The organism is Massilia norwichensis (assembly GCF_024753245.1).
GTDB lineage: Bacteria > Pseudomonadota > Gammaproteobacteria > Burkholderiales > Burkholderiaceae_D > Telluria > Telluria norwichensis.
Genome location: NZ_JANUGX010000003.1, coordinates 115,343 through 229,159, shown reverse-complemented (window position 1 = coordinate 229,159; position 113,817 = coordinate 115,343). Strand labels below are relative to the sequence as shown.

The following is a 113,817-nucleotide window of genomic DNA, read 5'->3' as shown; positions in this document are numbered from 1 at the left end:
GGCAACGGATTTATGACTGGGAATCACAAATGACCAAGAAGACCCTCCAGACCACCCTGATCCACTCCGATTACGTCGCCCCCGAAGGCTTCGCCGCCTTCCCCAGTGCCATCCACCACGCCTCGACGGTCCTGTTCAAGGACGTCGCCAGCATGCGCAGCGGCGACTGGAAGAACAAGAACGCCTATACCTACGGCCTGCACGGCACCCCGACCACCTTCACGCTGGAAGCGCGCCTGGCAGAGATCGAGGGCGGCAAGCACTGCCTGCTGGCGCCGTCCGGCCTGGCCGCGATCTCGATGGTCGACCTCGCGCTGCTGAAAAGCGGCGACGACGTCCTGCTGCCCGATAACGTCTACAACCCGAACCGCGAGCTGGGACGCTGGCTGAGCGCCGATTTCGGCATCACCGCGCGCTACTACGATCCGCTGATCGGCGCCGGCATTGCCGAGCTGATCCAGCCGAACACGAAGCTGATCTGGACCGAGGCGCCGGGCTCGGTGTCGATGGAAGTGCCGGACCTGCGCGCGATCTGCGCCGCGGCGAAGGAGCGGGGCGTGCTGGTCGCGCTCGACAACACCTGGTCCGCAGGCCTGGCGCTGCGCGCCTTCGACCTGGGCGTCGACATCGTCATGCAGGCCCTGACCAAGTACCAGTCCGGCGGTTCGGACGTGCTGATGGGCGCGGTGATCACGCGCGACGAGGCGCTGATCGAGCGCATCGCCCTGGCCCACATGCGGCTCGGCATGGGCGTCAGCGCCGACGATGCCTATCTGGTGATGCGCGGCCTGCCGACCATGAAGCTGCGCTTCGAAGCGCACGACGCGGCGGCGCGCAAGGTCGCGGCCTGGCTAAAGCAGCGACCGGAAATCACGAAAGTGCTGCACCCGGCCTTCGAGGACTGCCCAGGCCACGAATTCTTCAAACGCGACTTCAGCGGCGCCGGCGGCCTGTTCTCGGTGCTGTTCGACCCACGCTACACGGAAGCCCAGACCGACCGCTTCGTCGATGCCTTGAAGCTGTTCGGCATCGGCTACAGCTGGGGCGGCGCGAACAGCCTGGTCATGCCTTACCGGATCCAGGCCATGCGCCGCAACTGGCCGGATGCCGGGATCCTGGTGCGCTTCAATATCGGCCTGGAAGACACGGACGACCTGATCGCCGATCTCGCGCAGGCCTTCGCGAAGCTCTGAGCCGGCCTTACACCGGCATCGGGCGGTTGTTGTTCAGGTCCAGGAATCCGCGGATGATGCGGTAGGCCATCCATACCCAGGCCACCACGCCTACCAGCCAGGCCAGCGGAATGCCGATGATGGTAATGGCCAGGAAGATCGCCACCGCCATCCACACCACGTACCACCAGAACGAGCGGATCATCCAGGTATGGTGGGAATACACCATGGTCCCGGCCGTTTCCGGACGGCGGATGTAGTTGACGATCAGGACCAGGACCGACAGCATCCCGAGCGAAAAGAAGAAGGTCGCCGCGTGGGCGATGTACATGATGCGGGCAAACTGTTTTGCATCTTCCAGACCGCGTTCGTAGACGAGTTCCTGGGACATGGCTTGCTCCTTGCTGGGTAAGTGGATGGCGTCGCTTCGACGATAGCGGATCGCGCGCTCAGGCGGCGCGCATGCGGGATTGTACCCAAGAAATAATGCTGCCGGCATCCATCGCCCCGGCCTGGCGCGCCACCTCCTGGCCGCCCTGGAACAGCGCAATCGTCGGGATGCTGCGGATGCCGAACAGGCCGGCGATGTCCTGCGATGCCTCGGTGTCGAGTTTCAGCAGGCGCACCCGCGGTTCGAGGCGACCGGCGGCCTGGGCGTAGGCCGGCGCCATCATGCGGCAGGGACCGCACCAGGCGGCCCAGAAATCGACCAGCACCGGAATGTCGTTGCGGCTGATGTGGCGCGTGAAGCGCGCACTGTTCACGTCCAGGGGCTTGCCTTCGAACAGCGCCCTGGTGCACTTGCCGCAGACCGGTTGGTCGGCGAGGCGTTCGTTGGCGACGCGGTTGACGGCGTCGCAATGGGGACAGACGATGTGCAGCGGATCGGCCATGGAGTGCTCCTGCGAATATTGATTGTTCATATTGTAAGGCCGTCGCGCGCCGGGTGCCGCCACGGCCGTGCGACGTGTCCGGCCGCTCCCGGCATAGAATCTGCCCATGAGCGACAGTACAAGCAAGCAAGCCGGCACGCATTCGGGCACCCGCGGCGCGCGCCTGATCGGTTGCGCCGGCTGGAGCCTCCACAAGGACGTGGCGGCCGAGTTCCCGGAGGAGGGCAGCCACCTGGAGCGTTATGCGGCCGTATTCCCGGCCGTCGAGATCAATTCTTCCTTCTACCGCCCGCACCAGCCCTCGACCTATGCGCGCTGGGCCGCCAGCGTGCCGCCGGACTTCCGCTTTTCCGTCAAGCTGCCCAAGGCGATCAGCCACGAGGCGCGCCTGCGCGATGCCGACGCCTTGCTGGACCGCTTCGCCGGCGAGGTGAATCACCTGGGCCCCAAGCTCGGCTGCGTGCTGGTCCAGCTGCCGCCCAAGGGCGTGTTCGACGAAGAGGCGGCGCGCGATTTCCTGCCGCGACTGCGGCAACGGGTCGGCTGCATGCTGGCGCTGGAGGCGCGCCACCCGACCTGGTTTTCCGAGGCTGCCAGCGCCGTCCTGCGCGAGCACGGCGTCACCCGCGTGATGGCCGATCCGCCCGCCGGCCAGCCCGGGCCCCACGTGCCGGTGACCGCCGCCAGCTATATCCGCCTGCACGGCACCCCCAAGGTGTATTACTCGAGCTATCCGCCCGAATTCCTGGCCGAGGTCGAGCAGCGCATCGCCGCCTTGACGGCAGGCGGCGCCGATTGCTGGTGCATCTTCGATAACACGGCCGCCTTCGCCGCGGTGCCGAACGCGCTCGAGGTCCTCAAGGCGCTGGATGGATCATGGTCTGCGCTACCTTCCGCTTCTACGGCGAGTTGAACGACTTCCTGCCGCGCGAGCGGCGCGGCCGCGACATCGACACCCCGTGCGCGCGCATGGCCACGACCAAGCACATGATCGAGGCGCTCGGCGTGCCGCATACCGAGGTCGAGCTGGTGCTGGTGAACGGGCAGGCCGCCGGCCTCGACCTGCTGCTGGAGGAAGGCGACCGCGTCGCGGTCTACCCGCGCTTTACCCGCTTCGACGTCACCGACCTGGCGCCTCTGCCCGCGCTGCCGCCGGGACGCCTGCGCTTCGTCGCCGATGCCCACCTGGGCGGCCTCGCGCGCCTCTTGCGAATGGCCGGGTTCGACACCATCTACGACAACGGCCTGCGCGACGACCAGATCGAGGTGCTGGCGGTCGAAGAAGAGCGGGTAGTCCTGACCCGCGACCGCGAACTGCTGAAGCGCCGGACCATCGAATACGGCTGCTATGTGCGCGCCCTGAAAGCCCAGGACCAGCTGCGCGAAGTCTTCGAGCGCCTGGGGCTGGCCGAGCGGGCGCGCCCGTTCACGCGCTGCCTGCATGACAACGCGGCGCTGCGCAGCGTGAGCAAGGCCGAAGTGCTGGCGCGGCTGCCCCCGCAGGTCGCGGCCACCCAGGAGGCATTCAACACCTGCGACGTCTGCGGGCGCGTCTACTGGCAGGGCTCGCACTGGGAACGCATGCGCGGCATGCTGGCGCGCGCTTCGCACAATGCCTGAACAAAACGGTGATGTACACTATGACGATCCTTTGCCCGACAGCGTGAGAGCATGTTGCAACAGGTAAGCTTCCCCCTCCGTACCGAATGCCCGCCAGGCGCCTGCGTCTGCGAGCGCGATCGCCTGCTCGCCGAGCCCGATGCCGACCTGCGCCCGCTGCGCCTGACGCGCATGGAAGAGCAGAAGCTGATCGACCGCATCGAAGGCATCGCCAGCTATGAAGAGCTCAAGCGCCTGCAGGAGCGCATCCGCAGCAACCTCGGCGTCGAACTGAAGATCGCGCCGGGGCCGAACGAGGTGCGCACCCTGCGCGGCATCGTCATCCTGCTCGAAGACCGGCCCGGCCTGTGCAAGAAGGTCCGGCAATCGATCCCGGCGGCGGTGCGTAAGGCGCTCGAACGCCATCCCGAGATTACTTACGCGATCCTCGACGCCAACGATTTGTTCGGCATGTAGCCGCGGCCCGCGCGGCGCATGCCAAGCACCCGCTGGCCCTTTTCCAGATACGACGTGAGCCGTGCGTGCAGGAAGGGCGGCAGCATCTCTGCCGGCACCGGTTCGAAGCCCGCCGCGCTGTAGAAGCCGACCAGATGATCGTAAGGCAGGCAGAAGCTCTCGCCACGATCCAGCCAGGGCAGGCAGGCGGCCAGCAGCGCACGGCCGATGCCCTGGCGCTGCGCGTCCGCTGCGACGAACATGCCGCGCAGGACAATCACGCCATGTTCCTCGCACAAGCGCACCGCGCCGAGCACGCGATCGCCGGCCGATGCGGCCAGCACGGTATCGAGCGCCGACACGCCGCCGCCATAGCCGACCTGTTCGTAGAAGGCCCGCACTTGCGCCAGCCCGCTCTCAGGTACGACGTCGATGCCAAACATGGTTTTCTCCCGATGCTGACGATTGGAGGGCGTGGGCCGCCCAGGCACCCAGCACCGCACCCAGGAGGTGCGCCTGCCACGCGACCGCCACCCCGGCAGGCAGCTCGGTGAAGGCGGCGGTATGGGCGCAGGCTTCCCACAAGGTCTTGCTTGCCAACGCCAGGCCGGCGCAGGCCAGTATCGCGCGGCTGGCGGGATGACGGCGCCAGGCCAGCACGCCGCCCAGCACGGCGGCCAGCATCGCCAGGCCGGAAGCGCCGCGGTACTCGAACAGGCCGGGCGCCAGCGCCAGCAGTCCGAGCGAGACCAGAAGCGCGCCGCCGCCCAGTATCAGCGCGAAGCGGCGCGAGCCGATCAAGGGTTCCGCCACCAGCCCCGCCGCGATCAGGCCCAGCGCATCGGCGCCAGCATGCGACAGCGAGAAGTGCACGACATGGCCGCTGAGCAGGCGCCAGACCTCGCCGTGCAGGATCGCCATTCGCTCCCATTCGAGTCCGGCGGTGACAGGCTCGCCGGCGCAGGCCAGCAGCAGGCAGATCGCGCCGATGGTGAAGCTGACCGGAGCGCGCCTAAGCATGGCGCCGTCCGATGGCCCAGGCCACAACCATCAGCAGCAGCGCCGCCGCCCAGCCGATGCCGCCCGCACCCTGCCTGCCATCGCGCCGCTCGACCTGGATGCCCGGATCGGACCTGGCGCGCTCCTTGAAGCCGGCGAGCCGGGTCTGTAATTGCGGGATCATCTGCTCGACCGCCTGCGCGTAGCCATCCGCTTGCGCGCCGCGCACTTCCTTGCCGTAGCCCGCCAAGGTGGCCGAGCCCTTGACCTGGCTGGTGCCCGGCGCCCGGAACAGCAGCTTGCGGCTGCGCACATCGAACACGGCGGCATCGACCATGGTCTGCACGTCGTACTGGTCGCCCTTGATCAGGTAGGCGCCGACCACCGTCCAGTACAGCACTGCGAGGCGGTTGGTGTCGTTGAAACGGACCTGGTCGTAGGAGACCAGCGCGATCACGTCGAGGTTGAACATGCGTGCGACCTGGTCGAGGTTGGCGAAGCCGCCGCGCGGACGCAGGTAGGCGCTGGGGATGACTTCGATGCTGCCGATATAGTCATATTGCGTGAAGGCGCCCTTGACCCGTTCCAGCAGCTGCGTCTTCGCCGCTTCCTCCGGTCCGGCGCCATGGCCAGCGCCCGGCACGAAGGCGATGCCGACCCGCACCGGCAGGCGTAGATGGGTGACGGTCGGCTCCATTTTCGGTGCTTCCTTGGCGTCGGGGTAGAGATAGTCGACGATGCTGCCGGCCTGGCGCTTGCCGCCATGCTCGAAGGTCGAGGCGCAGCCCGCCAGCGTGAGCAGGGCGAGTACGCAGAAGAGGGTGAGGAAGCGCGTCATGCATGCCTTTCGAGAGAGGCCGGGATGGCCGACTTGGGCATGATGACATTGCTGCATGGCGGATTACACAGAAGAACGCGGCAGCCCGTGGCTTGCGACCGCCGGTATCGTGCTGCGCTACCCGGCTGCGAGTTCGCGGATCGCCGCGACCAGCGCATCGAGCTCCGCGGTCGTGGTGTACAGATGCGGCGTGACCCGCACGCAATCGCTGGCCCCTGCCGACTCGCTCAGTTTGCGCACGACGGTGAAGATCCGGTGCCGCGCCATCAAGCGCTGCGCCACGGCCTCGGCGGGCATGCCGTCGATGGCGAAGGCGCCGAGCGCGCAATAGCGCTGCGGGTCGCGCGGGCTCAGGACCCGCACCCCGGGCAGATCGCGTACCTGCTCCATCCAGTAGTGGCTCAGGTAGCGCAGGCGCGCCTCCTTGTTGGGCACGCCGACGCGCCGGCAGAACGCCAGCGCATCCTCGACGGCGAGAATCGGCGCAGGCGGCACCACGCCGAAGTGCGCCAGCTTGGCGATGTCGCCTGGCGCATGCGACACGTCGCCGTACAGCGGGGCGATCCCGGCGATGCGCTCGCGCGCGATGTAGAGCATGCCGAGGCCGAGCGGGGCGCCCACCCATTTGTGCAGGTTGAACACGCCGAAGGGCGCGCCCAGTTCCGGCACCTTGTAGTCCAGCAGCGCCAGCGAGTGGGCGGCGTCGACGATGGCATCGACGCCATGGCGGCGCACCATCGCGGCGATGCGTGCCACTGGCATGATCTGTCCGGTACGGTGCACGACGTGGGTCAGCACCACGGCGCGCGTGCGCGGGCCGATTGCGCGTTCGTACAAGGATACGATCTCGTCGTCGCTGGCTGGGTCGAGCGGCGCCTGGACGATGCGCAGGCGGATGCCCTTGCGCGCCTCCAGCATGCCAAGGGTGGCGATCACGCTGTCGTAATCGTGGCCGGCGAGCAGGACCTCGTCGCCGGCTTCGAACGGGTAGCCCTGGATCAGGATGTTGAAAGACTCGACCGCGCTGCGGGTCAGCACAATCTCGTCCGCGGACACGCCGCAGAAATCGGCCAGTGCCTGCAGCACCCGGCGGTGGCGCTCGGGATAGCGCACGCGCAGGAACCAGGCACCTTCGCGGTCGACCTCGTCCTGGTAGCGGCGCAGCGCGGCGCGCACCGGTTCTGCCGGCATGCCGAAGTAGCCGTTTTCCAGGTTGATGAAGTCCGGCGAGGGCGCATACTGGGCGCCTACGGTGCGCCAGAATTCTTCGTCGTCGCAGGCCGCGGCTACAGGCAGATGCATCATGGCGGGCTCCCACGGGTTGTTCGGAAACCAATATCATAACCGCCCATGGACACCATCGCTCTCATACCGCCAGCCCATGCTGACCTCGACGCGCTGCTCGCCTTCGAACTGGCGAACCGCGCCTTCTTCGAAGCCACGATCAATGCCCGTCCGCCAGCCTACTATTCGCGCGAAGGCGTGGCCCGCGCAATCGGCGCCGCCATCGAAGACGCGGCAAACGACCGCGGCTACCAGTTCCTGGTGAAGTCAGCACAAGGGGAACTACTCGGACGCGTCAATCTCAGCGGCATCAAACGCGCCCACTTCCATTCCGGTGTGCTGGGCTACCGCATCGGCCAGTCCGCCGGCGGTCGCGGCGTCGCCAGCGCAGCGGTGCGGCAGGTACTGGCAATCGCTTTCGGCCGGCTCGGCCTGAAACGCATCGAGGCCGACGCCAGCATCGAAAACGCCGGCTCGATCCGCGTCCTGGAGCGCAACGGCTTCGTGCAGTACGGGCGCTCGCGGCGCAGCTTCGAATTGCAGGGGCGGTGGTATGACCGCCTGCATTTCGAGCGCCACGCGCCCGCCTGAATCAATGGGCGTGGCCGCCGCCCAGATAAGCCGCCACCACCTTCGGATCGGTCTTGAGACTCGCCGCCGGCCCATGCACGGCAATGCTGCCGTTCTCCAGCACATAACCATAATCGGCCACGTTCAGCGCCGCCTGCGCGAACTGCTCGACCAGCAGCATGGTCACGCCTTCGGATTTCAAGCGCGCGATGATGCGGAAGACTTCGTCCACTAAGATGGGCGCCAGGCCCATCGACGGTTCGTCGAGCAGGATCACCTCGGGATTGAGCATGACGGCGCGCGCCATCGCCAGCATCTGCTGCTCGCCGCCGGACAGCGTCCCGGCCAGCTGGGTGCGGCGTTCCTTCAGGCGCGGGAACAGTTCCAGCGCGCGTTCGAGGTCGTGCTGGACGTCGCCTTTTGGCCGCGCGCGCGTGAAGCGCGGGAAGGCGCCGAGCAGCAGGTTGTCGGTCACGCTCATGGTCGCGAACACGCGCCGGCCTTCCGGCGAATGGGCCAGGCCGGCGCGCGCGATGCGGTGCGAATCGAGACCGGTGATGTCGCGGCCGTCGAGTTGCACGCTGCCGCTCTTCGGCTTGATCATGCCCGAGATGGCGCGCATGGTGGTGGTCTTGCCGGCGCCGTTGCTGCCGATGAGGGTGACCAGTTTGCCCTTCGGGACTTCGAGCGAGATCCCGTGCAGGACTTCGACCTTGCCGTAGGCGGCGTGCAGGTTCTGGATCGCTAACATGCCGGGTTCTCCTTTACAGTGCCGCCGGTTGCGGCGGCGTGGTCTCGGCGGCGCCGCCAAGGTAGGCGTCGATGACCCGCGGATCGGACTGCACCTTGCCCGGTGTGCCTTCGGCGATCTTCTGGCCGAAGTCGAGTACGGTGACGGTGTCCGAGATCGACATCACGACGTCCATGTGGTGCTCGATCAGCACGATAGTGATGCCGTGGTCGCGGATCTTGCGGATGATCGCCATCAGCTCGCGGATGTCGGGCGCGGTCAGGCCGGCGGCCGGTTCGTCCAGCAGCAGCAGGCGCGGGTCGAGCGCCAGCGCGCGGCCGATCTCGAGCAGGCGCTGCTTGCCGTAGGGGAGGTTGCGCGCTTCCTCGTTGGCCAGTTCCGCCAGGCCGATGAAGTCCAGGATCGCGGCCGCGCGCGCACGCGCCGCCAGCTCCTCGCGGCGGTAGCGCGGGGTCGACAGCATTACGTCCAGCCAGGTCGCGCGGAAGCTGTGGTGCAGGCCGACCAGCACGTTTTCCAGCGCCGTCATCTCGCCGAACAGCTGCACGTTCTGGAAGGTGCGCGCGATGCCGCCCAGCGCGATCTGCGAGGGCGTGCGGCCGGCGATGGGCTGGCCGGCATACACGACGGCGCCGGCGGTCGGTTTGTAGATGCCGGTCAGGACGTTCATCATCGTGCTCTTGCCCGAGCCGTTCGGGCCGATCAGGCCGTGCACGGTGCCGCGCGCGATATTCAGGTCGACCATGTTCAGCGCCTTCAGGCCGCCGAACTGCATCAGCACCTGTTCCACGCGCAGCAGTTCGCCCTTGGCGTCGCCCGCGTCGGCGCGGATGCCGGCAAACGGGTCGGCCGCGCCGGCGCCTTCGCTCGCCACCACGTGCGAGCGCCCACGTCCCATCAGGCTCTTGAAGAAGCCGACGATACCGTCCTGCAGGTAGTAGACCACGAACAGGGTCATCAGGCCGAAGATGGTCAGGCGCCAGTCGACCATGCTCTCGAGTTTGTAGGCGACCACGGCCAGCGCCAGCGTCGCCAGCACCGGCACCGCCGCGCGGCCGACGGTGGTGCGGCGCTTCGCGATCATCAGTGCGGCGACGATCACGGCAACGACCGCCGCCGTCACCGCGATCTTGCGGAACACCTCGATGTCGGACAGCAGGCTGGGAAGCATGACGACGATGGTGGCGCCGATCAGGGAACCCAGGCGGCTCTTGCGTCCACCCATGATCACGGCCAGCAGGAACAGGATGGTCAGCTCGAAGTTGTAGCTGTTCGGCGAGATGTACTGTTCCGAATAGGCGTACAAACTGCCGGCCAGGCCTGCGAAGCCGGCGCTGATCACGAAGGCGTACACCTTGTAGCGGTAGACCGAGACGCCCATGCAATCCGAGGCGATCGGGCTGTCGCGCAAGGCCTCGAAGGCGCGCCCGACGTGCGAGCGCAGCAGGCGGTGTACCAGCAGCAGCGAGAGCAGCATGAAGCCGGCCACCGCGTAGTAGTACTCGACCTCGGTCAGCTCGCGTCCGAACACGCTGGGCTTTTGCAGCTGGATGCCGAGCGGGCCTTCGGTCAGGAAGGTCATCTCGTTGATCAGGATCTGCACGATGGTGCCGAAGGCCAGCGTCACCATCGCCAGATAGGGCCCGGTCACGCGCAGGGCCGGCAGCGCCAGGATGGCGCCGAACAGCGCGGCGAAGGCGATGCTGGCCGGGACCGCGACGAACCAGGGCGCGCCGAGTTTCAACACCAGGATGCCGGTGGCGTAGGAGCCGATGCCGAACAGGCCGGCGTGGCCCAGCGAGACCTGGCCGGTGTAGCCGACCACGATGTCGAGACCATATAACAGGATCGCGTAGATCAGGATGGTCTCGGCCAGGTGCACATAGTAGGGATTGGTGAACAGCAGCGGGTAGGCCAGGACCAGGACGATCCCCGCGACGATGGCGGCCAGCAGAGTGGGATTCTTCTTCATCGTCAGACTTTCTTGATCGCGGCCTTGCCGAACAGGCCGGAAGGTTTCACCGCCAGCACCAGCAGCAGCAACACCAGTCCCGGCACTTCCTTGTAGCCGGTGGACAGGTAGAAGCCGGTGGCGGTTTCGGCGATGCCGAGGATGATGCCGCCGACGATCGCGCCCACGCCCGAGGTCAGGCCGCCGATGATCGCCACCGCGAAGGCCTTCAGGCCCAGCGAGGCGCCCATGTTGGCCGAGGTGAGGGTGAGCGGCGCGATCAGGGCGCCCGCGAAGGCCGCCGTCGCCGAGGACAGCGCATACGAGAAGGTGATCACCATGCGTGTGTTGATGCCCATGAGGCCGGCCGCGTCGCGGTCGTTCGAGGTGGCGACCACCGCCTTGCCGTAGATCGACTTGCGGTTGAAGATCTCGACCGCCAGCATGATGGCGACGGCGCCGATGATCACCGCCACCTGCATCGGCTGCACGTTCGCGCCCATCACCGTGAACGGTTCGGACGAGATCGGGGAGGGGAAGGGCAGAACGTCCTTGCCCCAGATGTTCTCGGCCACGTTCTTGAAGATGATGGCCAGCGCGATGGTGGACATGATCCAGCCGAATTCGGACTTGATGCGGATCGCCGGGCGCACGCCGATCCACTCGACGAACATGCCCTGGATGGCGCCGAACACCATCACCAGCGGGATCATCAGCCAGTAGCTGATGTAGGGGCCGCCGTGGATGGTGCCGACCAAGGACAGCCCGACCAGCGCGCCCAGCATCAGGGCCTCGCCCTGGCCGAAGTTCAGGGTGCCGGAGGTGGCGAAAGTGAGTTGATAGCCGAACGCGATGACGGCATAGATCATGCCGAGCGCGATCCCGGAGACGACCAGCTGAAGGAGGATGTCCATAATTAACCCGTACGGCGCAAGTAATGTGAACCGTCGTTCCCGCGAAAGCGGGAACCCATGCTGAGTGACTTCGATCGGCTCGGCATGGATTCCCGCTTCCGCGGGAATGACGGGGTGATACGCGAGCGTTTGCTCTACGCGGGCTTACTTCACCGGCACCACGCGCCCATTCTGCACTTCGCCGAACTTGGTGTTCTCGAAGTTGATGGCCTCGTGGTCGGTCTTGCTGTAGGGCTTGTTGTAGGTGGTGACCACGCCTTCGATCGGGGTCTTCAGGTTTTCCAGCGCGGCGGCGATCTTCGGTCCTTCCGTGCTGCCGGCCTGCTGGATCGCTGCGGCCAGCAGGTAGATCGAGTCGTAGCCCTGGGCGGCCGACACCGCCGACGGCATGCGGCCGTTCGGCGGGTTGTAGGCCTTGACGTAGGCGTCGATGAAGGCCTTGCGCTTGGGCGTGTCCGGGTTCTGGATGAAGGTCTGCGGCATGCGGGTGCCGTTGCCGTTGGCGCCGGCGTTGTCGATGAAGTTGGCCATCGCCAGGGTCCAGCTGCCGACGATCGGCACCTTCCAGCCCAGCTTCTGCATGCCGTTGGCGATCTGCGCCAGTTCCGGGCCGATGCCGTAGGTGAGCACGACGTCGGCGCCAGCCTGCTTGGCGCGCAGCAGCTGGGCGGTCATGTCGACGTCGCCGATGTTGTACTTCTCGATCGAGACCGGCTTCACGTTTTTCGTTGCCAGCACCTTCTCGAGGTCTTCGCGGCCCAGCTGGCCGTAGTTGGTCGAATCGGCCAGGATCGCGGGCTTCTTGAAGCCGCGGCGGATCGCTTCCTCGGCGATCATGGTCGACTGGATGGTGTCGTTGGCGGAGTTGCGGAAGACGTAGTTTTCCGGCTGGTTGGCGAACTGCTTGGTGATGATCGAGCCGGTGGCGACGTTGTTCATCACCGGGATCTTGGCCTGCTGGTAGAAGCGCTGCGAGGCCAGCGCCACGCCGGTGTTGATGTAGCCGACGGTGGCCACGACCTTTTCCTTGTTGATCAGCTCCTGGGCGATCTGCACGCCGCGTTCCGGCTTGGCTTCATCGTCGCGCTCGACCAATTGCAGCTGGCGTCCCAGCACGCCGCCCTTGGCATTGATTTCCGCCGCCGCGAGGCGCACGCCGTCGCGCATCGACACGCCCATCGGCGCCGAGCCCGCGGTGAAGGGACCGGACACGCCGATCTTGATCGGCTCGGCGGCCATGGCGGACATCGACAAACCCAGTGCAACCCCTGCAACCAATGCTTTCAATTTGAAATCCATTGCTGTCTCCGTTATTGACTTCGTTTTTGCCGTGCGCCGGTGGGCGCCGGTACCGGGGCGGATCGGCTGGCGCAGACCCATCGTCGGGCCATTGTAGGATGGCAATTGAGCAACAGCAAACGATTCATGTGACGCGATGCACCATGCGTCATTCATGCAAATACGTAAGAAAAACGTAAGGAAGGGGGTGTATGGACGGGCGAAAAAAAAGGAGGCCGCACAGCGTGCGACCTCCCCATTTTAGTGCAACTATCTGATTTTAGCGATGACCGCGCCAGCGTCCGCCGCCGTGGTAGCCACGGTGGCCGTGACCCCAATTGCTCCAGCTGAAGCCGAGGCCGATCGAGATCGGCGGGGTCCAGAACGGATCGTAGACCGGGGCCGGCGCGTAGATCGGGGCCGGCGCATACACCGGCGCCGGCACGTAGACCGGCTGGGTCACGTAGGTGGTGCTGGACGGTGCAGGGCTGTAGGTGACGACGTCCGAAGTCGTGACGCGGCCGGCGTCGCCCGATGCGGCGGCTTGGGCGGCGGTACCGTTCGGGACCGGGGTCACCGAGACCACTTGCCAGCCGTTGGCGTCAGGCGCCTGCGCATAGGCGCGGGTGCCGTAGTTGGCGGGACCCGGATACTGGGTCGCGCAGCCGCTCAGGGCGGCAACTGCAAGAATGATGGCGAGTTTTTTCATGGCGGTTCTCCTCACCTGTCTACTATAGCGATTTCGCAGACGAACGCTTCCGGATTTACAGGCTGTTACAGGTGCGCACTTAACGGAAACGTCGATGCATACGGCGCCGAAAAGCTCAGGCGCGCCGGCGCCGGCTGGACAGCGCCACCGCCACCAGGATCATGCCGAAACCGGTCGCGTGGTACAGGTGCGGCGCCTCGCCCAGCAGCGGCCAGGCTGCCAGCGTCGCGAACAGCGGAATCAGGTAGACCGACATGCTGGCGCGCGCCGGACCGGCCACCGTCACCAGGCGGTCGAAGCAGAAGTAGGCGCCCAGGCTGGGGACGATGGCCAGGAAGGCCAGCGCCACGTACAGGCGGCTGTCGCCGAACGAAGGGACATCGCCCTGGATCGCTTCGAAGGCCGCGAACGGTGCCAGCACCAGTGCGCCGCCGCCGATCAGGGCCGCCAGCTTGACCGTGCCGGGCAGCGGCGGCAGCGCGAGGCGCTTGTTGAACACCGTGTACAGCGACCAGCCGATGGCGGCCAGCACCACCCACAGGTCGCCGCTGCCGAATTCCAGCTGACCAAGCGCGGCCAGGTCGCCCTTCGACAGCACCACCAGCACGCCGGCGATCGCAACCAGCAGGCCCCAGCCCTGGCGGCGGCCCAGCGGCGCCTTCCAGACCAGGCGTTCGATCAGGGTCACCAGTGCCGGGCTGGCGGCAAGGATGATGGCGACGTTGGCGGCGCCGGTATGGCGCGCGCCGATGTATTGCGGTGCAACAGCCAGCGCCATGCCCAGCGTCGACAGCAGCAGCAGGCGCGGCCAGTTGGCGCGCAGGGTACCGCGCAGCGCCCACATGCGCGGGCTGACGGACGGCAGCAGGATCAGGAAGGCCAGGGCCCAGCGGCCGAAGGCCAGGAACACGGGAGGAATCTCGGCGCCTTGCGCCCAGCGCGCCACCACCAGGTTCGCAGCGAACAGGGCGGGCGTGATCAGCATGAGCGGCAATTCGGCACTGAGGGCGGCGTTCTGGACCCCAAGTCCGCCGCGGGATACTGCTTCCGACACTAAAAAATCTCCTTCTATGAAACGCACGGGAATCATACTGCAGCGCACAAAAAATGTGCTTCTGTTCAGCCCGGCTTATGCATGGTGTATGGAAGATTCTTCCTCGTATCGGCTAAAATGCGAAAGAACTATCTTTCACTTCACCTGTATAGACAAGGAAGCCCTACCATGAAGGACGGCCAGCTCGACGAGATCGACCGCCACATCCTGCGTACCCTCAGCCGCGACGGCCGCATCAGCAACCAGAAACTGGCCGATACCGTGAACCTCTCGCCCACGCCGTGCTGGCACCGCGTCAAGGCGCTCGAAGAAGCCGGCTACATCACCGGCTACGCCGCGGTGTTCGACCAGCGCCGCATGGGCGTGCCGGACACCGTGATCATCGAGGTCACGGTGGACCGCCACGACGACGAGATCTTCAAGGCCTTCTCGGACGCGCTGGCAGGGCTGCCGGAAGTGACCGAAGCCTATCTGCTGTCCGGCGAATACGATTACCTGATCAAGGTGGCGGTGGCCGGCACCGAAGGCTACGAAAACTTCCTGCGCCAGAAGCTGTACAAGCTGCCCGGCGTGCGCCATACCCGCTCGACTTTCGCGTTGCGCTGCCTGAAGCGCTCGCCTTCGGTGAATCCATGAGAGTAGAATGGCCGGATGCCGATCTCCGATGACGTCCACCGGCGCCTCTTCGACGCCTCCCCGAATCCCTGCCTCGTCCTCGACCGTCAGCTGCATATCGTCAGCGCCAACCGGGCCTACCTGGCCGCGACCCGGCGCCGGCTTGACGAGATCGTGGGGCGCCGCTTCCACGACGCCTTCCCCACCGATCCGGAAACCGAACGCCAGTCCTTGGCCTCCATCGAGCGCGTGATCCGTACCGGGCAGCCGGATACGCTGGCACAGCTGCGCTTCGATATCCGGCGTGCCGCGCACGAGGGCGGCGGCGTCGAGACGCGCTACTGGAACGTCAGCCATACCCCGGTGCCGGGCGCGGAAGGCGAGGTCGAGCTGGTGCAGCAGTCCCTGCAGGCCGGCGTCGACCGCCTCACCCCGCTGTTCCAGAAGGCGCCGGGCTTCATGGCCGTGCTGCGCGGGCCGCGGCATGTCTGCGAATTCGCCAACGATGCCCTGCATGCGCTGCTGGGGCGGCGCGACTACGTCGGCAAGCCGTTGCGCGAAGCGCTGCCGGAGCTGGAGGCGCAGGGCGTGTTCGAGCGCCTCGGCCGGGTGTATGCGAGCGGCCAGGAATTCGTCGGCTACGGCCTGCCGGTGCTGCTGCAGCGCGCGGACGGCGGCAGCGCCCAGCACTTCATCAACCTGATCTACCAGCCCATCGTCGAGGATGGCGCGGTGACCGGCATCTTCGTCGAAGGCTCGGACGTCACCGAGCAGCACCTGGCGCGCGCCCTGGTCGAGGAGCAGCTCCAGGAGCTGCAGCGTGCCGAGCGGCGGCTCGGCTTCCAGCTCGAACTGGCCGACCGCCTGCGTCCGCTGGCATCGAGCGAAGCCGTGATCGGCGCCGCCAGCCAGCTGCTGGGCCGCTACCTCGGGCTGGCGCGCGTGGCCTTCGCCGAGATCGCGCCGGACGGGCTGGCGATGACCGTGCGGCGCGACTGGTGCCGCGCGGGCATGGTCAGCGTCGCCGGCATCCAGGGCACGCTCGACGACTTCGGCGCCGGCATGGCGGGCGAGCTGCGGCTCGGACGCAACGTGCTGGTGCAGGACGTGGCGCGCGACGAGCGCACGGCCGAACAGACCGAGGCCTACGCCGCGCTCGGCGTGCGCTCGCACCTGACCATCCCGCTGACCAAGGACGGCCGCGTGCGCGCGGTGCTGAGCCTGCACGACACGGCGCCGCGCAACTGGACGCTGGACGAATTGCGGATGGCCCAGGACATGGCCGAACGGACCTGGGCGGCGGTCGAGACGGCGCGCGCCCAGGCCGAACTGCGCGCCGAGCGCGACCAGTCGCAGTACATCTTCGACACCATGACCGAGGGCTTCGCCGTGGTCGACCGCGACTGGACCATCGTGCGCATGAACGCGACCGGCCTGCAGCTGGTCGGGCGCAGCGCCGAAGAGGTGGTCGGGCACAACCACTGGGAGGTGTTCCCGGAGGTGAGCGGCACCGAGCTCGAAGGGATCGTCCGCGGCATGCGGCACGGCGGGCAGGCCGGCGGCGTCGAATATCCGTACGCGCTGCCGCAGGGCGGCGTGCGCTGGATGGAGGTCAGGGTGTTCCCGGCCATGCACGACGACCTGGCGATCTTCTTCCGCGACATCACGGCGCGCCGCAACGCCGAAGACCAGCTGCGCCTGGAAGCGCACCGCAAGGACGAGTTCCTGGCGATGCTGGCCCACGAGCTGCGCAATCCGCTGGCGCCGATCGGCGCCGCCGCCGACCTGCTGGTGATGGGCGGCCTGGACCCGGCCCGGATGCGACGCACCAGCGCCATCATCACGCGCCAGGTCCGCCACATGACCAGCCTGATCGACGACCTGCTGGACGTCTCGCGCGTCACGCGCGGGCTGGTCACGCTCGAGCGCGAACCGGTGGACGTCAAGGCGACGGTGGCCGATGCCGTCGAACAGGTGCGGCCGCTGATCGAGGCGCGCCGGCACCGCCTGGAAGTGCACCTGGCGCCCGAGCATGCGCTGGTCGAGGGCGACCGCAAGCGCCTGGTCCAGGTGCTGGCCAACCTGCTGGGCAACGCCGCCAAGTACACGCCCGAGGGCGGCCGCATCGTGCTGGAGATGCAGGCCGACGCCGGCGACCCGGCGCTGGTGACCCTGTCCGTGACCGACAGCGGGATCGGCATGACGCTGGCGGTGCGCGATGCCGCCTTCGAGCTGTTCACCCAGGCCGAGCGCACGCCCGACCGTTCGCAGGGCGGGCTGGGGATCGGCCTGGCATTGGTGAAAAGCCTGGTCGAGCTGCACGGCGGCGCCGTGACGGCGTACAGCGACGGACCGGGCACCGGCAGCCGCTTCACGGTCCAGCTGCCGCGCATGCGCGAGCGCCGCGTCCTCGACAAGGGCGATGCCGAGCCGCGCACGCCGCAGGCGCCCCTGCCGGCAGCGCCGTCCAGGCGCCGGGTGCTGGTGGTCGACGACAACGTCGACGCCGCCCAGCTGCTGGCCCTGGTGCTCGAGAATCTGGGCTACGAGGTGCTGGTCGAGCATGATCCGCACAGCGCGCTGGCGGTGGCCGCCGCGTGCGCGCCGGAGGTCTGCATTCTCGACATCGGCTTGCCCGACATGGACGGCAACGAGCTGGCGCGGCGCCTGCGGCGCCAGGCCGGGACCGAGGAGGCGCTGCTGATCGCCGTGACCGGTTACGGCCGCCCGCAGGACCGCGAGCAGGCGCTGGCGGCCGGCTTCGACCATCATCTGGTCAAGCCGGTGGACGTCCACCGGCTGGTCGAACTGCTGGCCGACGTCGCGGCCTAGCCTGCGGCGAACAGGTTCAGCGGCACCGCCTGCGCCATCGCCGCGTAGCCGGCATCGTTCGGATGCAGGTGGTCGCCGCTGTCGTAGGCCGCTCTCAGGCGCGTCGGCCGGGCCGGGTCGCGCAGGGCCAGGTCGAAGTCGACCACCGCGTCATAGGCGCCGCTGCCGCGCATCCATTCATTGAAGCGTTTGCGCACGTTCTCGCGCGCCGCCGTGTAGTACGTGTGGCCTTCGAAAGGCGGAAGGGTCGCGCCGATCGGCCGGATGCCGCGTGCGCGGGCCTTGGCAATCAGCTGCTGGTGGCCGTTCACCAGGCTGTCGACCGGGATCGGGTTCGATCCTGAGCTGTAAACGATGTCGTTAATCCCGATCAGCACCACCATCCAGCGCACCCCGCTCGTGGCAGCCACGTCGCGCTCGAAGCGCAGCAGCGCGCGCTGGCCGGCCAGCATCGCATCCGGGTAGTCCTTCAGCAGCGAGTTGGCGCTGATGCCGCGGTTGGCCACGCCGATGCTGCCGGCCACGCCCAGCTCCAGCTGCAGGCGCCGCGCCAGCATGTCGGGCCAGCGGCGGTTGGCGTTGGCGCTGCTGGCCTGGCCATCGGTGAGCGAGTCGCCCAGCGCGACCACCGCGTTCGTTGCGGACAGGCCGGAATAGGGTCCGCTGACGTCGACCTCGGTGAGGAAGGGCCAGGAAGCGATGCTGCGCTGGATTGGCAGGCTTTGCAGCGCGGTCCGGTCGCCGGCGCTCGACACATAGCTGGTCTGCAGGGCCGCATTGTGCAGGGTGGTGAGACGCACCGTTCCCGGCAGGTAGAGGCTGACGGCGAGGTCGGCAAAGGGCGGGACGTTGAAGTCCGCCCCGTCCGACAGCACGGCGCCCCCGGCCGGAATCGTGACGGCGCTGCGCCCGCCGAACAGCAGCTGGCGGTCGGTGCCGGCCACCGTGACGGCGCCGCTGCTGCGCAGGGCGATGCGCGCGACGCCGATGTTCAGCGGCACGCTGCCCATTTCGTTCGAGATGCGGATGCGCACCCGGCTGCCGGCGACGCTCGCATGCACGATCAGGCGCAGGGTCTGGCCGGACAGGCCCAGCGTCGACGCCGTGGGCGGCGGGCCGGCCGGGGCCGCGCCCCAGGTGGCGGTCCAGCGGTCGGCGGCCTGGGCCGGCAGCGCGGCGGGGAGGGTCAGCGCGGCAGCCAGCAGCGGCCCGGTGCGCAGGAAGCCGCGGCGCGGCTGGGAGGGTGGCGCGTTGTCGTCAGTCGGAATCATGCTCATCTCCTTGTTATGGACGAGCGTTAGACCGTGACGACGCCTTATCGGCTCATTGCCCGACGAATGTCAGCAATGAGCCGCATCAAGCAACTCAGGCGAGGACGGCCAGCAAGCCATCCAGCCCGGTGAAATTCAAGGCGACGTCAGCCTGCGCGCGCACCACCGGCTTGGCGCGGAAAGCCACCGACAGGCCGGCAATGCCCATCATCTTGAGGTCGTTGGCGCCGTCGCCCATCACGATGGCCTGGCGCGAATCGACGCCGAGCCCGGCGCAGACGCGCTGCACGGTGCGCATCTTTTCCTCGGCGTCGACGATGCCGCCGACCACGCGCCCGGTCAGCTTGCCATCCCGCTCTTCCAGCAGGTTGGCGTGCACGTAGTCGAGCCCGAGACGGGCCTGCAGGCGCTCGGTAAAGAAAGTGAAGCCGCCCGACACCAGCAGGGTCTTCAGGCCGGCCGCCTGCACGGCCTGCAGCATGGCTTCGCCGCCCGGCGAGATGCGCAGGCGCTCCTCGTACACGCGTCCCAGCGCTGCCACCGCCAAGCCTTCCAGCAGGGCCACGCGGCGGGTCAGGCTTTCGGCGAAATCGAGCTCGCCGCGCATCGCCGCTTCGGTGATGGCCGCGACCTGCGGCTTCAGGCCCTGCATGTCGGCGATCTCGTCGATGCACTCGATCGTGATCAGGGTCGAGTCCATGTCCATCGCCACCAGCTTGAAGTCGGCGAGGGTGCGTCCGGCATCGATGAAGGTGGCGTCGATGCCGGCGCGTTCGGCCGCCGCCTCGATGTCGGCCTTCAGCGCGGGCGTGAAGTCGAAGCCGTCGCAGCGCAGCGCGTGCTCGTGGATGGCCGTGGCGCTGCGCGGGGAGGCCAGCGCGGCGACCTGCGCGAGCGCTTGCTGGCCGGCCTGCGGACCTTGCAGAATCAGTTTCTTGGACATGTGGGGCTCAGGCTAATAATTGTCGGATGGTTTGCTTGACCTGGTTCACGCGCGCCTGCAGATCCGGCATCGCGGCCGTGATGCGCAGCTTGTCCTGGCCGGCCAGTTTGATCTGGCGGTTCTTCTGGATCAGCGTGATGATCCTGATCGGATCGATCGGCGGCTTTTCCATGAACTGCAGGTTGGCGGCTTCCGCATGGGCGTCGATCTTGACGATGCCGACCTGCTTGGCCGAGATGCGCAGGCGATGGGTTTCGATCAACGCCTTGACCGCGTCCGGCAGTTTGCCGAAGCGGTCGATCAGCTCTTCCTGCATGTCGTCGATGCGGTCCTGGGTCTCGCAATTGGCCAGGCGCTTGTAGATCGACAGGCGCTCGTGGACGTCGCCGCAGAAGTCGGACGGCAGCAGGGCCGGCACGTGCAGGTTGATCTCGGTGGTGGAGGACAGCGGGGCCGCCAGGTCCGGCTCGCGGCCGGCCTTCAGCGCCTTCACGGCCTCGTTCAGCATATCCGAATACAGCTGGAACCCGACCTCCAGCATCTCGCCGGACTGGTTCTCGCCCAGCACCTCGCCGGCGCCGCGGATCTCGAGGTCGTGCATCGCCAGGTAGAAGCCGCTGCCCAGTTCTTCCATCGCCTGGATCGCGTCGAGGCGGCGCTGCGCCTGCTTGGTCATGTTCAGCGCGTCGTTCACCAGCAGGTAGGCATAGGCCTGGTGGTGCGAACGGCCGACGCGGCCGCGCAGCTGGTGTAGCTGGGCCAGGCCGAATTTATCGGCGCGGTGCATGATGATGGTGTTCGCGGTCGGCACGTCGATGCCGGTCTCGATGATGGTCGTGCACAGCAGGATGTTGAAGCGCTGGGCCACGAAGTCGCGCATCACCTTTTCCAGGTCGCGCTCGTGCATCTGGCCGTGCGCCACGCCGATGCGCGCCTCGGGCAGCAGTTCGCGCAGCATCGAATGGCGGTTCTCGATGGTCTCGACCTCGTTGTGCAGGAAGTAGACCTGGCCGCCGCGCTTGAGTTCGCGCAGCACGGCTTCGCGGATGACGGAACCGTCCTCGCTGCGGACAAAAGTCTTGATCGCCAGGCGCTTTTGCGGCGCGGTGGCGATGACCGAAAAGTCGCGCAGGCCTTCCAGCGCCATGCCCAGGGTACGCGGGATCGGCGTCGCGGTGAGCGTGAGCACGTCGACCTCGGCGCGCAGCGCCTTCAGCGCCTCCTTCTGGCGCACGCCGAAGCGGTGCTCCTCGTCGATGATGACGAGTCCTAAGCGCGTGAACTTCACGTCCGGCGACAGCAGTTTATGGGTGCCGATCACGATGTCGACGGTGCCGTCGGCCATGCCCTTGATCGCGTTGTTGATCTCCTTGCCGGTGCGGAAGCGCGACAGCTCGGCGATCTTGACCGGCCAGTCGGCAAAGCGGTTGGCGAAGGTCTGGGCGTGCTGCTCGGCCAGCAGCGTGGTCGGGGCCAGGATCGCCACCTGCTTGCCGCCCATGACGGCGATGAAGGCGGCGCGCAGCGCGACCTCGGTCTTGCCGAAGCCGACGTCGCCGCACACCAGACGGTCCATCGGCCGGCCCGAGGTCATGTCCTTGATCACGTTGGCGATGGCCTCGGCCTGGTCCGGCGTCTCGTCGAAGCCGAAGCTCTGGGCGAAGTTCTCGTAGTCGATGCTCGAATATTCGAAACTGTGGCCCTGGCGCGCGGCGCGGCGCGCATAAAGATTGAGTAATTCAGCGGCGGTATCGCGCACCTGCTCGGCGGCTTTTCTCTTGGCCTTGTCCCACTGGCCGGAGCCGAGGGTGTGCAGCGGCGCGTCTTCCGGCGAGGCGCCGGAGTAGCGCGAGATCACGTGCAGCTGCGACACCGGCACGTAGAGCTTGGTCTCCTTGGCGTATTCCAGGTGCAGGAACTCGGTGTCGCCTTCGCCCAGGTCCATGCTGATCAGGCCCATGTAGCGGCCGATGCCGTGGTTGATGTGCACCACCGGGTCGCCGATCTTCAGCTCCGACAGGTCGCGCACCATCGACTCGACCTGCGAGCTGGCTTCCTGCTTCTTCTTGCCGGCGCGGCGGCCGGTCCCTGCATACAGCTCGGTCTCGGTGATGAACACCAGATGGCCGCACTTGGCGTCCATCAGCTCGAATCCGGCCTGCAGCGGCGCCACCCCCAGCATCGCCTTCGCTTCCGAGGCGCACAGGCCCGCATAGCCCTCGACCGGCGTCAGGTCCAGCTTGTATTCGTTGAAGTACTGCTGCAGGGTCTCGCGGCGGCCGTTCGAATCGGCGCAGATCATCACCTTGGCGTCCGTATGGGCGAGGAAGGCGCGCAGGTTGGTCAGCGGATCGTCGAGGCGGCGGTTGACGGCGATGTCCGGAATCGGCGCCGAGACTTCCGAAGCGCCGGCACCGGCATCGCGTCCGATCGCCCAGCGCCCGTGCGGCTTGGCGCGTACGAAAAAGTCCTCGGCGCCGAGGAAGATTTCCTTCGGTTCCAGGATCGGGCGTTCGCGGTCGGCCTTCAGGAATTTGTAGCGCGATTCGGTGTCGGCCCAGAAGCGCGCGATCGCGGCTTCGATGTCGCCGACCAGGGCCAGCGGCGATTCCTCCGGCAGGTAGTCGAACAGCGTGGCCGTCTCGTCGAAGAACAGCGGCAGGTAGTACTCGATGCCGGCCGAGGCGATGCCGCTGCCGATGTCCTTGTAGACCGGAGAGCGGCTCGGGTCGCCCTCGAAGCGCTCGCGCCAGCGGCCGCGGAAGGCGGTGCGGGCCGCTTCGTCCATCGGGAATTCGCGGCCCGGCAGCAGGCGCACTTCCTTGACCGGGTACAGCGAGCGCTGGGTGTCGGCGTCGAAGGTGCGGATGGTTTCGATCTCGTCGCCGAACAGGTCGAGGCGATAGGGCAGCGCGGAGCCCATCGGGAACAGGTCGATCAGGCCGCCCCGCACCGAGTATTCGCCCGGCGACATCACCTGGGTCACGTGGCTGTAGCCGGCCAGGGTCAGCTGCGCCTTCAGCTTCGCCTCGTCCAGTTTCTCGCCCTGGCGGAAGAAGAAGGTATAGGCGGCCAGGAAGGACGGCGGCGCCAGGCGCACCAGCGCGGTGGTGGCGGGCACCACCAGCACGTCGCACTGGCCGTTGCGGATCTCGTGCAGCGTGGCCAGGCGTTCCGACACCAGGTCCTGGTGCGGCGAGAAGGCGTCGTAAGGCAGGGTTTCCCAGTCCGGCAGCAGGTGGCATGCCAGCTTGTCTTCGGCGAACCAGGGGATTTCGTCCAGCAGGCGCTGGCCGTCGCTGGCATTCGCCACGATCACGGTCAGCATCTGTTTGTTCGCCTTCAGCTCGAGTGCGGCGAGGGCCAGCGCATAGGCGTCGGACGAGCCGTGCAGGTGCGGCAGGGCGAAGCGTTGTCCGGGCTTGGGGAGGTGTTTTTTCAGGTCGAAAGGCATAGGGGAATTATATGTCAAGCGCTGCCCTCAGCCGGGGCGAGGCGTTCGAATACCCGTGCGCAGGCAGGCGCAAGGCCGGTCACGGCCGGATCGTCCTGCGCCAGCGCGCCGCTGTCGACCAGCAGACGCAGCAGGACCAGGCGTTCGGCCTGGCCGAGCGCGGCGGCCAGCGGCTGGACGGCGGACGGCCCGCTGCCGGGCGCACCCAGGATCGCGGCGGGGATCGGCGGCGGCAGCTCCCACTGCATGGCGATATGGGCGGCCAGCGCGCGCGTGCGCCCCAGCAGGGCGGACACGAAAGCGGGATCCTGGGGCAGGGCGTCGGTCTCCAGCATGCCGTCGAACAGGCGCAGGGCCACGATCAGCCCGAGGTCGGCCATCAGGCCGGCGAGGTAGGCTTCAAAGGGATCGGCCCCCATGGCGGGGGCACGCAGGCTGGCCGCCAGCGCGGTTTTTTCGGTATGGCGCCAGATGCGCGGCGCGGCCTGGCGCGTGTGACGGCCGCCCTGGGTGCCGGCCAGCGGCCGGAAGGCGGCGCGCGCCAGCAGCATGCGCAGGCCATTGCGGCCCAGCACCAGCAGGGCGGCGTCGATGGTGCGTACCTGGGCGGCGGCGCGGTAGTAGGGGGTGTTGGCTTCACGGATGAGTTCCGCCACCAGGGCCGGATCGCGCGCCACCTGGCGTGCCAGGTCGGCGCTGGACGCGCCTTCGTCGCGCAGGCTGCGCAGCAGTTGGGGGATGACTTCGGGGACGCGCGGCACCAGGCCGGCGGCATCGAGCGGGGCATCGATCAGCCGGTCCAGCTCGGCCAGTACCAGTTGGGCGTGCGTTGCGGCTTGCGGCGTGGGTGCGGCGGCCGCGGCGCCGGCCGTCAGCCAGTGCCAGAAATCGAGGATGGGATCGGGTTCGCGCGTTGCAGTATTGCCGGGCGCTGGGGTAGGGCCGGACGATGCGGGCGGTGCCGGATCGACAGGCGCGGGCGTCGCCGGCGCACTTGCTTCTCCGCCGCCGAACAGCCGCGCGATCCAGTTTTTCATTGCTCCCGTCCCTCGAATATACGAGGGGCCATTTTACCCGAGGGACGGAAACAAGCCGGGCTGCCGCCATGCGTCGAGCGCGGCGGCAGAGGGGGACTTACTGGCCGTTGGTGCTGCCTGCGCTGCCGGCGCCGGCCTGGCCGCTGGTGCCCGTGCCGCTGCTGCTGCCGCTGGTCGAGCCGCCGCCAGTGCCGGTGCCCGCGCCCACGCCGCCCGATTGGCCGGTGCCGGTCGCGTTCGAGTTGCCGCTGCTAACCGGCATGCCGGTCGCGTCGGTGCCGGTGGAAGAACCGGACGACGAGCCGCTGGACGAGCTGCCGCTGGACATGCTGGAGCCGGAGCTGGTATCGGAATTGGTGCCGGTGGAGCTGCAGGCTGCCAGGCTGAACGCCAGTGCGGCGCCGACGAGTACGGTCTGGATGGTTTTCATGCTGTTCTCCTTATGGTCCTGTTTCGTGTGAAGCAGTGGGGGGATGTTGCTTAGTAGGGCGGGCTGCCCTTGCGGTCGCTCTGACCGCCGCCGCCGCTCGAGCCGCTGGTGCCGGCCGTGCCTTTCGGGGTGGCGGTGCTGCCGGTGCCGGTGGTGCCGCTCGAACCTGCGGCATCGCTCGAGCCGCTGGAACCGCTTGTGCCGCTCGATCCGCTGGCGCCCGCAGCGCCGCTCGAGCCCATGGAGCCGCTGGAGCCGCTCGAACCGGTGGCGCCGCCGGAGCCGCTGGAGCCCGTAGCACCGCTGGAACCGCTGGAACCGCTGCTGCCGGTCGCGGCGGCGCCCGACGAGGCGTTGCCGCCATCGCTGCTGTTGGCGCTGTCGCCGGATTTGCTGCAAGCCGCCAGCGAGACGGCCATCAGCGCGCCGATCAGGAGGCTTTGGATGGGTTTCATGATGCGCTCTTAACGGGTGCCGGTACCCGAGGTGCCGGAAGTGGTGGTGCCCGAGGTGCCCGAGCCGGAGGTGCCGCTACCGGAGGTGCTGGAGCCGGAACTGCCGCTGCCCGAGGTGCCGCTGCCCGAGGTACCCCAGTCGCCGCGTCCCGAGGTGCCGGTGCTGCCCGAGGTGCCCGAGCTGGAAGTGCCCGAAGCGCCGTTGCCGGAGGTGCCCATGGTGCCGGAGTTCGAAGTGCCGGTCGAGCTGCTGCCGCTGGAGCTGCCTTCGCCCGAGCTGCTCGAGGTGGCGCTCGGCGAGGAGCCGCCGGTGTCGCTGGAGGTGCCGGTGGAGCTGCATGCCGCCAGGCTCAGTGCCATCAGACTACCGATGAGAACGCCTTGGTATTTTTTCATGATCTTCTCCGTATGTTGGTGAATGACGCCATGATGGGGTTGGCCATGGGTGTTCAAAATAGGATGTGCCCGGCCATCCTTGTAGGATCAGGCCCACAACCTTGGGTTAATTTCCCCTAAGTGCACTGTATTTGTGGTCAATTGATCGCTAAAAAGAAAAAGCCCCTTGGTAGGGGCTTTTCGGGTGCGGCCGCTGCCGGCGCGTCAGAACAGGCTGTTCTGGAGCTGCTGCTGTTGCGGCTGCGCCTGCTGCTGGACCGGTGCCGCGTTCGGATCGACTGGCGCATTCGGATCGGCTGCCGGCTGCTGGTCGAGGTCGATGCCGCTGAAGACCGGGCTTTCGGCAAACTCGGCATAGACCCAGTCGTCGTTCTCGCGCACGACGCCTTCCGGTTCAGGACGCTCTTCCTGCGGCCGCTTGGCCAGGGCCACGCGCATGTAATCGATCCAGATCGGCAGCGCCAGCGTGGAGCCGAACTCGCGTCCGCCGAGCGACTTCGGATCGTCGTAGCCCATCCAGGCCACCGCCACCACGCCGCCGCCGTAGCCGTTGAACCAGCCATCGACCGCGTCGCTGGTGGTGCCGGTCTTGCCGGCGATGTCGGTGCGGCCCAGTTCCTTGGTGGCGGCGGCGCCGGTGCCGTAGCGGGTCACGTCGCGCAGCATGCTGTCGGTGATGAAGGCGTTGCGCGCATCCAGCACGCGCTGCTCTTCCTGCTTCGCGGCCGGCGGCTTGGCCTCGGCGATGACCTTGCCGTCGGCGTCCTCGACCCGCGCGATCAGGTAGGGCTCGACGCGGTAGCCGCCATTGGCGAACACCGCGTAGGCGCCGGCCATCTGCAGCGGCGTGACGGCGCCGGTGCCGAGGGCCATCGTGTAGTTGGCCGGCTGGCGCGCGGCGTCGAAGCCGAACTTGCCGATGAATTCATGGGCATAGGGCACCGAGATCGCGCGCAGCAGGCGCACCGAGGGCACGTTCTTCGATTCGGCCAGCGCGCGGCGCATGGTGATCGGACCGTCCCATTTGAAGTCGTCGTTCTGCGGCGACCAAGTGGCGCCCGCGTTCTCGCCCGGCATGTCGAGCGGGGCATCGAGGATGCGGGTGGCCGGCGAATAGCCTTTTTCCAGCGCCGCCGAATAAACGAAGGGCTTGAAGCCGGAACCCGGCTGGCGCCAGGCCTGGGTCACGTGGTTGAACTTCTGCAGGTTGTAGTCGAAGCCGCCGACCAGCGCGTGGTAGGCGCCGGTGACGCTGTCGATGGCCACGAAGGCGGCGGCCACCTGCGGCACCTGGGTGATGGCCCAGTTGCCCTTCGCATCCTTGGCCACGCGAATGATAGCGCCCCGGGCGATGCGGCGCTCCGCCTTCGCGTTCGAAGCCAGCGCGCCGGCGGCGAACTTCAGGCCTGCGCCCGTGATTTCGACGTCGTCGCCGTCGATGGTCTCGACCCGCACCGCCTTGCTCGACGCGGCCAGCACCACCGCCGGAATCAGGCCGTCGCTGGTGGGGCGCTTGCCCAGCGCCTCGGAGATCGCGTCTTCGCGCCCGACCGGATCGTCGGGCAGCTCGATGCGGCCCTCGGGGCCGCGGTAGCCGTGGCGCTGGTCGTAGGCCAGCACGTTGCGGCGCACCGAGTTGTAGGCCGCATCCTGCTCGGCCTTCAGGATCGTGGTGTAGACCCGGATGCCCTTGGTATAGGCTTCTTCCTTGAACTGGTTGTAGACGGCCTGGCGCGCGGCTTCCGCCACGTACTCGGCGTGCGTGTCGAATTCCTGGCCGCGGGTGTTCACGCGCAGCGGTTCGACCAGCGCCTTCTGGTACTGGTCTTCGCTGATGTAAGCCAGTTCGCGCATGCGCTTCAGCACCGCGTGCTGGCGCTCGCGTGCGCGCTTCGGATTGGCCACCGGATTGTGGCGCGAAGGGTTCTGCGGCAGGCCGGCCAGCATGGCCATCTCGGCCACGCTGAGCTGCTCGAGGTTCTTGTTGAAGTAGGTCCGTGCAGCGCTCGAGAAGCCGTAGGCACGCTGGCCCAGGTAGATCTGGTTCATGTACAGCTCGAGGATCTCGTCCTTCGACAGCGCCGCCTCGATCTTGTAAGCCAGCGCGATCTCGTTGACCTTGCGGCCAATGTGCTTTTCGCGCGAGAGGAAGAAGTTGCGCGCCACCTGCATCGTGATGGTCGAGCCGCCGCCCGCGCCGAAGCCGTGGCGCAGGTTCGAATAGACCGCGCCGAGGCCGCGCTGGAAGTCGATCGCGCCGTGTTCGTAGAAGCGCGCGTCCTCGATCGCCAGCAGCGACTTCTTCATCAGGTCGGGGATCTTCTGGATCGGGACGAAGTCGCGGTGTTCCTCGCCGAACTCGCCGATCAGGACTTTGTCCGCGGTATAGATGCGCAGCGGGATCTTGGGCCGGTAGTCGGTGACGGCGTCCAGCGCCGGCACATTCGGCAGGACCCGGAACAGCACGTAGCCGGCGACGCCCGCGACGAACAGGATCAGCAGGGCGAGGGCGATCAAGATGAAACCGCGGATGCCGCTGAAGGCACGCGGCGCTTTTTTACTGGTAGTTGCCAAAACGAGAAGCCTCTGATGACGGTCAGATGACCGGCAGATCGCCGTGCCGACAGGGCGTAAACACGGTCTACATCAAAATTATAATCCGCTTTTCTTCCACTACGGCATGTGCCATAGTTCCAGCTTAATTTCCATTTAAGGTGCTGCCAAGTGGTGCCTGCAGTCCAGAAACACGATACCGCGTCCATGACGTAGCAAGGAAACAATGCCGTACGATCCCCACCCGCCCGCGGTCAAGCCGTATATCCCGGCCTCCGCCCAACTGCCCGAGCTGACCCTGCGCGCCCTGATCATGGGCACGGTGCTGGGCATGATCTTCGGCGCGTCCTCGCTCTACCTGGTGCTGAAGGTCGGCCTGACGGTCAGCGCCTCGATTCCGGTGGCGGTGATCGCGATCACCCTGTTCGGCATGGCCAAGAAGGCGGGCGGACGCGAATCGACCATCCTGGAGAACTCGATCACGCAGACGGCCGGTTCGGCCGGCGAATCGCTGGCCTTCGGCCTGGGCGTGACCATGCCGGCGATTATGATCCTCGGCTTCGACCTGGAGATTTCGCGCGTGATGCTGGTGGGCGTGCTGGGTGGCCTGCTCGGCATCCTGATGATGATCCCGATGCGCCGCACGATGATCGTCGATCAGCACCGCGAACTCAAATACCCGGAAGGCACGGCCTGCGCCGAGGTGCTGAAGGCCGCCGCCACGCCCTCGTCGCGCGAAGCCGCCGGCGAAGTGCGCCTGGAAGGATCAAGCGAAGCGAAGGCTGCACGCCAGCGCGCCTTCATCATCTTCGGCGGCTTCGGCATCGGCCTGTTGTATAAAACCCTGAACATCTCCTTCAAGCTGTGGAAGGACACGGTCAACTTCGTGTTCGGCGCGCCGCTGAAGGCCGGTTCGGCCGGCGCCGAGATCTCGCCCGAGCTGCTGGGCGTCGGCTACATCATCGGCCCGCGCATCGCGATGACGATGGCGGCCGGCGGCGTGCTGTCCTATCTGCTCCTGATCCCGATGATCAAATTCTTCGGCGACCTGCTCACGGTGCCGCTGGCGCCCGGCACGATGCTGATCAAGGACATGGGCCCGGACGACATCCGCAGCGCCTATGTGCTCTACATTGGTGCCGGCGCGGTGGCGGCCGGCGGCCTGATCTCGCTGGTGCGTTCGCTGCCGACCATCTGGAACGGGCTGCGCGGCGGCCTGGCCGGCTTCAAGTCGGGTTCGACCGGCGACGCATCGTTGCGCACCGACCAGGACATCCCGCTGAAGTGGGTGGCGATCGGCTGCCTGGGCATCATCGCCGTGATCACCTTCGCCACGCCGCTGCACATGAACCTGCTGGGCGCGCTGCTGATCCTGGTGTTCGGCTTCCTGTTCTCGACCGTGTCCTCGCGCCTGACCGGCGAGGTCGGCTCGTCCTCGAATCCGATCTCCGGCATGGCGGTGGCCACGCTGCTGTTCACCTGCCTGATCTTCCTGGTGATGGGCTGGACCGGCGGGCGCTATTACGTGACCGCGCTGTCGGTCGGCGCCATCGTCTGCATCGCCGCGTCGAATGCCGGCACCACCTCGCAGGATTTGAAGACCGGCTTCCTGGTCGGCGCCACGCCGCGCCTGCAGCAGTACGCGATCCTGGCCGGCGCGCTGGCCTCGGCGCTGGTGCTGGGCCCGATCCTGCTGAAACTGAACGATGCCGGCACCGTCTACGTCCCGGCCGCCCAGGTGGCGCCGCACGTGAGGACCGATGCTTCGAAGCTGACCGAGACCGCGCAGATCCAGGGCCCGCAGGCGGCGTCCGACCGCGCCACCTATAAAGTCTGGCAAAAGCCCGATACCGTCGGCGGCCCGGCCGGCAAATACCTGGTGCGCGAAGACGGTTCGCTGGCCTGGCTGGTCGACCCGGGCATCAACGGCCAGTTCCACACCCGTCCGGACGGCTCCGAGGTCAAGAAATACGATGCGCCCAAGGCCGTGCTGATGTCCTACATCATCAAGGGCATCCTCGACCAGCAGCTGCCGTGGACCCTGGTGGTGTTCGGCGTGATGATCGCGCTGGTGCTGGAGATGGCCGGCGTGAATGCGCTGTCGTTCGCGGTCGGCGTCTACCTGCCGCTGGTGTCGACGCTGCCGATCGCGATCGGCGGCCTGATCCGCTGGATGGTCGACCGCCGCAACAACAAGCTGCCGCAGTACGCCGGCCTGAGCGGCGAAGAACTGCAGGCCGCGGGCGACCGCAGCTCGGGCACGCTGCTGGCGTCCGGCTACATCGCCGGCGGCGCGCTGGCCGGCATCGTCATCGCCATCACGGCCGGTGTGCTGACCGACTTCGACAACGCGATGGGCAAGTGGGCCGAGGCCGCGAACCCGTTCTTCGCCGGGGCCAGCGCGGATCTGCTGTCGATCCTGCCGTATGCTGCGCTGATCCTGCTGCTGTATTGGGTGGCGCGCGAGAAGGCGGACAAGCGCTAAGGCTTGGCCCAGGGAGTAACTGGGCGCTACGCAGCGCCCAGTTGGCCGAGCCACACGGACCGCATGTTATAGCAGTGGAAGGCCTTTACCTTCCCTTGCTCGACGACGAAGACATCGCAGCACGGTACGTCGAAGCGCTTGCCTGTGGCGCGAAGCACGCCGTCCGGGGTCGGGAAATCGCCTGCATGGGTGCCCTGCAATCTGAGCTCGACGACGATGACGCCATCTGCTGCCGAATAGACGTTCAGCAGTTCGCGGTGAAAATCCGGAAAGATGGATCCCAAACCCTCGATCGGCTGACGAACCTCGGCGCCAGTCCATTTTTGTCCCGTCGCCATGTCCAGGAAATAGCCGTCTTCCGCGAAAAGCTCGACGAACCTTTCCGCGTCCAGACTCGCAGATTCTGCGACGGCATAGACTTCCCTGATCACTTCTTCGTTTGTTGGCATGCTGTTTTCCTGTGAGATTGCGACTGTCGCAGTAGATAAAAATCACCCTGAACAATTGTAAGTCGGTACTTTCATATATACTAGTACCTACCAAAAGGTAAGTATGGAGAGGATATGGAGCCGACTTGTGGTCTTGATGTGGCATTGCATTACGTTGGGGGAAAGTGGAAGCCGATTTTGCTATTCCATCTGCAGGGGGCGCCGCGGCGCTTCGGCGAGCTCAAACGTTTGGTGAGCGGTATCAGCGAGAAAGTCCTGATTCAGCAGTTACGCAGCCTGACTGAAGATGGCATCCTCACGCGCCATGACTTCATGGCGGTGCCGCCGAGGGTGGAATACGCGATCACCGATTTTGGACGAACGCTTGCGCTTGCGCTGCAGCCCTTGTGTGAATGGGGCAATCGCCATCGTGCGCACTTCCAGGCGCAGCAAGATGAACACGTCCGCACGGATTTTTGACTTGAGCAGGTGAACGCCACCTTGCCGTCGATCGCCCCGCAGCTCGGCTGGATGCGACTACGAAACGTGAAAATACATCTTGTCCGCAACGACAAATGCGGCACCCCAGGCCATGGCGATGACGATGAAGTCGCATCGACCGCTTTTCCAAAGATGAAGGGAACGCCGTTTCACGATCCAAGGTACGCCCAGGGGATTCGGCCAGTCGGCGAGAAGATGCATGACGCCGCCTGCAGCGAATCCGAAGCCCAGCGGCGCCCAGGCCAGTTGGTCGAGCGACCAGTAAGACCAGGCCAGCAAGGCTATCCATCCCAGGCCCCAGTGGGTCCAGGTCCGGTGGGTGATCCAGAGCGTCCTTTTCCTGGTCCACCACCTCACCTCGAGCCAGTCAGGCGCCGTGCCGCCGAGGGTGCCCATGACCAGGGCGAGAAGGCTCCACATGTGGCAAAAGCCGCCGGCGCCGGCATGTTCGACGACAATGGCAGCGATCGATCCGGCCGCCAGTCCGGTTGAGTGGTGTGCGCTGTGAGAAGCCATGATGGAACCGGACATTGCCGCAGATAAGAACGACTGCGCAATATACTGGTTCCGCTTCAGAAAACAGGCTTTGACACATCCTTTTTCAATTTCATGCTTTCGTGGGCGCTAGACAAAGGCCAGGTCGTGCTGCCGGATCGCGTGATCCAGCCACTCGTCCGTATGCCCGAACGCATAACCCAGCGCCTTTGCGCGTGACGTGTCCAGCACCATCGGCCCCGGCAGGTCGAAAGGCGACAGGCGGCCTGGTTCCACGGGCGACGCCGCGCGCCGCGTCCTGACCGGCGTCTCAAGAACCTCGCCCACACGTGCGTACAACTGCGACGCCGACAGCGCCCCATCGCAGGCCGCATTCACCGGCCCCAGAAAATCCTGCATTCCGGTCCAGAACAGGAAGTCGGCCGCGGCATGCGCGGTCGTGAAGGAGACCGCCGCCTTGTCGTTCGCATACTGCAGGGTGGCGCCGGCGCGCGCCAGTTCGACGTAGTGGGCCAGGCGACCCGTGAAATCTTCCGGCCCGCCCAGCACGTGGCCCAGGCGCGGCGTCACCAGCGGCAGCGAGCCGTCGCGCACCAGGTAGGCTTCGGCCTGCACCTTGCCGCTCACGTAGCACTCGGTGGCGCGGCGCGGGTCGTGCCAGGGGTAGCCGGCGTCGATCGCCTGGGCCTCGATGCCCAGCGCGTCCTCGGCCAGCGGGCCGCGTTTTCCGGCGGCGTCGACACCGAGCACGCGGTAGGCATCGACGGTCGAGGTCATGACATAGCGCCCGACCTGGCCGGCAAAGGTGCGCACGGCAATCGCCGCGTCGAGAGGGCTGTAGCACATCTGGTCGTAGACGATGTCGAACGGACCGGCCTTGGCCACGGCGCGCATGGCGAGTTCGTTGCGGCGGTCGACGCGGATGCGCGCGATGCGCTCGCCGAAGGGATCGGGCACGTAGCCGCGGGTGGCAATGGTGACGCGGTGGCCGGCGCGCAGGAGCCGCTGCACGAGCAGCCTGCCGATGAAACGGGTGCCGCCGATCACCAGGATGTTCTTGGACATGGTCTTCCTTACGCTGAAGGCGCTGAAGAGCTAGCGGGTTCTTGGTGAATCCGCTATATTTTCTATGCAGGGAAGCAATTGTTCAAACAAGAAAATAATAAGGCAATGAATAAGAAAAACTTATGCTTGGTGGGCCGATGAAGCCCTTGCGCAGCCTGTCCGGGCTGATCGACTTCGAATGCGCCGCCCGCTGGGGCAGCTTCAAGCTGGCGGCCCAGGAACTGCACAAGACGCCGGCCGCGGTCAGCCTGCAGGTCAAGCAGCTGGAAGAGGCGCTTGGCTTTCCGCTGTTCGTGCGCCATCCGCGCCACATCGCGCTGACGGCGAAAGGCCAGGAACTGGCGATCGCGGTCGGGCGCTCGCTCGGCGACCTGCGCGCCAAGGTCGCGGCCCTGCAGCGCGGCGACGAGGAAGCCATCCTGCGCATCTCGACCACCCATTCCTTCGCCATCAAGTGGCTGGTGCCGCGCATGCCGCGCTTTACCAAGCTGCATCCGGAACTCGATATCCGCATCGATTCGAACGATGTCCCGGTCGATCTGCTGGACGACAACGTCGACGTTGCGATCCGCTTCGGCCCGGTCAAGGACGGCGACCCGGCGCTGCTGTTCCGCGAACGGCTGGTGCCGGTCTACAGTCCCGAGCTGCTCGACGATCCCGCGCAGGAACTGCAGTTGGCCGACCTGGCCCGCTTTCCGCTGCTGTGCGAGCGCACGCCCGAATCCTGGCTGCAGACGCTGAACGAGAACAAGGCGCTCAAGGGCAAGTTCGAGGGCCGCTACGATTTTTCGCGCACCTATAGCCACTGGGGCGTGCTGGCCCAGGCCGCGGTGGCGGGGCAGGGCATCGCACTGGTGCCTTACGGGATCGCCTGCGAGGACATCGCTGCCGGCAGCCTGCGCGTGCTGCACTGCCGCAGCGCGCCCTACGGCAACGGCTACCGCTTCCTGGTCAATCCGCACAAGGAAGCGATGGCCAAGGTGCAGCAGTTCCGCGCCTGGATCGTGGCGGAGATGGAAGCGATGCGGCGCACGCTGGACGGCGCCGGCTGAAGGCTAGCGCTCGCGCCCGAGCCAGGCGCGCAGCTGCGCATCGGGCAGCGGGCGGCTGAAATAATAGCCCTGGCCCTGCTGGCAGCCGCGTTCGCGCAGGTACTGCAGCGCCGATTCGGTCTCGATGCCTTCGGCCACCAGCTCGAGCCCGAGGCTCTGCCCCAGCGCGATCACGGCATCGATGACGGCCCGGCTTGCATGGTCGCTGTCGATGCGGCGCACGAAGGACTGGTCGAACTTGAGTTTGTCGAGCGGCAGCGAGGACAGCACGCTCAGGCTCGATTACCCGGTGCCGAAATCGTCGAGGGCGATGCGCACGCCGAGCAACTTCACCTCGCGCAGGATCGCCGCCGTCTCGGCCAGGTTTTCCATCAGCGCGGTCTCGGTCAGTTCGATCACCAGGCGGCGCGGATCGATGCCGGTGCGGGCGATGGTCGCGCGCACCCGGTCGGCGAAGGCGGGGCGCCGGAACTGCAGCGCCGACACGTTCACCGATATGTCCAGCGGCTGGCCGCCCGCCTGCCAGGCGGCCTGCTGGCGGCAGGCCGCGGTCGCCACCCAGGCGCCGATCGGCAGGATCAGGCCCGAGCTTTCGGCCACCGGGATGAAGATCCCCGGTCCCGGCGCCGTGCCGTCGGTGTCCACCAGCCGCACCAGCGCCTCGACGCCGTCCACTTCGCCCGTGGCCAAATTGACGATGGGCTGGTAGTGCAGCACCAGGCCGTCGTGATCGAGCGCCTGCTGGAGCTGCTTTTCGACGCTGCGCGTGCGCTGGGCGCGGCTGCCGATTTCGGGCGAATAGACGACCGCGGACGCGCGTCCGGACTGCTTGGCCTCGAGCATGGCCATGTCGGCTGCGTGCAGCAGCGCGGCCGCGCTGTCGCCGTGTTCGGGCATGTGGGCGATGCCGATCGACGCCGACAGCGTCGCCTCGACGTTGCCGACCCGGATCGGTTCCACCAGCGCCCGCAGCAGCGCTCGCGCCACCGCGGCGCCGCGCGCCGCATCGGGCAGGATCGCCAGGAATTCGTCGCCGCCGGCCCGCGCCAGCAGGTCGCCCGGCGCCAGACAGGTCTGCAGGCGGCGCGCGACTTCCTGCAGGACGCGGTCGCCGGTATCGTGGCCGTGGATGTCGTTGACCGGCTTGAAGCGGTCGAGGTCGACGAACAGCACAGCGCCGCCGGTGTGCGCGCCGGCACCCACGCCGTGCAGCCGCTCGTAGAGCAGGGCCAAGGCGCTGGCGCGGTTCGGCAGGCCGGTCAGGGCATCGTGGGTGGCGGCCCAGCGCAACGCCTGCTCGGCCTGGAGGCGCTCGCTGATGTCGCGCGGCGCCACGTACATCAGCCACTCGCCGCGATGTTCGAGCACGGTGACCGTGATCTCGACCGGGAACTCGCTGCCGTCCTTGCAGGTGTAGACGCGCTCGAAGGGCGGCGGCGGAACTTCGCGGCATTGCATGAATACCGTCTCGAAATATTCGCGCCGCACCGGCCGGTCAATGTCGAAGATGGTCATCGACAGCAGTTCCGCATTCGTGTAGCCGAGGCGCATCGAGGCCTGGCGGTTGGCGTAGCGAACCCGGCCCGGCTCGTCGAACAGCAGCAGCATCTCGTTCGCGTTCTCGGAGAAGAACTTGAACTGCTGCAGTTCCTCATGGTGGGTCAGCAGTTCGGCTTCGCGCTCGCGCAGCAGGCCGGCGGCGCGCTCGATGGCGGCGCCGACCTCGGCCACTTCGGCGATGTGGGCAGGCACGGGTCGCGGCGTCTCGCCGCGCCCGAGCGCCATCGCCGGCGGCAGCAGCGACTGGATCGAGCCCGAGATGCGCCGGCTCATGCGCCGCGCCAGCAGCAGACCGGCGGCGAACAGGCCCACGGCGAGCGCCGTCAGCGAGGCCAGCTGGGCGTATAGCGGGCCGACCAGTTGCGCACGCGGCACCCCGACCACGGTCGTGAATCCGGTCAGCGGCGAGCGCGAGAAGGTGGTCTGGCTGACGACGCCGTCGCGCGTGACGGTCTCCAGCGCGCCGCTGCCGCTGCGGGCGATGGCGGCACGCAGCATCCCGTCGGCGCTGTCGCCGACGAAGCGGGCGGCATGGCGGCTGCGCGCGGCGATCTTGCCCTCGCGGTCGAGCACGCTGGCCAGCCAGCCCGGCGGCAGGCGGCGCTGGATCAGCAGGGCGCTCAGCTGCTCGCTGGGGACGGTGCCGGCCGGGGCCCCCCACAGCCGCGCATCGATGGTGTCGCCAATCTCGCGCGCCAGGTGCAGGTTGTCGGCGATCTGGCGCGCCCGTTCTTCGCGGTATTGCGAGACCAGGAAAATGGCGCAGCCGGCCACGCCCGGCAGCAGGCAGGCCAGTACGAGGATGTTCAGGAGGTGGATGACGGGGCGTTGGCGCGGCTGCGCGGTCTGGCCAAGCATGGTATGGCAGGCACTTACTAACGGGCAATTCAATCGAGAGCTGAAATAATAATCGCTTATTGCACACACAAATAACAAGTCCTGGAGAAGTGTGCGTTTGAAGCGACGATTCTCCATCGGCGGCGTTTAACCGAGAACGACGGTACTGGCATGTCATTACAAAAGATGATATTTTCCTGCGGTTAATATTTTTGTTTTTCATCAACTTTCACATACATATGTCCAGCCATTCCGCGTCAGTGCCCCGTTCCGCCAGCAAGACCATCCCCGCCGCCATCGCCCTGCTATGCCTGAGCCTGCATGCCCAGGCGCAGACCCAGGCGGCTGCGGACCAGGCCACCGCCACGCCGGCCGCTGCGAAGCCGCAGCCAGCCGCCAAGGCGGTCGCCGCGCAGGCGGGCACGACGACGGCCGAGGCGCCCCAGCAAGGCCCGATCGCCACCGTGAACGTGGTCAGCGAGCGCTCGAGCAACCGCGTCGACCGCCAGGTCTACGACATCAAGAACGACGCCAGCACGGCTGGGGCGTCGATCGGCGACGTGCTGAACAACGTGCCGTCGGTGAACGTCGATCCGAACGGCACCGTGCGTCTGCGCGGCAGCGAGCGCGTCACGGTGCTGATCGACGGCAAGCCGACCGCCCAGCTGCAGGGCGAGAACCGCGCCGCGGCCATGAATGCGCTGCCGGCCGAGAACTACGAGTCGGTCCAGGTGATCAACAACCCGGGCGCGGAATTCGGCAACGAAGCGGGCGGCGGCCCGATCCTGAACCTGATCTCGCGCCGCTATACCAAGCCGGGCGGCAACGGCACCGTCGCCGGCACGGTGGCGCCGGGCGGACGCGGCACCGCCTTCGCCAACGGCAGCTACAGCGCCGGCTACGCCTCGGTCAACGGCAGCCTGAACCTGCGCCGCGACGGCAACGACACCGACACCGAACAGCTGCGCGAGCGCATCGACCCGGCCACCGGCGCGATCAGCCGCCTGCGCAACGAGGCCCACCGCGAAGGCGTCAACACCTTCGTCCAGGCCGGCCTGGGCGGGCGCTACAACTACAACGAGCGCGATACCGTGACCGGCTCGGTGTCGATCAACAAGCGCGGCAACGACAGCGATGCGAACGAGCATTTCACCGACTTCCGCACCAGCCAGTCGCCGGTGGTCGATTACCTGACCCGCCGCCGTACCGACGGCGACGCCCTGAACCACGAGCTGGTGGCCGGCTTCGAACACCGCTTCGCCGCCGACGGCGAGACCCTGAAGGTCGACCTGCGCCGCTCGTCCAACACCAATACCGCCGACACCAGCACGCTGTACCAGGCGCTGGCGATGCCGGCCGCCGGCGCGCCCAGCCTGCGCGATTACGCCCAGGACGTCGAGACGCGCGTGCGCATCACCGACCTGAGCACCGACTTCACCGGCAAGGCCGGGCCGGGCTACCTGACCGCCGGCGGACGCTGGCAGCGCACCCAGCAGACCGCCGACAACCGCTACGTGTTCCTGAGCGGCGCCGGCGGCCTGGACACCCGGCGCAGCAACCTGTTCGACCTGGACCAGGACGTGGTCGCGGTCTATTCGAGTTACGAAATGCCGATCAATAAAACCTGGTCCTTCAAGAGCGGCCTGCGCGTCGAGCGCACCGACCAGGACCTCGACCAGGTTACCAGCGGCATCCAGGCGAAGAACCAGTACACCAGCTACCTGCCCAGCCTGTTCCTGACCTACAAGCTGGACGCGAATTCGAACCTGCGCCTGTCCTACGCCGACCGCATTTCGCGTCCCGGCTCGGCGGAGCTGAACCCCTTCGTCAACTACGCCAACGACTACTACGTCAGCTCGGGCAATCCGCGCCTGCACGCGGTCAAGCTGCATTCGCTGGAACTGGGCTACGAGACCAAGATCATGGGCCTGGCCCCGGCCAGCGTGCGCGGCTACCTGCGCCGCGAGTCCGATGTGATCACCGAGCGCCGCGTCTTCCTGGATGCCAACACGCTGCTGACCACGCGCGAGAACCTGGGCGACCGCCGCTCGGGCGGCATCGAGTTCTCGCTGATGGGCATGACCTTGCCGAGCATGCGCGTGATGGGCCATGCGCTGCCGAGCATCCGCTTCATGTTCAACGGGAACTGGGGCTTCATCGAGCAGGACCGCGTCGGCGCGCTGGGCCTGACCGGCGACAAGCGTTCCTCGCCATCGCTGCAGCTGCAGGGCGGCGGCCAGTGGATGATCAATCCGGAGAACACGCTGTCGGTGTTCGGCTTCCGCCAGGGCAAGCTGCTGTCCGGAGAGGGCTACCGCGAACCCTTCGGCATGATGACGCTCGCGTATGAGCACAAGTTCGACAAGCGCCTGTCGCTGAGCGTGCGCGCCAACGACCTGCTGAACTCGACCGGCCAGAAGTTCCGCGTCGAGACCGACACCCTGCGCGACCGCACCAACACCGAGGTGCACCAGCGCCGCGTCTACGTCGGCCTGCGCTACACCTTCGGCGGCGTGACCGGCAACGATGCGGTGCGCAATGCGATGCAGGCGGCCGGGGTCGACGTCAACAGCCCGGGCGCGCGCGAAGCCATGCGCCGCGCGCAGGAGATGGAGCGGGCGCAGTCGCAGCCGCAGCCGCAGCCGCGGCCGCAAGCGCCGGCGCAGAAGCAGGAAAAATAAGGGCAGGGCCGGGCGCGTCCATCGCCCGGCCGCGCGGCCGCCGTCTCAGCGGCCGGCTTTGCTGCCGGTTGCGCGGCTGCGGCGGCGCACCGCGATCAGCCCCAGGCCGGCCAGGCCGAACAGCGACAGCGCGCCCGGCTCGGGCAGCACATAAGCCTGGCCCGGATCGTCCAGGCGCGCGCCCAGCACGTCGGTCTTGCCGTTCCATTTAGCGTTGTAGTTATAGCTGTTCTTGAAGCGCAGGTCGCGCATGCCCAGCTTGGTGTGGAAATAGTCCGAGTCCAGCTGCTTGCTCCAGAGGCCCTGCTTGCGCATGTCGACCGACGCATACGAATCGGCCACCCCGGAAAAGCCCTTGCTGCTCGGGACCTTGCTGCCGACGATGGTATTCAGGGCATTGCCGGTGTCCATACCGGTGTCGAACATCAGGCGGGCCAGGAAGGTGCCTTCGGTGTAACCCTTGGCGCAGCTGTAGCCGCAGCGGATGCCGTTGGCGGTGGAGGCCAGCGAGGTCTTGCTCATGACGGACAGGTCGCGCCAGTACAAGTCCATGTAGCCCTTGGTCGCCGGGAAGGGATTGGTGGCGGACGGCGTGCCGCGCTCGATGCCGTAGAACATGCCGGTGATCTGGCTTTTCTGGGCGCCGTTGACGAAGAAGATGTCGCCGTTCGGGTCGATTTCATCGTTCGGGATGTCGACGTCGCCCTTCTCGATCGTGCTCATGATGAACACGCCCCAATTGATTTCCTTGCCGTCGGTCCAGGTGCTCGCCTTGTTGATTGCGATTTGTTCCTGCCCACTGAACTTCAGGTAGAGCGGACCGGTGGGCAGCTTGATCGCGGGGGTAGCGTTGGCCGCCAGGCTGACGGTGGCGGAAATGACGAAAGCGGTAAGAGATTTCATGGTGCCAGGACCCCTGTTAGGAATGATACCTGGAGCAATGCAAGCTCTATGCCACCCGCCTGTGTATTTACGCAAGCCCTTGAATCAGAAGAACATTCGTCAGTTTCGTCATTTTACAAACCGGGCCAGTCTGGCGTCCTGTAAATATTTCCGACAGGTCAGCCGCCGCTGCGTTTCGCATCGTGTCCCTGCTTGATCAAGGCGCCGAGCACCAGGTCGCAGTGGTCGCCCTGGATCTCGATGACGCCATCCTTCACCGTGCCGCCGGAACCGCAGGCGCTGCGCAACTGCTTGCCCAGCGCGGCGAGGGCGGTCGCGTCCAGCGCCAGGCCCTTGACCAGGGTGACGGTCTTGCCGCCGCGGCCCTTGGATTGGCGCGACACGCGCACCACGCCGTCGCCCTTGATGACGGGGGCGGCCTTGCAGGCGCAGCTCGCGACCGGCTGGCGGCAGTCGGGGCAGATGCGGCCGGTCTCGGTGGAATACACGAGGCGGCTGTTCGAATCGTTCTTCATGATCGTTCCAGTGTCAATAAAAATGGCGGCCCGCAGGCCGCCATCTCATCGTAGCCGAAGCAGACGGCGTTTACTTCACGCCGTGCATCAGCTTCTGAATCAGCGGTGCAATCAGGAACAGCACCACGCCCGAGCCGATCAGGGCCCAGAAGCCGAAGGTGTAGCCCGACAGCGCCGAGGCGGTGGTCATGCCCGACTCGCCGGACACGTGGCTGGCGAAGATGCCCGACAGGTTGTTGCCGATACCGGTCGACAGGAACCAGCCGCCCATGCCCAGGCCGACCAGGCGGGTCGGGGCCAGCTTGGTGACCATCGACAGGCCGATCGGCGACAGGCACAGCTCACCGATGGACTGGATCACGTAGACCATGAACAGGGTCCAGAACGGGATCTTGCTGTCGGCGCCGACCAGCTGCTGCAGCGCGAACATCAGCAGCAGGAAGGCCAGGCCGTTGAACAGCAGGCCCAGGCCGAATTTACGCGGGATCGACGGATTCGCGCGGCCCATCTTGACCCACACTGCGGCCACGATCGGCGCGCAGACGATGATCGCGATCGAGTTCACCGACTGGAACCAGCCGGTCGGGAAGATCCAGCCGCCGAAGTCGCGGCGCACGATGTTCTCGGCCAGGAAGGTGAAGGAGCTGCCGGCCTGTTCGAAGAAGCACCAGAACATCACGTTGAAGAAGAAGATGATCAGCATGGCGATGGTCTTGTCGCGCGCGACCTTGCCGTTGCGGATGCCTTCGACCAGCAGCATCAGCGCCAGGCCGATGAACAGCACCGTCAGGATGCCCTGCAGCGTGTTGGCGCCGAGTTTCAGCAGGAAGTACACGCCCGGGATCACGACCATGGCGCCGATCACCACGGCGGCCAGGCGCGCCGGGCTGGCCAGCTCGCCGACCGGTGCGCCGATGCCTTTCAGGCCCTTGCGGCCGATCTGGAACCAGATCAGCGACAGCAGCATGCCGATGCCGGCGGCGAAGAACACGACCTTGTAGGCCGGTACGCCGGTGCTGTCGGCCATCGCGTCGGCCAGCCAGCCGGTCAGGATCGGTGCGAAGAAGGCGCCGGTGTTGATGCCCATGTAGAAGATGGTGAAGCCGGAATCGCGGCGCTGGTCGTTGATGCCGTACAGCTGGCCGACCATGGTCGAGATGTTCGGCTTGAACATGCCGTTGCCGACGATGATCGTGGCCAGGCCCAGTTTGAAGACGTCGGGATTGGGCACGGTAATCGCGAACAGGCCGACCGCCATGAAGACGGCGCCGACCAGGATCGAGCGCTGGTAACCGATCACGCGGTCGGCGATGTAGCCGCCGAACACCGCGCCGGCATACACCAGGGCGAGGTAGGAACCGTAGGTCAGGTTGGCGTCGGCCTGGCCCACGCCGCTGCCGCCGTAGAACTGGGCGACGATGTAGAGCACCAGGGCCCAACGGATGCCGTAGAAGGCGAAGCGTTCCCAGAATTCGGTCATGAACAGCATCCACAGCGGTGCCGGGTGCCCCATGATCTGTTTGAATTCCGGGATCGCTTTCTGTTCGACGGTAGAAGTAGCTGCACCGCTCATGCGGTTCCTCCCCAAATACGTTTTATAAGAATAAGAATGGTTGGATGGAGTGCCCGCATTGCATGAAGGCGCAAATCCAATAGCGTCGCATTTTAGAGGAAATCCTGCTCTTGAAGGCAACTTTTTCCGGCCCCGCCATATGCACATGCAATGCCTGCGCAAGCGTGGGGGCAAACTGCGGTGACTTGTCGTATATTGGCGTGAAAGATACTAAGAAACATCGCAAAGAAAGGGTAGGAACCATGACGCAAGACGTTGTCGATACACTGATTTCGCCGGAAGGCCGGCTCGAGGTGCTGTCCAAGGCGGAGGTGGCGAAACTGCTCGACACCAGCCAGGGCGGCCTGTACCAGCTGTTCCGCAAATGCGCGCTCGCCGTGCTGAACTCCGGCAGCGACATTGACGACGGCAAGGAGCTGCTCGAACGCTACAAGGATTTCGAGATCAAGATCATTCAGCGCGAGCGCGGCATCAAGCTCGATATCCGCAGCGCGCCGGCGCATGCCTTCGTCGACGGCAAGATGATCAAGGGTATCCACGAGCACCTGTTCTCGGTGCTGCGCGATATCGTCTACGTGAACTTCGAGGTCACCGACAATCCGCGCTTCGACCTGGACAAGCCGGAAGGCATCACCGACGCCGTCTTCCATATCCTGCGCAACGCCAACGTGATCCAGCCGCAGCGCAACCCGAACCTGGTGGTGTGCTGGGGCGGCCACTCGATCAACCGCGTCGAGTACAACTACACCAAGCACGTGGGCTACCAGCTCGGCCTGCGCGAACTGGACATCTGCACCGGCTGCGGCCCGGGCGCGATGAAAGGCCCGATGAAGGGCGCGACCATCGGCCACGCCAAGCAGCGCCTGCAGGGCGGCCGCTACCTCGGCATCTCGGAGCCGGGCATCATCGCCGCCGAAAGCCCGAACCCGATCGTCAACGACCTGGTGATCATGCCGGACATCGAGAAGCGCCTGGAAGCCTTCGTACGTACCGGCCATGGCATCATCGTGTTCCCGGGCGGCGCCGGCACCGCCGAAGAGATCCTGTACATCCTCGGCATCCTGCTGCACCCCGAGAACGCCGAAGTGCCGTTCCCGCTGGTGTTCACCGGGCCGGCGGCGGCCAGGGAATACTTCGAGCAGATCGACCAGTTCATCGGCCTGACGCTGGGCGAACGCGCGCAGCAGCGCTACAAGATCATCGTCGACGATCCGGCCGCGGTGGCGCTGGAGATGCAGCAGGGGATCCGCCAGGTGCGCGAATACCGCAAGTCGCGCAGCGACGCCTATTACTTCAACTGGGGTTTGAAGATCGACCCGGAGTTCCAGAAGCCCTTCCGTCCGACCCACGAGAACATGCGCAACCTGTCGCTGCACAAGAACCAGGAAACGCACCTGCTGGCCGCGAACCTGCGCCGCGCCTTCTCGGGCGTGGTGGCCGGTAACGTGAAGGAAGACGGGATCCGCGAGATCGAGAAGTACGGGAAGTTCGAGATCCACGGCGACGACGAGATCATGGCGCCGATGGACAAGCTGCTGCAGTCCTTTGTGGAGCAGAGCCGGATGAAGTTGCCGGGGAAGGAATATATTCCCTGCTACCGCGTGGTCAGATAAACGTCGCTCCCGGCATTGCCGGAAACGACTTCCCGCGCAGGCGGGAACCCAAGTTTACGGGTTGCTGCGAACTTGGGTCCCCGCCTTCGCGGGGACGACGGAAGGACTCAGTCCTCTTTGCGCAGGTGCGGGAACAGCAGCACGTCGCGAATGTTCGGCGAATCGGTCAGGATCATGATCAGGCGGTCGATGCCGATGCCGCAGCCGCCCGCCGGCGGCATGCCGTATTCAAGCGCGCGGATGTAGTCGGCGTCGTAGAACATCGCTTCTTCGTCGCCGGCGTCCTTGGCGGCCACCTGCGCCTGGAAGCGGGCTGCCTGGTCTTCCGGATCGTTCAGCTCCGAGAAGCCGTTGGCGATCTCGCGGCCCACCATGAACAGCTCGAAGCGCTCGGTGATGCCGGCGCGGGTGTCCGACGCGCGTGCCAGCGGCGAGACTTCGACCGGGTAGTCGATGATGAAGGTCGGCTCCCACAGCTGGGCTTCCGCGGTTTCCTCGAACAGCGACAGCTGCAGCGCGCCCAGGCCCGAGATCACGTGCGGCTTGACGCCGAACTTCAGCAGCTCGGCCTTCAGGAACTCGGCGTCGTGCAGCTGTTCGTTGGTGTAGTGCGGCGCGTACTTGTTGATCGCTTCGACAATCGTCAGGCGATGGAAGGGCTTGCCCAGGTCCAGCGGACGGCCGCCGTAGGTGACTTCGGCGGTGCCCTGGGCATCGATCGCGGCCTGGCGGATCACGGCCTCGGTGTAGTCCATCAGCCACTTGTAGTCGGTGTAGGCCGCGTAGAACTCCATCATCGTGAATTCCGGGTTGTGGCGAACCGAGACGCCCTCGTTGCGGAAGTTACGGTTGATCTCGAACACGCGGTCGAAGCCGCCGACCACCAGGCGCTTCAGGTACAGCTCGGGCGCGATACGCAGGTACATCTGCATGTCGAGCGCGTTGTGGTGGGTGATGAAAGGCTTGGCCGCGGCGCCGCCCGGGATCGGGTGCAGCATCGGGGTCTCGACTTCCATGAAGGCGTTGTCCTGCATGAAGCGGCGGATCGACGCGATCGCGGCGGTACGCGCCTTGAAGGTGCGGCGCGTCTCTTCGTTCATGATCAGGTCGACGTAGCGCTGGCGATATTTCGTTTCCTGATCCGCCAGGCCGTGGAACTTGTCCGGCAGCGGGCGCAGCGACTTGGTGATCAGGCGCAGCTTGGTGACCTTGACGGTCAGCTCGTCGACCTTGGTCTTGAACAGCGTGCCTTCCACGCCCAGGATGTCGCCCAGGTCGTAGTGGCGGAAGGCCTCCATCGCTTCCTCGCCGGTGTTGTCCAGGGTCACGTAGATCTGGATGCGGCCGTCGGCGCGCGGGCCGGAGGCGTCCTGCAGGGTCGCGAAGGCCGCCTTCTTGCCGGCTTCGCGCTTGAGCATCATGCGGCCGGCCAGCACCACCTGCTGCGGCTCGGCTTCCAGCTGCTCGCGGGTCCAGCCGCCGTAGGTTTCGGTCAGGTCGGCGGTCTTGTGCTGCGGGACGAAGTCGTTCGGGAAGGCCACGCCTTTTTCGCGCACGGCGTCCAGCTTCTGGCGGCGCTCGGCGATGATCTTGTTATCTTCGGCCTGCAGCGAGGTTGCCTGGACTTCCTGGCCGGTTTGTTCTTGGTTTTCGGTGCTCATATCAGGTGTTTTATCTAGTATTGGTTCAGAGGCGGGCCAGCAGCTCGTCCACGGCGATCTCGTCGTAGTCGCCAACGATCGCGATCACGTTGTCGAATTCCTTGAAGTCCTCGGCGGGCAGGGTGGAGGTGATCACCGCCGCGCGCATGCCGGCGCGGCGCGCCGCTTCCACGCCCATCGGCGCGTCTTCGAAGACGATGCAGTCGGCCGGGTCAATGCCCAGCTGTTCGGCGGCCTTCAGGAACACGTCCGGATGCGGCTTGCCCTGCTTGACGTCGGCGGCGCCGACCACGGTCGCGAAGTGGCGGCGCAGGTCGAGTTCATCGAGCGTGAACACGATGTTCTTCGGCGGCGCCGAGGTGGCCACGGCGAGGGCCACGCCCTGGGCGTCGGCCGCGCTCACGAAGGCTTCGAAGCCCTGGATGGCGGCGCGGTGCGGGCGGTACATCTCGCGGTACAGCGCATCCTTCTCCTGGGCCAGCACGGCGATCTCGTCGTCCGGGATGTCCGGGCCGAGACGCTCGCGCAGGATCTCGCGGCCCTGGGCGCCGGCGGTCTCGCGGAAGAAGGCGTCCGGGTCGTATTCCTTGCCGCGGCGGGCGAAGAATTCGAGCCAGGACCTGGTGTGGAAGGCCATGTTGTCGACGATGGTGCCGTCCATGTCGAAGATGAATGCGCGCTTTGCGTTTGCCATCGTTTAGACGCCTTGTTTCAGGGATGCCGAGATGAAGTCGTCGAGGTCGCCGTCCAGCACGTTCTTGGTGTTGCCAGTCTCGAAGCCGGTGCGCAAGTCCTTGATGCGCGACTGGTCCAGCACGTAGGAACGGATCTGGTGGCCCCAGCCGACGTCGGTCTTGGAGTCTTCCAGCTTCTGCTGCTCGGCCATGCGCTTGCGCATCTCGAGTTCGAACAGTTTTGCGCGCAGCATGTCGAAGGCCTCGGCCTTGTTGCGGTGCTGCGAGCGGTCGTTCTGGCACTGCACCACGATGCCCGAAGGCGCGTGCGTCAGGCGCACCGCGGAGTCGGTCTTGTTGATGTGCTGGCCGCCGGCGCCGGATGCGCGATAGGTATCGATGCGCACGTCGGCCGGGTTGATCTCGATCTCGAAGGACTCGTCGACCTCCGGGTACACGAACAGCGAAGTGAACGAGGTATGGCGGCCGTTGGCCGAGTCGAACGGCGACTTGCGGACCAGGCGGTGCACGCCGGTCTCGGTGCGCAGGTGGCCGTAGGCATATTCGCCCTCGACCTTGATGGTGGCGGTCTTGATGCCCGCGACCTCGCCCTCGGAAATCTCCAGCACCTCGGCCTTGAAGCCCTTGCGTTCGCAATAGCGCAGGTACTGGCGCATCAGCATCGAGGCCCAGTCCTGGGCTTCGGTGCCGCCGGCGCCGGCCTGGATGTCGATGAAGCAGTTCGCATGGTCCATCGGATTGCTGAACATGCGGCGGAATTCCATCTGCTCGATGACTTTCTTGATCTCTTCGGCGTCGGCTTCGACGGATTCGATCGTGTCGTCATCGCCTTCTTCGCGGCCCATGTCGAACAGGTCGCGCGAATCGTCGATGTTGGAACGGGCCTGCTGCAGCGTCAGCACGACGCCTTCCAGGGCCTTCTTTTCCTTGCCCAGTTCGAGGGCGCGCTTCTGGTCGTTCCAGACGGTCGGGTCTTCCAGTTCCTGGTTGACCTGTTCTAGTTTCTCTGACTTCCGATCGAAGTCAAAGATACCTCCGAAGTTCGGCTTCACGGCTGCTCAGGTCATTCAGCAGGGCGGAAAGGGCGTTGATGCGTTCAGCTTCCATGGTCGGTGACGTATTTTTAGAGGGTTGAATCGAACCGGTAATTATACCGCAGCCGGCAGCCGCATCGCGCGCTGAACGCATTTGCCCGCCCCTTCCTTGCCCCGCGGCAGGCGGCTGTCTTATGATGCCGGCATGAGATTCCGTCCACGCCACCCCATCACCCTGTTCCTGTGCGCCGCCTTCGCTGCCAGCCCGGCCCTGGCCGCCAAGCCCAAAGCGGGCGCCAGCGCCGAGCTGGCGATCCTGGAAACCTCCGACCTGCATTCCAGCGTGGTCGGCTACGATTACTTCAAGCTTGCCGCCGACCCGTCGCTGGGCCTGGACCGCACCGCCGCGCTGATCGCGCAGGCGCGGCGCGACTTCCCGAACACGCTCCTGTTCGACAACGGCGACACGATCCAGGGCAATGCGCTGGGCGATTACCAGGCCACCGTCGACCCGCTCAAGTGCGGCCAGCTGCTGGGCATCTACAAGGCGATGCAGAAGATCGGCTACGACGGCATCGGCATCGGCAACCACGACTTCAATTTCGGCCTGGCCTATCTGGGCCAGGTGACCGGTCAACGCCTGCACGTGGAAGGCGTGCCGGCCAGGACCTGTGGCGGGCCGGGTTTCCCGGTGGTGCTGGCCAACGTCTACAGTGCCAAGACCGGCAAGCCGTTGTTCACGCCTTACCGCATCCTCACGCGCCGCATCCAGGCCGTGGACGCGAACGGCAAACCCTTCGCAGCCAGCGTCAAGGTCGGCATCATCGGCTTCACGCCGCCGGCCATCCTGAACTGGGACCGGCGCTGGCTGGAAGGGAAGATCACCACCGCGGGGCTCGTCGAAACCGCCCAGCGTTACCTGCCCGAGATGCGCGCCAAGGGCGCCGAAGTGGTGGTCGTGATCTCGCACGGCGGCCTGGACGCCAGTCCGTATTCGCCGGCGATGGAGAACGGTAACTACCACCTGGCCCGGATGAGCAGTCGGGTCGGCGGTATCGACGCCTTACTGCTCGGCCACTCGCACCAGGCTTTTCCGAACCCGAGCAGCACCGTGGCCCAGTTCAATCTGCCGGACGTCGACAAGGTGAAGGGCAGGGTGTTCGGCGTGCCGACCGTGATGGCCAACCTGTGGGGCAAGAACCTGGGCGTGGTGCGCCTGCAGCTGCGCCACGACGGCAAGCGCTGGCATGCCGAGCAGGACGCGGCCATCGTCGAGAATCGCAGCACCCAGCAGCCGGACAAGAGCTATGTCGCGGCCGACCCTGCCGTGATGGACCTCGTGAAGGACGAGCACGAAGCGACGATCCGCTATGTGAAGACGCCGATCGGCAGCGCCGACTTCCGCATGTCGACGTATTTCGCCGATGTCGGCGACGTCTCGGCGATCCAGATCGTCAACCAGGCCCAGGCCGACTATGCGCGCAAGTACGTGCAGGCGAACCTGCCGCAGTACGCCCAGCTGCCGGTGCTGTCGGTGTCGGCGCCTTTCAAGAGCGGCTCGGCCGGCGTGGCCGACTACACCGACGTCGCTGCCGGCGACCTGGCGCTGAACAATGCCGCCGACCTCTACCTGTATCCGAACGCGCTGGCGCTGGTGAAGGTCGACGCCACGGGCTTGAAAGCCTGGCTGGAGAAGGCGGCGTCGCGCTTCAATACCATCGATCCGGACAAGAGCGCGCCGCAGGAGCTGGTCAACACGGGCTTCGCCGGCTACAACTTCGACACCGTGACCTCGCCCGCGCTGCGCTACGAAATCGACGTGACCCAGGCGCCGGGACAGCGGATCAAGAATCTGCAGTGGGATGGAAAACCGCTCGCGGAAGGGCGGGCCTTCCTGGTGGCGACGAATAACTACCGTGCCAGCGGCGGCGGCAACTTCCCGGGACTGGACGGCAGCCGCACCGTGTTCGCCGCGCCGGACGCCAGCCGCGACGTGCTGATTGCCTACATCAAGGACGCCAGGCGCCTGAGCCGCACGGCGAACGGCCTGGACCGCAGCTGGCGTTTCGCGAAGGTGGCGGTGAAGGGGCCGGTGGTGTTCCATTCGGCGCCGGGCAAGCTGGAGCTGGCGCGCGCGGCTGGGTTGGAGAACGTGACCCAGCTGGCTGCGGATGATGGGCAGGGGAAGGGGTTTGCGTTGTATGCGGTGGATCTGGCGAAGTAGTTTTCGTCAGCGCCGCGGATCGGCCGGTCATCGCCGCGGATCGGCCGGTCATCGACGCGTATTGGCCGTCATTCCCGCGAAGGCGGGAATCCAAGTTCGTTTGTCTCAGTATGGATCCCCGCTTTCGCGGGGATGACGAGGGGGAATCCGCGGGGATGACGAGGGGCGACTCGCGCGATGACGAGGGGCGACTCGCGCGATGACGAGGAGAATTCGCGCGATGATCGGCGAATTCAGAACCGGTTCGGACGGCTGGACTGGATCTCGGCCGCGGCGATGGCCGCCAGGTCGAGCAGGCCCTGGGCTTCGGTGGTGCGCAGGCGGCGCGGTTCGCGGTCGATCACGCACAGGGTGCCCAGCGGATGGCCGGTGCGGTCGCGCAGCGGCACGCCGGCATAGAAGCGGATCTTCGGATCGCCGAGCACCAGAGGATTGTCGCGGAAGCGCTCGTCGCTGACGGCATCTTCGATCACGAACAGCTCCTCCTGCAGCACCGCGTGCGAGCAGAAGGCCCAGTCGCGCGGGGTCTCGCGCGGTTCGAGGCCGACCCGGGCCTTGAACCACTGGCGGGTCGAGGTCAGCAGCGAGATCAGCGCGATCGGCGAGCCGGTCACCATGGTAGCCAGGCGCACGATGCGGTCGAAACGCGCTTCCTCGTCGGTATCGACGAGGCCGCTCGCGCCCACCGCCGCGAGACGTGCGCGCTCATCCGCCGGAACCGGATAGTTCGGTTCGGCGACCGGCAGGAATTCCTTGTCGTTGCTGGCGGCGGGACGCAGCAGGGCGCCGTCGTCCTTCCCGTGCAAGAGTCCCTGGACCAGGCTCAAACGGGTGCGGCGATGGCCGCCCGGTGTTTTCCAGGACTCGATCGCGCCGCTTTCCATCCAGATCTGCACCGTGCTGGTAGCAACGCCCAACAGGCGTGCAACCTCACTCGTGGTCATGACTGGATCGTCGGTTTTGATATTGCTCTGCATAGCTTCCCCTTATCCCATGAGTATAGCGGATAAATTTGCCCACATCTTGTTTTCTTGCGGCATGTCAAGAAAACGCGACTGTGCCAGATTGAGACAGCTTATACCAGCGAAACTGGTGTCAGGCTCAAAAATACGATATTTCATTGCAAATTCATAATCTTTTGGGCACTATCCCGTCACATTCATCAATTATTCGTCAAGCGTGGCGAGGATCAGGACAAGGGGCGACAAATGAAGGACAGGGCGGCTGGTGTTGCAATCTCAACAAAACTGTATGCGGCATTCAGCGTCGTGGTGGTGGTGACCCTGGTGCTGGCGGTGTTCGCCATCGCCCGCGTGAACGGCATCGAGCAGGCCCTGTCGAGTGCCGACGGCCTGCGCAGCAGCCGTCTCGAACCGCTGTACGCATTGCGCGAGGCGCTGGACCAGACCGGCATCGCCGCGCGCAACGCCTTTATCTTCACCGACAAGGCCGATGCCATGCGCGAGCTCGACCTGGTCGACAAGCAGGTTGCCATCGCCGAGGCCGCGCTGACCAAACTCGACGGCTCCCTGCAGGGCAATGCCCGGTACGCGCTCGTGCGCGAAGAGATGGGCGCGATGATCCGCGAGCTCCAGCGCCCGCGCAAATACCGCATGGCCGACGAGATGGAGGCCTTCGGCAGCTTCCTGGTCAAGGAATGCTCGCCGCTGCGCCGCAAGATCGTCGCCGACATCGACGCGTTGCTGCAGCAGTTGCAGATCGAGAGCGCGCGGGCCAGCATCGCCGCCGGCGAGACCGCCGCCAGCGCACGCTGGACGATCGCCGGCTTCTGCGCGCTGTGCGTGCTGCTGGCCGCCGCCATCGGCATCGGCCTCACCCGCAGCCTGCTGCGCGAACTGGGCGGCGAGCCGGCCTACGCCTCCAGCGTGGCGCATGCGATCGCGCGCGGCCAGCTGCAGCACAGCGTCGACACCCGCCGCGCCCAGCCCAGCAGCCTGCTGGCGGCGATGAGCACCATGCGCGACAGCCTGTCCGGCATCGTCGGCAAGGTCCGCAGCGGCACCGATGCCATCGCTTCCGCCTCGGCCGAGATCGCGACCGGCAACGTCGACCTGTCGCAGCGCACCGAGTCGCAGGCGGCCGAGCTGGCCCAGGTCGCCTCCGCGATGAAGGAGTTGATCGAGTCGGTGCGCCGCAACGCCGATTACGCCGGCGAAGCGAGCCGCCTGGCACGCGACGCCTCCGAGGTCTCGCGCCAGGGCGGCGCCGCGGTCGAGGGCGTGGTCGAGACCATGGGGCTGATCCAGGATGCGTCGAAGAAGATCGTCGAGATCATCGCCGTCATCGACGGCATCGCCTTCCAGACCAATATCCTGGCGTTGAATGCGGCGGTCGAGGCGGCGCGCGCCGGCGAGCAGGGACGCGGCTTCGCGGTGGTGGCATCCGAAGTGCGCAACCTGGCGCACCGCTCGGCCGCGGCGGCGAAGGAAATCAAGGCGCTGATCGAGGATTCGGTGAGCAAGGTCGGCGCCGGCACCGAGCTGGTGGGGCGCGCCGGGCTGACCATGCGCACCGTGGTCGATGGCGTGCACCGGGTGAACGACATCATGGGCGAGATCTCGAGCGCGACCCGGGCCCAGAGCGAGGAGATCGAACGCGTCGACGGGGCCATCGCCCAGCTCGACGAAATGACTCTGCAGAACGCGGCGCTGGTGGAAGAAGCGTCGGCGGCGGCGCAATCGCTGCGCATGCAGGCCGATCAGCTGGCGTCGCTGGTGAATACTTTCCAGCTGGAGCAGGCCGCGCCCGGGTCGCGCAGCGGCAGCCGGGCACTGGTGCGCTAGCGTCGTTCCGGGCATTGCCCGAAACGACTTCCCGCGAAGGCGGGAATCCAAGCTCGACTTTAATGCAACGTCTCTTTCGGCGCCGCCTTGTCTTCCTGAACCAGCACGAAGGGGCTGACCACCGACGCCCACAGCAGGGCGTTGGCGGCTTGCCAGGCCGTGGCCTGGGCGTCCGACACCTTGGCCATCTTCCCTTCGTTCATCCAGCGCACGATATGTTCCTTGTCGTCGTGGGCGATGCGCAGGGCGGCTTCGACCAGGTCGAGCTCATGGCTCACCCAGACCACGGCGCCGTGGGCGAAATGGCGCTCCAGCTCGGCCCAGTTGATGCGGGCGGTTTCGCGGTTGATCTTGTCGTGCAGTTCGGTATCTTTTAATGGATCGGTTTTCATGGCTTCATTGAATCAGATGGCGTCGACGCTCGGCGCCGGCGAACCCGCCCATGTTAACCGATACGCCTGGCCCTTGCGGACATTCCCGACCAGCGCCGGGCGGAAGCAGGCCAGATTCGTGCCCGCGGGCCGGCGCACGCTGGGATAGATGATGCCCATCGAGCCCGCCTCGAGCAGCCCGGCCGCCAGCTTTTGCGAGGCCAGGTAGCTGTCGGGCGCCAGGCAGTCGGCATGGGCTTCGTCGCCGCGGATGTCGTGGAAGGCGGCGGTGAAGTCGGCCAGCAGGGCCTGGTAGCTGACGCTGTCGTCGAAGCGCCCGATCTCCTGGTATTCGACGGTCTTGTGGAAGCTGACCTCCGCCAGCGCCGTCTCCAGTTCGAAAGCGCAATACCAGGCGCCACGCTCGCCGTCGTTGAAACGGCTGCCTTCCGGCCGCGCATAGGTGTAGGCCGCATTGATCATGCGGAAGTTCGGCACGCCGAACACCAGCTCGTCCATGCCGATGCCTGCCAGCTGCCCGGACTCGCCGCGCAGGCGGTCGTTGGTGGCGTTGTCGAGGTCGAACAGGTCGCGCAGCACGGCATCGCTTTCCGCCAGCGGCGCCAGCACCGAGTCTTCGGCATCGGCGAAGCGCGAGGGGATCAGGCGGACGGTGTCGAACTGGCGCAGCTGGGTGAGGGCGGGTTCCTGCTTGCGTACCAGTTTCACTCAAAGCCCTCCGCGGCGGGCGTCGAGCAGGCGCCGCACGGTCTGCATGGCCAGCAGGCCGCCGCCCAGCATGAAGGCGAGCGGCGCGCGGCCGTTGAACACCGGATTGCTGTTGGCCAGGTGGACCCACTCGTCGGCCAGCTTGTCGCCATACAGGATGTGCAGTGCTTTATAGATGCCGAGCAGGTAAGAGATGCGGGTGATGCGGTCGACTTCCAGCACGCGGTCCGGATTCTTCTTCCAGTCGTAGAAGGTGGAGGAAGAGAGGCCGCCGAGCAGCTCGCGCGCATCCTCGTCGCGCACCTGCCAGGCCTCGAGCAGCTGGAAGAAGCCCTTCAGCGCCGAGCTGGACAGGCGCTCGCGCTGTGCGCGGTCGTTGAGGTCGACGAGGACCGCGGTTTCGAAGCGGCTTTTGGGGTAGGCGTAAGCAAGACTCATAGGAATCCTCCGATTTTGGAGTATTTATACTCCACTTCCGGAGTCCTTGCAAGCCGCTTGTGCAAACGGTATTGCCGTGACAAAATTGTTTGATTACCAAGCCTTACTCAAGATACCGGAGGACGCATGCGTCTGCTGTCGATTGGGGTTTTGTGCATCAGTATGCTCATGCTGGCGGTCGCCAGCGCGGCGCGGCCGACCAATGCCGAGCTGAAGAAGCAGGTGACGGAGCACGAGCGCGCCTTCGCAGCGACCATGAAGGCGCGCGACCACGCGGCCTTCGCGTCCTTTCTGGCCGACGAGGCCGTGTTCTTCTCCGGCCCCGGCAACAGCGCGCTGCGCGGCCGCGAAGCCGTCGCCAGCGCCTGGCGCAAATACTACGACGGCCCGCAGGCGCCGTTCTCCTGGGAGCCGGAAGAGGTCGAGGTGGTCGATTCCGGCACCTTGGCCTATAGCGGCGGACCGGTCTACGACGCCAGCGGCAAAAAAGTCGGCCGCTTCAACTCGATCTGGCGCCTGGAAGCGCCGGGCCGCTGGCGCGTGGTATTCGACCGCGGCGATGCGCCGTGCAATTGCAAGCCAAAAGTCGACACACCTTGACCTGCATAGAACCGGGGTCAGACACCAAATTCTGGCAAGAGCCCGTGAGCAATTGCCAAAAATCGGTGTCTGACCCCGGTTTGATTATTCTCTGACTTTGCCGCGTAGGGCCTTGACTTGGCCGCTCTTTGTCTTGGAGTCCAGCCGGCGGCGCTGCGAGCCGCGCGTCGGTTTGGTGGGTCGCCGCACTGCCTGCACCACGCTGGCCTGGTCGACCATCTCCTGCAAACGCCGCAGCGCGTCTTCCTTGTTTGCTTCCAGGCTGCGCGATTGCTGGGCCTTCAGGACCACCACGCCATCAAGCGTGATGCGGCTGTCGCGCATCGCCAGCAGGCGTTCCTTCACATACGAAGGCAGCGAGGACGCGGCGATGTCGAAGCGGGCGTGCACCGCGCAGGAGACCTTGTTGACGTTCTGGCCGCCCGGACCCTGGGCCCGGATCGCGCTGAACTCGACTTGCTGCGGATCGATCTTCGCGGTCACGCCGTTACGTCACGCGGGCTCGGCGTGCTCGACCAGCAGCTGCACCTTGGTCACGCCGTTGTATTCGTTGGCATCCAGCCGGAACGCGACCCGCGCCCGCTCGCCCAGCGAAGCGGTGTTGCCGAACCAGATCGCGTCGTAGCGCCGGCCGTTCCGCTCCAGCAGCAGCTTCAGGTGGCGGTCCTTCAGGATGCGCTGGCTGACCACGCGGAACTCGTCGCAGAACACCGGCGGCGCGAAGCCCTGGCCCCAGACCTGGCCGTCCAGCAGCTCGATGAACTGCACCGAGTAGCAGTCTTCTTCCAGCGGACCGTCGGTCTCGACCACCCTTTCCAGCTGGGCTTCGCTGAGCCAGCCGCGGCCGACCGCCTCGAAAGCCTCGCGGAAGGTGTCGAAGTGTTCGAGACGGATCGACAGCCCGGCCGCCATCGCGTGGCCGCCGAATTTGTCGATCAGGCCAGGCACGCGCTTGGACACCAGGTCCAGCGCGTCGCGCAGGTGGAAGCCCGGGATCGAGCGTCCGGAACCCTTGATCCAGCCGTCGCCGGCGGGCGCGAAGGTGATCGTCGGCCGGTAGAACTTCTCTTTCAGGCGCGAGGCGACGATGCCGATCACGCCCTGGTGCCAGCCGTCGTCGAACACGGCGATGGTGCTGGCGTCCGCCGGCTTGAAATCGTCGAGATGCAAGAGGGCGGTGTCCTGCATCTCGGCCTCGATCTCGCGGCGCTTCAGGTTGATCTCGTTGAGCTGCTGGGCGATCTGCCAGGCACGCTCTTCGTCGTCGGTCACCAGGCACTCGATCCCGAGCGACATGTCTTCCAGGCGGCCGGCGGCGTTCAGGCGCGGCCCCAGGGCAAAGCCGAGGTCGAATGGCGAGGCACTGCGGGCTTCGCGGCCCGCCACCCGGAACAGCGCGGCGACCCCAGGATGCATGCGCCCGGCACGCATGCGCTTCAGGCCCTGCGCGACCAGGATGCGGTTGTTGGTGTCGAGCTTGACCACGTCGGCCACGGTGCCCAGCGCCACGAGGTCGAGCAGCGAATCGAGCTTCGGTTGGGTGCCGGCGTCGAATACGCCGCGCTTGCGCAGTTCAGCGCGCAGCGCCAGCAGCACGTAAAACACCACGCCGACCCCGGCCAGGTGCTTGCTGGGGAAGCCGCATTCGGGCTGGTTCGGATTGACGATCACGCGCGCGTCGGGCAGGGCGTCGCCCGGCAGGTGGTGATCGGTGACCACGACTTCGATGCCGCGCGCACGCGCCGCTTCCACGCCGTCGATGCTGGCGATGCCGTTATCCACCGTGATGATGATGTCGGGTGCGGTCGAGCGCGCGGTCAGCTCGACGATCTCCGGCGTCAGGCCGTAGCCGTATTCGAAGCGGTTCGGCACGATGTAGTCGACGTTCGCGCCCATCGCGCGCAGGCCGCGCAGGGCGGTCGCGCAGGCGGTGGCGCCGTCGCAGTCGTAGTCGGCGACGATGGTCATCTTCTTGCGCGCGGCGATCGCGTCCGCCAGATACACGGCGGCGGCGTCGATCTGCAGCAGCGCGGCGGGCGGCAGCAGGGCCTGCAGCTCGCTGGCCAGCTCGCGCGGGTCGCTCAGGCCGCGCGCGGCATACACGCGCGCCAGCACGGGGTGGATCCCGCCGCGGGCCAGCTGTTCGCTTTCGCGGCCGGGGCAGGGGCGGGTGGCAATACGGGTCTTCAAATCAGGCGTTCCAAAGTCGGACGGCGCCAGAATTTGCGCTGGGCCATCGGTGTCGTCGTGGTGTCGAGGTGGCCGTCGCGGTGGCTCAGCACCAGCCGCAGCGACTTGATGCGGCCCTGCTTCAGGGCCGCCAGCAGCGGCGCGAACAGCGCCGCCTCCAGGGCATGCATTTCCTGCAGCCAGGCGTGCCAGTCGGCCGCAATGGCGGCGCCCGCCATGCTGCCGCAGACCAGCATGCGGCCGCCCTCGGCGGCGTCGGCCGTCGTCAGCCTGGCGGCGATGTCGGTGAGCTCGCTCAGGCGCTGGTCGGCCAGGCTGGTCAGCCAACCGGGCGTGGCGTAAGTCGAGACCGCCGGGCGCGGCGCCAGCTTGCCGGCGGCGCGCGCCACCAGCATCTGCGCGTGCTCGGCGGCGCTGCTGGCCGCGCACCAGGGCCAGATCGCATTGATCGGCGCCCGGCCGCGGGCTTCGCGCGCGGCGTTGGCGGGATGGGTGTACCAGCTGACCTGCACCTCGTTCTGCAGCTTGCGGAAGGCGCGCGACTGGGCGCCGCTCGGCACCCAGTCGGTCAGGTTCATGCCGACCGCGGCGTCGGGGCTGGCGGTCTGGATGCCGTCCCAGTCGTCGGCGCGCAGGAACCAGGTGTCGGCGGCGCCGTACTGCAGCGCATGGCCTTCTTCCTCGCAGCATGCGCGTGCGGTCTCGAACAGGGCGCGCGCTTCGTCTTCGCGCAGATCGAGCTGGCGGGTGTCGCCCATCATCAGGTGACTGTGGCCGATCTGGACGTGGGCCGGATTGACCACGAACCAGGTGCCGTCCAGCGGGTCGAGGCCGTAGCCGCGCATGCTGCTGGCGGCGATGCCGGGCGCCGTGCCCTTGGCCAGGCCGAGCCGGCGCGCGATCCAGAGTTCGTGCGGCAGCACGCGCGCGGTCGCCTCCAGCGGGTGGAAGGCGGCGCTGGAGGCACGCGACAATAGCGCCGCCAGGGCCGGTGCGTCGAGGGCACGGACCAGGTCGGACGCGAATTCGGGGGCGGGCAGGGCGAAAGGCAGGACGAGCGAAATGTGGGCCATGCCGTATTGTAGGACAAAAAGGCAGGCCCTGCGGAGCCGGCCGGGCCCTTGTCAGGAAGGCATCCGGCCGGCGATCCCCGGATCAGGAGGTCGATCCGGGGCGCGGCGTGCCCGGGTCGCCCGGCGCCGGCACGCCGGGGCCGTCGGGCATGGCCAGGTCGGCCCGTCCGGTCAGGCCGACGCCGGCCGCTGCCGTCATCGCAGCATTGTCCAGCCCCAGGGCTTCCTGGTACCAGCTCTGGATCATGAGCTGGTGCTTGCGCTCCTGCAGCAGAGCATCGCCGAAAGCCTCGACCATGTCGGCGTGTCCCATTTCGTGAGCCAGGGCGATCAGGGTCTCCCAGCCCACGCCGTCGCTCAGTTCGGCGGTCAGCAGCGCGTGCAGCGACTGCGCCAGGCTCGAGCGCGGGTCGTTCAGCACCTGCACCAGGCCCATCGCCTCGACGCCGACGTTGTCGGCGCTCGGCGTCATCGCGGTCGGGTCGCCGCCGATCGACGCGATCGCTTCGGCGATCAGCAGCGCGTGGCGGGCTTCGTCGCCGCGGATGCTGGCCACGTCTTCGGTGTTGATCGAGAGCGTGCCTTCGCCGACCACGGCCAGCTTGGTCAGCAGCGCGTCGTACAGGCGGGTGGCGGTGCGCTCCATGGCCAGGCGCTCGGCCAGCTTGTCGATCAGGATCTGCGGGCGGTCGCCCTTCATCATGTCGAGCGCGGTGGCGGCCATGCCCTTGAGCGTGGCCGGCACCGGAATCGAGCCGTAGCCGTTCGACTCGCGGATGTAGCCCTGGCGCAGCTCGGCCATCTGGGTTTCGTCGCCCGGCTGGCCGCGGGTCAGGATGCGTTGGTCTTCCTCGAGCATGCGTTTGGTGTTCAGCGGCGACATCTGCACGCCGGTCTTGTTCATGCCCATGTGTTCGGTTTTCTCAGCCATCTTGATTTCTCCTGAATGAGTGTCTGGCTCAGTGGCGGGTGACGCCGGATGCCGGGATCTGCGCGGCGGCCATGGTGCCGGTCGGGATCGTGGCGCCGCTGGCCGCGCCGCGGTGCATCAGCTCGGTGCCCGGGGCCCAGACGTAGCCGGCCGAGATCGGCGCGCTCGGCTCGCCATCGCCGTGCAGCATGGCGCGGTAATCCTTGCTGCGCTGCGGCTCGTATTCCTTCGGCACGTAGTTCGGACCGTCGGCGCGCAGGTCGACTTCCTCGGCCAGCACCTGGCGGTAGAAGTCGCGCTGCGGCTTCAGCTCGATCGGGCTGTCGAAGGCGCCGGTGATGATCTCGGCGACGTCGCGTCCCTCGTATTTCTGGAACAGCTCGGCGGCCAGGTGGAAGTGGCCCAGCTCGTAGTCGAGGAAGCGCTCCCAGATCGCCTTGATGTCGCGGTTCGGCTCGGACGCGACCATGCTGTAGTAGTTGTAGCACTCGTTCGCTTCGTGCAGCACCCATTTCTCGAGCCAGGACTCGTCCGGGTCCAGCATCGACTCGTACTGGGTGACGTGCTGTTCTTCGACCGAGGCGATCTCGGCGTACAGCTGGCGCGCGATCGGGTCGGAGAACAGCGGACCCACGTTCATGTAGTAGTTGTGGGTCTGCTGCTCGGTGGCGGTGATGGTCAGCGCGTGCATCTTGCTGAGCATGTGGGCGGTGCGGCGGTCGTAAGGATTGCGGAGGTCGTCTTCCGGATGGCGGTGGTGCTCCCAGGTCGGGCGCCCCGGCACGATGTCGGTATAGCTCTGGATGATGTTGTTCGCATCCTTGCCCTCGAGCCGGTCGAGCAGCGCGGCATAGCGGTAGATGTGGTCGAAGTCTTCCAGCAGGCCGTAGCGGTAGCACTGGGCCAGGTAGGCGTCCGGTTCACGCTGGGCAACCGCCGCGGTCAGTTCGATCGCCACCTGCTCGTAGGCGATCGTGGTTTCGAGCGGCGAATGGTCGGGGCCCAGCAGCCAGTTGATCATCGTGGCCTGGTGCTGCTCGGAGCGGCGTACCAGCGCCAGCGGCAGGCGCAGCTCGCGCTGATGCCGCGCCATGCTGTGCGAGAAGCGCAGCGCCTCGATCTCGATGCCGTTCATGATGATGACGCGCACCCGGGTAAAGGCGTCGTCGTCGAGTTTGCTCAGGGGCTTGCGCACCATGTCGCGCCAGGTGTAGCGCTGGTTCTCGATGGGCGTACCTTTCGAATCGAACAGGTTGAATGCCATTGGTTTCTCCTGGTTATCTACTCAATGAGCCGGATGGTTAAAAATGAAGTGCCAGTCACGATAGCGATCTGACAGCACAGCGCAATAGAGATTCGATTGAACGCCGATAGCAAAAAACTATTTTCAATTGTGACAAGACCTCACATGGATGAGCTTTGTATGGCACACTGCGGGGCTGGAAGCATTTACAAGTCAATCACGGGGTCCATGAGCATCATCCACAAATTGCCGTACGAATGGCTGGTCGGCCTGCGCTACACGCGCGCCGGCAAGCGCAGCAGCCGCAACAGCTTCATCTCCTTCATTTCCCTGATTTCGGTGTCCGGCATCGCGCTCGGGGTGGCCGCGCTGATCGTCGTGCTGTCGGTGATGAACGGCTTCCAGAAGGACGTGACGGACCGGATGCTGTCGGTGCTGGCCCATATCGAGGTGTTCGATGCCAGCGGCGGCATGGCGAACTGGCAGGCGGCCGAGAAGGAAGCCTTCCGCAACCCGGCCGTGCGCGGCGCCGCGCCATTCGTGGAAACCCAGGGTCTGCTGGTGCGCGACGAGGCGATGAAGCCCGCGGTCATCCGCGGCATCCTGCCGGCGCAGGAACACAATGTCTCGAACGTGGGCGCCCAGGTGCGCCAGGGCAGCCTGCAGAACCTGCGTCCCGGCGAATTCAACATCGTGCTCGGCGAGGTGCTGGCGCGCTCGCTCGGCGTCGGCATCGGCGACAAGGTCAATATGATGCTGGCCCAGGGCCAGGTGACGCCGGCCGGCATCGTGCCGCGCACGCGCAGCTTCACGGTGGCCGGCATCTTCGAGTCCGGCCACGACGAATTCGATGCGACCATGGCCTTCGTCGACCTGCAGGATGCCGAGCGCATGGAGCGCCTGAGCGCGCCGCAGGGCCTTCGCCTGCGCATCGCCGACATGCGCCAGGCGCCGCTGGTGGCGGACCAGCTCAAGAAATCGATGAGCGGCGACCTGGTCGTGCGCGACTGGTCCAAGCTGAACGCGACCTGGTTCGCCGCTGTGCAGACCGAAAAGCGCATGATGTTCATCATCCTGACCCTGATCATCGCGGTGGCCGCGTTCAACCTGGTGTCCTCGCTGGTCATGACGGTGACCGACAAGCAGCCCGACATCGCAATCCTGCGCACTCTCGGCTCCTCGCCGCGTTCGATCATGAAGATCTTCATGATCCAGGGCGGCTTGGTCGGCATCCTGGGCACCCTGGCCGGCGTCGCCCTGGGCGTGCTGGTGGCCATGAACATCGACGTGATCGTGCCTTTCATCGAGCACCTGTTCGGGATCCAGTTCCTGTCCAGGGACATCTACCGGATCAGCGCGATCCCTTCCGACATGCGCTGGCCGGACGTTTTCAAGATCGGCGGCATCTCGGTGCTGCTGGCCTTCGCCGCAACGATCTACCCGAGCTGGTCGGCCTCGCGCGTCAAGCCGGCCGAGGCACTGCGCTATGAATAAAATGATGACTACTGAAACTACCGCCGGCATGCCGGTTCTTTCCTGCCGCGGCGTCGGCAAGACCTTCCGCGAAGGCGACTACGCGGTGCAGGTGCTGGACAACATCGACTTTTCGATCGGCCGCGGCGAACGCGTGGCGATCGTCGGCGCCTCCGGCTCCGGCAAGTCGACCCTGCTGCACATCCTCGGCGGCCTCGATACGCCGAGCGGCGGCGCGGTGGTGCTGCAGGGCGAGGATTTCGCGGCGCTGTCCGAAACCAGGCGCGGCGACCTGCGCAACGCGGCGCTCGGCTTCGTCTACCAGTTCCACCATCTGCTGCCGGAGTTCTCGGCGCTGGACAACGTCGCCATGCCGCTCTTGATCCGCCGGGTCAAGCGCGAAGAGGCGGTCGCGCGCGCGCAGGCGATGCTGGCGCGGGTCGGCCTGGCCAAGCGCGCGGTGCACCGTCCCGGCGAGCTCTCGGGCGGCGAACGCCAGCGCGTGGCCCTGGCGCGCGCGCTGGTGACCGAGCCGGCCTGCGTGCTGGCCGACGAGCCGACCGGTAACCTCGACCACACCACCGCCGAGACCATCTTCGACCTGATGCTGGAACTCTCGCGCACCCTCGGCACCGCCTTCGTCATCGTCACCCACGACCCCGAACTGGCCCGCCGCTGCGACCGCGTGCTGCGCCTCACCGAGCACGGACTGCAGCCGCAGCCGGCCTGACACCTTATGTGGATCGATACCCACTGCCATCTGGACGCGCACGAATTCGGCGGCGAATCGCTGGCGGTGGCCGCGCGCGCAGTGCAGGACAGCGTAGCGATGATCGTGATCCCGGCGGTCGAGCGCGGTAACTTCGAGGTGGTCCGGGCGCTGGCCCATGCGGCGCCGAACGCCTCGTATGCGCTGGGCATCCACCCGATCTACGTACCGCAGGCCACCGACGACGATCTGGTTCTGCTGCGCCGCCTGGTCGAGCAAGCGATGGCGGACCCGCGTTTTGTGGCCATCGGCGAGATCGGGCTCGACTTCTTCATCCCCATGCTGTGCGAGCCGGCCATGCGCACCAAGCAGGAGCATTTTCTACGCGAGCAGCTGCGCATCGCGCGCGACTTCGATTTGCCGGTGCTGACCCACGTGCGCCGCTCGCAGGACCAGGTGCTCAAGCAAGTGCGCCAGATCCGCCCCGCCGGCGGCATCGCCCATGCCTTCAACGGCAGCTTCCAGCAGGCGCAGAACTTCATCGACCTGGGCTTCCGGCTCGGCTTCGGCGGCGCCATGACGTTTACGCGCGCGCTGCAGATCCGGCGCCTGGCGCTCGAACTGCCGCTCGACGCGATCGTGCTGGAGACCGATGCGCCCGACATCGCCCCGAGCTGGATCCACCCTGGACGCAACAGCCCGGAACAGCTGCCGGCGATCGGCCGCATGCTGGCCGAATTGCGCGGCATGCCCGAGGACGATATTCGTACCGCCAGCGGCCAGAGCGCACTGGCCGCGATCCCCCGCCTGAAAAATCTGCTCGCATCCTGAGCTGCGCCTAATCCCGCATGCCTGCGCTCATCCGGGGCGCATGGTGCTGCCCCATGCACCGTGTGGGCGCGCGCGATACACCCTCCTGTCATATCGAAGCGGCCGCGACAATTCTGGGCGAACGAAGTTCCGTTGTGCGCCGCCCTGAGGTATATGATGAATTGCAACGTCCGCTTGGGCAGGCGTGGAAAAATGTCATCTCGGCCGTTTTGCGGCGCGTCATACGGGAGAGATGGTGGAGAGCGCGAGCGAGTTCCTGCGGGTCCTGCAGCATGAGAAGTCCCTGAGCACGGCCCACCGCCCGCTGCGCCTGCGCCTCGCGCACGGGGGACAGCTCGCCGAGGACATCCTGCTGCCCCAGCGGGTCGTCGGCAGCGAGGCGGTCTGCGGCGGCATCGAATATCGTGTCGCCTGCCTGGCCAGCAGCCCGCACCTGCCGCTGAAGGAACTGATCGCGCTGCCGGCCGAAATCCAGTTCGTCACCGACCGCGGCCAGCTGCGCAGCGTCTGCGGGCTGGTGACCGAGGCGCGCGCCGGCGATTCGGACGGCGCCCTGGCATCCTACGAACTGGTGGTGCGCGACGTCTTCGCGGTCATGGAAAAGCGCACCAACAGCCGCGTGTTCCGCTACCAGAACGAACTCGAGATCGTGCAGCTGCTGTGCGACGAATGGCGCCACTCGAACACGGTGCTGGCGAATGCCTTCGAACTCGAACTCGACGCGCTGCTCGATCTCGCCCAGTACCCGCCGCGCGAACAGACGATGCAGTACAACGAATCGGATGCGGCCTTCGTGCGGCGCCTGTTGAAACGCCGCGGCATCGCCTGGGTATTCCGCGCCGGCCGCAGCCGCGGCACCGCGGTCGACCCGGCGCACGACCGCACCCCGGCACACACGCTGGTGCTGTTCGCCGACCCGATGAGCCTGCCGCGCAACAGCGCCGGCAGCGTGCGCTACCACCGCGACGGCATGGCCGACGGCCGCGACACCGTCACCTCCTGGACTGCCGCGCGCCGCCTGCAGCCGGGCCTGACGACCCGCCACAGCTGGGACTACAAGAACCCGGGCGGGACCCAGTTCATGACTGCCAGCGCGCGCAGCATCGCCGACCAGGGCCCGAGCGGCAACCAGCTCGCCGCCACCCTCGACGACTACCTGGTCGAGATGCCGCATGCCGGCAACGACGTCGAAGACCACTGGCGCCTCGGCCACGTGCGCATGAGCCGCCACGAATTCGAATCGAAATGCTTCCACGGCGAGGGCAGCGTGCGCGACTTCTGCGTTGGCCAGTATTTTGCGCTGGAAGACCATCCCGAGATCGACACCCATCCGGCGCCCGAGCGCGAATTCGTCATCACCGAGCTGCGTGTGGTGGCCGACAACAACCTGCCGCGCGCGCTGTCGTCCTCGATGCCCGCCTGGCCGGGCCTGGGGGCACACGGCACCGACCAGAGCGGACGGGTGCGGATCGCTTTCACCGCGGTGCGGCGCGGGATCGCCATCGTGCCGGCCTTCGATCCGCGCGCCGACCTGCCGCATCCCGAGCTGCAAAGCGCGCTCGTGGTCGGCCCTCCCAACGAAGACGTGCACTGCGACGCCCTGGGCCGGGTCAAGATCCGCTTTCCCGGCATGCGCGGCGCCGACCACGAGCATGCGCGCGGCGCCGGCGCTTCCGGCGGTCCGGCCGACTCGGCCTGGGTCAGGGTGGCCTCGAACTGGGCCGGCAACGGCAGCGGCAGCCAGCACCAGTCCGGCGCGCTGGGCCTGCCGCGGGTCGGCACCGAAGTGCTGGTGGCCTTCCTGGGCGGCGACCCGGACCGGCCCATCGTCCTGGCCCAGCTGTATAACCAGCGCTCGGCGCCGCCGGCCTTCAACGGCGAAGGCAGCCTGCCCGGGAACCGCTACCTGTCCGGCACACGCACCAGGGAGATCGGCGGCGCGCGCGGCAACCAGCTGCGCTTCGACGACACCCGCGGCCAGATCAGCGCCCAGTTGGGCAGCGACCACGGCGCCTCCGAACTGAACCTCGGCTGGATGACCCAGCCGCGCGACCACGGTGCCGGCGCCCCGCGCGGCGAAGGGGCCGAGCTGCGCAGCGACCTGGCGGTGGCGGTGCGCGGCGCCCAGGGTGTCCTGATCAGCGCCGAAAAAGGCGAGGGCGGCGCCGGCGGCCAGCTGGGGCGCGCGGAACTCGTCGGCCTGGCCGAAGTCATGCAGGGCATCCTCGACGAAGTCGGCAAGCTGGCGGCGGTGCACAACGAGGACGAGCCCTCGCAGCAGCGCCTGGCCGCCTTGGTCGACAAGCTGAAGCGCTGGCATGAGGGCAGCAACGTCGCCGAGACTGGCGCCGGTGGCGGCGCACCGATCGTCGCCGCCAGCGCGCCGGCCGGCGCCATCTTCGCCAGCAGCGACAACCTGGCGCTGGGCGCGCAGAACAAGGTCGACGTGGTCAGCGCCGGCGACGCCGAGATCTCCACCGGCCGCAACATCTTCATGCGCGCCGCGCGCGGGCTGAGCATGTTCGCGCATGAAATGGGCATGAAGCTCGGCGCCGGCAAGGGCGACATCGTGGTCCAGACCCACCTCGGCAACATCCAGATCAAATCGTCCGGCCGCATCAGCCTGATCGCCGCCGAGCGCATCGAACTGGAAGCGCCGGCGGTGAAGATCATCGCCCCCGGTGCCACCACCGACTGGGTCGACGGCAAGATCACCCACCAGAGCAGCAGCCAGCAGATCCACAAGGGCTCCGATTTCATGTATTTCGGACCCGGCGGCGCCAGTCCCAAGGACGTGCGCCTGCCGACCTCGCACCTGCACACGGACGAATACGTGGTGCTGCGCCACCTGCAGACCGGCGCGCCGATCCCGAACCAGCGCTACAAGGCGACTTTCGAGGACGGCCGCACGGTCACCGGGCGTACCGACGACCAGGGCCGGACCTCCCTGCTGATCGGCGAAATGATCGGCGGCGTCGACATGGCCTACCTGCCCGAAGAAGACCATCCGGCCGCCTGAGCCGGCCAACACAGAATCCGGAGATTCCATGGCAGATCCAACCCGCCCCTTGCCGAACCTCGTCCCGCAGCCCGACGGCAGCTGGACCGGCCGCACCGTGCTGACGCCGACCGCGCTGAAGACACGCGGGCTGTTCACGATGCCGCCGTCGAAGGTGGTGCCGGTGATTGTGGTGCCGGGGATTATGGGGACGAATTTGCGGGCGGTGGATGACACGAAAGTGCTTGCAGAGCAGGGACTCAAGCCGAGGGAAGAAGCCTGGCGACCGCCGAACGGATCCGTTGCAGGCATCAACGCCGCACGCATGTGGCGTAAGCGGGACCCCAGCACGCGGCAGCGGCTTCTGGATGCCGGGATGCTCGAGGTGGACGATCGCGGCGACATCAGCCTGCCCTTGGAAGCCAGGAATTACGGCATGTTGGAAAAGGAAGTCCGCGAGCGCTACTGGGGCGAAGTACATTGGGACTCCTATGGCGACCTGCTTTACGGCCTTGAGGTCGGTTTGAACCACACCTTCGAGCTGGACCCGCTGGATAACGTTCCTGTCCTGTGCAAGCACTGGAAAAAGGTGATGGCCTGCGAGCCGGCCAGCTGGGGCGTGCGCAGCATCGAAAAGATTACGCAAAAGGAGCTGGAGAAGCATGCCGGGTATTACTACCCGGTCTACGTCTGCGGATACAACTGGCTGGACTCTTGTGAAAAGTCCGCCGTACGGCTCCGTCGGCGCATCGAGAGCACGATCGCATCGTGGAGACAACTGAAGCGTGAGTGTAACAAGGTCATCATCGTCACCCACTCGATGGGCGGGCTGGTTGCACGGGCTTGCGCCAAGCAGATTCCGGATCAGATCCTCGGGGTCATCCACGGTGTCATGCCTGCCCTGGGTGCGCCGGTTTGCTATCGCCGGATTGCGTGTGGCACCGAGCGCTGGAGCCCGAGTAACGACGCAACTGCCAACCTCAAGGCCGATTTCGCCGCCGATATCCTGGGTGGAAAGCCCGAGCTCACGATGCCGGTCATGGCCACCGCACCAGGCCCATTGCAGTTGTTGCCGAATCACCTCTACCCTCAACCATGGCTTCACGTTTGTATGCTCAGCCGAGTCAATAACAAAGACGTGCCACGCGACATCGTACATCTGCCGGTTGGCAATCCATACGACTTGTACCGGGATACGCAGTCCTGGTACCGGCTCATCGACTTGCAGTTGGTTGATCCCGCAAAGAAGTTTGGTGGCGACAAGCGCAAGCTTGCGCATGCCGTCCAGCTTGCGGTCGACAGCGCCGAGAACTTCCACCGCGACGTGCTGGACACCTACTACCACCCGAACACCTACGCCTTCTACGGCGCGGATACGCAACACATGTCGTTTGGTGCCGTACGTTGGGTGGCGAGAGATCCCGGCGCCGGCGCGGTGTTCACCGAGGCAAACTTGCGCAAGGCGGCATTGACGGGCTACCGGGAGACTGTCGGTCGCCGTGTCAAGGTCGAGGACAAAACTGCGCTCGAGTTCGTGCCGGCGCGTCAGGACGTGGGCGGCGATGGCACGGTGCCGCTCCAGTCCGGCTCGGGACCGCGCGGAAAAGTGCAGCAGTTGTTCGAAATTCGCGGCGTGGACCACCAGGATGTCTTCAATAACGAAGCTGTACTGCTGTTGACCCAACACCTCGTCGTCAAGCTAACGCAAAAATTGCCATGACGCGAGTAAGAAAAGGCGGATGGCGAGAACTCGTCGTCCTGCTGGCTGCCCTTGCCTGCGCGGCAAGCTGGGCAGCCGGCCACGTCCGCAGTATGCGGGACCGATCCGAGGTGGCGAAAATGACGGAAAACTTGAAAACGGTATGCGTCGGGCGCTACCTTGTCGATGTGCCGGCCCAGGCCCAAATCAGTCTCTCCGGCGGCATGCTTGGCGGGTTCGAGGTCAGCACAAGAGAAGAGAGCGAGACGGCTTTCCGTGAACGGATCGCCACGCGCGAGACAGAACTCAAAGCAAACGGCGCGAACGCCGACGCCGCTCGTTCCAGTGGCTTGATTGAAAGCCGCGAATTACGTGTGCCGAATATGCTCGCCCGCGCTTTCGTGTTCGGACGGACCCGCAGCCATGGATTCGAAGGCGACCGACGGGTGACATCCGAGTACGCTTCAGTGGAAACGCATGCGCATATGAGCGGGCTGAGCTTTGTGCTGTCGATGCAGTATGCGGACGATAGTGACGTCAAGTTGTCCGAAGCCCTGCTGGCGCGGGTCAAGATCCGCGGCAAGGACGAGATTCCTGCGGTGCCCGGCTTCTGTGTATCCGGTGCTGTGTTCGCCGAACCGCTACCTACGCACAACAGCGAACACCTGGCCATGCACCTCGGTCTTCCCGGTCACCCTGACCTTGCGCTTGCTTTGTTCAGCATCGCCGGTGCCAAGGCCGGGGCAGGCATCCTGTCGCGGACTGCCGAGGTCGATGCTGGCGCGAGTGCCGACGACATGCTGCGCGTGACCAAAATACGTGCCGGTAAGCGCAACATCAATGGGCTCGAAGGCGAGGAGGTGCTGGAAAGGGTCCGCGAATATAACTTCGCAACGACCTATGGCTTTAATTGGGAAACTCGCGGGCTCGCCGAAGACCCGCTCAAGCCCTATCTGTCCCTTGAGCTCCAGACCGGTATCGGAGAGCGCCCAGGTGCAAAGCCGGTTGATACCAGCCTGCATGAAGACGCCTTGCTGTCTCTTTGGGACACCATCGCTTCCAGCATTCGCCTGAGGAAGGATGGCCCGCCGCCGTCCGCGATCCCGGCCGCACCGTCCGGCCCAAAACTCGGCGCCGTCGCCCATGCAGGAGACATCTGCCCGCAATCCGGTTGGTGGCGCTGCGACGCCGGTGGGGAAGGCTTGAGCGTGCATGGCGGGGCGGTCCAGTACATCCGACAGGGCGACCGCATGCCGCAAGCCTTGCTGCTGCCCCGTCAGACGATATGGCAGAAGCTCAAACGTATCCAGCCGAGTATCGAAAGCCCCCAGCCCACCGCCTGGACCCTGGTCGACAAACGGCTGCGGCCGCGCACCGCCATCACCGTGGCACTCGCACCCGCCGTCATGCCGAATGAGGGCTTGGGTGCCGCTCCCTTGGATGGCCGCAAGGCCCCGCTTGGAAGCTATGTACGTACCGGCGAAGTCTGCCCTGCGAGCGGATGGTGGCGCTGCGAGGAATCCCACGCATTGGATGGGACGCGCTGGTTTGCGCGCGGCAGTCTGTTGCCTGTGGCGACCTTCCAGCTGCCTGCGGGCGTCTTTGCCAAGTCGGCCGGCCCCGAGGTCATTCAGCGGCGAAGCATGTGGCAGCTTGTGCGGCATGCCGAAGCTTCGGTGGCCGCGCAGTCCTCACTATGACAATCTCCAGCAGGCGCAAATGGTTTTACCTGTTCGCTTTGCTGACAGCGTTCGCTTGTGCAGGCAGCTGGGCCGCCAGCCGGTTCCGGAGCATGAAAGACAGGGCGGAGGTCGCACGCCTGACCGAAACAATGAAAACGATATGTGTCGGGCGCTATCTGGTCGATGTGCCACAGGAGGCGGAAGTGAGCCTGTCGGGTGAAAGCGTTGCCGGGTTCGAGATCGATACGGTCGAAGAAGACGAAGCCACATTTCAAGCGCGTATCGCGGCGCGCGAAGCCGAGATCGGCACCCGACAATCCTTGGCCGGTCAGCCCGGCGGCATCGTCGATGCTCGCGATATCCATATACCCGGCATGATGGGGCGTACTTTGATCTTTGGACGAAACCGCGGCTATTTGATGGAGGGCGATCGGCGTGTCGAGGATGCCTTCGTATCGGTTGAGACGCATGCGCATATGCCAGGCCTCAGTTTCGTACTATCTGCGAAGTATGCCGACGCGGCGCGCGCGAACCTGGCGGAAGGGCTGTTGCAAAGGCTGCGTTTGCGTAAGGAGAACGAGATGCCGTCCGAGCCGGGTTTTTGCATTTCGCACGCAATCTTTGTCGAACCTCTCCCGGTGAGGAAGGCTGAACACATCGCAATGCATTTGAGCCTTCCTGAACACCCGGACCTTGCCGTGGCCCTGGTCAGCATGCCTGGGGGCGGTTCCGAGTACGGGCTGCTCAGACGTGTCGCCGAAACAGACTCGGTCGCCAGTGCCGACGAACGATTGCGCGTCACGAAGCTTCGTCTCGGCAAACGTAGCATCAATGGTCTCGACGGTGAGGAAGCCTTGGAAAGGATGCTTGAGCCGAATTTTGCCCATACCTATGCTTTCATTTGGGAGGCGCGTGGCGTCGACAACGACCCTTCTCGGCCATCTCTATCGCTCGAGCTCCAGGGCGGAATCAGCCCTCGACCTGGCGCCAGGCCGGTCGATGCGAGCCTTCATGAAGACGCCCTGCTGAACCTCTGGGACAGCATCGCCTCCAGCATCCGTCCAAGACCAGCCAGCGCAAGCCCCACGCCGGCCGCACGAGCGGACCAACCCACCCACATCGCGCAGCAGCAGCCCGCGCACTGAACACAAGCCAATGCGCTGCGCCATCCTCGGTTTCACCGCCGGCGTCCTCGCGCTACAGTCCTCGGCAACGCTGCCGTCCACAGCGTGGATGCTCACCTGCACGGTCTGCGTCATCGCCTGCATCGCGCTCGCCAGCCGTCTCAAACAGCCGTGGTCTGCCACCAGCGCCACCGCCGCCGGCCTGCTGCTCGGCTACACCTGGGCCGCGCTGCTGGCCCACCACGCGCTGGCATCCGAACTGGCCTTGCGAGACGAAGGCCGCGATCTCACCGTCGTCGGCATCGTCGACAGCCTGCCGTACCGCTTCGAACAGGGCCTGCGCTTCAACCTGCTGGTCGAGCGCACCGAAACGCCGGGGACCACGGTGCCGCCGAGGATCGCGCTGTCCTGGTATGCCGACCGCTATGGCAGCCGCCAGGGCGGCCTGCCGGACAAGCTGATGCCCGGCGAACGCTGGCGCCTGACGGTGCGCCTGCAGCGCCCGCACGGCAATGCCAATCCCGGCGGATTCGACTACGAAGCCTGGCTGCTCGAGCAGGGCGTGCGCGCGACCGGCTACGTGCGCGTGGACGATGCCAACGCCCGGCTCGACGCTTTCGTGTCCGGCTTCGGGACCGTGGTCGAGCGCAGCCGCGCCGTTCTGCGCGAGCGCATTCAGGCTGCGCTGACCGACCAAGCCTACGCCGGCGTCATCGTCGCGCTGGTGATCGGGGACCAGCGCGGCATCGACCAGGTCGACTGGCAGGTGTTCAACCGTACCGGCATCGGCCACCTGATTTCGATTTCGGGCCTCCACATCACGATGATCGCCGGGCTGGCGGCGCTGGCGATGTCCGGTTTGTGGCGACGCTCCTTCTTCACGGATGCCCAGTTGCCGCTGCGGCTGCCGGCGCAAAAGGTGGCCGCGCTCAGCGGGGCGCTGGTGGCGCTGCTGTACGTGCTGCTGGCCGGCTTTGGCGTGCCGGCCCAGCGCACGCTCTACATGCTGACCGTGGTCGCGCTGGCCCTGTGGCTGGGCAGGCTGTCGAGCATCACCCACGTGCTGTGCCTGGCCCTCGGGGTGGTCGTGCTGCTGGACCCGTGGGCGGTGCTGTGGCCTGGCTTCTGGCTATCCTTCGGCGCAGTGGCCGTGATCCTGTTCGGGGGGCACGGCCGCATCGCTGCGCGCGAAACCGGCGTCAAGGCGAGCCTGGCGATGGCGGGGCGCACGCAGTGGTCGGTCACGCTCGGCCTGGTGCCGCTGACGATGCTGCTGTTCGGCCAGGTGTCGCTGGTCAGCCCGCTGGCGAATGGGCTCGCGATCCCGCTGGTGAGCTTCGTCGTCACGCCGCTGGCGCTGCTGGGCAGCCTGGCGCCGGACCCGCTGTGCGGCTGGCTGCTGCAGTTGGCGCACGCGGTGGTCGCCGGGCTCGCGGCCGCGCTCGGGCACTTGTCGGCGCTGCCGGCCGCGGTCTGCCGCGCGCCGGCACCGCAGGTCTGGGTCTTCCTGCTGGCACTGGGCGGCACGCTGTGGATGCTGATGCCGCGCGGCTGGCCGCACCGCTGGGCGGGCATGGCGGCCTGGCTGCCGCTGCTGCTGCAAATGCCGGATCATCCGGAGCCGGGGCGCTTTCGCGTGGTCGCCTTCGATGTCGGCCAGGGCATGGCGCTGCTGGTCGAAACCGCCGGGCATCGCCTGCTCTACGACACCGGCCCGGGCTATGCGCCGGGCGCGGACGCCGGCAGCCGCGTGCTGCTGCCTTACCTGCGCATGCGCGGCATCGGCGCGCTGGATGGCGTGATCGTCAGCCATAGCGACACCGACCATACCGGCGGTGCGCTGGCGGTGCTGGGCGAAGTCAAAACAGCCTGGGTCGCGTCTTCGCTGCCGGCCAGTCACCCGATTGCGCGTGCCGCAGCGCGCCACCTGCATTGCGCGGCCGGCCAGCGCTGGGAATGGGATGGGGTGCGCTTCGAGATGCTGCATCCCGCACCCGCCAGCTACGCCGATACCGGCCTGAAGCCGAACGCGCGCAGCTGCACGCTGCGGATCACCAACGGCCGCACGGCGATCCTGCTGGCTGGCGACATCGAAGCGGCGCAGGAAGCGGCGTTGGTGGCATCGAGCGCCGAAGGCCTGCGTGCCGACGTGCTGCTGGCGCCGCATCATGGCAGCGGCACCTCGTCGAGCGCGGCTTTCCTGGCGGCCGTACAGCCGAGCGTCGGCGTGTTCCAGGTCGGCTGGCGCAACCGCTACAAGCATCCGAAGAAGGAGGTTGTCGAGCGCTACGGCGAGCTGGGCATCGGCCGCCTGCGCACCGACCAGCTGGGGGCGCTGACGCTGGAGTTCGACGACAAGGTCGACACGCTGGCCTACCGGCGCGAACATGCCCGCTACTGGCGCATGCCGCCGCCGTAGACCGGATCAGCCCTCACGCGGTAGCGTGATCGTCACCCGCAAGCCGCCGCCGTTGCGGTTCGCCGCGGCGATGCGTCCTCCATGCGTCTCGATCACGCGCTTGGCAATCGCCAGGCCCAGGCCGTGGCCGTCGACGTTGTTCTGCGTCGGGTTCGAGCGGAAGAAGGGCTCGAAGATCTCGCCCAGGTGTTCTTCGGCGATGCCCGGCCCGCGGTCCAGCACTTCGATATGCACCAGGCCCGGTTCGGGATGCAGGGCCACCTCCACCATGCCGCCGGCGCCGCCGTGCTTGACGGCGTTGCGCACGATGTTCTCGACCGCGCTCCACAGCAGGTCGGGCGCGCCGCGCACCGTGACCGGCTCCGGGGCATCGACGTCGATGTGGGCACCGGCTTCGAAGCGGGCGTCGTCGGCGATCTGGTCGACCATTTCGACCAGGTCCACCGGCTCGGTCGTCGGCAGGGTGCTGGCCGCTTCCAGGCGCGACAGGGTCAGCAGCTCGCCGACCAGACGGTCCATGCGCACGCTTTCGCGCTCGATGCGTTCGAGCGAAGCCTGGATCTTGTCGGGCTGCTGGTGCGCCAGGCCGATCGCCGCCTGCAGGCGCGCCAGCGGCGAACGCAGTTCGTGCGAGACGTCGTGCAGCAGGCGGCGCTGGCCTTCCATCAGCGTGCGCAGCTGGGCGCTCATGCGGTCGAAGTCGTGGCCCAGTTCGGCCAGCTCGTCGCCGGCCACCGCCATCGTCGGCTTGCCGAATTTGGGCGCCAGGTCGCCGGCGGCGGCGGCTTCGAAGGCGCCGCGCAGCGCGCGGATCGGGCGCGAAAAATACCAGGCGAGGAGGGCGGCGAACAGGAAGCTGGCCAGCATCGCCGCGGCGATCGGCAGCGAGCGCCCGACGTGGCGTCCGAACTCGGGCGGCAGGCCGAACCAGCTCCAGCCGCCACCGGGGCCGCCTGGTCCGGCGCCGGGGCCGCGTGCGGGGTCGAAGCCGGCGTTCGCCGATGCGGGAGCAGCCGCGCCGCCCGCGCCGGCCGCCATGCCGCCTTGCGCAAAGCCCGGCATGCGGCCATCGCTGCCTGGGCGCGGCCCGGGCATGCGCGAGGCGAAGGCGAGATAGCGCCGCCCGTCCGGCGCGCTCAGGTGGGCGACGGCGTGGCTCTGGGTGCCGGCTTCGAGATTGCGTTCGACTTCCCCGCGCAGTTTGGCCGGCACGGTACGGCCCAGCAGTTCATGGCCCTGGTCGTCCAGCACGTACAGGCGCATGCGGCGGGCGTTGGCGGCCAGGTCGCGCAGCGCGTCGACGCCGCCGTGGCGCAGCGTGGCCGCGGCCGCGTCGAGCATGATGACCGCGGGCGGACCGAGGTCCAGGGTCGGTTCGGTGTTGCGCTGGCGGGCCTGGTCGCGCAGCCAGATGGTGCCGCCGATGCCGATCGTCGCCGCCACCTGCGCCAGCAGGATCGACAGGAAGAACTTCCAGAACAGCCGGCCCATCGCTACTCGCGGATCAGCTGGTAGCCGAGACGGTAGACGGTCTGCAGGCATGAGCGCCCGTCCGACAGGGTGCCGAGCTTGTGGCGCAGGCTGCTCAGGTGGACGTCGATGTTGCGGTCGAAGCGGGCCAGCGGGCGGCCCAGTCCCTGCTCGGAGAGATCGCTTTTGCTGACCGGGCGGCCGGCATTGCGGGCCAGGACTTCGAGCAGGTTGAATTCGGTGCTGGTCAGTTCCAGCGGGGTGCCGTCCCAGGTGGCGCGGCGCTGTTCGGGCAGCATGATCAGCTTGCCGACCGCGAGCGTGATGCCGGGGCTGTCGGTGTTGCTGCCCTGGGTGCGGCGCAGGATGGCGCGCACGCGGGCGGTCATCTCGCGCGGCGTGCAGGGCTTGGTCACGTAGTCGTCCGCGCCCAGTTCGAGGCCGAGGATGCGGTCGGCGTCATCGCCGCGGCCGGTCAGCATCAGTACCGGGATGCGGCTGGCGGCGCGGATGCGGCGCAGGGTTTCGATGCCGTTCATGCGCGGCATCATCACGTCGAGGATGGCGATTGCGTACTGGCCGCTGAGCGCTTCGCGCGCGCCGGTCTCGCCGTCGTGGGCGCAGGCCACGCGGAAGCCTTCCTGTTCCAGGTACTCGGAGAACATCCCGACCAGTTCGGTATCGTCGTCGATTAACAGCACTTGAGTCATGTTCGCATCTTAGCAAAAGGGGAGGGCCGCGGCGCGGGCGGGAACTCGTCTTTACCCGGTTTTACACCGGCCTAACACCGCTTAACAGTGGCGCACAAGACAATGCGGCATCTCTACCACACAAGGATGCAGAACATGAAATTCATGCGTACATCGATGGCGGCCGCACTGCTCGCGGCCTGCTGCGCCTCCAGTTTTGCCGCCAGCCAGCCTGATGCGCCGCCCGCGGATGGCGGCCGGCACGAGGATCGCGGCCCGGCGGAGGGTCCGCCAGTGCACGGTCCCGGCTTCGGCGGCCATGGCCATGGTGGCCCCGGTCCCGGCTTCGGCCATTTCGGCAGAGAGCTGCAGCTGAGCGAAGCCCAGCAGGACAAGCTGTTCGCGATCGAACACGCGGCGGCGCCCCAGCGCCGCCAGCAGGAAAAGGCGGTCCGCCAGGCGCACCAAGCCCTGCGCACGCTGCGCGATGCGGCGCAGTTCGACGAAGCCAGAGCCGGTGCCGCCGCGCGCGAACTCGGCCAGGCCATCGCCGCGCAAGCGCTGCTGGAGGCGCGCCTGCATGCTCAGACGATGGCGGTGCTGACGCCGGAGCAGCGCGAACAGCTGCGCCAGCGCCGCCCGCAGCCGCCGCAGGACCGTCCGTAAGCGCCCAGGAGAACATCATGGAACACCATCACGAAGGGCTGGCGGCCGACCTCGAACGCCTGCTGGAGACCGCGACCAGCCGCCGCCAGTCGCTGCGCTGGCTCCTGAGCGGCATGGCGGCCTTGCCGCTGGCCGGCTGCGGGGGCGGCGGCAGTATCGGCAGCGTCGACGTCAGCGCTGCCGCCAGCAGCGTGGGCAGCACCGGCAGCACCGGCAGCACCGGCGCCAGCTGCGCGATCATCCCCGAAGAAACCGGCGGTCCTTACCCCGGCGACGGCACCAACAGCAACGGCAGCGGCATCGCCAACGCGCTGACGCTGGCCGGCATTGTACGTAGCGACATCTGCACCAGCGTCGCGCCGGGCAGCGCCACCGCGCAAGGCATCCCGCTGACGATCAAGGTGCAGCTGGTGAACGTCAGCGCGAGCTGCGCCTCGGTCGCCGGCGCCGCCGTCTACCTGTGGCACTGCGACCGCGACGGCAACTATTCGATGTACGCCAGCGGCCTGACGAAAGAGAACTACCTGCGCGGCGTGCAGGAGGCGGACACGAACGGCGTCGTCAGCTTCACGACCATCTTCCCGGGCTGCTACGCGGGCCGGATGCCGCACGTGCACTTCGAGGTGTTCCCGACGCTGGCAAAAGCCGCCAGCGCGGCGGGGCGCATCAAGACTTCGCAGTTCACCTTCCCGATGGCGACGCTGAACGAGGTCTATGCCGACAGCAGCTATGCCGCCAGCTCGCGCAACCTGGCTTCGATCAGCTACGCCACCGACAACGTGTTCAGCGACGGCACCGCGCTGCAGATGGGTGCCGTCAGCGGCAATGCCAGCACCGACTACACCGTCTCTCTGGTAGTAGGGGTTTCACTCTAAAGCTGGTTGGGCTGCGTTGCAAAGCCCTTACAATGGGCGCCATGAACAAGCCTCTGCTGCATTTCACGCACGGGAACAGCTACCCGTCCGGCGCCTACGGGCGCCTGCTCGAGGAGCTGGGCCGCGACTTCGACGTCCGCACCACCGACATGCTCGGCCACGATCCGCGCTATCCGGTCGACGACAACTGGCATGCGCTGATCGACGAACTGATCGCCCAGCTCGAACGCTACGACCAGCCGGCGATTCTGGTCGGCCATTCGCTGGGCGGCGCGGTCGGCATGCTGGCGGCAGCACGCCGGCCGGACCTGGCGCGCTGTGTGGTGATGCTGGATTCGCCGGTGGTGGCGGGCTGGCGCGCCGCCGTGTGGCGGCTGGCGAAAGCATTGGGCCTGGGCCGCAAGCTGTCGCCGGGTGGCGTGGCGCAGCGCCGCCGCAACGTCTGGCCTTCGCGCCAGGCCGCCTACGAACACTTCATCGCCAAGCCGATCTTCCAGGCCTGGGCGCCGGGCGCGCTGGACGATTACCTCGACCACGGCCTGAAGCCGCATCCGCAAGGCGTGCAGCTGCGCTTCGACCGCGAAGTCGAGGCCAGCATCTACGCCAGCCTGCCGCACGACATGGGGCCGGTGCTGAAGAAGCCGTATCCGCTGCCGATCGGCTTCGTCGCCGGCACCGATTCGCAGGAGCTGCGCCAGGCCGGCATGGACGCGACCCGCAAGCTGGTCGGCGACAATCTGGTCATGATCGAGGGCACGCACCTGTACACGATGGAATCGCCCCGGCTCACCGCGCAGCTGACACGCGAGATGATTCATCGCTTGCTGCCCGAACTCGCAGCAGGTGACCGCCGCCAGGCTTTCGCGTAGAATCGCGGGTTAACATTTATTCACCCGGGAAGCCCTGCGATGAGCATTAAAAGCGACAAATGGATCCGCCGGATGGCGGAAGAACACGGCATGATCGAGCCTTTCTCGCCCAAGCAGGTGCGGCAAGACGAAGGCCGCAAGATCATCTCCTGGGGGACCTCGTCCTACGGCTACGACATCCGCTGCGCCGACGAATTCAAGGTCTTCACGAACATCAACAGCACCATCGTCGATCCGAAAAACTTCGATTCGAACTCCTTCGTCGACGTGAAAAGCGACGTCTGCATCATCCCGCCGAACTCCTTCGCGCTGGCCCGCACCATCGAGTACTTCCGCATCCCGCGCAACGTGCTGACGGTCTGCCTGGGCAAGTCGACCTACGCGCGCTGCGGCATCATCGTCAACGTGACGCCGTTCGAGCCGGAGTGGGAGGGTTACGTGACCCTGGAGTTCTCGAACACCACGCCGCTGCCGGCCAAGATCTATGCCGGCGAAGGCTGCGCGCAGGTGCTGTTCTTCGAGAGCGATGAGGTGTGCGAGACTTCGTACAAGGACCGCGGCGGCAAGTACCAGGGTCAGCATGGTGTGACTTTGCCGAAGACCTGATACACAGCGCACGTCGTCCCCGCGAAGGCGGGGACCCAAGTGCTGCATCAGATTAAAGGACGCTGCGGCCTCCTTTTTTTATGCCGCCATGATGCCCTTCGCTCGCAGGGTTGGCGTCAAACTTGCGCCTAGCTCAAGCGCCGGATTTCATTCAGCTGGCGGTCGGTAATCAGGATGCTCTGACCCTGTCCTGAAGTTTTCATCAGCTCATCGAAGTCGCGAAACCTGCTAAACCAGATCCAGGCAGCAAACGCATCCAGTTTGGTGCATCCGATTACCCCGTCGAAGTCGCTCCAGTGGCCGCCACCCAAGTTATGAAAACATGCTGATTTGTTGGCTTGGAGAGAAGTGACTAAAAGCAGGTCCTTTCCGTAAGACTTTATGTCGCTGATGCTTGCCATATGGGTGACGACAAACTTGAAGCAGCTCGTCTCTGTTTCAAGGGTAATGTGAGCCGAGGCACCGGCGCCTTCTACTAACACTGGATATCGAGCGACAAAACCCAAATATTTTTTTGCTAATTCATCGACGGAGGCCATCTCTTCCGCCATTGACTGCCAGAATTTGACCTCGATGCGAATATTTCGTGCATTCTCTCGCGTGAGTTTTGCTGCCTCATCGGTGAGTTTGGTATCTCTCGGCACCGTTACAACGAGAATGTACAGATCAATCCTATTATTGAATGTTTCTGTCTTGTTGAATTCGTTGCGTAATTCGGCTGGCGAGAATTCCTCAACACATTTGCATTGCACGGCGACCGCCGTAGCGCCGCCGTACACATACACGTCTACACCGTCCTGGGCTTGACCATTGGTGCCATATTCGTCGACGGAAGAATCCTTGTATAAATTCTTGTAAAAGTCGTTCGCGATACGTTGCAACTGTTGCCAATCTTTTGGCGCTGGGATTCTGGTTTGATAAAGCTGCATGGCTTCCGTGAAATAGTGTGGTATGCGATTGTAAGGGACGCACCGGCAAGAATTTCTCACGCATTGTCGCCGTAAGGGACGAAAAAAAGCCCGAATCGCTTCGGGCTTTTCAACGCTTGGCTAAATCGATAAATCAGTCCTGCTTCACGCAATCCACGAAATAACCCATCTTCCCATCCACCTCACGCTTGACCAGCCCGTGCACATCGGTCTCGAAGCCCGGGAAGCGCTCGTTGAAGTCGCGCGCGAAGCGCAGGTAGTCGACGATGGTCTTGTTGAAGCGCTCGCCCGGGATCAGGAGCGGGATACCCGGCGGGTAAGGCGTCAGCAGGATCGCCGTGATGCGGCCTTCCAGCTCTTCGATCGACACGCGTTCGATTTCGCGGTGCGCCATCTTGGCGAAGGCGTCCGACGGCTTCATCGCCGGGATCATGTCCGACAGGTACATCTCGGTGGTCAGGCGTGCCACGTCGCGCGACTTGTAGAAGTCGTGGATCGACTGGCACAGGTCGCGCAGGCCCCAGGCTTCGTAGCGCGGGTTGGCGGCCGTGAACTCCGGCATGATGCGCCACATCGGCTGGTTGCGGTCGTAGTCGTCCTTGAACTGCTGCAGGGCGGTGACCAGCGTGTTCCAGCGGCCCTTGGTGATACCGATCGTGAACAGGATGAAGAACGAGTACAGGCCGCACTTCTCGATGATCACGCCGTGCTCGGCCAGGTACTTGGTCACGATCGAGGCCGGGATGCCGGAATCGTCGAAGGTGCCGTCCAGCGCCAGGCCCGGCGTCACGACGGTGGCCTTGATCGGGTCCAGCATGTTGAAGCCTTCGGCCAGCTTGCCGAAGCCGTGCCAGGTGTGGTCGGCGTGGATCATCCAGTCGGCCTGGGTGCCGATGCCTTCCTCGCTGGTGACCTGCGGGCCCCAGACCTTGAACCACCAGTCGTCGCCGATTTCCTCGTCGACCTTCTGCATCGCGCGGCGGAAGTCCAGCGATTCGTAGATCGATTCTTCGACCAGGGCGGTGCCGCCCGGCGCTTCCATCATCGCCGCGGCGACGTCGCAGGACGCGATGATCGAGTACTGCGGCGAGGTCGAGGTGTGCATCAGGTAGGCCTCGTTGAAGGCGTCCTGGTCCAGCTTGACGGTTTCCGATTCGCGCACCAGCACCTGCGAGGCCTGCGACAGGCCGGCCAGCAGCTTGTGGGTCGACTGGGTCGAGAAGATCATCGACTCCTTGGCGCGCGGGCGGTCGCGGCCGATCGCGTGCATGTTCTTGTAGAAGTCGTGGAAGGTCGCGTGCGGGATCCAGGCTTCGTCGAAGTGCAGGGTGTCGATCTTACCGTCCAACATTTCGCGCAAGGTCTCGACGTTGTACACCACGCCGTCGTAGGTCGACTGGGTGATGGTGAGGATGCGCGGCTTCTTGTTCTTGGCTTCGCGGGCGAACGGGTTCGCCTCGATCTTGCGGGCGATCGACTCGGGGGTGAACTCTTCGAGCGGGATCGGACCGATGATGCCGAGGTTGTTCCGGGTCGGCATCAGGAACACGGGAATCGCACCGCACATGATGATCGAGTGCAGGATCGACTTGTGGCAGTTACGGTCGACCACGACGATGTCGCCCGGCGCCACGGTCGAGTGCCAGACCATCTTGTTCGAGGTCGAGGTGCCGTTGGTGACGAAGTAGCAGTGGTCGGCGTTGTAGATGCGCGCGGCATTGCGTTCGGACTTGGCGACCGGGCCGGTGTGGTCGAGCAGCTGGCCGAGTTCCTCGACCGCGTTGCAGACGTCGGCGCGCAGCATGTTCTCGCCGAAGAACTGGTGGAACATCTGGCCGATAGGCGACTTCAGGAAGGCGACGCCGCCCGAGTGGCCGGGGCAGTGCCAGGAATAGGAACCGTCGTTGGCGTAGTTGACCAGGGCGCGGAAGAAGGGCGGCGCCAGGCTGTCCAGGTAAGCCTTGGCTTCGCGGATGATGTGGCGCGCGACGAATTCCGGCGTGTCCTCGAACATGTGGATGAAGCCGTGCAGCTCCTTCAGGATGTCGTTCGGGATGTGGCGGCTGGTGCGGGTCTCGCCGTAGATGTAGATCGGGATGTCCGAGTTCTTGTGGCGGATCTCCTGCACGAAGGCGCGCAGCGCGGCCAGCGCGAAGTTGGTCTCTTCGAGCGTCCCGCCGCCGAATTCCTCGTCGTCGATCGACAGCACGAAGGCCGAAGCGCGCGACTGCTGCTGGGCGAACTGGGACAGGTCGCCGTAGCTGGTCAGGCCGAGCACTTCCATGCCTTCTTTTTCCATCGCGGCTGCCAGCGCGCGAATGCCGAGGCCCGAGGTGTTCTCGGAACGGAAGTCCTCGTCAATGATGACGATGGGGAATCGAAATTTCATGGACAGCTCCAAAGCGAAGCGCCGTGCACCCCATCTCCCTCAAGCGGGTGATGGCCGGGCACGGCACCGTAAAAAAAATAGAAGCGGATTTTCGCAGAATTTCCGCAAGTCGGCGCAAATTTTTTATTAGCTTAGCCAGACTGGTCAGCCGGCGGCGCACCGTTGTTGCCGGCGCAGCAATGCTAGAATGGCATGATCCCTTCACAGGAGCCGCCATGCGCACGGTACGCATCACATTCGAGAGCAGGATTCCCCGCCCGGCCGCCGAACTCTGGCGCTGGAGTACCTCCGCGCGCGGCGTGCAGGCAGAGATGGCGCCGATCCTGAAGATGACCTTCCCGGACGGGATGCAGCGTATTCCGCAGGACCAGGGCAGCCTCGGTAAACCCTTGGGGAATTGCCGCTTCCTGCTGTTCGGACTGGTGCCGGTCGACCTCTCGCGCCTCACCTTCGTCGAGATGGAGCCGGGCCGGCGTTTCGTCGAGCAATCGCCGCTGCTGTCGATGAAGCTGTGGCGCCACGAGCGGGTCATCGAGCCGGCCGAAGACGGTGCGCGGGTCATCGACACCCTCGAGTTCACACCGCGTATGGCGAGCGGCATCGTGGCCTGGTTCGTGGGGCACTTCTTCGCGCACCGGCATGCGAGGCTGCGGCGGCAGTTTCGCGAGCGGCGTTCGGTGGCCCGCCCCGCCGGCAGCGAAGAGGGCGCCAGCCGGGCCCACATCTAGGCGGGCCGCCGGCGCGCCACAGCGTCTTATTTCGGCGTGTAGTTCAGCCCCAGCATCTTGGCATACTCGGCCAGCGGCGGCAGCCCGACGCTGCTGCGACGCTCGTCGACCCGTGCCTCATCCTCGATCGGCGCGAAGCGCAGGGGATTGGTCGCCAACTGGGTGCCGTACAGCTGGGGCTTGCCGTCGGCGACGCGCACGCGGTCTTCGAGCATCGCCAGGTCGCTGCCGATGGCATCGTGACGCCTGACTGCTTCGCGCAGCAGCGGGAGATATTTGCGCTGGCTGGCGTGGTCGGCATGCTGCAAGACCAGGAAGGCCGTTCCGGAGGCGGCGCCGGCAAAGCGCACGCCGGGCCAGCCGAAGGCGTCGACGATTTCGACCAGCCGCTTCATGTTGGCAGCGTCGATCGCATTCTGCTTCTTCCACTCTTCCGGACTCAGCTCGCCGGTGGCGGAGCGCCCGCGGTACAACTGGTCGGAGACTGCCATGGCCTCGATGTCGCGCACCGCCCTGAGGCGTTCGGGGCTGAGCTTCTCGGTCTTCAGTTCGATGTCTTCGCCGTAGAAGACCAGTTCCTGCGCGGCCGGAAGCTGCAGCTTCCCTTGTACGTTGCCGGTGAAGCGGGTTTGCGTGTTGCCGTCGTCGACGTGGTTGGCATTGGCGGCCAGGTTGCCCTTCGCGCCGATCGGCATCATCAAGGTGGCGACCGGCTTGCCGCCCGCGTAGATAGTGATCGTGGTCTGGGTCGACGGCTCGTCGGCATGGCCGGGCAGGGCGGTGAAAGCGAGGATGGCGAGCGCGGCGGCGCAGGGGCTGAACTTCATCCGGAACTCCTTCGGGAATGCGTTTTGCATGGACGGAAACGCCGAGCATAGCATGTCTCGATGGCAACAAATCTCACCAAATATCCCGTCGGGCCGGACGCGGCCACAGCGGCGCTGGTCAGTGCGCGGCGGCGCCTCCAGCCAGCAGTGCCCCGATCGGATCGACATGCAACCACGCGAAAGCACCTAGCGCGAAGCCGATCGCGGCGACCGCGTAGGTCGCACTCAGCAGCCAGCGCCGCCGCGTCAGCAGCGTGATCGCCGCCAGCGAGATCGCGATCTGCTCGGCGGTGGTGGCCAGCGCCCACTGGTGGTGGGTGTGCAGTGCCTTTTCGGACTTGGCGTTCCACTCGTCGGACTGCGCCTCGTACTTCTCGGCTTCCTTCTTGATGCCGGCCTTTTCGCCTTCGTAGCGGGCGACGTCGGCCTGGTACTTGGCCTGCGCCTGCGCGCCGATGCCGGGCAGCTCGGCCGCGAGTTCAGCCAGGTTCTGCTTGCTCGACTTGGCCTGGTAGTAGTTCCAGGCGTTGGCCGCCGTGGTCTTGGCGATCGCCGCGTTGTTCTTGAAGAGAGCCGCGTCGTTCTGGGTCGCGCCGCCCAGGTAGCCGAACAGCGCACCGACCGTGGCCAGCACCGCGGTCATGACGGCGATCCGGTTGGAGAAGCTGTCGCCGCCATGGGCGACGTGTTCGACCGCGTGATCGTGCGGTCCATGGACGTGAAAACCGTGTCCGGACATACTGTTTACCTATTACTTGTTACTTGTTACTTGTTACGGGTTGCGTTCGTACGTGACGAAGGCGTAAGCCACGCCCTCGCTTGATGCATGTTCTTCACGCGCGCTGACGCGCCACACGGCCGGATCGATCTCCGGGAAGAAGGTGTCGCAGCGGTAGACGGCATCGATGTGGGTGACGATCATGCGGTCTGCCAGCGGCAGGGCTTCGTGGAAGATCTGGGCGCCGCCGATGATGCTGGACGGCCCGTCGCCGGCCAGCGCGATCGCTTCTTCCAGCGAGCCTGCGACCTCGACACCCTCGTGCGACCAGTCGCGGTTGCGGGTGACGACGATATTGCGGCGCTTGGGCAGCGGGCGACCGATCGAGTCGAAGGTCTTGCGGCCCATGATGATCGGCCGCTCCAGCGTGACGCGCTTGAAGTGGGCCAGGTCCTCGGGCAGGTGCCAGGGCAGCTGGTTGTCGACGCCGATGCCGCGCTGGGCGTCCATCGCGACCACCAAAGTGATTTGCTTAGTCATGACTCATACCGCCACAGGGGCCTTGATGGCCGGATGCGGATCGTAGCCGACCACTTCGAAGTCTTCGAACTTGTAGTCGAACAGCGAATCCGGCTTGCGTTTGATGAGCAGCTTGGGCAGCGGGCGCTCGTCGCGCGACAGCTGCAGCTCGACCTGTTCCAGGTGGTTCGAATACAGGTGACAGTCGCCGCCGGTCCAGATGAAATCGCCGACTTCGAGGTTCGCCTGCTGCGCCATCATGTGGGTCAGCAGCGCGTAGGAGGCGATATTGAAGGGTTTGGTCACATTGTCAGAACTCAGAGATTCTGTACTCATAGGCTGCTCTTTGGTCTTGGACAAACTATCTCTCTCAATGATAATGGTCGCTCTAGCTGCATGAGGTCCAACCGGCCGCTGTGGGTAAGTGGGGGTAAGCTGTGTGCGGGGCGTGTACAACGGGTTCATGTTGTGCACCCCCGTGCACAGCTTATCCCCACGGTGTTGGGCGGGTGCTCGCCCAACATATCCACAGCCGGTAAGTGCGAATTTTCTTGCTGAACACATAATGGTAAGCCATCAACAGGTGCGCCTATTACCGCAAACGTCCCTTTTGCACTTTTAGAACAGGCTGTGCTGAGTTCGCCCGTCGGCGCTGTCCATTGCGCGAGACTGATGAGAGATCTACGTCCTTGAGAAGATCCGGAAGTGTCACGCCGAGCGCTAAACATAAACTAGTTAGTGTCAAAAGAGATGGGTTCGCAATCCCACGCTCAATCTTGGAGACAAAAACTCGGTCGACCTCCGCTGCGAACGCAAGACCCTCTTGACTCATTTTTGAGGAGATTCGTAGACGCTTCAACGTCCTGCCAACAGCCGTGCACACCGGATCCCTGTGTTCGGTATTTTTTTCGGGTGTCGAGGTCATGGCTGGCATGATGCCCGCGGACCACGGTTCTTACGATGTACTATACGCTACATTTAAATGTAGTGTATAGTCTACAAACGTTACTACAGCGCTGCGCTTGCGCACCAGTGAGCGGTACTTCCTCTGGTTTGCCGCACTATGCGCAGCCGGGCTCTTATATTGGAAGGTATTACAAGTGTTCCATGCTTACGACAACTGGGAAGACAGCGATCGTTTAGAAGTGATACGCCAGATGTTTCAACAGCCGGGCTTACGCAGATATCGGTTTTTTGAAGTGCCTCTGAATTCGCAAATATTTCATTTAGATATTTCCCCTGTGGGGGGGTATGGTCCGCAGCAGCGCTTCATATTCGATAAGGTTGAGGACATTTTTGATTTCTGTCTTTGCGAGAAAATTTCTGATTTTCGGATTCATGTTCAAACGCGGCGAGATGGTAGAGGAAATTTCCAGTTAAAGCGAATTGTTAAGATTTTGGAAGGGGCCGTAGCCGAAGGCGGGTTTGCGCGAATTTTTGTAGCGGCCGACGGGTCAGTCGAGAAAGATGATTTCCTTGAGGTAAGTGGGGAAGATATCGTTGCTCCGCGCTGTGTTTGGTCGGAGGCAAAGGAATTTGACCCGGGTTTCTAAGGACGTCAGCATTTAAGTTGTGCAAGCGTAAATGTGCATGCTATTAAACTAAAGTTGTGTGGCATGGAGGTCGCTCTAAATGACGGAGACCCGTGGTTTCGCATGGGTACTTATGGTTTTTTTATTGTTCTTAGGCTCGTAAGCTTCGCGGTTTGAGGCGAAGGTAGATGCGGTAGAAAGATCGTTTTACATTTCCGCTCCTATCCCCAGCAGTCGGAGTGTTTGTCAAACGTGAAAATGGGATCGTGCTATGACCGAATATGACGAAAGCGAGTACGCGAAAGTTCCGTCAGATTTTCCTCGTGGCGTCTCGACCGGCGCGGTTCCGGGTACTCAGCTGAAAATCCTTGTAGTGCAGTACAAAGGTACGTTCTACCCTGCGGGGTCTACGCCTCCTGAGGTGTATGAGCGTTGGATAGGCTGTGAAGAGATTGCGCAAGACCTCGCTTCTGAAGCCAAGCGAGATAAGGCCGACAAGTTGACGCGTCGGACCGAATCCGAGATGCTCCAATGGTACTTGGACATATTGAGTAAATCTTGGATGACATTGAGCGAAGCAAAGTGGATTGTTCGGCGCATGGGAGATATCCTAAATTGGTCAGTTCCCATGTCGGCGTCCGTATAGTACCCCGCCTGCCGGTATTCAACTGTTTCGCAATAGCAGTCAGGTTCCAGAGTATGAATGCAAGAAATCGTAAGAAGCGGCGGTATTTTCATCTTAACCGCGCCATCCGTTATAACGTACGAAAAACTTATGTAATTTTCGGCGGGAATCTAAAGATATGGAATGCCATCTCGCCCTATGTTTTTCGCGTGTTTGGAAATGACTATTCAGCCGCTTGGGACTGGTTTACCAAGCCAGCGCTCGCCTTCAACGGAATGCGGCCAGCTGATTTAGTGCAGGCTGGTGAGGTACAGTTGGTAAGAGAGCATTTGTTGAGATTGGAATACTGCGTGTACACTTAGCGTATATGTACTCTCGGCCGTTACCATCAATTTATTGACGACAATCGAGGACGCTTATGCTGGCGTTTTTAATGGATTGGGATAGCGTGAACCAGTCTACGCTCGTCCATTATCGTGAGCGCAGCAGAACACTGACGCTTTGGCCGCAATGTCCCTTGAAGTCCACACGCTCCGGCAGCACGGTAATCGTCGCGGCAAGCCGCTGGCGATAACTGGATTTGAACTTATGGTTTAGTGGGTCTAAACGAAATCAAGGCCGGAGTTTAATATGCTGTAGAGAGTTGTACGCGTTTTCGCTCTCGCAGGCGTAGATTATTTTGTATGGGCCCTATACTCTATCTCGATTATGATGGCGTTCTGCACCCATCTGATGTACGCATTACTAAGGCTGAGCCGTTACGGCCGCGGATATATCAAAATGGGCGGCCGACGGATCGCCTTCTCTTCGAGAATGCACCACTTTTAGCATGTATTTTGGAGGCATTTCCAGAGGTTCGTATATCGCTAGCGACTAGTTGGGTGCGAATACTGGGCTACGAATTTGCTGTGCAGCAGCTGCCACCGGCGCTGCGCGCGCGAGTAGTAGGGACAATCTGGCAGGGTTCGATGCTGCGGTTCCCCCCGCAGCGGAGACATGACGCCATTACCGGCGATGCCGAAGAACGGGGGGGGGGGCGAGCGCTGGCTAGCACTGGACGATGACATCGAGGGTTGGCCCGCGGACCGGCGTCATCTGGTTATAGCCCCAACGGATTCTTGGCAGGGCCCTCCACGTTGGCGTCTCTGCACCACCGTCCCAGCAAATTGGCACCAATGTCAAGGTCCCGTGGAATGAGCGTGTGCGAGATTCAGGCGCATTTGCTGGAACTGTACGGCACTGAGGTGTCGCCGGACCTGATTTCGACTATCACCGACGAGGTGCTCGAAGAGGTCACGCAATGGCAGCAAAGGCCGCTTGAAACGATGTATCCGATCGTGTATTTCGATGCTCTGCGCCTGAAAATCCGGGATGAAGGCAGCGTCAAAAACAAGGCCGTGTATCTGGCCTTGGGCATTCGTGCCGATGGCCGTAAGGAGGTGCTGGGACTGTGGATCGAACAGACCGAAGGCGCCAAGTTCTGGCTGAGGGTTTTTAACGAACTCAAGAACCGTGGCCTGGACGATGTCCTGATCGCCGTCGTCGATGGCCTGCGCGGCTTCCCGGAGCCCATCAAGGCCGTGTATCCACAGGCGCAGATCCAGACGTGCATCGTGCACCTGATCCGCAACTCGACCACGCTAGCGGCCTGGAAGGACCGTAAGGAACTGGCAGCGGTGCTCAAGCCGATTTACCACGCCGCCAACGCCGAGCTGGCCGAAGCGGCGCTGGATGCGTTTGCAGCCGGACCATGGGACACCAAATTCCCGACTGTAGCCGCGATGTGGCGACTTCAATGGTAGCAGGTGATTCCCTTCTTTGCCTACCCGCCGGAAGTGCGCACGATTATCTACACGACCAACGCCATCGAGAGCCTGCATATGCCCCTTCGCAAGATCGTCAAGAACCGCGGTCACTTCCCGAGCGACGAGGCCGCGACCAAATTGTTATTTCTGGCCTTGCGCAACATCGAGAAAAATTGGAAGATGCCGCAGCGCACCTGGAAGCAGGTTGCAAACCAATTCGCCATCATGTTCGGCGAGCGCTTCACGAACGCAATTATCTACGCTACGGGTTCCGGGGCGTTATTAGCTAAAACTCGCGAGCAATTAGAATCAGCACAGCGGCGATGGCGGATCTACCGTCGCGGCTACCCGGATTGTCACTGTGCTGACGAATAGAACCCGAGCTGAAGACCCGTATTCCGCTTATTTAACTGCTGAAACGACGTAGTTCGATCCTTGCTGCGTGAACTCAACGTCCACTTTCTTTCCGACTGCGAGCTTGTCGAGCAAAGACTTGTCCTTGACGCCGAAAGTCATCGTCATTGCCGGCCAGTTCAGGGTCTTTACCTGGTCATGGGCAAGTGTCACCTTGCCGTTGGCCGGATCTACCGATTTCACCACGGCTGACGTCTTGTGTACTGTGCCTTCCTTGGAGGTACCTTGGACTTTGCTGTCGGCAGTGTTCTCCTTCATCATCTCCTTACATCCCTCCATATTCATGCCTTTCATATTGTTCATGTCCATGCCTTTCATATCCTTCATGTCCATGCAACCCTTTTTCATTTCCATGCCCTTCATGTCGCCTGTCTGGCCGAAGGCGGTTCCGGAAATGGTCAGTGCAGAAATAAAGGCCAGTTGGGCAAAACGTTTCATGAGAATTCTCCTCAAGTGAATAAAAGTAAAGTCTTGAGTCCGCGACGGGACGCCAAGTTGTTGTGGCTAAGATTGCCGATACGGGTTCATTAATGATCAGCCTGCTGCTTTGACTTGTTCATCATTTCCATGCACGCCTTTATCATCTGTTCCTTGTCGGTTTGGTTACCCGGCAATTGCAAGGTTTTCTGTTGCTCATCTTGGGTGCGCTGAGCTTGTTCCTGTCGCATGCGCTCCGCCTTGACCTTGCGTCCGTGCTCGATGATTTGCCAATCAGGACCGGCGAACGCCGGCAAAGCGGTAGCGAATGACATCACGCTGAGTAGGGTGACAAGAAATTTTTTCATGATTGACTCCTTCAACGACTGCGAAAACTGAACTCGACCAAACCTGCCTGCAGCAAGTTTTAACCGTCTACGCTCTGGCCTGCTAAACGAGCCGGACCTTGAGACACCGTGCAGAGGTAAGCTCATGTAGTTTCATAGTTGGCCTCCTGGTGGGCGGGTCTTCGCGCGTTCTCTTTTCGTAACTCCCGGCGGCGCATCAACAGGTACACAACCGGAACCACAAACATGGACAGCAATGGCGCGGACAACATGCCGCCGACCATCGGCGCAGCAATACGTTGCATGATTTCCGAGCCGGTGCCGGACGCGATCATGATCGGAACAAGGCCTGCAATGATCACCGCCACAGTCATGGCTTTTGGCCGGACGCGCTGTACCGCCCCTTCCCGAATGGCGTCCAACAAATCGGCCTCGGATGACTTTCCGACAGTGACGTGAGCCTCCCAGGCCTGCTTCAGGTAGAGCAGCATGATCACCCCGAACTCGGCCGCGACGCCGGCAAGGGCAATGAAGCCGACCGCGCTGGCGACAGACAGGTGATGGCCGAGCATCCAGAGCAGCCAGACGCCGCCTGCCAGTGCGAACGGCAGGGTGGCCATGATCAGGATGGCTTCGTCAAAGCGCTTGAATGTCAGATAGAGAAGGACAAAGATCACCAGCAGCGTCGCCGGTACGACAACCTTGAGCTTCGCGCTGGCGCGTTCCAGGTATTCGAACTGACCGGACCACGAAATCGAATAGCCAGGCTGCAGCTTGACCTGCTTGGCGACAGCCTGCTGCATGTCCCGCACCACCGAGCTCATGTCACGCCCGCGGATGTCGACGTACACCCAGCCAGACAGCCGTGCATTTTCGCTCCTGAGCATGGGCGGGCCGTCATTGATGCGGACCGTCGCTACATCTCCCAGGCGAATCTGTGCGCCGCGCGGCGTCAGGACCGGCAACTGGCGGAGGTTCTCGACTGAATCCCTGACTTCGCGTGGATAGCGGACATTGATCGGGAATCGCTGCAGGCCTTCGACGGTCTCGCCGATGTTGTCGCCGCCGATTGCCGCCGACACGACACTCTGCACATCGGCGATATTCAAGCCGTAGCGCGCTGCCTGGTCACGATTGATATTGACGTCAATATAACGTCCACCGTTGAGACGTTCGGCAAGTGCCGATGAAACGCCGGGCACCGTCTTGACGATCCGTTCGATTTCGCCAGCAACGCGGTCGATCTCCTGCAGACTGGTACCGGCCACCTTGACCCCGACCGGACTCTTGATTCCGGTGGCCAGCATGTCGATGCGGTTGCGGATCGGTGGGACCCAGATGTTGGAAAGCCCAGGCACCTTGACCACGCGGTCCAGTTCTTCCACCAGCTTATCCGGTGTCATTCCCGGCCGCCATTGATCCTTTGGCTTGAACTGGATCGTGGTCTCGAACATCTCCAGTGGAGCAGGGTCGGTCGCCGTCTCGGCCCGTCCCGCCTTGCCGAAGACGCTTTGCACTTCCGGTACCGTCTTGATCAGGCGGTCCGTTTGTTGCAACAACTGCGACACCTTGCCAACCGAAAGCCCTGGTAGCGCCGACGGCATGTAAAGAAGGTCGCCTTCGTCGAGAGGCGGCATGAATTCGCCGCCGAGCCGGGTCATCGGCCAGACGGTGATGGCGGCAATCATGGCGGCGACGACCAGGGTCGACTTGGGAAAGCGCAGCACGCCATCCAGTAACGGCCGGTACAGGACGATCAGGAAGCGATTCAGCGGATTCTTCTGTTCGTCGGGAATCCGTCCGCGGATCAGGTAACCCATCAGCACCGGGATCAAGGTCACGGCCAGCCCCGCGGCGGCTGCCATCGAATACGTCTTCGTGAAGGCAAGCGGTGAGAACAGCCGTCCTTCCTGCGCTTCCAACGTAAACACCGGAATGAACGACAGCACAATGATCAACAGCGAAAAGAACAGTGCCGGACCGACTTCGGCGGCGGCGTCCCCAATGACCCGCCAGCGCGCTTCTCCGTCGAGTTTTGCGCCGGGATGCTTGTGATTCCACGCTTCGATATGCTTGTGTGCGTTCTCGATCATGACGACGGCGGCGTCCACCATGGCGCCTACCGCGATCGCAATACCGCCGAGCGACATGATGTTCGCGTTCACCCCCTGGTAATGCATGATGATGAAGGCGGTCAGAATACCGATCGGTAATGTCACGATCGCGACCAGCGCGGAGCGCAGATGGAACAGGAAGATTGCGCACACCACCGCAACAACGATGAACTCCTCCACCAACTTATCCCTGAGGTTGTCGACAGCGCGCTGGATGAGGTTCGAGCGGTCATAGGTCGGAACGATCTCCACGCCCGGAGGCAAACTCGACTTGAGAGACGCCAGTTTGGCTTTCACCGCGTCGATGGTTTCCAGTGCATTCTTCCCTGAGCGCATAACGATCACGCCACCCGCCACTTCGCCTTCGCCGTTCAGCTCGGAGATGCCGCGCCGCATTTCCGGTCCCAGCTGGATTCGCGCGACGTCTCCGAGCAGGACGGGAACACCAGCCTGGGAGGTCATCAGTGGGATCTTGCGAAAATCGTCGAGCGATTGCAGATAACCGCTCGCACGCACCATGTATTCGGCTTCGCCCAGCTCGAGCACGGAGCCACCGGCCTCCTGGTTGGCCTTTTGCACGGCGTCGATGATCACGTTATGCGCGATGTTGTAGGCCCGCAGCTTGTCAGGATCGAGGACGATCTGGTATTGACGAACCATGCCGCCCAGGCTTGCGACTTCCGACACATTGGGTACCGTCTTGAGCTCGTACTTGAGGAACCAGTCCTGGAACGCGCGCAGCTGCGACAGGTCCATCTTGCCGCTACGGTCGACCAGGGCATACTCGTACACCCAGCCAACGCCACTGGCATCCGGCCCGAGCGCTGTCTTTGCCTGTGGCGGCAGGCGCGACTGAACCTGGTTCAAATATTCCAGTACGCGCGAGCGTGCCCAGTAGGGGTCGGTGCCGTCCTCGAACAGGATGTAGACGAAGGAGTCGCCAAAGAAAGAATAGCCGCGCACCGTTTTCGCGCCGGGTACCGACAGCATTGTCGTCGTCAGCGGATAAGTCACCTGATTCTCGACAATTTGTGGCGCCTGGCCGGGATAGGATGTGCGGATGATCACCTGCACGTCGGACAGGTCGGGCAGCGCATCCAGAGGCGTACGTTGCAGCGCATAGATGCCCCAGGCCGTGATGCCGAGTGTCGCAAGCAGGACCAGGAAGCGATTGAGGATCGACCAGCGAATGAGTTTGGCGATCATTTCCTGGAGTCTCCCATTCCGCTCATGCCCTGCATCGACGGGCCGGCAGGGGACATGCTGGTGATCTGGAACGCTCCGTCCTTGGTCTGCTGGAATTCGAAGTTCATCATGTCGCCGACCGCCAGATCTTTCGGTACACCTCCTGCCGGGACCTTGAACCCCATTGTCATCGCCGGCCACTGCATGCTCGGGATCGGATCGTGCGAAAACGTGATTTCATCCTTGTTGATGTTCTCCACCTTGCCATGCGCACGATGTGTCGTTGGCCCTGCGCTTGGCTTGGAGTCTCCCGCCGGCGCAGGACCGCTCAGCCGGTTCGTGGTGCCTCGCAGGCTGGCTTCGGAATCGATCAGGAACTGGCCTGAAACAACAACTTTTTGCCCGACGTCGAGACCTTTGAGGATTTCGGTCTGGCCGTTGCTCTCGCGGCCGATCTGGACATCGACGGGCATGAATTTGCCTTGACCCTGTTCAAGCATCACGACACTGCGCTTACCGGTCTGGATGACTGCTTCCGTCGGCACCGTCAAGGTTTCCGCGCTCGCCGCGGGCGTAAAGTTCACGGTGGCAAACATGCCCGGCACCAGTCGCTGTCCGGGATTGGCCAGCTCGACCCGCGCTTTCAATGTGCGCGTTGCCGCCTCGACTTCAGGCAGGATCGCGCTGACCTTGCCCTTCAATACTGTGCCCGGCAGGGCAGGGGTACGGGCTTCCACCGGTGTGCCTGGGCGCACCTCGGCCGATGCGGCTTCAGGAAGCTCGGCGTTGATCCAGACCGTGCTGAGTCCATTGATCCGGAACATAGGTGCGCCCGATGCGATCGTCATCCCTTCACGGACTGTCAGTTCTCCGATCACGCCATTGATCGGCGAGCTGACGGTCAAACGGGGCTGCACCTTGCCGCTGGACTCGACGCTACGGATCTGCGCATCCGTCATGCCCGCCAGGCGCATACGCTGTCGCGCCCCTTCCGCCAGTCCGTCCGTCCCGGGACCGTTCATTTTCATTGCGGTGAGGTATTCCTCCTGTGCTGCTACCCAGTCGGGTACATACAGTGCGGCCAGCGGCTGGCCTTTCTTTACCGGGTCAAGCGCTGCACGCACGAAAAGCCGCTCGACATAGCCGTTGCTACGCGCCTGTACCACGGCGACGTCACGCTCGTTGTACGCGACGTTGCCAACAGCTTCCACATTGGCGGCAAACCTGGCTTTCGTGACTTCGGCGGTACGAACACCCAAGTTCTGTTCAACGCGAGGACTGATGCTGATCTTGCCTTCGTCGCCAGCCTCATCCGCATACACGGGCACCAGTTCCATGTCCATGAACGGTGACTTGCCCGGCTTGTCGAATTTCTGGCCCGGGACCATCGGGTCGTGCCAGTAAAGCACCTTGCGTCCATTGGCTTGATTCACACCTGCCCCTTGGGCGGAGGACGCCGTTTGTGGAACGGTTGACATCCCCATCCCTTGATTCATGCCGAGCTTGTACACGCCATACCCACCAGCGCCCAATGCAGCAGCCACGAGCAGAGCAATTGTTATTTTTTTAGTATCCATATAAAAATCCTTGTTCGCCCGGCTTTTCAGTGGCCGGGACCGCCGTTTTGCGGAAAGAGAAAATTCAATTGCGCCCACAAGCGGTCGGTTTCCTGCTCGAGTTGTAATGCCTGCAGGCGCACTTCGATTTCACTGCGACGAGCGGCGATGACGTCCGCCAGCGTGGCTTTTCCGCCCCGGTAGGCGGCAACGATCGCGGTTGTTCTGGAGTTGGCCAGAGGGGTCAGTTCTTTCTCATACCGGGTTTGTCGCTGCCTGTCCGTATGCCACTCGTTCAACATGGCACGCACTTCGGCGACATGGGCACGCAACATATCTTCGCGCTCGGCCCTCGCCCGTTCGACCTGAGCCAGCTTGGAAGACAGTTCGCGATCCTGGCGGTTTTTCTGGTCCCACTGCAGGGGCACCGAAAGGCCGATTGACACCATGTCCGAATACCCTGGGCCGCGTTGTTGCACTGCGACCTCGACGCTCCAGTCCGCTTTCTTGTTGGCTCTTGCAAGTTGCGCTTCTGCGACTGCGATGTCTTCCTGCCTGGCCAGCACGGCAAGTTCTGGGTGGTGGTTAAGCTGGGTGTCGAGTGTGGCCTCGTTGAGGCGGATGGTATCGACCGCCGGTTTGGCGCCCAACGGCTGCTGCGCCGCGTCACCGATCCACCGAGCCAGTGCGATTTTAGCGTTGCCGATGCGGCGGTCGATATCGCTAGCCTTGTCCTCCAGGGCCGCAAGTGCGCTGCGCGAACTGAAGATGTCGGCCTGGTTGCCGCGGCCGGCCCGATACGCGGACTCGGCCGCCTGGATTTCCAGCTTCGCCTGATCTATCTGTTCGGCTACTGCGGCCGACATGGCTTCGGCGTAGTAACGGTCCAGCCAGGCCAAAGCGGTCTCGCGTTCGATTGTCGCGGCCGTGGCCGCTTTCTCCGCAATCGACTTTTCCGCTTCGCGTTCAAACCGTTCGGCACGCAGGCGACGTTTGTCGGAACGCGTCAGCTCTTGCATGACACCGACCCGTCGCATCGTCATGAAGTCACGCGTCAAGCTGAAGCGATCTTGTCCATTGATCGGCAGGTTATCGATACCGACCTTCAGGACTGGATCTGGGAGCTGACCGGCAGCGACCGACATCTCCCGTGAGGACTGGACAGCGTAGTCTTTTGCCGCCAGCATTCGCGATCGCTCGATGGCCCGCTGCTGGGCTTCAGCCAGCGTCAATGGCGTTTCAGCGGCAAACGTAGGATTGCCAAGGACAAGCGAGACAGCAAATACAAGAAGAAGGACAGCCCGGGAAGACCGAACAGCCGAACAAGGCGTCATTTGCGACGCCATGATATGTGGGGAAAACATCAAACCTCCAGAATGCATTGAGTAACACCGCCCGCGCAAAAGCGCAGCGATGAGGAATCATGCAAACTGAAGGATCAAATGCGGAAACAGCAGTTGCGAATGGCTATGGGCGGTGCCGTCGCATAGGTGAGGAAGGCGGGAGCAGGCCAGCCGAGAGGCCGCTGGTACGTCAATGTGTTCAGGCTTATCGGAAGCCCGTACCCTACCGCCACGAAAGGCGCCAACGGTGGCGTCGCCGGCTTGTCGAGCGATTGCTTGTCTGTCTGGTGGGACGCATGGCACAGGCTGGGCTGTTCCATATCCATGTCCTGGCATGCGACCATGTCGGCTGGCTTCGCATGCACGGACGAGGTCAACTGATCGTCATTTCCCAAGTTCAGAGCTGGGCACGCATAGGCCGACACAGCGAGCTGCATGAACAATATGCTAAACAGCAGTATTGTTGCGGCAATCAGTCGGGATGTGCGAGGAAGTCTCATGGTCAGGATGTAGTCTAGGACCGCCACATTTTGTTGTCAATTATACCGACCTTAAATGGCGAGTATTTAACTCTTTCGGTTCGGGTAACGCGTCTATTCAGGCTCGTCTCAGAGCGTGTAGACGAATTGAGTGGCGTAGGTGTGGCCCAAGCGCAGACAATCTACAAGTTCTTTTTCTGAATCGTGATTGCTCCGGCCCTGATTACCTTCGCTGTCCCTTATGGCCTGCCGCTTCTTGGAAATACGAGTTAAGCGGTCTCTTTGGGCACTGGCAATTATCATATGTCTACGCGGTGAAATCACCACAGATAGAGCTTGACCTTCCTATCATGGGAAGGTCTACATTGTAATCGGAGCAATCAGACAGGAGGAAAGCAATGTACACGCTTAAGGTAGAAAAGATGTCCTGCGGCGGCTGCGCCAGCCGGGTTACCCGGACCGTGCAGACCTTGGATCCGGATGCAAAAGTCGAGGTGCTGTTGAAAGACAAGCTCGTCCGTGTGGAAAGCGCGAGAGCACCGGATGCAGTCGCCGCCGCGATTACCGCTGCCGGCTATCCGGCTACTCAGGTAGCGGCTGACTGAGCCGGATGTACCCAATGTGAACTTGCAATAACGAGTCCAGGAAAGGTTCCGATATGAACGACCAGCCGCATCACGATCACGACGGCCACGAACATCATCATGAGCATGGCCCTGGGCACGGAGTGCGCCATGAGAGCGGAACTGGGGATAAGCCATTCACTGACCCGGTCTGCGGAATGAAAGTCGGCGCCGACCCCGCCAGGGAAATTCGGCACGAGGGGCAAACTTATCATTTCTGCAGCGCCAGGTGCATGGACAAGTTCCGGGTGTCGCCCCAGCAGTATATAGGCCTCGCTGCCAATGAACCGGCGCCCGCCGCGCCGGAAGGCACGATCTATACCTGCCCGATGCATCCTGAAATCCAGCAGCCGCAGCCTGGCAACTGCCCGATTTGCGGCATGACGCTCGAGCCCATGCTCCCGTCCTTGGAAGAGGAAGAAAATCCGGAACTAGTGGACTTCAAGCGCCGTTTCTGGTGGACCCTGCCGCTGACGGTCATTGTGACCGTCCTTGCGATGGCGGGGCACCGGTTCTTCACAGGAGGCTTGCCCGGGCAAAGCTGGATCGAACTCGTGCTGAGCACACCGGTCGTGCTGTGGGCCGGATGGCCGTTCTTTACACGCGGGGTGCAGTCCATCAGCAATCGCAGCCCCAACATGTGGACGCTGATTGGGCTCGGCGTCGCAGCAGCGTACTGCTACAGCGTAGTCGCAACCGTCGCGCCCGGACTATTTCCGCAAACCTTTGCCATGCATGGACGCATCGGTGTGTACTATGAGGCGGCCGCGGCCATCATTTCGCTGACTCTACTGGGACAGATCCTGGAGCTGCGCGCACGCTCGCAGACCTCGGCAGCAATCAAATCCCTGCTGGGCCTGGCGCCGAAAACGGCGCGCCGCATCAACGCCGATGGCACGGAAGAAGACATTCCTTTGACTCATGTACACGTCGGCGATGCGCTCCGTGTGCGGCCAGGCGAAAAGGTGCCGGTCGACGGCACTGTCCTGGAGGGCGAAAGCGCGGTCGACGAGTCCATGCTGACCGGCGAGCCTGTGCCCGTAACCAAGCGCCCGGGCGACAAGGTAATCGGTGCAACCATCAATGCCAGCGGCAGTCTGGTCGTGCGCTCGGAAAAAGTGGGCTCGGAGACCATGCTGTCGCAAATCGTCCAGATGGTCGCCCAGGCACAGCGTTCGCGCGCGCCCATGCAGAGCCTGGCCGACGTGGTGGCCGGCTACTTCGTGACGATTGTCGTGACCATAGCCTTGCTGACGCTGCTCGGGTGGGGGCTTTTCGGTCCGGAGCCGAGCTGGGTGTACGGCTTCGTAAATGCCGTCTCGGTGCTGATTATTGCCTGCCCGTGCGCGCTCGGGCTGGCGACGCCAATGTCCATCATGGCCGCTACCGGCCGCGGCGCCACGCAGGGCATCCTGTTCCGCGATGCGGCGGCCATCGAGAGCATGCGCAAGATCGATACCCTCATCGTCGATAAGACGGGGACACTCACCGAAGGCAAGCCGGCGTTCCATTCGGCCGCTGCGATCCCGGGCGGGGACGAACAGGAGGTGTTGCGGATCGCTGCCAGCATCGACCAGGGCAGCGAACACCCGCTGGCCCATGCGATTGTGGCCGAGGCGCTAAGCCGCGGGCTGGGCCTGGCCAAGCCGGAGTCCTTCGAATCGTCCAGCGGCATCGGCGTGCGTGGAGTTGTCGAGGGCAAGCGCATTGCCCTCGGAAATACCGCGCTTATGGACATCGAAAAGGTCGACTGGAAGCCACTCACGGCCCAGGCGGAAAGCTGGCGCCAGGAAGGTGCAAGCGTCATGTACCTGGCGGCCGATCGGCAGCTCCTAGGGCTGGTGGCGGTATCCGACCCGGTCAAGCAGACCACGCCGGAAGCGCTGGCAACGCTCAAGGAGGCTGGCATCACGGTCGTCATGGCGACCGGCGACGGTGTCACGACCGCCAGGTCGGTTGCGGCCAAGCTTGGCATCCCGGAAGTCTACGGCGAGGTCAAGCCGCAGGACAAGCTGGCACTGGTGGAAAGGCTGCAGGCGCAGGGGAAAACGGTTGCGATGGCAGGGGATGGCATCAACGACTCCCCCGCACTGGCCAAGGCCAATGTCGGTATCGCGATGGGTACCGGAACGGATGTCGCCATCAACTCGGCCCACGTCACCTTGGTCAAGGGCGACCTGCGCGGTATCGCGCGGGCGCGCCTGCTGTCGCTGGAGACCGTGCGCAACATGCGGCAGAATCTGGCCTTCGCTTTTTTCTACAACGCGCTCGGGATTCCTTTGGCAGCAGGCGTGCTTTATCCGTTCACCGGCCGCCTGCTGTCACCGATGATCGCGGCGTTGGCGATGAGTCTGAGCTCGGTATCCGTGATCACCAACGCGCTGCGCCTGCGGGGCACGGCGAAGTAACTGCAGGCGCCCGATCGCTCAGTCGTAGTGCTTGTAGACCGTCGTACTGCCGTCGTTGCGGACCAGTAGCACGTCGTACGGCATGCGCGTTGGGCCCTCCATTCCAGGAGAGCCAGGCGGCATGGCCGGCACGGCCAGCCCTTTCGCTTTCGGCTTCGCAGCAAGCAGCCGCTTGATCTCAGCGGCTGGCACATGCCCTTCGATCGCATAACCGCCGACAACTGCCGTGTGGCATGAGCCGAGCCGATTGGGAATGCCCATTTTCTCGCGGGTGTCGGATGGATTGGCGACATCGTGCGCATTGACCTTGAATCCGTTGGCCCGCAGGTGCTTGGCCCATTCTTCACAGCAGCCGCAGGTTGCGGTCTTGTAGACCTCGACGGCCTGGGTTGCGGCGCTGGCGAGCGTCGGCAGCCCGATCAGGGCAGCGACCGCGAGATTTCTGAATTTTCCGATTAACATAATCCTTCTCCTAAGTGCTGGCGCCGACGGATATGGTCGGCTGCCAGCGTCAAATCAACTATCACTCAGCTGGAACGTCCTACATCTGTTCGCCCGGGGGCGATGTCGATGCAAGCCAGGCCGCCAGAACAACGACCGCAAGCAATACAAGCGCTTCGATCCAAAGTATGCGCTTGAACCGCATCGGTAAAAGCTCGGGGGCGGCATTTCCTGCGGACTCGCGCGCGAGCCACGGCGGCATCACGACAAAGCGATTGATCCCACCCAGCATCGTCGCAACGCCTACGAGCAGCAGCTTCGCTACAAGCGTTTTGCCATACGGGTTGCCGACCAGGTTTTCGAATCCGCCCAGGTTGCGCCAGCTTGCATACAGGCCCGTGGCCAAGATGCCGGTAAGCGCGAACGTCGCCGAGCCGGATAGGGACGCTACATAAGCCGCCCGCGCGCGTCTGTCGGCCGTGGCCATGTTTTCGGTTGCCCTCAACATGACCCCGCCAGCAAGGAACACTTCACCGACCCATAGGCTGATCAGGCCGAGGTGGATCCAGTCCGCCAGCAAGGGCAGGCTGAAGTCGCCTTCGCTGGCGGCGTGGCTGACCATGCCGCGCGTGTACCAGAATACGGCAAGCGCCGCCAAAGTCAGCAGTGCAGGCACCTGGTTGCGATCGCCGCGCATGCAGGTTCCGAAGGTAGCCATGGCTAGCCCGAACATCCCAATGGACCACGCGAGCCCAAGGTGTGTCGAGGTCAGCATCGACCAGGTGGCGCCAGCCGCTTCAGTCACTGGGACCTCGGCCATGGCCGCCGATTCCAGCCACAACAGCGCCGCGTTCGCGGCCAGAGCGACGACGACACCGGTCAAGGCAGTCTTGCGGACGGACTGGCGGCGCGCGTCGGCCCAGCTGGATGCGTCACGACTAATCCACAAGCGCGAAGCGCTCGCTCCCGTGACGAGGGCTACCGCGACGTTCAGGAGGGCAGTGACGACGTGCTGGACAGCTTGCAGGTCCAGCCCCATCACTTGACCTTGAACGTGACTTCGCCCTTTGCCTTATGGCCGTCGTGGGTCATCGTCGACCACTGGATGTGATACTCGCCCGAGGACAGCGGTGGTAGCGGCGCCGTCATGACGGTAGGATCCGCCTTGTCGACGGTGGTCGCGGTGACCGGGATTTCGTTATTTTGGGGTCCCATCACTTTGATTTTGCTGAACGCAGGCTCGAGCGCCTCGTTGAACTTGAGGCGCACCTGCTTCGGTGCATCTCCGAGCGTGCTGCCGGCTTGGGGATCCGATGATTGCAACTTGGCGTGTGCGAATGCGACCGAAGTTACGGTACTTGCGAAAGCGAAGGTGGCCAGGGCCAAAATGTGTTTGATGGGCATGTTTTTATTCCTGATTCTTTGGTTGGGTCGAGGTATGGGTGTGGAGCGTTCTGCCCGCAGCGCCGACAGAACGCCTGCAGCTTTAGTTGGCCGCTTCCAGTTTGGTCACGGTGAAGGTCCCGTTGATGCGTTCGACACGCAGTCGGATCTTGTCGCCAGTTTTCACTTGGTCGAGCATTGCCGGATCCTGCACCTTGAAGGACATGGTCATACCAGGCATGTTTAGATTGGTCAGCGGGCCATGTTGTACCGTCAGCTTGCCGGTGTCCTTGTCGACTTTCTTGACCTCGCCATCGGTCAGCGCATTCGCATCATCCTGCGAAGCGGCAGGCGCGGCGTGGTGCTGGCTGTGGTCCTGCATCTGCATCTGTGCCGATGTATTGGCCGTTGCCAGTGCAAGGCCGGCGGAAACGAGGAGGGTGCTGAACAGGGAAGAAAAACGAGTCATTTGAAGCTCCAAAACAGTCAAAACTCAATTGCAGTGGACGCGCGACGGCGCTTGCCGGCCTGACGCGGTCCGTTTTAGTTACAGATAAAGAAGGGCTGTGCACGCTGAGGTGCCGGCAACGAAGGCGTAGCCAGGTACGTCCGTGCCTTGGCAGGAACGAAACGTTCAGCAGTGTGAAAGGTCAGACGCGTGGAGGTCGCTCTAGAAGCGCAAGGTAGACCGATGGCAAGAGATGCCGGTCAAAGGGAATGGTTGTTGACGAAGAAGCAGTTGCCGGTAGCACGGCAACGAACGACGGTGCCATCGACAAACAGACGCTGCATGTCGCACAGGTGGCACACTTGCCGGCCTGATGATGAGACGCGGGATGATGATCGGCCTGTATGTCCGGACCCGTGTGCTCGTCATGGGCGTGAGCACTGGACATGTCGACGTCGTCGGCCATCGATTCGTGGTCGTGACTGTCCAGTGCCGCCACTGGCGGCACACAGAAGGACATCGTCGCGGAAGCGAAGCCTTGGAGCGGCACCGCCAGCAACGTCATCCAGACGATCAAGACTTTCAGGATGGCTTTCACACGTCGATTCTAGCATATGCGAAAGTATCGGCAATCCCATCGGCAGGTAAGCTTCGAACGTTGCGGTGCCGTATCGTGCGGACATGTCATTTTTGCATGTGCTAGATTGATTTACATGCGCCCATTCGTTCGAGTCCTCATGCTATGGATACTGATCGTGTCGCTGCCCGTGCAGGGCATCGCCGCCACGATCACATCGCCATGCAGAATGGCGCATACCACATCGGCAAGCCCGGAAGCTACGGTCATGGATGACTGCGACGAGCATGAGATGGCGATGTCGATGACCCAGTCGACCGCACAAGCGCACGCCAGCGTCGCCGCAGATCATGACATGCCCTGCGATAGTGGCGCCCACCAAAAGCATTCTTCCTGCCGGGCGTGCAGTGCCGGCTATATCGGCGCCTCGGCGCCCCCGCCGTTCGCAGTTGCTGGGTTTCCAGCAGAGCAGTTTGCAACTGACTCCGTTTCCCCAATCTCCTCCTTCACGGGCTGGATCCCATCCCGCATAGAGCGACCGCCACGCGGTTGACTTCCCAGGTGGGCTGAACGCTCTCCCGGCATCCGTCGGAGACGTCGCGCATGCGGGATGCACGCGACATGCCATCGATCGATGCCTGCCAGCCATTCATCTTCATTCGAACTTCGATATCGACGAAACACGCGCGGAGCCCGCACGCTTTGGGAGTGCGCGCAGGCCGCATCCGCCACGTAGCTGCGCAGCGAGGTTTGCTGCGAGTGCGCCTGCGTGCGCGACGCGGGCCCGTACTGCGGCAATTGTTTCATCACTTCATCTAGGGGAATACTTCATGCAGCAACGTGTTTTTGAGGAGAGTGCCGTGAACCGGTGGCGACGACGGCTCCTGCAGGGCGCAGGGGCCGCCGCCCTCGCCGGGCTGGTCCCAGCCAGACTGCTGGCAGCCGGTCAGGCCGCGCAGCCGATCTTGCGCGGCACCGAATTCGACCTGGAGATCGTGCCGGCGCCGGTCAACTTCACTGGCGCACCGCAGGTCGCCACCGCGGTCAACGGCCAGGTTCCTGGGCCGGTCCTGTACTGGAGCGAGGGCGACACCGTGACGCTGCGCGTGACCAACCGGCTGCCGGTCACGAGTTCCATTCACTGGCACGGCATCCTGGTGCCGGCGGAGATGGACGGCGTGCCCGGCATCAGTTTCACCGGGATTCCTCCGGGCCAGACCTTCACCTATCGCTTCCAGGTCAAGCAGAGCGGGACCTACTGGTACCACAGCCATTCCGAATTCCAGGAGCAGAGCGGCCTGGCCGGTTCGATCGTGATCGAGCCGAAGAACGGTGAACGGGTGAAGGCGGACCGTGACTACGTCGTCATGCTGTCGGACTGGGTCGATGGCGATCCTGCCAAGGTCTTTGCCAAGCTCAAGAAAATGAGCGACTTCTTCAACACCAACCAGCCGACCATCGGCCAGTTCCTGGACGACATACGGAAGAACGGCCTCGGGGCCGCGCTCGACAAGCGCAAGATGTGGAACCAGATGCGCATGTTGCCGACGGACTTCAGCGACGTGACCGCCAGCCGCAACCTGGGCGTGAGGATGGCCTACCTGATCAATGGTACGCCTACGGACAGGAACTGGACCGGCTTGTTCCGTCCGGGTGAGAAAGTCAGGCTGCGCTTCATCAACGGCTCGGCGACGACGATCTTCGACGTTCGCATTCCGGGTCTGAAAATGATGGTGATCGCTGCGGACGGACAGGACGTCGAGCCCGTGCCGGTCGACGAATTCCGGATTTCCGTTGCCGAAACCTATGACGTGCTGGTCGAGCCAACCGGCGACCAGGCCTACACCATCTTCGCGCAGTCGATCGGGCGTTCCGGCTTCGTGCGCGCGACGCTGGCGCCGCGCGCGGGCATGTCTGCCCCGGTGCCCGATATGGATCCGCCCCAGTGGCTGGCCATGCAGGACATGATGGGCGCGATGGCAATGGGGAGCATGGGCGGCATGTCGGGCATGGGCCAGGCGCCGGGCAAGGAAGGGAAGGCGCCGCACGACATGCACTCGATGGAGGGCATGCACGACATGCCGGGCATGTCTCACAGCGGGATGGGCGAGGGCCACGGGCAGATGCAGATGCCGATGCAGCACGCCGGCCATGGCGGCGGCCACACGATGCCAATGGCCCAGGGCACGCCTCCGAAAGTCACCCACGCCCGCACCGAGTATGGCCCGGGTGTCGACATGCACGTCGACATGCCTCGCACCAATCTCGACGACCCCGGCATCAATCTGCGCAACAACGGGAGGCGCGTGCTGACCTATGCCGATCTTCACACGATCGGTGGACCGGTCGATGACCGTGAGCCGACCCGCGAGATCGAATTGCACCTCACCGGCAACATGGAGCGCTTCATGTGGTCCTTCGACGGCCAGAAGTTTTCGGAGTCCAAGCCCGTCCACTTCAGGCACGGCGAGCGGTTGCGCATCGTACTGGTGAACGACACCATGATGAACCATCCGATCCACCTGCATGGCATGTGGAGCGAGCTCGAGTCGCCGAGCGGGGAGTTCCTGGTCCGCAAGCACACGATTAACGTGCAGCCGGCCCAGCGCGTCACTTACCGGGTGACGGCCGACGCCCCAGGCCATTGGGCTTACCACTGCCATCTTCTTTATCACATGGAAGCAGGCATGTTCAGGGAGGTGGTCGTTTCATGAAAACCGCAACGACGAAAACCGGTGCAGCGGTCGCGCTGCTGATCTTTGGCCTCGTGGCGGCGGACGCGGCATCGGCCCAGACGACCGAGCCGCCGAAGGAGGGCGGAACCGGCCAGACATCCGGCACGGGCCAGTCCAAAACGATGGAAGGAATGGATCACTCCCAGATGGACCATTCTCAGATGGACCATTCGCGGATGGACCACACGCAGATGGAAAAATCGCAGATGGACCAGTCCGGGATGGATCACTCGCAGATGAATCATGCGGGTGACGACCGGGTGCAGGACGCCAAGCCGGCGCCGCAACAGGGCAAACCAAGCATGGACCACAGCATGGGACAAGCGATGGGCGGCATGGGCGGAATGGGCCACGACATGAAGATGGGCCCGATGCAGGGCGGCAGTCCACCGCCCGACGCCCGCGATCCGGACGCCTATGCCGAAGGCACGAGCTTCGCGCACCTGCCAGGCAACGAGATGAACGACGAGATGCGCTTCGGCCGGATCCTGCTCGACAAGTTCGAATACGCGAAGGGTGACGGCGAACACGGCCAGAATCTAGACGCCGAAGCGTGGTACGGGAACGACTACAACAAGGCCTGGTTCAAGGCCGAGGGTGAGCGGCGCGGAGGGCACCTACAGTCCCTGCGTACGGAAGCCTTGTGGGACCGCACCTTCGCGACCTTCTGGAGTACCCAACTCGGCGTACGCCACGACAGCGGTGGCGGCGATTCGCGCAACTGGCTGGCCTTCGGCGTGCGCGGCCTGGCGCCGTACTGGTTTGATACGGAAGCGACCGCCCACTGGTCCGGTGGAAGGCTTGCCGCGCGTTTCAACGTGCGTTACGAACTGCTGTTCACGCAGCAGCTGATCCTCGAACCCGAAGTCGAGGCCAACCTGTACAGCCGCTCCGATCCGGCCAGAGGCGTGGGCAGCGGGCTGTCCGATCTCGAACTTGGCCTGCGCCTGCGCTACGAGATCCGGCGCCAGTTCGCCCCGTATGTCGGCGTGACCTGGGCGCGCAACTTCGGCGACACCGCCGACTATGCGCGGGCGAGGGGAGAACGAAACAAGAGCACGCAGATCGTTGCGGGCGTGCGCATCTGGTTCTGATCACGAAGCGGGGTGGCCATGACCACCCCCGCACTATCCATAGGGACGTTTTGAAGAGGTATTTTCAACCATTCAAGGAGAACGTCATGCAACAACAGTATCAATCATGTATCGATGCCTGCAACGCCTGCGCCGACGCCTGCGACATGTGTTCGACGGCCTGCCTGCAGGAAGACGACGTCAAGATGATGGCGCGCTGCATCGCACTCGACATGGACTGCGCACAGATCTGCCGGCTGGCTGCCGCCTTCATGGCCCGGGGCAGCGAATTCGCCGGAGCGCTCTGCCAGCTTTGCGCCCAGATCTGCCAGGCGTGCGGTGACGAGTGCGCCAAGCACCAGATGCAGCATTGCCAGGATTGCGCGGCTGCTTGCCGGCGCTGCGCCGAGGAGTGCCGCCGGATGGGATCGACCGCGGCGGCTTGAGGGCTTGCGTTCGCGATAACAATGCCTTCCCGCAGGAAGCGGGAAGGCGCATACGAAAGGAACCGCAAGATGAACTCCAGTCTGTTCCTCACACGGAAGCTGCTTGCCGCATGCGCCGTGACGATGGCGGCTTCCGCCGCACATGCAGACATCACGGTCTTCACCGACCGCGCTGCCTTTCTCAATGCGGTGTCCGGCTCGGCCACCGACACCTTCGACGACCTGGCCATGGTAGAAACCGGCAGCCCCCTGAGCCGCCTGGCCGGCGCCTACACCTACCAGGTAAGTGCAGGACCTGGCGACAGCGGCTTTTACCCGTCGGGAAGCGGGGGCGATATCTGGCTGAGTGGAACGATGTCCAGCGACGTCATCACGTTCAACGCGTTCTCGTCCGGGGTATTCGGCTTCGGTGGCAACTTCTTCGGAACCGATTCATTCGGCGCCTTCATGCCGGACCGCACCATCGTGCTAAGCGCGGTGTCCGGTGCGGACAGCGAGACATTCACGCTGTCGAATGCTTCACAGGACGCGTTTGTCGCGTTCCTGTCGGATCGTCCGCTCACCTCTGTGTCTTTCCAGAACATGGAGGACGACGGCACCGTGTACTGGGCAGCGGCGAACAATGTCGTTATGGCCGTGCCCGAGCCGGCGACGTGGTCGATGCTGTTGGGCGGACTCGGCGTTGCTGCTCTGGCTCGCCGGCGCAGCCTCACATCGAAGCAGGCAAAGACTGTGGCTTGAACCTCGCATCACAACCATACAGGAGAGAAAGATGAAACGCACTAATCTGTATTTCACGCACGCTGCAACGCCGGTATCGCGTTGCCGCACCTTGGCCACGCGTGCACTCGCGGGTTTGGCGCTCGTGGCGATCACGGGCACGGCGTCCGCGGACGGCCCGGGTCGCGGCTCGACTGCGACGTTCGAGAAGAACTATCTCGTCTTTATCATCGACCACCATTACTCGGCATTGCGGATGACCGAGCTGGCAGCCGGCACGGACACGCAACGCAATGCGCCTGTCAGCAATCCTGGCGAAGGGACGTCGCCGACACCTGGCTACGGCGCCACCGTGGCCAAGGCGAGCGATGATCAAATTCGCTCCATGTCTCGCCAGGCTAACCGCACGCAGCGAGAAGAAATCATGCGGGCCCAGCGCTTTTTGCGCGACTGGTACGGAATGCAGCACACGCCCCAACTCACCGCCGACGGCCAAAGGATGATCGCGACTCTCGAGAGTACGCCGGCCGGCGCACAGTTCAACCAGACCTTCCTGCGCACCTTCAGTAACCATCATCTCAGCGCACTCGCGCCCAGCCTGCACTGCCAGGTCAAGAGCGACATCGACCACGACTCCCTCCATCGCTACTGCGAGAACATCGTCGTGACGCAGAAGAACCAGATCAACGAGATGCGGCACATGCTGTGCGAGCAATTCCGCGATTGCGGATTCATGCCCGCTACCGGCGACAAGAGAAAGGATCAGGACTTCTGAAAGGCTTGCTCGCGCTAACCGGCAGCATCGGGCGCCGGGTCATGTTAACCCGGCGCTGTTTTACGTCGATTCGTTTTAAAGGAGAAATCAATGCAAGATTCGCCTGCACCTCACCGCAGCAATACGATGGCAACAATGAAATACACAACCTTTGCTCAAATGATCGCGGCTGGAACAATCATCATGTTCGGGCTGATGTATCTGAATGTCTATTCAGACGACCACATATTCTTCAGCGAAACAAGAGCGTTCATGGCACTCATCATGGGTGCCACGATGGCAATCGTGATGCTTGCTTTCATGTGGAAGATGTATCCGAACAAAGGAGTCAACGTAGGAATCCTTATCGGAAGCCTAGTGGTATTTCTTGGTGCGCTATGGCTGGTGCGCAGCCAGGCGACGGTGGGCGACGTGGCCTATATGCGCGCCATGATCCCCCACCACTCCATTGCCATCCTGACCAGCGAACGCGCCAACATTACCGACCCGCGGGTTCGCAAGCTCGCCGACGGGATCATCGCTGCACAGAAAAAGGAAATTGGCGAAATGAAGGAATACATCCGGGATCTGGAGCGAAAGAACTGAGAGGCCAGGCGTCGTGCAGTGTGCCGACACAATGTTCATGCCGGCATTCCGTCATGCTGCTAGTGTGCTTTGCCTTAATGCTCCGCATGCCCCGAGGGTTTGCGCACCTGCAGCTCGACGTCGGGCTTGCTGGTGGCCGGCATCAGGCTGCGTCCAGCATCGCTGCTGCGTGCAGGCTCAGGCAACTGACCAGTCCATTCGTAGGCGACCGTACCCGCCGGATGCTTGTACCAGCCCGGGTCGCTGTAGTCGCCACGCTTCTGGTCCTTGCGCACCTTCAGCACGGTGAACATGCCGCCCATCTCGACGCCGCCGAATGGCCCGTCGCCAGTCATCATCGGCAGAGTGTTTTCCGGGATCGGCATTTCCATGCCTCCCATCGAGCCGCCCTTGTCGCCCATGACCATGTAATCCGGCACGATCTTGTTGATCTTCTCGGCAATGCCTCGGTGGTCAACGCCAATCAGCGTCGGCACGTTGTGGCCCATCGCATTCATTGTGTGATGTGACTTGTGGCAGTGGAAGGCCCAGTCACCCGGGTCGGTGGCGATGAACTCGATCGCCCGCATCTGGCCGACGGCGACGTCCGTGGTCACCTCCGGCCAGCGCGAGCCGGGCGGGGTCCAGCCGCCATCGGTGCCGGTCACCTCGAACTCATGACCGTGAACATGGATCGGGTGGTTCGTCATCGTCAGGTTGCCGACACGGATGCGCACACGGTCGCCTTGCCGTACCGGCATCGTGTCGATACCCGGGAAAACCCGGCTGTTGAAGGTCCAGAGGTTATGGTCGAGCATCGTGTTGACCTTCGGCGTATAGCTGCCCGGTTCGATGTCGTAGGCGCTGAGCAGGAACACGAAGTCGCGGTCGACGGCAAACCGCCCGATGTCCTTCGGGTGCGTCACCCAGAATCCCATCATGCCCATCGCCATCTGGGTCATCTCGTCGGCATGGGGGTGGTACATGAAGGTACCCGGGCGCTTCGCCACGAACTCGTAGACGAAGGTCTTGCCCGGCGCGATACCCGGCTGGGTGAGACCGGTCACGCCATCCATGCCGTTCGGCAGGCGCTGGCCGTGCCAGTGCACGCTGGTGTGCTCGGGGAGTTTATTGGTCACGAAAATACGCACCCGGTCACCCTCGACGACCTCGATGGTCGGGCCCGGGGACTGGCCGTTGTAGCCCCACAAGTTGACCTTCATACCGGGAGCGAACTCGCGCACCACCGGTTCGGCAACCAGGTGGAACTCCTTTACGCCGTTGTTCATCCGCCAGGGCAGGGACCAGCCGTTCAGGGTCACGACCGGGTTGAACGGACGCCCGGTGGCGGGTGGCGGCGGCACATGGGTCTTTGCATTGTCCATGACCATCGCTTCGGGCAGCGATGCTGCGCCCACACGGCTGACTGCGGCAGTGCTTACCGCGACGGCGCCGGCGCCTTTGAAAAAATCTCGACGGGAAATCATTGTGCTGTCCTTGAATCAGTATTGCCGCCTGCATTCATGGCGGTCTGAAGATTGGTGTCGGCGATCCAGAAATCGCGCTGCGCCGCGATGGAGGCGTTGACGGCCGCAAGCTGTTCGCGCGATTCGGCAAGCAATTCGAAGGTGCTCGCCAACATGCCGTTGTAGCGGAGCAGCACCTCGTCGGCGATCTGCTTGCGCAGGGGGACGACCCCGTCACGGTAGTGGCGGGCGATGTCGTAGGCGGTGCGATAGCTCGCATAGGCCTGGCGCACTTCGGAGCGCGCTTTCACGGCGATGTCGCCGGTACGGTGGACCGCCTGCATGTACCTTGCCTGTGCCCGCGCCACGCGCGCGCCGCCCCAGTCGAACAGCGGCAACTCGAGCGATACCTCGTAGCCGTTCTCGCGCGGCGCGCCGGTCGTGCTTTTGTTGGCGTAACCCGCATCGAACACATTGATGAAGCCGGTCGTCTTGGTCAGGCCGAGCGCCTGTGCCGTCGCCTGCGCATCCTGACGCGCGATGAGGACGTCGAGCCGCTGCAACAGTGCGGTCGCTTCGGCATTGGCCGGCTGGTCTGGCTGGGCGGGAAGATCGGGAAGTCGGTCCGGCAGGGTGAATGCGAGGGAAGGGCCCCACAGGCCCAGCAGGCGGACCAGTTCCTCGCGTGCGGTCGTGGCTTGCAGGCGGGATTGCGCCTGCTGGGTCAAGGCGTCCTGGTAGAAGGCGCGCTCACGCGCGGCGTCGAGGGTGCTCCAGTTGCCCGTGGCGCGCATGCGCGCGGCAAGCTCGGCTGCCGCCTCGGCCGATCCGCGTACCTTTTCCGCGAAGGCGGCTGCCTGCGCCGCGGCCACGGCCGAGTAATACGCCTTGCGCGTGTCGGCCGCCAGGTTCACAGCCTGCATTGCCGCCTGCAGCTTGGCTTGTTCGAAGCGCCGACGTTCGATGCGGGTGCGGGCCGGCAGGGTCACGAGCGCTGCCAGGTCGAAGGACAGCCCCCGGTCGATTTCGGTCTCGCCACCCCCGCGTACCCGACCAAAGCTGAAGCCCGGGTTCGGCAGACGCCCAGCCTGGACGAAGTCCGCTTCGGCGATCGCGAGCTCGGCGAAGAACGCCTGCAGGCCCTGGTTGTTGAGCAGGGCAATGCGCACCGCAGCGTCGGCGGTGAGCGGTTTGGAGAGCAGGGCGGTCACTTCGGCCCGCGAGTCCTGGTCCCGCTTCAACGGTGCCGGCTGGGCGATGCGTTCCTGCGTCATCCGGACGACATCATCGAGTCCGCCATCTTGGGAAAAGCTCGCGCAGCCTGCGAGCAGCGCGGCGCTGACCGCTACGGCCAATCGACGCAGGCCAGGTCGTACAGGTGAGTTCATTGGTGCGCTCCTTCGTGTTCGTGCTTGCCGTGCATGTGTTCTGGCGTGGAGACCTTCTGGGATACGCCAGCAGTGGACTGTTCGCCCGATACGGAAGCTTCTGCTTCCTCGCCGAGGACGACGCGGTTAGCGCGAGCCCAGCGTTTATCGGGCGCTTGCGGCGCTTCCTTCGACGCGACGACATCGGCGAAGACGGATTGGTACTGCAGGGGCGCGACAGGCGCATTCGCGTCGGCGGCGGACGGCAAGGTCTGCTGCGCTTGCGCGCAAGCGAGCAGCGGCACGCCAGCTGCGAACAGCAGCAGGTCTGAAAATTTCATGGTTTGTTTCGTGTTGATTGAGGGCCGCACCAGGCAGCCCGGATGCGCGCCGTCAGCGCGCGCGGAAAAATCAAACGAGATCGAGGCGTGGTGGTCGCTCGAGGGCGGGAGGGACGAAGGACGTCATCGCGGCTTCCGCAAGAGCGTGCAGCGAGGAAGAGAACGGCGGTGCGTGGAAGGTCGGCAGTAGTGCCGGAGGCGCGGCGGCGCCAACGCAGCAACTTGCACAAGCGGCGCACTTGGCGTGTGACGAAACCGCTGTCTTCGAGCCAGCCTCGGTGCAGTGCTCTCCGTCCGCTTGCGCGGCGGCCCGATGGTGTTGGTGGCCGGTCATGACCACTGTTTCGTGCACGGCCTGTTCAGGCTGCCCGACCGCCATCGCAGCGCCGCCCTGCAGGGACAGCACCGTGATCGAAAGCCACAGCAGAAGGCGAAAGATCGTGCGCATCATCCAAACATGGTACCGCAAATCAAGAGAATGCATCAAGGCAGCGCTTTTGGCGCTTCGGACCGGATAAGACCAGCAAGGCCCTGCAGGCGTCAACTGCACTTGGGACTAGTCAGGACATCAACAATGGTTGGGTTATATCGTTATTCGGGTTTGTTCACACAGCGAGGCTGTCATGCCGAAAATCACCATTCTCGAAAAGACGAATCTGCAGGAAGACTGTTGGCACTCGATGTTGATCTCCCTGTTGAGGGGCCTCGCAGCGCTGGTGGTGGCCGCAGCACATCTGCGTGCCCAGATGTATCCCGGCTTCGGCACAGTAACGAAGCCCCCGTTGCTGTTTCAGGGCCTAGCGTTCGGCGCCGGATTCGCTTACCTTGCCGTGATCGTCTTTTTCGTGCTCAGTGGCTGGCTGGTCGGCGGAAGCTTTCTCAACAAGCTGGACGCGGACCGCGCGTTTCAGAATTACACGATCGACCGGGTCTCGCGGCTGTGGGTCGTGCTTGTGCCGACTTTCCTGATCGTGTTGCTTGCAGGTGCTGTCGTCGGCGCCCTCGATACGGCGCGCGTGTCGTTTTCGACGTCCGAGCCGTACTCGATGAGCGCGTTTTTCGGGAACATGATTGGCCTGCAAACGCTCATCGTCCCCCCGTTCGGCGGCAACTTTCCGTTATGGAGCCTGGCCAATGAGACCTGGTACTACGTGCTGTTCCCGCTCTTGGTGCTGGTGTTTCGGGGCAGGACAATCGCGACGCGGGCGGCGGCAGTGTTGGCGATCGGCGCCATCTTCCAGTTGGTGCACGGCAGCATATTGATTTATTTTTCGATATGGCTGTTAGGCGCGGCGTTCTCACGGGTGAAGATCGAGGCGGGTCCGCTCTGGCGCTGGTCCTTGCTGTTCCTGTTTGTCGGCAGCGCCGTCGTCATCCGGCTGAAGGGTAAAACCGACATCACGCCGGAAGGCTTTCCGCAATATCTAGTTTTCAGCCTGCTGCTCGTACTGTTCCTGTCGAGCATGCAGTTCAAGCGCCGCTTGGGGCCCAAGCTGGACTGGCTGGACCGGACGGGACGGTTCTTCGCGAACTTTTCATTCACCTTGTACGTGCTGCACGTGCCACTGATCCTGTTGATGGGGCATCTGCTCGCGTCGATGTTGGGTCTCGGCCAGCTCTCGCCCTACCGGTTGTCCCATTACCTCATGTATGGCGGCATGTATCTGGTACTCGTTGTCGGCGCTTACCTGTTCTATCTGCCTTTTGAGTCGAACACGCCGCGTGTGCGTCAGTGGCTGAAGATGCAGCTATTTGCACGTGTTCGTGCAGTTCGGACGTGATTGGGAATCTAGTTGCCGGCCATGACGACAAAGTATCGAGGTAGGACTGCCGAAAATCTTGAGGTGCTTACCCATCTCTGGTGTAATGTCAGGCTTGTAATTTCGGTCTATAAGGAGCCTCGATGCGCCGACTGTTCTGCCTCGCGTTTTTTGCTGTGACATCACTTCCCGTCTTCGCCGCCAGTCCGACCGAGGTCGTTGGGGAGTACCATGCAGCGGTCGCCAGCGGTGATACCGCAAAGGCGCTGTCGCTACTCAGTCCCGCAGTCCAGATCTTCGAGAGTGGCCATGTCGAGCAGTCCAAGGACGAATACGCAGGGCACCATCTTCCCGCCGATGTCGCTTTCGCAAAGAACACAAGCCGGAAGGTGGTGAAAGGAAGCGAGCGGATAGGTGGCGACATGGCCGTCGTCATCCAGGAAACCGAGACGCAAGGCACGTATAAAGGTTCGGCGGTTCGCCTAATCGGGACCGAAA

The 113,817-nt window shown here is 64.6% G+C and carries 102 protein-coding genes and 3 pseudogenes (1 of these 105 running past the window's edge); 42 read left to right on the top strand and 63 right to left on the bottom strand.

Annotated features, from left to right (window positions below):
- The first annotated feature begins 29 nt into the window (after window positions 1–29).
- Window positions 30–1,193: a cystathionine beta-lyase gene (locus tag NX782_RS04300; RefSeq protein WP_258844183.1), complete on the top strand. Its 1,164-nt coding sequence runs from the start codon at window positions 30–32 to the stop codon at window positions 1,191–1,193.
- A gap of 7 nt (window positions 1,194–1,200) precedes the next feature.
- Here the strand turns inward: NX782_RS04300 and NX782_RS04295 are convergent, their stop codons facing one another.
- Window positions 1,201–1,563, bottom strand: a complete 363-nt coding sequence (locus NX782_RS04295; protein ID WP_258844182.1) for a DUF4870 family protein — start codon at window positions 1,561–1,563, stop codon at window positions 1,201–1,203.
- Between the two features lie 58 nt (window positions 1,564–1,621).
- Entirely contained in the window at window positions 1,622–2,065 is a 444-nt protein-coding gene (gene trxC / locus NX782_RS04290) for a thioredoxin TrxC (protein ID WP_258844181.1), read from the bottom strand.
- Between the two features lie 106 nt (window positions 2,066–2,171).
- Between trxC and NX782_RS04285 the strand changes: the two genes are divergently transcribed.
- The 3 genes from NX782_RS04285 to NX782_RS04275 are packed head-to-tail and all read left to right on the top strand — an operon-like array spanning window position 2,172 to window position 4,141.
- Window positions 2,172–2,978 carry a DUF72 domain-containing protein gene (locus NX782_RS04285; protein WP_258844180.1) on the top strand — a complete coding sequence of 269 codons (807 nt, stop codon included), beginning with the start codon at window positions 2,172–2,174 and terminating at the stop codon, window positions 2,976–2,978.
- Window positions 2,942–3,685: a Mut7-C RNAse domain-containing protein gene (locus NX782_RS04280; protein WP_258844179.1), complete on the top strand. Its 744-nt coding sequence runs from the start codon at window positions 2,942–2,944 to the stop codon at window positions 3,683–3,685. The genes NX782_RS04285 and NX782_RS04280 overlap by 37 nt, the downstream gene beginning before the upstream one ends.
- A gap of 51 nt (window positions 3,686–3,736) precedes the next feature.
- Window positions 3,737–4,141, top strand: coding sequence for a hypothetical protein (locus NX782_RS04275; RefSeq protein ID WP_258844178.1), 405 nt, complete (start codon window positions 3,737–3,739; stop codon window positions 4,139–4,141).
- On the opposite strand, the gene NX782_RS04270 is transcribed toward NX782_RS04275, so the two are convergent.
- The 4 genes from NX782_RS04270 to NX782_RS04255 all read right to left on the bottom strand — a co-directional run bounded on the left by NX782_RS04270 (window position 4,102) and on the right by NX782_RS04255 (window position 7,262).
- On the bottom strand, window positions 4,102–4,563 hold the full coding sequence (locus tag NX782_RS04270) for a GNAT family N-acetyltransferase (RefSeq protein WP_258844177.1): 462 nt from the start codon (window positions 4,561–4,563) through the stop codon (window positions 4,102–4,104). The two genes, NX782_RS04275 and NX782_RS04270, sit on opposite strands and share 40 nt — an antisense overlap.
- Complete coding sequence (rrtA, locus tag NX782_RS04265) at window positions 4,538–5,140, bottom strand: rhombosortase (RefSeq protein WP_258844176.1); 603 nt, start codon at window positions 5,138–5,140, stop codon at window positions 4,538–4,540. The genes NX782_RS04270 and rrtA overlap by 26 nt, the downstream gene beginning before the upstream one ends.
- A complete protein-coding gene (rhlP, locus tag NX782_RS04260; RefSeq protein WP_258844175.1) occupies window positions 5,133–5,957 on the bottom strand; it encodes a rhombotarget lipoprotein in 825 nt (274 codons plus the stop codon). Before rhlP ends, rrtA begins: the two co-directional genes overlap by 8 nt.
- 117 nt (window positions 5,958–6,074) lie before the next feature.
- On the bottom strand, window positions 6,075–7,262 hold the full coding sequence (locus tag NX782_RS04255) for an aminotransferase class V-fold PLP-dependent enzyme (RefSeq protein ID WP_258844174.1): 1,188 nt from the start codon (window positions 7,260–7,262) through the stop codon (window positions 6,075–6,077).
- Between the two features lie 45 nt (window positions 7,263–7,307).
- Here NX782_RS04255 and NX782_RS04250 point away from each other — a divergent pair, with 45 nt between their 5' ends.
- On the top strand, window positions 7,308–7,832 hold the full coding sequence (locus NX782_RS04250; RefSeq protein ID WP_258844173.1) for a GNAT family N-acetyltransferase: 525 nt from the start codon (window positions 7,308–7,310) through the stop codon (window positions 7,830–7,832).
- A gap of 1 nt (window position 7,833) precedes the next feature.
- On the opposite strand, the gene NX782_RS04245 is transcribed toward NX782_RS04250, so the two are convergent.
- The 6 genes from NX782_RS04245 to NX782_RS04220 all read right to left on the bottom strand — a co-directional run bounded on the left by NX782_RS04245 (window position 7,834) and on the right by NX782_RS04220 (window position 14,468).
- A complete protein-coding gene (locus NX782_RS04245) occupies window positions 7,834–8,562 on the bottom strand; it encodes an ABC transporter ATP-binding protein (RefSeq protein ID WP_258844172.1) in 729 nt (242 codons plus the stop codon).
- A 13-nt stretch (window positions 8,563–8,575) separates the two neighbouring features.
- A complete protein-coding gene (locus tag NX782_RS04240; RefSeq protein WP_258844171.1) occupies window positions 8,576–10,534 on the bottom strand; it encodes a branched-chain amino acid ABC transporter ATP-binding protein/permease in 1,959 nt (652 codons plus the stop codon).
- Between the two features lie 2 nt (window positions 10,535–10,536).
- Window positions 10,537–11,427 carry a branched-chain amino acid ABC transporter permease gene (locus NX782_RS04235; RefSeq protein WP_258844170.1) on the bottom strand — a complete coding sequence of 297 codons (891 nt, stop codon included), beginning with the start codon at window positions 11,425–11,427 and terminating at the stop codon, window positions 10,537–10,539.
- Window positions 11,428–11,571: 144 nt separating this feature from the next.
- Window positions 11,572–12,726, bottom strand: a complete 1,155-nt coding sequence (locus NX782_RS04230; RefSeq protein WP_258844169.1) for an ABC transporter substrate-binding protein — start codon at window positions 12,724–12,726, stop codon at window positions 11,572–11,574.
- 259 nt (window positions 12,727–12,985) lie between these two features.
- Window positions 12,986–13,414: a hypothetical protein gene (locus NX782_RS04225; protein WP_258844168.1), complete on the bottom strand. Its 429-nt coding sequence runs from the start codon at window positions 13,412–13,414 to the stop codon at window positions 12,986–12,988.
- A 115-nt stretch (window positions 13,415–13,529) separates the two neighbouring features.
- Window positions 13,530–14,468 (bottom strand): DMT family transporter, encoded by a 939-nt coding sequence (locus NX782_RS04220; RefSeq protein WP_258844167.1) that lies wholly within the window; start codon window positions 14,466–14,468, stop codon window positions 13,530–13,532.
- A gap of 168 nt (window positions 14,469–14,636) precedes the next feature.
- On the opposite strand from NX782_RS04220, the gene NX782_RS04215 reads away from it, so the two are divergent.
- On the top strand, window positions 14,637–15,104 hold the full coding sequence (locus NX782_RS04215) for an Lrp/AsnC family transcriptional regulator (RefSeq protein ID WP_258844166.1): 468 nt from the start codon (window positions 14,637–14,639) through the stop codon (window positions 15,102–15,104).
- A 15-nt stretch (window positions 15,105–15,119) separates the two neighbouring features.
- Window positions 15,120–17,915: a hybrid sensor histidine kinase/response regulator gene (locus NX782_RS04210; protein ID WP_258844165.1), complete on the top strand. Its 2,796-nt coding sequence runs from the start codon at window positions 15,120–15,122 to the stop codon at window positions 17,913–17,915.
- Here NX782_RS04210 and NX782_RS04205 read toward each other — a convergent pair.
- The 8 genes from NX782_RS04205 to NX782_RS04170 all read right to left on the bottom strand — a co-directional run bounded on the left by NX782_RS04205 (window position 17,912) and on the right by NX782_RS04170 (window position 28,475).
- Window positions 17,912–19,186, bottom strand: a complete 1,275-nt coding sequence (locus NX782_RS04205) for an SGNH/GDSL hydrolase family protein (protein ID WP_258844164.1) — start codon at window positions 19,184–19,186, stop codon at window positions 17,912–17,914. The genes NX782_RS04210 and NX782_RS04205 overlap by 4 nt on opposite strands.
- A 94-nt stretch (window positions 19,187–19,280) precedes the next feature.
- The gene (gene serB, locus NX782_RS04200; RefSeq protein WP_258844163.1) at window positions 19,281–20,129 is read right to left on the bottom strand and encodes a phosphoserine phosphatase SerB; all 849 of its coding nucleotides are present in this window, start codon (window positions 20,127–20,129) and stop codon (window positions 19,281–19,283) included.
- 7 nt (window positions 20,130–20,136) lie between these two features.
- Window positions 20,137–23,583 carry a transcription-repair coupling factor gene (gene mfd / locus NX782_RS04195; RefSeq protein ID WP_258844162.1) on the bottom strand — a complete coding sequence of 1,149 codons (3,447 nt, stop codon included), beginning with the start codon at window positions 23,581–23,583 and terminating at the stop codon, window positions 20,137–20,139.
- Between the two features lie 14 nt (window positions 23,584–23,597).
- Window positions 23,598–24,620, bottom strand: a complete 1,023-nt coding sequence (locus NX782_RS04190; protein ID WP_258844161.1) for an HDOD domain-containing protein — start codon at window positions 24,618–24,620, stop codon at window positions 23,598–23,600.
- Between the two features lie 97 nt (window positions 24,621–24,717).
- The gene (locus NX782_RS04185) at window positions 24,718–25,050 is read right to left on the bottom strand and encodes a hypothetical protein (protein ID WP_258844160.1); all 333 of its coding nucleotides are present in this window, start codon (window positions 25,048–25,050) and stop codon (window positions 24,718–24,720) included.
- A gap of 50 nt (window positions 25,051–25,100) precedes the next feature.
- Window positions 25,101–25,505: a hypothetical protein gene (locus tag NX782_RS04180; protein ID WP_258844159.1), complete on the bottom strand. Its 405-nt coding sequence runs from the start codon at window positions 25,503–25,505 to the stop codon at window positions 25,101–25,103.
- 9 nt (window positions 25,506–25,514) lie between these two features.
- On the bottom strand, window positions 25,515–25,901 hold the full coding sequence (locus tag NX782_RS04175; protein WP_258844158.1) for a hypothetical protein: 387 nt from the start codon (window positions 25,899–25,901) through the stop codon (window positions 25,515–25,517).
- Between the two features lie 204 nt (window positions 25,902–26,105).
- Window positions 26,106–28,475: a penicillin-binding protein 1A gene (locus tag NX782_RS04170; protein WP_258844157.1), complete on the bottom strand. Its 2,370-nt coding sequence runs from the start codon at window positions 28,473–28,475 to the stop codon at window positions 26,106–26,108.
- A gap of 205 nt (window positions 28,476–28,680) precedes the next feature.
- Between NX782_RS04170 and NX782_RS04165 the strand changes: the two genes are divergently transcribed.
- On the top strand, window positions 28,681–30,939 hold the full coding sequence (locus NX782_RS04165; protein ID WP_258844156.1) for an OPT family oligopeptide transporter: 2,259 nt from the start codon (window positions 28,681–28,683) through the stop codon (window positions 30,937–30,939).
- Window positions 30,940–30,965: 26 nt separating this feature from the next.
- On the opposite strand, the gene NX782_RS04160 is transcribed toward NX782_RS04165, so the two are convergent.
- Window positions 30,966–31,388, bottom strand: a complete 423-nt coding sequence (locus tag NX782_RS04160; RefSeq protein ID WP_258844155.1) for a nuclear transport factor 2 family protein — start codon at window positions 31,386–31,388, stop codon at window positions 30,966–30,968.
- 114 nt (window positions 31,389–31,502) lie between these two features.
- Here NX782_RS04160 and NX782_RS04155 point away from each other — a divergent pair, with 114 nt between their 5' ends.
- Window positions 31,503–31,847, top strand: a complete 345-nt coding sequence (locus NX782_RS04155) for a winged helix-turn-helix transcriptional regulator (protein ID WP_258844154.1) — start codon at window positions 31,503–31,505, stop codon at window positions 31,845–31,847.
- Between the two features lie 57 nt (window positions 31,848–31,904).
- Here the strand turns inward: NX782_RS04155 and NX782_RS04150 are convergent, their stop codons facing one another.
- On the bottom strand, window positions 31,905–32,399 hold the full coding sequence (locus NX782_RS04150) for a metal-dependent hydrolase (RefSeq protein ID WP_370661758.1): 495 nt from the start codon (window positions 32,397–32,399) through the stop codon (window positions 31,905–31,907).
- Between the two features lie 93 nt (window positions 32,400–32,492).
- On the bottom strand, window positions 32,493–33,428 hold the full coding sequence (locus NX782_RS04145; RefSeq protein WP_258844153.1) for an NAD-dependent epimerase/dehydratase family protein: 936 nt from the start codon (window positions 33,426–33,428) through the stop codon (window positions 32,493–32,495).
- Between the two features lie 137 nt (window positions 33,429–33,565).
- On the opposite strand from NX782_RS04145, the gene NX782_RS04140 reads away from it, so the two are divergent.
- Entirely contained in the window at window positions 33,566–34,480 is a 915-nt protein-coding gene (locus NX782_RS04140) for a LysR substrate-binding domain-containing protein (protein WP_258844152.1), read from the top strand.
- A gap of 3 nt (window positions 34,481–34,483) precedes the next feature.
- Here NX782_RS04140 and NX782_RS04135 read toward each other — a convergent pair.
- A pseudogene (locus tag NX782_RS04135) lies at window positions 34,484–36,265 on the bottom strand (putative bifunctional diguanylate cyclase/phosphodiesterase).
- Window positions 36,266–37,116: 851 nt separating this feature from the next.
- Between NX782_RS04135 and NX782_RS04130 the strand changes: the two are divergent.
- Entirely contained in the window at window positions 37,117–39,558 is a 2,442-nt protein-coding gene (locus NX782_RS04130; protein ID WP_258844151.1) for a TonB-dependent receptor domain-containing protein, read from the top strand.
- 45 nt (window positions 39,559–39,603) lie between these two features.
- Here NX782_RS04130 and NX782_RS04125 read toward each other — a convergent pair whose 3' ends face one another.
- The 3 genes from NX782_RS04125 to NX782_RS04115 all read right to left on the bottom strand — a co-directional run bounded on the left by NX782_RS04125 (window position 39,604) and on the right by NX782_RS04115 (window position 42,549).
- Window positions 39,604–40,461, bottom strand: coding sequence for a PEP-CTERM sorting domain-containing protein (locus NX782_RS04125; RefSeq protein ID WP_258844150.1), 858 nt, complete (start codon window positions 40,459–40,461; stop codon window positions 39,604–39,606).
- A 158-nt stretch (window positions 40,462–40,619) separates the two neighbouring features.
- Complete coding sequence (locus NX782_RS04120; RefSeq protein ID WP_258844149.1) at window positions 40,620–40,976, bottom strand: translation initiation factor Sui1; 357 nt, start codon at window positions 40,974–40,976, stop codon at window positions 40,620–40,622.
- Window positions 40,977–41,046: 70 nt separating this feature from the next.
- Window positions 41,047–42,549: a peptide MFS transporter gene (locus tag NX782_RS04115; RefSeq protein WP_258844148.1), complete on the bottom strand. Its 1,503-nt coding sequence runs from the start codon at window positions 42,547–42,549 to the stop codon at window positions 41,047–41,049.
- 242 nt (window positions 42,550–42,791) lie between these two features.
- Between NX782_RS04115 and ppnN the strand changes: the two genes are divergently transcribed.
- On the top strand, window positions 42,792–44,162 hold the full coding sequence (gene ppnN / locus NX782_RS04110) for a nucleotide 5'-monophosphate nucleosidase PpnN (RefSeq protein WP_258844147.1): 1,371 nt from the start codon (window positions 42,792–42,794) through the stop codon (window positions 44,160–44,162).
- Window positions 44,163–44,269: 107 nt separating this feature from the next.
- On the opposite strand, the gene lysS is transcribed toward ppnN, so the two are convergent.
- The 3 genes from lysS to prfB all read right to left on the bottom strand — a co-directional run bounded on the left by lysS (window position 44,270) and on the right by prfB (window position 47,625).
- Window positions 44,270–45,823, bottom strand: a complete 1,554-nt coding sequence (lysS, locus tag NX782_RS04105; protein ID WP_258844146.1) for a lysine--tRNA ligase — start codon at window positions 45,821–45,823, stop codon at window positions 44,270–44,272.
- A gap of 25 nt (window positions 45,824–45,848) precedes the next feature.
- A complete protein-coding gene (locus NX782_RS04100) occupies window positions 45,849–46,517 on the bottom strand; it encodes an HAD family hydrolase (protein ID WP_258844145.1) in 669 nt (222 codons plus the stop codon).
- A 3-nt stretch (window positions 46,518–46,520) separates the two neighbouring features.
- A protein-coding gene (prfB, locus tag NX782_RS04095) for a peptide chain release factor 2 (protein ID WP_258844144.1) occupies window positions 46,521–47,625 on the bottom strand; the annotation gives its coding sequence in 2 pieces (ribosomal slippage) (window positions 46,521–47,543 and window positions 47,545–47,625; 1,104 coding nt in all).
- Between the two features lie 132 nt (window positions 47,626–47,757).
- Here prfB and NX782_RS04090 point away from each other — a divergent pair.
- Window positions 47,758–49,776 carry a bifunctional 2',3'-cyclic-nucleotide 2'-phosphodiesterase/3'-nucleotidase gene (locus NX782_RS04090; RefSeq protein ID WP_258844143.1) on the top strand — a complete coding sequence of 673 codons (2,019 nt, stop codon included), beginning with the start codon at window positions 47,758–47,760 and terminating at the stop codon, window positions 49,774–49,776.
- A gap of 233 nt (window positions 49,777–50,009) precedes the next feature.
- Here NX782_RS04090 and NX782_RS04085 read toward each other — a convergent pair whose 3' ends face one another.
- Entirely contained in the window at window positions 50,010–50,720 is a 711-nt protein-coding gene (locus NX782_RS04085) for a GAF domain-containing protein (protein ID WP_258844142.1), read from the bottom strand.
- A 264-nt stretch (window positions 50,721–50,984) separates the two neighbouring features.
- On the opposite strand from NX782_RS04085, the gene NX782_RS04080 reads away from it, so the two are divergent.
- Window positions 50,985–52,580, top strand: a complete 1,596-nt coding sequence (locus NX782_RS04080) for a methyl-accepting chemotaxis protein (RefSeq protein WP_258844141.1) — start codon at window positions 50,985–50,987, stop codon at window positions 52,578–52,580.
- Between the two features lie 59 nt (window positions 52,581–52,639).
- Here the strand turns inward: NX782_RS04080 and NX782_RS04075 are convergent, their stop codons facing one another.
- The 3 genes from NX782_RS04075 to NX782_RS04065 are packed head-to-tail and all read right to left on the bottom strand — an operon-like array spanning window position 52,640 to window position 54,118.
- Window positions 52,640–52,972 (bottom strand): DUF2288 domain-containing protein, encoded by a 333-nt coding sequence (locus tag NX782_RS04075; protein WP_258844140.1) that lies wholly within the window; start codon window positions 52,970–52,972, stop codon window positions 52,640–52,642.
- Window positions 52,973–52,984: 12 nt separating this feature from the next.
- Window positions 52,985–53,680 (bottom strand): RES family NAD+ phosphorylase, encoded by a 696-nt coding sequence (locus NX782_RS04070; protein ID WP_258844139.1) that lies wholly within the window; start codon window positions 53,678–53,680, stop codon window positions 52,985–52,987.
- Window positions 53,681–54,118: an antitoxin Xre-like helix-turn-helix domain-containing protein gene (locus NX782_RS04065; RefSeq protein ID WP_258844138.1), complete on the bottom strand. Its 438-nt coding sequence runs from the start codon at window positions 54,116–54,118 to the stop codon at window positions 53,681–53,683. It abuts the gene before it with no gap.
- Between the two features lie 126 nt (window positions 54,119–54,244).
- Between NX782_RS04065 and NX782_RS04060 the strand changes: the two genes are divergently transcribed.
- The gene (locus tag NX782_RS04060) at window positions 54,245–54,718 is read left to right on the top strand and encodes a YybH family protein (protein ID WP_258844137.1); all 474 of its coding nucleotides are present in this window, start codon (window positions 54,245–54,247) and stop codon (window positions 54,716–54,718) included.
- A gap of 84 nt (window positions 54,719–54,802) precedes the next feature.
- Here NX782_RS04060 and arfB read toward each other — a convergent pair whose 3' ends face one another.
- From arfB to NX782_RS04035, 5 genes are all read right to left on the bottom strand, one after another.
- Complete coding sequence (gene arfB, locus NX782_RS04055; RefSeq protein WP_258844136.1) at window positions 54,803–55,201, bottom strand: alternative ribosome rescue aminoacyl-tRNA hydrolase ArfB; 399 nt, start codon at window positions 55,199–55,201, stop codon at window positions 54,803–54,805.
- Window positions 55,202–55,210: 9 nt separating this feature from the next.
- Window positions 55,211–56,908: a single-stranded-DNA-specific exonuclease RecJ gene (gene recJ / locus NX782_RS04050; protein WP_258844135.1), complete on the bottom strand. Its 1,698-nt coding sequence runs from the start codon at window positions 56,906–56,908 to the stop codon at window positions 55,211–55,213.
- The gene (locus NX782_RS04045; RefSeq protein ID WP_258844134.1) at window positions 56,905–57,981 is read right to left on the bottom strand and encodes a hypothetical protein; all 1,077 of its coding nucleotides are present in this window, start codon (window positions 57,979–57,981) and stop codon (window positions 56,905–56,907) included. Before NX782_RS04045 ends, recJ begins: the two co-directional genes overlap by 4 nt.
- A gap of 82 nt (window positions 57,982–58,063) precedes the next feature.
- Window positions 58,064–58,912 (bottom strand): ferritin-like domain-containing protein, encoded by an 849-nt coding sequence (locus NX782_RS04040; RefSeq protein ID WP_258844133.1) that lies wholly within the window; start codon window positions 58,910–58,912, stop codon window positions 58,064–58,066.
- A 28-nt stretch (window positions 58,913–58,940) separates the two neighbouring features.
- On the bottom strand, window positions 58,941–60,176 hold the full coding sequence (locus tag NX782_RS04035) for a hypothetical protein (RefSeq protein WP_258844132.1): 1,236 nt from the start codon (window positions 60,174–60,176) through the stop codon (window positions 58,941–58,943).
- Window positions 60,177–60,383: 207 nt separating this feature from the next.
- On the opposite strand from NX782_RS04035, the gene NX782_RS04030 reads away from it, so the two are divergent.
- The 8 genes from NX782_RS04030 to NX782_RS03995 all read left to right on the top strand — a co-directional run bounded on the left by NX782_RS04030 (window position 60,384) and on the right by NX782_RS03995 (window position 73,090).
- On the top strand, window positions 60,384–61,649 hold the full coding sequence (locus NX782_RS04030) for a lipoprotein-releasing ABC transporter permease subunit (protein WP_258844131.1): 1,266 nt from the start codon (window positions 60,384–60,386) through the stop codon (window positions 61,647–61,649).
- 4 nt (window positions 61,650–61,653) lie between these two features.
- Complete coding sequence (gene lolD, locus NX782_RS04025) at window positions 61,654–62,358, top strand: lipoprotein-releasing ABC transporter ATP-binding protein LolD (RefSeq protein WP_258844130.1); 705 nt, start codon at window positions 61,654–61,656, stop codon at window positions 62,356–62,358.
- Between the two features lie 6 nt (window positions 62,359–62,364).
- The gene (locus NX782_RS04020) at window positions 62,365–63,168 is read left to right on the top strand and encodes a TatD family hydrolase (protein ID WP_258844129.1); all 804 of its coding nucleotides are present in this window, start codon (window positions 62,365–62,367) and stop codon (window positions 63,166–63,168) included.
- 232 nt (window positions 63,169–63,400) lie between these two features.
- Window positions 63,401–66,187, top strand: coding sequence for a type VI secretion system Vgr family protein (locus tag NX782_RS04015; RefSeq protein WP_258844128.1), 2,787 nt, complete (start codon window positions 63,401–63,403; stop codon window positions 66,185–66,187).
- A 28-nt stretch (window positions 66,188–66,215) separates the two neighbouring features.
- Complete coding sequence (locus NX782_RS04010; protein ID WP_258844127.1) at window positions 66,216–67,886, top strand: alpha/beta hydrolase family protein; 1,671 nt, start codon at window positions 66,216–66,218, stop codon at window positions 67,884–67,886.
- A 119-nt stretch (window positions 67,887–68,005) separates the two neighbouring features.
- On the top strand, window positions 68,006–69,565 hold the full coding sequence (locus tag NX782_RS04005; protein WP_258844126.1) for a T6SS immunity protein Tli4 family protein: 1,560 nt from the start codon (window positions 68,006–68,008) through the stop codon (window positions 69,563–69,565).
- A complete protein-coding gene (locus NX782_RS04000) occupies window positions 69,562–70,692 on the top strand; it encodes a T6SS immunity protein Tli4 family protein (RefSeq protein ID WP_258844125.1) in 1,131 nt (376 codons plus the stop codon). Before NX782_RS04005 ends, NX782_RS04000 begins: the two co-directional genes overlap by 4 nt.
- A gap of 10 nt (window positions 70,693–70,702) precedes the next feature.
- Window positions 70,703–73,090 (top strand): DNA internalization-related competence protein ComEC/Rec2, encoded by a 2,388-nt coding sequence (locus NX782_RS03995; protein ID WP_258844124.1) that lies wholly within the window; start codon window positions 70,703–70,705, stop codon window positions 73,088–73,090.
- Window positions 73,091–73,096: 6 nt separating this feature from the next.
- On the opposite strand, the gene NX782_RS03990 is transcribed toward NX782_RS03995, so the two are convergent.
- Together NX782_RS03990 and NX782_RS03985 are read right to left on the bottom strand one after the other, a co-directional pair.
- The gene (locus tag NX782_RS03990) at window positions 73,097–74,581 is read right to left on the bottom strand and encodes a sensor histidine kinase (RefSeq protein WP_258844123.1); all 1,485 of its coding nucleotides are present in this window, start codon (window positions 74,579–74,581) and stop codon (window positions 73,097–73,099) included.
- Between the two features lie 2 nt (window positions 74,582–74,583).
- Complete coding sequence (locus NX782_RS03985; RefSeq protein WP_258844122.1) at window positions 74,584–75,270, bottom strand: response regulator transcription factor; 687 nt, start codon at window positions 75,268–75,270, stop codon at window positions 74,584–74,586.
- Window positions 75,271–75,405: 135 nt separating this feature from the next.
- On the opposite strand from NX782_RS03985, the gene NX782_RS03980 reads away from it, so the two are divergent.
- From NX782_RS03980 to dcd, 4 genes are read left to right on the top strand one after another with little or no spacing between them, the layout of a single operon-like run.
- A complete protein-coding gene (locus NX782_RS03980; protein ID WP_258844121.1) occupies window positions 75,406–75,915 on the top strand; it encodes a Spy/CpxP family protein refolding chaperone in 510 nt (169 codons plus the stop codon).
- Window positions 75,916–75,932: 17 nt separating this feature from the next.
- On the top strand, window positions 75,933–76,790 hold the full coding sequence (locus tag NX782_RS03975; protein ID WP_258844120.1) for a dioxygenase family protein: 858 nt from the start codon (window positions 75,933–75,935) through the stop codon (window positions 76,788–76,790).
- A gap of 41 nt (window positions 76,791–76,831) precedes the next feature.
- Window positions 76,832–77,659, top strand: coding sequence for an alpha/beta fold hydrolase (locus NX782_RS03970; protein ID WP_258844119.1), 828 nt, complete (start codon window positions 76,832–76,834; stop codon window positions 77,657–77,659).
- 39 nt (window positions 77,660–77,698) lie between these two features.
- Complete coding sequence (dcd, locus tag NX782_RS03965) at window positions 77,699–78,265, top strand: dCTP deaminase (protein WP_258844118.1); 567 nt, start codon at window positions 77,699–77,701, stop codon at window positions 78,263–78,265.
- A gap of 128 nt (window positions 78,266–78,393) precedes the next feature.
- Here dcd and NX782_RS03960 read toward each other — a convergent pair whose 3' ends face one another.
- Together NX782_RS03960 and NX782_RS03955 are read right to left on the bottom strand one after the other, a co-directional pair.
- On the bottom strand, window positions 78,394–79,194 hold the full coding sequence (locus NX782_RS03960; protein WP_258844117.1) for a hypothetical protein: 801 nt from the start codon (window positions 79,192–79,194) through the stop codon (window positions 78,394–78,396).
- Between the two features lie 133 nt (window positions 79,195–79,327).
- Window positions 79,328–81,583, bottom strand: coding sequence for an arginine/lysine/ornithine decarboxylase (locus NX782_RS03955; protein WP_258844116.1), 2,256 nt, complete (start codon window positions 81,581–81,583; stop codon window positions 79,328–79,330).
- A gap of 215 nt (window positions 81,584–81,798) precedes the next feature.
- Here NX782_RS03955 and NX782_RS03950 point away from each other — a divergent pair, with 215 nt between their 5' ends.
- Window positions 81,799–82,311 (top strand): Rv1443c family protein, encoded by a 513-nt coding sequence (locus NX782_RS03950; protein WP_258844115.1) that lies wholly within the window; start codon window positions 81,799–81,801, stop codon window positions 82,309–82,311.
- A 26-nt stretch (window positions 82,312–82,337) separates the two neighbouring features.
- On the opposite strand, the gene NX782_RS03945 is transcribed toward NX782_RS03950, so the two are convergent.
- The 5 genes and pseudogenes from NX782_RS03945 to NX782_RS26500 all read right to left on the bottom strand — a co-directional run bounded on the left by NX782_RS03945 (window position 82,338) and on the right by NX782_RS26500 (window position 85,300).
- Window positions 82,338–83,138 carry a DUF6624 domain-containing protein gene (locus NX782_RS03945; protein ID WP_258844114.1) on the bottom strand — a complete coding sequence of 267 codons (801 nt, stop codon included), beginning with the start codon at window positions 83,136–83,138 and terminating at the stop codon, window positions 82,338–82,340.
- 118 nt (window positions 83,139–83,256) lie between these two features.
- Window positions 83,257–83,877 carry a DUF4337 domain-containing protein gene (locus tag NX782_RS03940; protein WP_258844113.1) on the bottom strand — a complete coding sequence of 207 codons (621 nt, stop codon included), beginning with the start codon at window positions 83,875–83,877 and terminating at the stop codon, window positions 83,257–83,259.
- Between the two features lie 33 nt (window positions 83,878–83,910).
- Window positions 83,911–84,396, bottom strand: coding sequence for a dihydrofolate reductase (locus NX782_RS03935; protein ID WP_258844112.1), 486 nt, complete (start codon window positions 84,394–84,396; stop codon window positions 83,911–83,913).
- A gap of 3 nt (window positions 84,397–84,399) precedes the next feature.
- Window positions 84,400–84,672, bottom strand: a pseudogene (gene thyA, locus NX782_RS03930) (thymidylate synthase); the annotation flags it as partial.
- A 295-nt stretch (window positions 84,673–84,967) separates the two neighbouring features.
- Window positions 84,968–85,300 (bottom strand): helix-turn-helix domain-containing protein, encoded by a 333-nt coding sequence (locus tag NX782_RS26500; protein ID WP_370661760.1) that lies wholly within the window; start codon window positions 85,298–85,300, stop codon window positions 84,968–84,970.
- 175 nt (window positions 85,301–85,475) lie between these two features.
- On the opposite strand from NX782_RS26500, the gene NX782_RS03925 reads away from it, so the two are divergent.
- The 4 genes and pseudogenes from NX782_RS03925 to NX782_RS03920 all read left to right on the top strand — a co-directional run.
- Window positions 85,476–85,928, top strand: coding sequence for a hypothetical protein (locus NX782_RS03925; protein ID WP_258844111.1), 453 nt, complete (start codon window positions 85,476–85,478; stop codon window positions 85,926–85,928).
- Window positions 85,929–86,606: 678 nt separating this feature from the next.
- Window positions 86,607–86,894, top strand: coding sequence for an antitoxin Xre/MbcA/ParS toxin-binding domain-containing protein (locus tag NX782_RS26495; protein ID WP_083685616.1), 288 nt, complete (start codon window positions 86,607–86,609; stop codon window positions 86,892–86,894).
- Window positions 86,895–87,215: 321 nt separating this feature from the next.
- On the top strand, window positions 87,216–87,596 hold the full coding sequence (locus NX782_RS26490; RefSeq protein WP_370661757.1) for an HAD domain-containing protein: 381 nt from the start codon (window positions 87,216–87,218) through the stop codon (window positions 87,594–87,596).
- A 120-nt stretch (window positions 87,597–87,716) separates the two neighbouring features.
- Window positions 87,717–88,589: pseudogene (locus NX782_RS03920) on the top strand (IS256 family transposase); the annotation flags it as partial.
- A gap of 150 nt (window positions 88,590–88,739) precedes the next feature.
- On the opposite strand, the gene NX782_RS03915 reads toward NX782_RS03920, so the two are convergent.
- The 6 genes from NX782_RS03915 to NX782_RS03890 form a co-directional block, all read right to left on the bottom strand.
- A complete protein-coding gene (locus NX782_RS03915; RefSeq protein WP_075796133.1) occupies window positions 88,740–89,189 on the bottom strand; it encodes a copper-binding protein in 450 nt (149 codons plus the stop codon).
- An 89-nt stretch (window positions 89,190–89,278) separates the two neighbouring features.
- Window positions 89,279–89,536: a hypothetical protein gene (locus NX782_RS03910; protein WP_075796134.1), complete on the bottom strand. Its 258-nt coding sequence runs from the start codon at window positions 89,534–89,536 to the stop codon at window positions 89,279–89,281.
- A 122-nt stretch (window positions 89,537–89,658) separates the two neighbouring features.
- Window positions 89,659–92,835: an efflux RND transporter permease subunit gene (locus tag NX782_RS03905; protein ID WP_075796135.1), complete on the bottom strand. Its 3,177-nt coding sequence runs from the start codon at window positions 92,833–92,835 to the stop codon at window positions 89,659–89,661.
- Window positions 92,832–94,391, bottom strand: coding sequence for an efflux RND transporter periplasmic adaptor subunit (locus NX782_RS03900; RefSeq protein WP_258844110.1), 1,560 nt, complete (start codon window positions 94,389–94,391; stop codon window positions 92,832–92,834). The genes NX782_RS03905 and NX782_RS03900 overlap by 4 nt, the downstream gene beginning before the upstream one ends.
- Before the next feature lie 26 nt (window positions 94,392–94,417).
- The gene (locus tag NX782_RS03895) at window positions 94,418–95,734 is read right to left on the bottom strand and encodes a TolC family protein (RefSeq protein ID WP_258844109.1); all 1,317 of its coding nucleotides are present in this window, start codon (window positions 95,732–95,734) and stop codon (window positions 94,418–94,420) included.
- Window positions 95,735–95,808: 74 nt separating this feature from the next.
- A complete protein-coding gene (locus tag NX782_RS03890) occupies window positions 95,809–96,150 on the bottom strand; it encodes a hypothetical protein (protein ID WP_156895811.1) in 342 nt (113 codons plus the stop codon).
- A 440-nt stretch (window positions 96,151–96,590) separates the two neighbouring features.
- Here NX782_RS03890 and NX782_RS03885 point away from each other — a divergent pair, with 440 nt between their 5' ends.
- On the top strand, window positions 96,591–96,797 hold the full coding sequence (locus NX782_RS03885) for a heavy-metal-associated domain-containing protein (protein WP_075796137.1): 207 nt from the start codon (window positions 96,591–96,593) through the stop codon (window positions 96,795–96,797).
- 53 nt (window positions 96,798–96,850) lie between these two features.
- A complete protein-coding gene (locus NX782_RS03880; RefSeq protein ID WP_075796138.1) occupies window positions 96,851–99,223 on the top strand; it encodes a heavy metal translocating P-type ATPase in 2,373 nt (790 codons plus the stop codon).
- Between the two features lie 18 nt (window positions 99,224–99,241).
- On the opposite strand, the gene NX782_RS03875 is transcribed toward NX782_RS03880, so the two are convergent.
- The 5 genes from NX782_RS03875 to NX782_RS03855 all read right to left on the bottom strand — a co-directional run bounded on the left by NX782_RS03875 (window position 99,242) and on the right by NX782_RS03855 (window position 102,093).
- Window positions 99,242–99,685: a DUF411 domain-containing protein gene (locus NX782_RS03875; RefSeq protein WP_075796139.1), complete on the bottom strand. Its 444-nt coding sequence runs from the start codon at window positions 99,683–99,685 to the stop codon at window positions 99,242–99,244.
- A gap of 79 nt (window positions 99,686–99,764) precedes the next feature.
- Complete coding sequence (locus NX782_RS03870) at window positions 99,765–100,703, bottom strand: CopD family protein (RefSeq protein ID WP_075796140.1); 939 nt, start codon at window positions 100,701–100,703, stop codon at window positions 99,765–99,767.
- Window positions 100,703–101,068, bottom strand: coding sequence for a copper homeostasis periplasmic binding protein CopC (gene copC, locus NX782_RS03865; RefSeq protein WP_075796141.1), 366 nt, complete (start codon window positions 101,066–101,068; stop codon window positions 100,703–100,705). The genes NX782_RS03870 and copC overlap by 1 nt, the downstream gene beginning before the upstream one ends.
- 82 nt (window positions 101,069–101,150) lie before the next feature.
- Window positions 101,151–101,516, bottom strand: coding sequence for a copper-binding protein (locus NX782_RS03860; protein ID WP_075796142.1), 366 nt, complete (start codon window positions 101,514–101,516; stop codon window positions 101,151–101,153).
- Between the two features lie 181 nt (window positions 101,517–101,697).
- The gene (locus tag NX782_RS03855; protein ID WP_075796143.1) at window positions 101,698–102,093 is read right to left on the bottom strand and encodes a DUF2946 family protein; all 396 of its coding nucleotides are present in this window, start codon (window positions 102,091–102,093) and stop codon (window positions 101,698–101,700) included.
- Window positions 102,094–102,932: 839 nt separating this feature from the next.
- On the opposite strand from NX782_RS03855, the gene NX782_RS03850 reads away from it, so the two are divergent.
- From NX782_RS03850 to NX782_RS03825, 6 genes are all read left to right on the top strand, one after another.
- Complete coding sequence (locus tag NX782_RS03850) at window positions 102,933–104,786, top strand: copper resistance system multicopper oxidase (RefSeq protein WP_258844108.1); 1,854 nt, start codon at window positions 102,933–102,935, stop codon at window positions 104,784–104,786.
- Window positions 104,783–105,901, top strand: coding sequence for a copper resistance protein B (locus tag NX782_RS03845; RefSeq protein WP_258844107.1), 1,119 nt, complete (start codon window positions 104,783–104,785; stop codon window positions 105,899–105,901). The genes NX782_RS03850 and NX782_RS03845 overlap by 4 nt, the downstream gene beginning before the upstream one ends.
- An 86-nt stretch (window positions 105,902–105,987) precedes the next feature.
- On the top strand, window positions 105,988–106,326 hold the full coding sequence (locus NX782_RS03840) for a four-helix bundle copper-binding protein (RefSeq protein WP_075796145.1): 339 nt from the start codon (window positions 105,988–105,990) through the stop codon (window positions 106,324–106,326).
- A gap of 69 nt (window positions 106,327–106,395) precedes the next feature.
- Window positions 106,396–107,067, top strand: a complete 672-nt coding sequence (locus NX782_RS03835; RefSeq protein ID WP_075796146.1) for a PEP-CTERM sorting domain-containing protein — start codon at window positions 106,396–106,398, stop codon at window positions 107,065–107,067.
- Window positions 107,068–107,098: 31 nt separating this feature from the next.
- Entirely contained in the window at window positions 107,099–107,821 is a 723-nt protein-coding gene (locus NX782_RS03830) for a DUF305 domain-containing protein (protein WP_075796147.1), read from the top strand.
- Window positions 107,822–107,911: 90 nt separating this feature from the next.
- On the top strand, window positions 107,912–108,406 hold the full coding sequence (locus NX782_RS03825) for a DUF305 domain-containing protein (protein ID WP_229503781.1): 495 nt from the start codon (window positions 107,912–107,914) through the stop codon (window positions 108,404–108,406).
- 74 nt (window positions 108,407–108,480) lie between these two features.
- Here the strand turns inward: NX782_RS03825 and NX782_RS03820 are convergent, their stop codons facing one another.
- From NX782_RS03820 to NX782_RS03805, 4 genes are all read right to left on the bottom strand, one after another.
- Window positions 108,481–109,872: a copper oxidase gene (locus NX782_RS03820; RefSeq protein ID WP_075796149.1), complete on the bottom strand. Its 1,392-nt coding sequence runs from the start codon at window positions 109,870–109,872 to the stop codon at window positions 108,481–108,483.
- On the bottom strand, window positions 109,869–111,239 hold the full coding sequence (locus NX782_RS03815; RefSeq protein WP_258844106.1) for a TolC family protein: 1,371 nt from the start codon (window positions 111,237–111,239) through the stop codon (window positions 109,869–109,871). Before NX782_RS03815 ends, NX782_RS03820 begins: the two co-directional genes overlap by 4 nt.
- Complete coding sequence (locus NX782_RS03810) at window positions 111,236–111,559, bottom strand: hypothetical protein (RefSeq protein WP_075796151.1); 324 nt, start codon at window positions 111,557–111,559, stop codon at window positions 111,236–111,238. Before NX782_RS03810 ends, NX782_RS03815 begins: the two co-directional genes overlap by 4 nt.
- Before the next feature lie 70 nt (window positions 111,560–111,629).
- On the bottom strand, window positions 111,630–112,010 hold the full coding sequence (locus NX782_RS03805) for a hypothetical protein (protein WP_075796152.1): 381 nt from the start codon (window positions 112,008–112,010) through the stop codon (window positions 111,630–111,632).
- Window positions 112,011–112,182: 172 nt separating this feature from the next.
- On the opposite strand from NX782_RS03805, the gene NX782_RS03800 reads away from it, so the two are divergent.
- Window positions 112,183–113,340, top strand: a complete 1,158-nt coding sequence (locus NX782_RS03800; RefSeq protein WP_075796153.1) for an acyltransferase family protein — start codon at window positions 112,183–112,185, stop codon at window positions 113,338–113,340.
- Between the two features lie 122 nt (window positions 113,341–113,462).
- Window positions 113,463–113,817, top strand: the 5' portion of a protein-coding gene (locus tag NX782_RS03795) for a YybH family protein (RefSeq protein ID WP_075796154.1). The gene runs 74 nt beyond the window's last position; the window shows 355 of its 429 coding nt (coding positions 1–355); it begins with the start codon at window positions 113,463–113,465; its stop codon lies beyond the right edge, outside the window.

Bases quoted from the DNA above. Each gene is read 5' to 3' on its own strand.
- NX782_RS04085 (WP_258844142.1), bottom strand. From the start codon at position 50,720: ATGACCACGAGTGAGGTTGCACGCCTGTTGGGCGTTGCTACCAGCACG.
- NX782_RS04295 (WP_258844182.1), bottom strand. From the start codon at position 1,563: ATGTCCCAGGAACTCGTCTACGAACGCGGTCTGGAAGATGCAAAACAG.
- NX782_RS26495 (WP_083685616.1), top strand. From the start codon at position 86,607: ATGAATGCAAGAAATCGTAAGAAGCGGCGGTATTTTCATCTTAACCGC.
- NX782_RS04155 (WP_258844154.1), top strand. From the start codon at position 31,503: ATGGAGCCGACTTGTGGTCTTGATGTGGCATTGCATTACGTTGGGGGA.
- copC (WP_075796141.1), bottom strand. From the start codon at position 101,068: ATGCCCATCAAACACATTTTGGCCCTGGCCACCTTCGCTTTCGCAAGT.
- NX782_RS04150 (WP_370661758.1), bottom strand. From the start codon at position 32,399: ATGTCCGGTTCCATCATGGCTTCTCACAGCGCACACCACTCAACCGGA.
- NX782_RS04240 (WP_258844171.1), bottom strand. From the start codon at position 10,534: ATGAAGAAGAATCCCACTCTGCTGGCCGCCATCGTCGCGGGGATCGTC.
- NX782_RS04020 (WP_258844129.1), top strand. From the start codon at position 62,365: ATGTGGATCGATACCCACTGCCATCTGGACGCGCACGAATTCGGCGGC.
- NX782_RS04015 (WP_258844128.1), top strand. From the start codon at position 63,401: ATGGTGGAGAGCGCGAGCGAGTTCCTGCGGGTCCTGCAGCATGAGAAG.
- NX782_RS26490 (WP_370661757.1), top strand. From the start codon at position 87,216: ATGGGCCCTATACTCTATCTCGATTATGATGGCGTTCTGCACCCATCT.
- NX782_RS04005 (WP_258844126.1), top strand. From the start codon at position 68,006: ATGACGGAAAACTTGAAAACGGTATGCGTCGGGCGCTACCTTGTCGAT.
- NX782_RS03935 (WP_258844112.1), bottom strand. From the start codon at position 84,396: ATGACTAAGCAAATCACTTTGGTGGTCGCGATGGACGCCCAGCGCGGC.
- NX782_RS03805 (WP_075796152.1), bottom strand. From the start codon at position 112,010: ATGATGCGCACGATCTTTCGCCTTCTGCTGTGGCTTTCGATCACGGTG.
- NX782_RS04010 (WP_258844127.1), top strand. From the start codon at position 66,216: ATGGCAGATCCAACCCGCCCCTTGCCGAACCTCGTCCCGCAGCCCGAC.
- NX782_RS03800 (WP_075796153.1), top strand. From the start codon at position 112,183: ATGCCGAAAATCACCATTCTCGAAAAGACGAATCTGCAGGAAGACTGT.
- NX782_RS04090 (WP_258844143.1), top strand. From the start codon at position 47,758: ATGAGATTCCGTCCACGCCACCCCATCACCCTGTTCCTGTGCGCCGCC.
- NX782_RS03970 (WP_258844119.1), top strand. From the start codon at position 76,832: ATGAACAAGCCTCTGCTGCATTTCACGCACGGGAACAGCTACCCGTCC.
- NX782_RS04205 (WP_258844164.1), bottom strand. From the start codon at position 19,186: ATGATTCCGACTGACGACAACGCGCCACCCTCCCAGCCGCGCCGCGGC.
- NX782_RS03985 (WP_258844122.1), bottom strand. From the start codon at position 75,270: ATGACTCAAGTGCTGTTAATCGACGACGATACCGAACTGGTCGGGATG.
- NX782_RS04060 (WP_258844137.1), top strand. From the start codon at position 54,245: ATGCGTCTGCTGTCGATTGGGGTTTTGTGCATCAGTATGCTCATGCTG.
- NX782_RS04035 (WP_258844132.1), bottom strand. From the start codon at position 60,176: ATGGCATTCAACCTGTTCGATTCGAAAGGTACGCCCATCGAGAACCAG.
- NX782_RS03895 (WP_258844109.1), bottom strand. From the start codon at position 95,734: ATGTTTTCCCCACATATCATGGCGTCGCAAATGACGCCTTGTTCGGCT.
- NX782_RS03875 (WP_075796139.1), bottom strand. From the start codon at position 99,685: ATGTTAATCGGAAAATTCAGAAATCTCGCGGTCGCTGCCCTGATCGGG.
- NX782_RS04130 (WP_258844151.1), top strand. From the start codon at position 37,117: ATGTCCAGCCATTCCGCGTCAGTGCCCCGTTCCGCCAGCAAGACCATC.
- NX782_RS03825 (WP_229503781.1), top strand. From the start codon at position 107,912: ATGCAAGATTCGCCTGCACCTCACCGCAGCAATACGATGGCAACAATG.
- NX782_RS04140 (WP_258844152.1), top strand. From the start codon at position 33,566: ATGAAGCCCTTGCGCAGCCTGTCCGGGCTGATCGACTTCGAATGCGCC.
- NX782_RS04230 (WP_258844169.1), bottom strand. From the start codon at position 12,726: ATGGATTTCAAATTGAAAGCATTGGTTGCAGGGGTTGCACTGGGTTTG.
- dcd (WP_258844118.1), top strand. From the start codon at position 77,699: ATGAGCATTAAAAGCGACAAATGGATCCGCCGGATGGCGGAAGAACAC.
- rhlP (WP_258844175.1), bottom strand. From the start codon at position 5,957: ATGACGCGCTTCCTCACCCTCTTCTGCGTACTCGCCCTGCTCACGCTG.
- NX782_RS04185 (WP_258844160.1), bottom strand. From the start codon at position 25,050: ATGAAAACCATCCAGACCGTACTCGTCGGCGCCGCACTGGCGTTCAGC.
- NX782_RS04245 (WP_258844172.1), bottom strand. From the start codon at position 8,562: ATGTTAGCGATCCAGAACCTGCACGCCGCCTACGGCAAGGTCGAAGTC.
- NX782_RS03975 (WP_258844120.1), top strand. From the start codon at position 75,933: ATGGAACACCATCACGAAGGGCTGGCGGCCGACCTCGAACGCCTGCTG.
- NX782_RS03940 (WP_258844113.1), bottom strand. From the start codon at position 83,877: ATGTCCGGACACGGTTTTCACGTCCATGGACCGCACGATCACGCGGTC.
- NX782_RS03870 (WP_075796140.1), bottom strand. From the start codon at position 100,703: ATGGGGCTGGACCTGCAAGCTGTCCAGCACGTCGTCACTGCCCTCCTG.
- NX782_RS04270 (WP_258844177.1), bottom strand. From the start codon at position 4,563: ATGTTTGGCATCGACGTCGTACCTGAGAGCGGGCTGGCGCAAGTGCGG.
- NX782_RS04165 (WP_258844156.1), top strand. From the start codon at position 28,681: ATGCCGTACGATCCCCACCCGCCCGCGGTCAAGCCGTATATCCCGGCC.
- NX782_RS04285 (WP_258844180.1), top strand. From the start codon at position 2,172: ATGAGCGACAGTACAAGCAAGCAAGCCGGCACGCATTCGGGCACCCGC.
- NX782_RS04115 (WP_258844148.1), bottom strand. From the start codon at position 42,549: ATGAGCGGTGCAGCTACTTCTACCGTCGAACAGAAAGCGATCCCGGAA.
- NX782_RS04065 (WP_258844138.1), bottom strand. From the start codon at position 54,118: ATGAGTCTTGCTTACGCCTACCCCAAAAGCCGCTTCGAAACCGCGGTC.
- lysS (WP_258844146.1), bottom strand. From the start codon at position 45,823: ATGAGCACCGAAAACCAAGAACAAACCGGCCAGGAAGTCCAGGCAACC.
- NX782_RS04215 (WP_258844166.1), top strand. From the start codon at position 14,637: ATGAAGGACGGCCAGCTCGACGAGATCGACCGCCACATCCTGCGTACC.
- NX782_RS04300 (WP_258844183.1), top strand. From the start codon at position 30: ATGACCAAGAAGACCCTCCAGACCACCCTGATCCACTCCGATTACGTC.
- NX782_RS26500 (WP_370661760.1), bottom strand. From the start codon at position 85,300: ATGACCTCGACACCCGAAAAAAATACCGAACACAGGGATCCGGTGTGC.
- NX782_RS03980 (WP_258844121.1), top strand. From the start codon at position 75,406: ATGAAATTCATGCGTACATCGATGGCGGCCGCACTGCTCGCGGCCTGC.
- NX782_RS03915 (WP_075796133.1), bottom strand. From the start codon at position 89,189: ATGAAACGTTTTGCCCAACTGGCCTTTATTTCTGCACTGACCATTTCC.
- NX782_RS04255 (WP_258844174.1), bottom strand. From the start codon at position 7,262: ATGATGCATCTGCCTGTAGCCGCGGCCTGCGACGACGAAGAATTCTGG.
- NX782_RS03835 (WP_075796146.1), top strand. From the start codon at position 106,396: ATGAACTCCAGTCTGTTCCTCACACGGAAGCTGCTTGCCGCATGCGCC.
- NX782_RS04190 (WP_258844161.1), bottom strand. From the start codon at position 24,620: ATGAAAAACTGGATCGCGCGGCTGTTCGGCGGCGGAGAAGCAAGTGCG.
- trxC (WP_258844181.1), bottom strand. From the start codon at position 2,065: ATGGCCGATCCGCTGCACATCGTCTGTCCCCATTGCGACGCCGTCAAC.
- NX782_RS03845 (WP_258844107.1), top strand. From the start codon at position 104,783: ATGAAAACCGCAACGACGAAAACCGGTGCAGCGGTCGCGCTGCTGATC.
- NX782_RS04125 (WP_258844150.1), bottom strand. From the start codon at position 40,461: ATGAAATCTCTTACCGCTTTCGTCATTTCCGCCACCGTCAGCCTGGCG.
- NX782_RS03840 (WP_075796145.1), top strand. From the start codon at position 105,988: ATGCAACAACAGTATCAATCATGTATCGATGCCTGCAACGCCTGCGCC.
- NX782_RS04275 (WP_258844178.1), top strand. From the start codon at position 3,737: ATGTTGCAACAGGTAAGCTTCCCCCTCCGTACCGAATGCCCGCCAGGC.
- NX782_RS03830 (WP_075796147.1), top strand. From the start codon at position 107,099: ATGAAACGCACTAATCTGTATTTCACGCACGCTGCAACGCCGGTATCG.
- NX782_RS04120 (WP_258844149.1), bottom strand. From the start codon at position 40,976: ATGAAGAACGATTCGAACAGCCGCCTCGTGTATTCCACCGAGACCGGC.
- NX782_RS04160 (WP_258844155.1), bottom strand. From the start codon at position 31,388: ATGCCAACAAACGAAGAAGTGATCAGGGAAGTCTATGCCGTCGCAGAA.
- NX782_RS04250 (WP_258844173.1), top strand. From the start codon at position 7,308: ATGGACACCATCGCTCTCATACCGCCAGCCCATGCTGACCTCGACGCG.
- NX782_RS03960 (WP_258844117.1), bottom strand. From the start codon at position 79,194: ATGCAGCTTTATCAAACCAGAATCCCAGCGCCAAAAGATTGGCAACAG.
- NX782_RS04175 (WP_258844158.1), bottom strand. From the start codon at position 25,901: ATGAAAAAATACCAAGGCGTTCTCATCGGTAGTCTGATGGCACTGAGC.
- NX782_RS03995 (WP_258844124.1), top strand. From the start codon at position 70,703: ATGCGCTGCGCCATCCTCGGTTTCACCGCCGGCGTCCTCGCGCTACAG.
- NX782_RS04180 (WP_258844159.1), bottom strand. From the start codon at position 25,505: ATGAAACCCATCCAAAGCCTCCTGATCGGCGCGCTGATGGCCGTCTCG.
- NX782_RS03905 (WP_075796135.1), bottom strand. From the start codon at position 92,835: ATGATCGCCAAACTCATTCGCTGGTCGATCCTCAATCGCTTCCTGGTC.
- NX782_RS03945 (WP_258844114.1), bottom strand. From the start codon at position 83,138: ATGAAGTTCAGCCCCTGCGCCGCCGCGCTCGCCATCCTCGCTTTCACC.
- NX782_RS04030 (WP_258844131.1), top strand. From the start codon at position 60,384: ATGAGCATCATCCACAAATTGCCGTACGAATGGCTGGTCGGCCTGCGC.
- NX782_RS04145 (WP_258844153.1), bottom strand. From the start codon at position 33,428: ATGTCCAAGAACATCCTGGTGATCGGCGGCACCCGTTTCATCGGCAGG.
- NX782_RS04075 (WP_258844140.1), bottom strand. From the start codon at position 52,972: ATGAAAACCGATCCATTAAAAGATACCGAACTGCACGACAAGATCAAC.
- NX782_RS04280 (WP_258844179.1), top strand. From the start codon at position 2,942: ATGGTCTGCGCTACCTTCCGCTTCTACGGCGAGTTGAACGACTTCCTG.
- NX782_RS03900 (WP_258844110.1), bottom strand. From the start codon at position 94,391: ATGGATACTAAAAAAATAACAATTGCTCTGCTCGTGGCTGCTGCATTG.
- NX782_RS03990 (WP_258844123.1), bottom strand. From the start codon at position 74,581: ATGGGCCGGCTGTTCTGGAAGTTCTTCCTGTCGATCCTGCTGGCGCAG.
- NX782_RS04235 (WP_258844170.1), bottom strand. From the start codon at position 11,427: ATGGACATCCTCCTTCAGCTGGTCGTCTCCGGGATCGCGCTCGGCATG.
- NX782_RS04225 (WP_258844168.1), bottom strand. From the start codon at position 13,414: ATGAAAAAACTCGCCATCATTCTTGCAGTTGCCGCCCTGAGCGGCTGC.
- NX782_RS03885 (WP_075796137.1), top strand. From the start codon at position 96,591: ATGTACACGCTTAAGGTAGAAAAGATGTCCTGCGGCGGCTGCGCCAGC.
- NX782_RS04210 (WP_258844165.1), top strand. From the start codon at position 15,120: ATGCCGATCTCCGATGACGTCCACCGGCGCCTCTTCGACGCCTCCCCG.
- NX782_RS03910 (WP_075796134.1), bottom strand. From the start codon at position 89,536: ATGAAAAAATTTCTTGTCACCCTACTCAGCGTGATGTCATTCGCTACC.
- ppnN (WP_258844147.1), top strand. From the start codon at position 42,792: ATGACGCAAGACGTTGTCGATACACTGATTTCGCCGGAAGGCCGGCTC.
- NX782_RS03820 (WP_075796149.1), bottom strand. From the start codon at position 109,872: ATGATTTCCCGTCGAGATTTTTTCAAAGGCGCCGGCGCCGTCGCGGTA.
- NX782_RS04080 (WP_258844141.1), top strand. From the start codon at position 50,985: ATGAAGGACAGGGCGGCTGGTGTTGCAATCTCAACAAAACTGTATGCG.
- serB (WP_258844163.1), bottom strand. From the start codon at position 20,129: ATGTCCAAGAAACTGATTCTGCAAGGTCCGCAGGCCGGCCAGCAAGCG.
- NX782_RS04045 (WP_258844134.1), bottom strand. From the start codon at position 57,981: ATGGCCCACATTTCGCTCGTCCTGCCTTTCGCCCTGCCCGCCCCCGAA.
- NX782_RS03860 (WP_075796142.1), bottom strand. From the start codon at position 101,516: ATGACTCGTTTTTCTTCCCTGTTCAGCACCCTCCTCGTTTCCGCCGGC.
- mfd (WP_258844162.1), bottom strand. From the start codon at position 23,583: ATGCCTTTCGACCTGAAAAAACACCTCCCCAAGCCCGGACAACGCTTC.
- NX782_RS04000 (WP_258844125.1), top strand. From the start codon at position 69,562: ATGACAATCTCCAGCAGGCGCAAATGGTTTTACCTGTTCGCTTTGCTG.
- NX782_RS03890 (WP_156895811.1), bottom strand. From the start codon at position 96,150: ATGCAGCTCGCTGTGTCGGCCTATGCGTGCCCAGCTCTGAACTTGGGA.
- NX782_RS04100 (WP_258844145.1), bottom strand. From the start codon at position 46,517: ATGGCAAACGCAAAGCGCGCATTCATCTTCGACATGGACGGCACCATC.
- NX782_RS03880 (WP_075796138.1), top strand. From the start codon at position 96,851: ATGAACGACCAGCCGCATCACGATCACGACGGCCACGAACATCATCAT.
- rrtA (WP_258844176.1), bottom strand. From the start codon at position 5,140: ATGCTTAGGCGCGCTCCGGTCAGCTTCACCATCGGCGCGATCTGCCTG.
- NX782_RS03810 (WP_075796151.1), bottom strand. From the start codon at position 111,559: ATGAAATTTTCAGACCTGCTGCTGTTCGCAGCTGGCGTGCCGCTGCTC.
- NX782_RS03815 (WP_258844106.1), bottom strand. From the start codon at position 111,239: ATGAACTCACCTGTACGACCTGGCCTGCGTCGATTGGCCGTAGCGGTC.
- NX782_RS03950 (WP_258844115.1), top strand. From the start codon at position 81,799: ATGCGCACGGTACGCATCACATTCGAGAGCAGGATTCCCCGCCCGGCC.
- NX782_RS04040 (WP_258844133.1), bottom strand. From the start codon at position 58,912: ATGGCTGAGAAAACCGAACACATGGGCATGAACAAGACCGGCGTGCAG.
- NX782_RS03955 (WP_258844116.1), bottom strand. From the start codon at position 81,583: ATGAAATTTCGATTCCCCATCGTCATCATTGACGAGGACTTCCGTTCC.
- lolD (WP_258844130.1), top strand. From the start codon at position 61,654: ATGACTACTGAAACTACCGCCGGCATGCCGGTTCTTTCCTGCCGCGGC.